The organism is Agromyces cavernae, assembly GCF_021044935.1.
In the GTDB taxonomy this organism is placed as follows: Bacteria; Actinomycetota; Actinomycetes; order Actinomycetales; family Microbacteriaceae; genus Agromyces; species Agromyces cavernae.
Map to the genome: position 1 here is coordinate 169052 of NZ_JAJNMP010000003.1, position 111909 is coordinate 280960.

Below are 111909 nucleotides of genomic sequence, written 5' to 3' on the forward strand. Positions count from 1 at the left end.
GAGCCGGCCGAGGAGGTCGGCGAGCGCGTCGACCTTCGCCAACCGCGAGCGGGTCGCGGCGACGGTGTCGGTGGTCGTGACGAGCTCGTCGAGCAGCACGGGCTCAGTCTGCCACCGGCCGCCGACACGCGGGACGGATGTGCTAGCCTGCCGGGCAATGGGTACGTTGATCTATTCATAGGTGGGCGGCCGCGTCGAGCTCAGCTCCGCGGTCTCGTTCTGCGCCTTCGTGCGTGACCACCGATCGTTCCGAGCGTCGCTCATCGCTATCGCCTGCCGCCCATCCACCGGGCTTCGATACCGCGAGCTGGCACCGCGACCTCGGGTGTTCCGAAGGACTTCGATGTACCCGTCTACCTCCCAACTCTCATTGCACGCCGTCACGAAGCGCTTCGCCGATCGTCTCGTGCTCGACCGGGTCGATCTCACGGTGCGACCCGGCGAGCGCGTCGGCATCATCGGCGACAACGGCTCCGGCAAGTCCACCCTGCTTCGCCTGATCGCCCGCGACCTCGAGCCCGACAACGGCGACGTGCGTGTTGTCGCGCCCGGCGGTGTCGGGTATCTCGCGCAACAGGTCGAGCTCGCGACATCCGCCACCGTGGACGACGCGATCGGCGCAGGGCTCGCCGACCTGCGCGCACTCGAGGCCGACCTCGCCGCCGCCGAACGCGCGCTCGCGGGACTCGACGGCGACGCGCTCGCGGCGGCGCTCGGCCGGTACGGCGAGCTCGTCGATCGCTTCACGGCTCGCGACGGCTACGCGGCCGACGCCCGTCTCGAGGTCGCCCTCGACGCGCTCGGCGTCGGCGGCATCGAGCGCGGTCGCCCGTGGGCGAACCTGTCGGGCGGCGAACGCTCGCGCATCGCGCTGGCCGCGACGCTTGCTGCGGATCCCGAGCTGCTGCTGCTCGACGAACCCACGAACGACCTCGACGACGCCGCATGGGAATGGCTGCGGGCGCGCCTGCACGCGCATCGGGGCACGGTCGTCGCGGTCACGCACGACCGCGCGTTCCTCGACGAGCTCACCGACGTCGTCTGGGAGGTCGACGACCGCGGAGTCTCCCGCCACGGCGACGGCTACGCCGGCTACCTGGTCGCGAAGGCGACCCAGCGCCGCGAGGCGATCGAGGCGTACGAGACGTGGAAGGCCGAGCTCGCCCGCAATCGCGACCTCGTCGCGGCGAACGCGTCTCGGCTCGACGCGATCCCGCGCAAGCTCGACAAGCCGGGCATGGGCACCGGCGCGTTCCGCGCCCGTGGCCGCGACCACGGCGCCATGGGTCGCATCCGCAACGCGAAGGAGCGCATCGCACGCCTCACCGAGCACGCGGTCGCGCCGCCGCCCGAGCCGCTCACGTTCACGGCGCCGCTCGGTGGCGAACGCGACGAGACGGATGTCCCGGGCGCGGCGATCGCGCTCGACGACGTGCGGGTCGGGGATCGCCTCGCCGTTGATCACCTCCACGTCGAGCCCGGGGAGCGGGTGCTGATCACCGGACCGAACGGTGCGGGCAAGACCACGCTGCTGCGGCTCATCGCCCACGAGGCCGCACCCGACGCGGGCACCGTCCTCGCACCCCCGAGGGTCGGGCACCTGCGGCAGGCGAGCGCGATCGCCCCGACCGACGAGACCGTCGTCGAGGGGTTCGCGCATCGCACCCTGGTCGACCTCGACACGAGCGAGCAGACGCTCGGGTCGCTCGGACTCTTCCGCCCCGACGACCTGTCGATGCCGTTGCACGCCCTCTCATACGGCCAGCGCCGCCGGCTCGAGCTCGCGGTGCTCGTGACCGGCGGGCACGACGTGCTGCTGCTCGACGAGCCGACCAACCACCTCGCCCCCGCGCTCGTCGAGGATCTCGAGCGCGCGCTCGCGTCGTTCCCCGGCACGGTGCTGCTCGTGACCCACGACCGTCTCATGCGAGCCCGCTTCGCGGGGCGTCGCCTGCACCTCGAGGCCGGCGCGCTCGTCGAGCCGGCGGGGCGGTGATCGCGGCGATCGGAGCGCGCGGCGACCTACGCGGGCTCGGCGCCGGGCCCCATCGCGACCGTGCCGTCGGAGAGCACGGGCGAGATCAGCCCGATGATGTTGCGGTCGGGGTCGAGCAGGTAGCCGCCCCGGCCGATGCCCGGCCAGTCTGTGGCGGGCAGCGCTTCGGTGCCGCCCAACTCGACGCCCTTGGCCATGAGCCCGTCGACGTCATCGACGCCGACCACGATGTTGCATCCGTTGACCGGTGCCCTGACCTCAGGCGCCGGTCCCTCTCGCTGGGTGAGCCCGCCATTGATGCCGAGGCCGGGCTGCCCGGCGACGTTGCCGATGGCACCCTCGCCGGTGTCGATGACCCAGTACGGCGTGTCGGGGTCGTACCGGGTGAACTGCCACCCGAGCAGTTCGGAGTAGTAGTCGACGAGCCGCTGCGGCTCGGACGCGTGGATCTCGAAGTGCACGACGAGATTCGCCATGATGTTGCCTCCTCTGGATCGAACGGATACCTGGATCAACGAGTGCCTCGGACGACGGATGCATCGCGCCCCCGCCTGCGGATGCCGCACACGGTACCCCGCACGGGGGACATCCGCGAGCGCCGCCCACGATGCGACCGCCGGACGTCCGCGCCGGCTTGACATCGGTGCGGGACATCCGCTGCAATATATTGCATGCCGCTGCCTGCCACGCGCTCCGCCGAGCGCCCGAGTTCGCTGCGCGACTACGCCTATCGCGAGCTGCGCGACGCGATCGTCAGCGGCGAGCTCGAGCCCGGCGAGCGACTGCGCGACCCCGAACTCGAGCAGTGGCTCGGCGTCAGCCGCACGCCCATCCGCGAGGCGATCGCACGGCTCGAGACGGCCGGCCTCGTGCACACGCGCCGCGCGAAGCAGACGGTCGTCGCACCGCTCGACACCCGCACCGCCCTCGCGGCGCAGCGCATCGCCGCGGCACTGCACGAGCTCGCCGTGCGCGACGCGGTGCCGCAACTCACCGAGGCCGACCTCGACGAGATGCGGGCGGCGAACGCGCGGTTCGCCGCGGCACTGCAGGCGAACGACGTCGCCGCCGCGGTCTCCGCCGACGACGACTTCCACGGGGTCGCAGTGCGGGCGAGCGAGAACCCGCTGCTGCCGACGCTGCTCGAGCACGTCACGCCCCTGCTGCGGCGTCTCGAGCACGCCCGGTTCTCATCGCTCGCGGGGCGCGGGTCGGTCGACGACCACGACCGCATCATCGGACTCTGCGCGTCGGGGCACGCCGACGAGGCCGCGGCGGCTGCGCACGCGAACTGGTCGACGCTCGGCCGGCTGCTGCAACTCGACGAACCGCTCCACGAGTCACCCCGCGACGCGAGCACGACCGCGCCCGGGTCATCCGCCACCTGAACCCGCCACCTGGATCAAGGAGCCCTCATGGCACTCGCCGACTTCCCCCGCCACCAACTGACGTTCGGGCCGAGCCCCGTGCACCCGGTGAACCGCTTGAGCGACCACCTCGGCGGCGCGCGCATCTGGATGAAGCGCGAAGACGTGAACAGCGGCCTCGCCTTCGGCGGCAACAAGACGCGCAAGCTCGAGTACCTCGTGCCCGACGCGCTCGCCAAGGGCGCCGACACGCTCGTGTCGATCGGCGGCGTGCAGTCCAACCACACGCGCCAGGTCGCCGCCGTCGCCGCGCACCTCGGCATGAAGGCCGTGCTCGTGCAGGAGCACTGGGTCGACTGGCCCGACGCCGTGAACGACCGGGTCGGCAATATCCTGCTGTCCCGGCTCATGGGCGCCGACGTGCGCCTCTCCCCGGCCGGGTTCGGCATCGGCTTCAAGGAGTCGTGGCGCCAGGCGATCTCCGACGTCGAGACCGCCGGCGGCACGCCCTACGCGATCCCGGCCGGCGCGAGCGACCACCGGCTCGGCGGTCTGGGCTTCGCCAACTGGGCGCACGAGGTCGCCGCACAGGAGGCCGAGCTCGGCGTGTTCTTCGACACCATCGTGGTGTGCGCCGTCACCGGGTCGACGCAGGCGGGCATGATCGCCGGATTCGCCGACCTCGAGGCGAACTTCGGCGGGCGCCCGCGACGCGTGCTCGGCATCGACGCGTCGGCGAAGCTCGACGCGACCCGCGACCAGGTCGCCCGCATCGCGCGCAACACGGCCGCCCTGATCGAGCTCGGCCGCGATCTGCGCGACGACGAGATCACCGTGCTCGAGGGCTGGGCCGGCGACGAGTACGGTATCCCGGTCGAGTCCACCGACGAGGCCATGCGGCTCACCGGCCGCCTCGAGGGCGTCATCCTCGACCCGGTCTACGAGGGCAAGTCGATGGCGGGACTCATCGACCTCGTCTCGAGCGGCGAGATCCCCAAGGACGCGAACGTGCTCTACGCGCACCTCGGCGGCCAGCCCGCCATCAACGCCTACAGCGGCCGCTATCACTGAGCCGTCGCGCGCGTCGGAGCCGCGCTCCTCACAGCACCGCTCCGACGATCGCCTCGCCGAGCGGGGTGCGGAGGTGCAGCACGCTGGCGCCCCTGCGCGTGCTCGCCACGAGGCCCGCGTCGCGCAGCACCGTGAGGTGATGCGAGGCGGTCGAGGTCGCGAGGCCGGCATCGGCGGCGACCTGCGAGGTCGTGCGCGGCTCGTGCGCGGCGAGCAGGATGCCGGCGCGCGCGGGGCCGAGCAGCGCGCCGAGCGCCCGCTCGGCCTCCTCGGGGTCGCGCGCCCACGTCTCGGTGACTCCGAGCGCGGGGTAGAAGAGGGTCGGCTGGGCGGGCGGCTCGGTGAGCACGGCGCACCGCTGGCCGCCGAACACGGAGGGCACGAGCACGAGGCCGCTCCCCCGGCAGTCGAGCACCTCGCTGTGCAGTCGCATGCCGACGCGCACCGCGTCGCCGTTCCACGCGACCGTGGGGTGCAGCGTCGTCACCATGCCAGCGAGGCCCTCGGTCGCCGCACGCCGTGACCGCACGGCGATGTCGGCGCGAAGGATCCGCTCGAGCTGCACCCAGACCGGCGCGAGCAGCGCCGCCCATGCCTCCTCCCACGCGTCCGCGATCAGCTCCCGCGCCCGCTCGGGCTGCTCCCGCAGGCGCGTGATCGCCGCCTGCCGAGCGCCCGTGGACCGCAGGATCATCTTCGCCAGGTCGGCCCGCACGAGGTCGGCCGGCACGGATCGCAGCCGCTCGGCCTCATCGCCGGGCGTCATGTCCCAGCTCGGCGTCGCAGTGAAGAAGTCGGGGAAGTACCCCTCGGCGCCGATGACGACGGCGAGCAGATCGAACGCCTCGCGCGGCACGCGGTCGCGCACACCCCGCAGCCACCCCCACTGCAGCGGATGCTCGGCCGGGCGCTGCAGCACCCGCACCGCATGGCAGAGCTCGTGACCGGGCGACACCCCGAAGCGGATGGCCGAGATGTCGTCGGGGGCGAGCCGGAAGTCGACGAAGTTTCGATCCACATCGAAACACTAACGGCATCGGATGTCCCGGCGGGAGTCTGTCTGCAGGCACCGATCCTGACCACACCGACCAAGACCGAACCGGAACGAGGTATCCCAAATGAACGCCGCCGAGATCACCATGACCCCGACGATGACGCCGCCCGCTGAGCCCGAGCTCGTCACCGCCGTCTCGCTCGTCATCGGCACGGGCCGCACCCGCCGATTCGTCGGGCGCGACCACGGCGCCGGCATCTCGTACTTCTACGTCGACAACGAGCCCGGCGAGGGCCCCGACCTGCACTGGCACCCGTACACCGAGACCTGGGTCGTGATCGAGGGCACCGCGCGCATCACGATCGGCGACCAGCAGCTCGTCGCGACCGCGGGCGACACCGCGACCGTGCCGACGGGCGTCTGGCACGGCTTCAAGAACGCCGGCGACGGGCGTCTGCGGATACTCTGCATCCACGCGTCCGACGTCATCATCCAGACCTGGGCCGACTAGCCCGGACCACCGACCCGACACCGACACCGACACCACAGGAGGAGCACGCACCATGTCGTTCCAGGCCTACCTCGACAACATCGAGGCGAAGACGGGGCTCACGCCCCGGCAGTTCATCGAGCTCGCGCACGAGCGCGGCTTCGACGAGACGACGAAGGCGACGCCGATCGTGGCGTGGCTGAAGGAGGACTACGGTCTCGGCCAGGGCCATGCGATGGCGCTCGTGCACGTCATCACGAAGGGCCCGAAGATCCCCTCGAAGCATGTCGGCACGGGCGGCACGCACAGCGACGAGTCCGACACGCTGTGGCTCGACGGCGTCGCGACGAAGCCCGGAGGCTGACGCTCGCTCGCGGGCTGCGCAGGAGCGCGACGTATCCTCGATGGATGCCCGCCGCCACCCTCTCCGCGCCGACCGTCGTGCTCGACGCCGCCGTCTGGGGCGCACGCGAGCAGGCGCACGCCGACCGCGCCGAGGTCCTCACCGCGGGCCACCGCGCCCGTGCCGCGCGGGGTGAGCGGCACCCGATCGAGGACTTCCTGTTCACCTACTACTCGTACTCGCCGTCGCTGCTGCGACGCTGGCATCCCGGCGCGGGTATCGAGCTGGCGGATGCCGCGGCAACGCCCCGCGCGGAGTGGCGCTGGTACGCCCGGGGCACGACGCCCGAGGGACTCGTCGTCGACCGCGCCGCCCTGGAGCGTGAGAAGCCTGCGATGCTCGGCCTGGTGCGGCGCATCCTGGGAAGGACGGCGGGGCGACCGGCATCATTCGGCTGCTTCGGGCTGCACGAGTGGGCCATGGTCTACCGGCAGGGCGAGCACCGGCACGCCGTGCCGCTGCGGCTCGGCCAGGCGGCGACCGACGAGGTCGTCGAGGCGCACGAGCTGCGGTGCACCCACATCGACGCATTCCGGTTCTTCACGCCCCACGCGGTACCCCGCAACCGCTTCGCGCCGACCCGCGAGACCCAGCCCGAGCTCGAGCAGCCCGGCTGCCTGCACGCGAACATGGACGTCTACAAGTGGGCGGTGAAGCTCGGCCCGCTCGTGCCGGGCGAGCTGCTGCTCGACGCGTTCGAGCTCGCACGCGACATCCGATATCTCGACATGCAGGCCTCGCCGTACGACATGCGCGAGTGGGGCGGCGAGCCCGTGCGCATCGAGACGCCCGACGGCAAGGCCGAGTACGTGCGCCGGCAGCGCGCCTTCGCCGAACGGTCGACGGCGCTGCGCCACCGCATCCTCGAGGCCTGGAACGGCGATCCGGCGTGCGCGCCGACTACACCGTGAGGTAGTGCGGGCGCGGCACGGCGCTGAGCGCGGCAGCTCCGGCGACGACGATCGCCACCGCGATGAGCCCGACCGTCATTGCCGGCGGCACCCACCCCGCCAGTGCGAATCCGTCGATCACCGCGGCATTGTTCACGAGGACCACGCCGATGCCGCACTCGATCACCGCGATGACCGCCGCGACCGCCCCCACGACGTACCACCGGTCGACGCCCCGCTGCGAGTTGCTCGAACTCATGTCTCCCCCTCAGGATTCCCTTCACGAGAGAGACGCGTTCCGCGCTCGATCATGACGCGGAACGCCCGAGGTCGTGCGCCCCGGCGCGTGTTCCGGGGGTTTGCCCCATGTCGGCCTCGCGAACCGCCGCCCTAGCCTGCCGGCATGTCCACGATCACGCGCCCCGAAGTCACGCCGGCAGCGCCGCCACCCGCATCTCATCGCATCGGCACCCGTGCCGGGTGGGCATGGGTACTGCTCTCGTCGATCGGCATCGCCGCCTTCGCGGTGACGCCCTACCTCACGTCGTCGCTGGCGGCGCTCGTCGAATCACCGACGTCGGGCCTCGCCGCGAACTACCTCGACCGGCCCTGGTTCATCGTCGCCGCGTTCTACGCCCACGTCGTCACGGGCGGGTTGGCGCTGGTGCTCGGGCCGTTGCAGTTCTGGCGCGGGCTGCGCACCCGCCGACCGCGGATGCATCGCTGGACCGGGCGCACGTACCTCGTCGCGGTCGCGATCGCCTCGGTCTCGGGCCTCGTGATCGCGTTCGTCAACGACGCCGGGTTCGTCGGCTTCTTCGGATTCGGCACCCTCGCGGTGCTGTGGTTCGTCACCGGCTGGCGCGCGTACCGGGCGATCCGGCGGCGCGACATCGACAGCCACCGGGCCTGGATGATGCGCAACTTCGCCCTGACCTACGCCGCGGTGACGCTGCGCATCTGGCTGCCGCTGCTCATCCTGTTCCAGGTGCTCGTGCCGCCGGCGCCCGGTACCGACTTCGGCGCCGTCTTCGCGAACGCCTACGCCGCAGTGCCGTTCCTCTGCTGGCTCCCGAACCTCATCGTCGCCGAGTGGCTCATCCGCCGGCGCGGCCTGCCGTCGTACCGGCTCACTCCGAGTCCAGCTCCTCGAACAGCGTCAGCTGCAAACCTGCCGGCCCGTTGAGCCGAGAGTTCACCGACCGCCACGGTGTCTGCCGCGGCTCGGCGACGAGTTCGGCACCGCCCTCGACCGCGTCATCAGTCGAGGTCGCGGCATCCGTCACCTCGAGCGCGACCCGCAGCGTCGCACTCGGCTGTCCCTCGGCCTCGACGCGGTCGATGTACCGCACCTGCGCAGCGTTCGACAGTTCGAGGGTCGCGCGGCCGGCGCCGAGGATCACGACGCGCGCGTCGTCGTCGCCCTCGTAGGCCTCCTGTTGCGGCATGCCGAGCACGTCTCGGTAGAAGGCGAGCGCGGCCTCGAAGTCCTCACCCTCGGGCACCGACACCACGAGCCGCAGTTGCTTCACGCGGCCGTGCGGGTGGGGCGGCTTCGAGGACTCAGCGGATGTCTCGTGCATGATGCACCTCCGATTCGGAGACTATCGCAGGGGGCGCCGCCTGCCGAGGAATCCGCGGGACGGTGAGCGCATCGCGCTGCACCACACGGCGCAGGGGAAATCGGTAGTGCCCCGGATGCGGTGCCGAACCCGCGGCGGTAGCTTCGCGCCATGACCCAGATCCAGAGCCTCCGACTGCCGCGCACCCACGCGCCGCGGGCGGCGCGTGCGCCCGCGGCCTATATGGGGCGCACGCAGATCGAGCGCACACACGCGCCTCGCGCGCGCCGGCGTTCGGCCGCGTCGGTCGAGCTGATCGTCTGGTCGGTCTTCACCGCGGCGACGCCGTTCGCGATCGGGATCGGGATGCTCGGCTCGCTGATTCGCGCCGAGGCCGGACACGGATTCGGCGGCTACGACGTGCTCTTCTACGTGGGCCTCGCCACCGGCATCGCCGCAGGGCTCTTCGCGCTCGGGCTCGGCGCCTGGCCGTGGGCCGCTTCCCTCGTGGCGTCACCGGCGCTCATCGTCGCCATCGGGTCGGTCTTCGACGGCGACTGGGTGCTCATGGCCCTGATCGCGAGCCCGATCCTCGTGTTCGCCGGCATCCTCGGCGTGCTCGTCACCGCCCGCAGGGCGACCGATCGCACCTGGGAGCTGTGAGCGAACGCGTCGTCGAGACATCCGTCGGCCGGATCCTCGCTCGCCGTCGCCGCGAACGTTCAGCGGAGCGCGAGCCGCGCGATGCGGGCCCGGGCGTTGCGCTCGCTCGGCGAGACCGGGCCGAGCACGAGGACACCCACGGCGAGCGCGATCCTCGTGAGCGTGATCGCCGGCCAGCGTGGGCGCCGCAGCCCGAGGAGCCTGCGGTACTCGGGTGCGAGCGACGCGACGGCACCACCGAACAGGATCGGGTACGCCAGGCCCGTGAGCCCGGGCAGCCCCGGACGCCGCAGGAACCGCACCGCCTCGACCACGCGCTCATCGACCTTCGCCTCGCGAAGGAACTCCGAGATCTCGGCACGGAGCGCGTCGACGGACGTGGGCGGGTCGGTCACGCCCATGAGCCGGCCCGCCTGGGCCCACTCGCGCACATAGGCGTCGCCACCGCCGGGGATCGCCTTGCCCCACGTCTCGTGCGCCCCGAGGAAGGCCTCGGTGAACGCGTCGTGCACCCAGCGCAGCAATTGCTCTTCGTTCGCGGAGTACTGACGCTCGACGCCCGCCGCATCGGTGTAGGTACCGGTGACATGCTCGTGCAACCGACTCACGAACGCCGATGCCGCGGTGGCGCTGCGCCGGTCGCCGAACGTCGTCGTCGCGACCCAGCGCACAGTGCCGTCGAGTCGCCCGAGCGGATCCTCGTTGTAGTGCGACCAGTCGTGCACGCCCGCCATGGCACCGGGATGCAGCGTCTGGAGGAGCAGCGCACGGATGCCGGCCACGAGCGTCGGCAGCGCACCGTTCACCGCCCACACCGCGCTACCGGGTCCGAAGAACCCGGCGTCGTCGCCCTCGGCGAGCGCTCGGGTCCACGCCGGCAACTGCTGCGGCGAGCGCGCGATGCGGCCGCGCACCCGCCAGCGAGCCCCTCGGGCTGGCGTGTCGGCGGTGGCTGCGGCCATGCAACCAGCCTAAGGATTGCGGCGACGCGGCTCCACACGCGCACGCCGCGCCTATCCTGATCGGATGGAGTTCGAGTTCCGCGGCGACCTGTGGTTCTGGCGGGGTCCGGCGCCCTGGCACTTCGTGAGTGCGCCCACCGACACGTGTGATGCGCTCAGTGCGATCTCGCCGATGGTCAGTTACGGCTGGGGCATGATCCCCGCGACCGTGCGCATCGGGTCGAGCGAGTGGCCCACGGCGCTCTGGCCCAAGGACGGCGGCTACATCGTGCCGGTGAAGGCGTGGGTTCGCGAGGCCGAGCACCTCGACGTGGGCGACGAGGTGCAGGTGCGACTCGTCATCGCGACGTAGACTCGCCCGGCGCTCCGCCGGGTCGGCGAGCTCCGCGTCAGTGCGCGCGCCAGTACCCGCAGAACGCGACGTTCGCCTTCGGCACCGAGCGCTCGTTGACGAGGTGGCGCCGCGCGCCGGTGGCGAGCTTCGACTCGCCCGCGGCGAAGGCGTTGACCGACCCGCTGAACGGCGGCAGCTCGCGCAGGTGCTCGAGCGCGGTGGCGCCCACCGCGACGTCGGGTCGGCGCACGATCCAGTGCACCGACATGCCCTCGGGTGCGGTGACCTCCTGCCGGTCGCCGAGGTCGGCGACCTCGATGAGCGCGTGCCCCGACGCGTCGCGCGGCAGGTCGCGCAGGATGCCGCCGACCGCGGGCAGCGCGCTCTCGTCGCCGATGAGCAGGGTCGTGTCGGCCTCGACCCGGCGGAACCCGCAGCCCTGGTCGATAAGTGCGACCTCCTGCCCGATGGGGAGGCCCGCTGCCCAGGGCCCGGCCACTCCGTCGTCGCCGTGCACGACGAAGTCGATGTCCATCTCGAGCAGCTCGGGCCGGAACTCGCGCACGGTGTAATTGCGGATCACGGGCCGGGTCGAACGCGGCAGCATGAGGTACTTCAGGTAGCCCGCCATGTCGAAGGTGCCGGCGAGGTTATCGAACCGGGTGTCGCCCGAGGTCGGCACGGCGAGCCGGAACCACTGGTCGAAGCCGACGTGCCGCCACTCGCGCAGGCGCTCACCGCCGATCGTCACACGCACGAAATGCGGTGAGATCTGCACGGCTTCGAGCACGTCGGCGGTGACGACCCCGGAGTCCGCGTGCGTGACGGCGATGTTGCTGGAAACCACGGGGACTCCTTCGAGTTAGGTAATGCTTACCTTACTCGAATGCGGATGCCGCCGGCTACGCCGACCGAGCCGCGAGCACCGTCAGCACGACCGGGCCGGCCGCGTCCACCGAGACGAGCCCGAGCTCTGCGGACGAGACGAACAGCCGCACCGCGTTCGCGTCGCCGATGACCGACGGAACGGTCAGCAGGCGATACTCGTCGATGCCATCGGCGGCCTGCAGCGCGCGCACGACGCTCGTGCTGCCGATCACGACCACGTCGTGTTCAGCGGCGAGGCGGGCGACGCCCTCGACCACGTCGCCATCGAGCCGCTCCGAACCCGCCCACGCCGTGAGGTCGGGCGACCCGGTGGACGCGACGACCTTCCGGGCCCGGTTCATCGCGACCGAGAACCGATCGGTCCGCTCAGGCCACAAGCGTGAGAAATGCCCCCACGTGCGGTGGCCGAACAGCACCACGCACCCGTCGAGCACGGGCCCGAGCCGGAAGACATCCCCCGCGATCGCCTCCCGCCCGAACCGGAACGCCCAGCCACCGAATTCGGCGCCCCCGCGGCCGTCGGGGTCCTCGATCACACCGTCGAGCGTGATGAACTGGATGACGATGACCTTGCCCATGTCGACTCCCCCGGACGCTCAGGGCTGCTCGGGCGTTCCGACGAGCGGCGCCTTCACGGGCGCGGCCATGCCGAGGTAGACGACGAGCCCGTCGCCGAACGGGTCGATCGGCCGCGGGACCGCGACCCAGTTATTGGTGAGCCACACGTTTCCCGAGGGGTCGACCTGTACACCGGTGTTCCGCTGCAGGCCGTCGAATCCGTAGCCTTCGTCGGGCGAGATCGCGTGACCGGTCGTGCCGGCCGGGCACGTGCTCGCCCGGGCACCGCACAGGTGCGACAGCCGCTGGTCTGCGAAGTTCGCGACCCAGAGGTTGTCGTCGCCGTCGACCGCGATGCCCCACGGCACGGTGAGCCCCGCTCCGCCGAAGCTCTCGGTCGATCCGTCGGAACCCACTCGCGCGATCGTGCCATCCAGGTCCGCACCCGGCGCGGGCACCTCGAGCGTGTTTCCCGTGCTGCACGGGATGTCGACGACGCCCGAGTTCGAAACCCAGACGTTGCCGAGGCTGTCACTCGCAGCCCCGAGCGGTCTGCGGATCGTGGAGGAGTCGCCGAACGGCGAACCCAGCAACGGCGACCCGTCGGGCGCGAACCCGTACACCTGGTCGCCGGCGTTCGCGGTCGCGAAGACCGACCCATCCGTGTTCTGCGCGACGTCGAACGCCTTGGGAATGTCGGTGCCGGCCACGAACGACGAGGTGTGGTCGCCGCCCGGGTACACGACGACGGAGTCGTTACCGCAGTTCGCGATCCACATGTTGCCGTCGACATCGGACTTGACCCCTTGCGGCCAACTCAACGGCCCGTCGGTGAATCCGTCATCGCCCGAGATCGGCTCGCCGTCGGACTCGAACGCCGACACGCTGTTGGAGGTCGGGGGCCCTTCCGTGCACTGGGAACCGGTGAAGCCGAAGTTGCCCACCCACACACGATCCCGCGTGTCGATCGCGATGCCGAACCCTGCACCGTTGAGCCCGCCGCCCGTGAACGTCTGCATCGGCTGCCCTGTCGCATACGGGTCGAGGTGGAACATGTCGGTTCCGGGGCAGATCCGCGAGGGCTGCCGAGACCAGTTGGTGTTGTTGTTCGCCCACACCCTGCCCTGAGCGTCGAACGCGACGTTGCCCGGCCCGTTGAACTGCCGCCCGTCGCCGTAGAACCGCAGGGCGATGACCCACGCCGACGGCGCCGACGTGCGGACCGGCGTGAATCGCGGGTCTGCGGGCACCTGCGCGAACACGCCCGGCGAGTCGCCCGACGGGTTGGTCGGCAGCAGCGTCATCGCCTGCCATGTGGTGTCGGGTCGCACGCCCCACGCGTCGGTCGCCGCGTCGAGGAACGCGTCGCAGTCGTTCGAGTCGTCGACGCATCCGGCGATGATGCTCGCGAGCGAGTTGAACGTCGAGAGGGTCTCGGTCGCGGTTCCGTTGGGGGCCTGCAGCAAGAACTTCGCCTGCTCACCCCTCGCGACGTCGACGAGGTTCCGGGGCATCCGCGCCGCGTTCTCGAGACCCGGTGACGGCCCGCCGACGACGCCGGCCACCGCGAACTGGGCCAGCGAGTACCCGGCCGCGACCGTCGTCATCTCGTCGATCGTGATCTTGCCCTTGCGCAGGTCGGCGAGCGATGCTGCGAGCTCGACCGTGTCGGGCACCGGCTGCCCATCGACCGTGCCGCCCCGCGCCGTCGCGTACAGCACGTCGTCGGCTGCGATCGTCTGCGGAACGCTCACCTTGAACCGCCCGTGCCGGTCGGTCGTCTCGGTCGCCACCTGCGTCGCACTGCCGGGGGTTTCGCCGGCGGCGAAGAGCTTCACCGTCGCGCCGCGGACCCCGGAGCCGTCGGCGACCACGGTGCCCGTGAAGCCCTGGCCGGTCCCGGCAGCCGTCGCCATCGCCGACGCCGGCACCATCACGGCCGCGGCGACCGCCGCGCTCGTGACGACGAGTGCGATCCTGCTCGGATTCCTCGACATGGCACGTTCCCCTCCTCGGCGGCCCGAGCCGGCCAGGCCGACAACGATCCGAAGGGTACGCCGATCTCGACCGTGCGATCAGCCCCAGAACGGGTGAGGATGCCTCATCTCAGGCTCTGCGCGCCCGGCGCGCGAACTCACCCGATGATCGCCACCGCGAACGAGAGCGCCCTTCCGAGGGGCTATACCCTACCGGGGTACTCCACAACTCATCGCCCGAGCAGGGTAGTCATCCACGTCGGCCCGGCGACGACGACACCGCCGGGCAGCCGCGCGCGCAGGCCGCGGTCGGCGGTGACCACCAGCACGCGCGCGCCTGCATCGGTGTATCGCTCGCCGGTCGACACGATGGCGCTGTCGCCATCCTTCGGCGCACGAACCACGATCACGCCGTCGGGTGCGGCGATCTCCCGCGCCGCGCCCTCCACGACGGCAACGATCTGCTCGACGACGATCTCCTCGCCCTCGGGAACGGGCACTGTTCGGCCGACGAGCCCGGGCATGCGCGCGACGAGCTTCGTCGCCGCAGCGGCGCGATCCTTCCACCAGCCGTCGGGGCGCGAGCCCATCACATTGGCCACGTCGACCACGACCGTCATCGGCACGCCTGATGCCCCGCCCCGGGGCATCCGTTCGGCCTCCATCGGCTCAGCGTAGCCTTGCACCGCCTCGCAAGGCGATGGTCAGCCGAGCGCGGCGATCGCCTCCTCGACGAGCTGCACGACCGTGGCCTCTTCGTCGGCGTCAGGGGTGAACCCCATGCGCACGACCACGAGGTCTTCGCTCGGCACGACGAGCACCTTCTGCCCGTCGTGGCCGCTCGCGTAGAACGTGTCTTCGGGCAGTTCGGGCCAGCGCAGGGTGCCGCCGGGCAGCGGGTTCACCCGCCAGCCCATGCCGTAGCCGGGGTCGTCGGTCACTTCGACGTCGGGAACGGTGAGGCTCCGCTCCATCCAGTCCTCGGGCAGCAACTGCTCGCCCTTCCACTCGCCGTTCTGCAGCGCGAACTGGCCGATGGCGGCCCAGTCGCGCGGCGTCGCCCACAGGTAGGAGGAGCAGACGGGCGTGCCCGCGGCGTCGGGCTCGAAGATCGCCGACGAGAGACCGAGCGGTTCGAGCAGGGCCTGCCGCGGCAGGTCGGCGCCGAGTCCGGTGCGTTCGGCGAGGATGTCGCAGAGCAGCGTCGTGCTGCCGCTCGAGTACAGCTGCACGGTGCCCGGATCGTGGACGAGCGGCAGGCTCGCCACGTAGGCGCCCATGTCGGGCTCGAGGTAGAGCATGCGCGTGATGGGGGTGCCGAGGTCGTAGGTCTCGTCCCATTCGAGGCCGCTCGTCATGCGCAGCAGGTGCTCGACGGTGATGTTCGCGCGTTCGTCGGTCCATTCGGGCCGCAGGTGGTCGTCATCGAGCGCGACGACTCCCTGCTGCACGAGCACCCCCGTCAGCAGGTCGGTCACGCTCTTCGACATCGACCAGCCCAGCTGCGGGGTCGCGGCGTCGAACCCTTCGGCGTAGCGCTCGGCGACGAGTTCGCCGTCCTTCACGACGACGACGGCCCGCGTGCCGAGCGCCGCGGCAGCCCCCTCGGACCGATTCTCGCCGAACGCGCGCGCGATCGCCTCGTCGAGTGCGGGGTTCGCGGCGGGCGTCGGCGCGTCGGTGAACGGGTTGCCTCGCGATGAGATGGCGGATGCCTCGCCGAGTTCGGGCCGCTCGCCGGAGAGCGTGCAGCCGAACCCATCGGTGTACCAGGCCTGCTGATGGGCGAACTGCCCGTACAGGGTGGCGGTCGTCGGATCGCCCGCGCCGTCGACCTGCAGGTAGGGCACGAGCGGATTCGGCGGAAGGTCTGTGGCGGGGTCGTCGCGACCGGCGACTGCGGTGACCGCGCAGGCGTTGTGCGCCGCGTAGCCCGTTCCCGTCAAGAGGATCGGCTTCTGCCCGAGGTAGCCGCCGGCGAACACGGCGATGAGGACGAGGGCGGTGACGGCGACGATGACGATCACCCGACGAAGGATGTGCACCAGCGGATGGTAGCAAAGCGGATGCGGGTGTCCGAATCGCTCGACAGGGTCACTCGAACGGGGACTGGAGGGCGTCGGTTCCGAGGTCCATATTCGAGACAATCGGATTTCCCGAGCAATCCTCACGACAGGAGCGATCATGGACGCGTCGGCGTTTCGAACGGTCCAGCCGGCGCACTTCCCCTTCGGCTCCTGGGTCGTGCGCTCATCGCCCACCGGCCCGGTCCTCGTCACCGAGCGCACCCAGGAAGGCGCGATCAGTGCTGCTCGGGCCGATCTCGCGGCGAACGGCGGCGGTCAGGTCGCCGTGTACGGCCGTGACGGCACTGAGCAGCAACGCCTCACCGTGAAGCCGGCAGCGGTGGCGGGGCAACCGGTCTCGGGCGCAGACCTGCTGGATGCCGCGGGCGCAGCGGGCGCACGGGTGCGGGGTGAGGTGTTCGACGGCGATGGCGACGGCGAGGCCGACGGCGACGGCACGCTCAACCGGCTGGTCGAACTCGGCCCCGACGGACCGGCGAAGGACGCCATCCGGCAGGCCAGGCAATTGCTCGCGTGGTTGACTGCCGCCCTCGCGTTGTTCCCGCTCCTGCCGGCCTCGGTGATGAGCGCCGAGCTCGGCGGCGGCTTCGCGGGCATCTTCCTCGGCACCCTGGCGTGGTCGCTCGGGGTCGCGATCATCGCGTACGCCGTGATCGCCCACCCCAGTGTGCGCTCGACGGTCGGCCTCTCACTCGTCGGTCTCGCGGCGTTCTGGGTCTCGAACGGCCTCGCCGGCCTCTTCGGCGGCACCGTCCTCACCGTGGCCGCACCGCTGCCGACCGATCCCGGCCCGACCGGGATCTTCACCTGGATCGTCGACATCGGCGCCGCCGCCATCGCGAACTACGGCTTCCTCGGGTTCGTGATCGGCACGGTGCTCGGCGGAATCGTCGGGTGGCGTGGCGCCGAGCTGTACGAGCGGCTGCATCCGTAGAGCCGATCGCCGTTGATCCGGGCCCGACCTTCGGGCATCCTGAACCCATGAGCGACCGTGAGGAATTCCTGGCCTGGCTCGACGGCGAACTCGTGCAGGCGGAGCGAGCCATGTTGAACGGCGATACCGGCCCGCGCCGTGAGATCTGGTCGAAGGTCGAGCCCGTGAGCGTGCTCGGCGCCTGGCGGAACGCGGTCGGTCGAGAGGACCTGGTCGAGGCGTTCGAGCTGCTCGCCCCGAGCTTCTCGAACTGCACCGACTACGCGTTCGAGCTGATCTCGTTCGATATCGCCGACGGCATGGCGTACACGGTCGGCTACGAGCGCATCTCGGCCTCGATCGATGGTCAGCCACGAACGTTCACGTTGCGCGCGACCCAGGTGTACCGTCGCGAGGACGCCGGCTGGCGCGTGGTGCACCGGCACGCTGACACCCTGTAGGTTCGCGCGGCCCTACTCGGTCGCCGCAGTCGACGTTCCCCACTCGAAGCCATCGGGGTCGGTGAAGGACCCGGCATCGCCGTTGACCTGGAGCCGGTGCGATCCGGAGCCCTCGGGAGCGACGCCGGCGGACTTCGCGAGCGCGCGGCGCTTGTAGAGTCCGAGGCCGATCGGGCTGCCCGGGGTCGCGAAGTCGACGTAGCTGCCGAAGCTCTTCGCGACCCCCAGCCCGCGGTCGACGTAGAACCGCTTGGTCGCCGGAACGTCCTCGGCTCCGAGCAGGAGAACGATGCTGTCGAACTGCTTGCTCGCCGGGCGGGTGTCCTTCTTGGTCGAGGTCGCGAGGTTCCAGATCGCCCCGTCGGGTGCCTGGACGACGCCGCCGACACCCCAGAGCGACTTCTCGACGGGCTTGAGCACCGTCGCCCCGGCGGCGACCGCCGAGTCGAACAGCGCGTGCACGTCGGCCGGCTGCGCCACGACGAGCGACATCGTGAATCCGCGGAAGCCGGTGGTCGGGGCATCCGACGCACGTGTGCGCACCTGATCTTGCAATCCGAAGGCATCGGCGTAGAAGCGTACGGCCGCTTCGGGATCGACGACGTCGAGCGTGATCGAGTCGATGGACGTGAGGGTGAGGGAGTCGGTGTTGTTCATGCCTTCGACGTTATTCACGGCCGACCGCGCGTGCTTCTCGAATCCTGCTCGATCAGGCTGGCGCTGCGCGCTCAGACCGGGCGCACCGGCTGGCGCAGGATGGTGCGGAGCTTCTCGGGCGCCGTTCGACGGGCATCGCTCAGGTAGATCTCGTGGTGGTCGCCGTTGAACGTGAGTCCGTGCTGCGGCATCCACTCGTGGTGCAGCCGCGCGAGCGTCGGTGCCTCGTCGTCGTACGAGCCGACGTGGAGGATCTGAGCCGAGCGCCCTTCGCGGAGCTCGCGGAGTCGCAGCCTCGCGAGCGCGGGCCGCTCGCCCTTCGCGCGCACGGCCGTGACGGCGTCGGCGACCATCGCGTCGTCGATCCAGTCGGGCTGCGAGATGAGCATCGTCCAGCTCCAGGCCGTCTTGTCGCGAGTCACGAACGATTCGGGATCGTCGGCGCGCCAGAGTCCCTCGAGCGGCGCGACGACGAAGTCGCGACCGAGCTGCTGCTTGCTGCGGAACTTCACCGCGTAGGCCACGCTGAAGAGCGCCTCGACGGCGTCGGCGTACGCGGGCGCGGTGTTCGGATCGCCGTGCCCGTCGACCGCGAGGTACGTCGCCGGCGGCACGTCGACGATCGTGAAATCCCGAGCGGATGCCCCGTAGAGCTCGCGCCGGTCGCGCTTGACGTCGTATTTCTCGCTCGGGTCGACGCTCATGGGTCAGCCCGCGGCTGTTGCTGCCGCGCCGATCACCGCGGAGGTGATGAACACCCAGTCGTTGATGATGTGGGCGCCGGCCGACACCCAGACGTTCTTGGTGCGGATGAATGCGAGGGTGAGCGCGATGCGCGCCGAGCCGATGATGACGATCGCCTGCACCCAGTTCCAGTCGTAGGTGGGCAGGTGGGCCGCACCGAACCAGACCGACGAGATGATCCAGGAGAGGATGATCGCCGTCTTACGCGAGACGCCCGCCTTCGCGAACAGGAAGTACATGAGGGCGAGGAACGGCAGCACGACGAACACCTCTTCGCCGACGAGTTGGATGCCGCTGCCGATGTAGAGGGCGATCGTGTCGGCGACCCCACCCGTTCCTGCGCCCTCGATGGTCGTGTTCGGGGCAACCGGGAAGACGAGCGAGACGAGCCCGCCGATGACGAACGTCAGGGCGATGTTGAGGGCGGCGAAGAAGAACATGTTGCCCACGTCGACGACGCGCACGCGGCGGAAGATCGCCGTCCAATGGCGACCAGCGACGAGGGCGAGCACGGCGAGCGGGATCGCGACGAACAGCGCACGCGGCAGGATCGCCACGAAGTTGTTCGGCTGCGGGATGAACATGAGCGCCAGGATGCCGACCGCGGCCGAGGCCCAGACGAGGATCCACCTGCCCACCGAGAGCTCGACCGGCACCGCGTTGTAGAACGGGAAGTCGGCCCCGTCGCGCCGTTCGATGAGGCGCCCGAAGCGGTCCTTCTCGGTCACGGGCCGGATCTGCCCCGACGTCGTGTTGGGCTCGGTGGTCATTCTGCTCCCCTGAGTGCACGTGGCCGCTCCCCCTCGGAGCGTGCCCGCCTATCCTGACAGAGCGAGCAGTCGGATCGCGCGGAACGATCCCGTGCGTCACCCCGACAGCGATGGCGTGAACGCGTCCCAGGCCCGGCGTCGTTCGCTGCGCGGATCTGCCTCGACGCGGTCCGTTGCGTCGATCACGAGCGTCGATCGCGCCTGCTCGTCGTATCGGGGCCACTGGGGCCCCGGCGTTCCGGTCTCCGCGAAGTGCAACCAGTGCTGCCGCATCCGCTCGCCCGCCGCCGCGTACTCCTCATAGCCGCCCAAGGAGGTGATGAACCGAGCCATCGGTGCCCCGATCTGGTTGAACAGTGCGAACATCTCGACGCCGTGCGTCGCGTCGAGGCCGACGAGCTTGAGCAGGCGCGGCGCGAAATCGAACCGGTACGACCAGACCGGCGCGTGCCGGGAGCAGGTGTCGGCCACCCGCGTGCTCGGGTACCAGAATCCGTAGTCGCCGCCGAAGTCCGCGGCGGCCCGCCGCGAGGAGCGCAGCTCGGGGTACGCCTCGCGCATCGCTCGGCGCGCGACGCCGGGGGCCCGGGCGAACACCTCGCTGATCCGCTTCTCGGTCCGCGGCAGGATGTCGCCTCGACCACGGAAGATCGAGCCCTCCCGATCGTTCGTGCCGATGATGAGCGGCACCCGGCTCGAGCGGCCTTCGCGAAAGGCGACGAACGGTCGCTCCGGGACGATGTCGCCGTCGATCACCGGCGCGAAGCAGAACGCGCCGGCGTAGGCATCGGGCGTCCGCACCTGGAGTGCGACGGATGCGGCGACGAGGTCGTCGGCGCTCGCGTCGGCCAGCAGCTGCTGCGGCGTCGGGGGCGTCGGCGGGACGCCGGCACCTGGCGCCGTCTCGCGCGCCGCGGCATCCTTCTCGTCACGCTCGCTCACGACCCCGCGCAGGAGCGCGACGTACTCCGCCGCCCACCTCGCCGTCATCTTGCGCTCGTAGACCGCGTCGGGCGGCGGGCTCTGCGCGATGGCCCCGGCGAAGAGCTCGCGCGCGGACGGTGTCGCCATGAGCGTCGTGACCGCGTTGCCCCCCGCCGACTCGCCGAACACTGTGACCCGAGCGGCATCTCCACCGAAGGCGGCGATGTTCTCCCGGACCCATGCGAGCAACGCGATCTGGTCGCGCAGCCCGAGATTGCTGTCGAAGCGGCGTCGGTCGGTGGTGTACCGCGTGAAGTCGAGGTAGCCGAGCGCGCCGAGCCGGTAGTTGAAGCTCACGTACACGACGCGCCCGCTGCGGACGAACCCCTCACCCTGTCCCGAGAAGTCACGCGACGAACCCGCACTGTATCCCCCGCCGTGGATGAAGACCATAACCGGCAGGGGCACGCCGTCCGCCTCGCGAACGGGTGCCGAGACGTTCACCGTCAGGCAGTCCTCGTCGGCGGTGACGGCGCTCACCGCAGCTCCGAGCAGGCGAGGACGCCAGCCGTGCTGGGGTGCGACCGCGCCGAACGCCGACGCGTTGCGGACACCGATCCACGGCAGCACCGGCGCAGGCGCCCGGAACCGCAGATCCCCCGTCGGCGGGGCCGCATACGGCATACCGCGCCACGCGAGCATCTCGCCCTCACGAACTCCGCGCGCGACGCCACCCGTGACGCGGACGTCGAGCCCGTCATCCGTTCCCGCGTGCGCGGTCACTCCCGCCCGCCGCTCATCCCCTCATTCAATCCCTGCCGTGTCCGTTCCGTCTACCTCGCCGCGGGCGGCGTGTACACGGCGAGGCGTTCGCGCAGCGAGCCGGCATGCAGCTCGAAGAGGTGGCCGTCGTCGTCGTAGAAGTAGACGGAGTCGCCTTCGCCGTCGACCCGCGAGCGCGGTGGGCGGATGTCGAGGCCGAGGTTCGCGATGGTCGCGCGCAGGCCGGGCAGGTCGGCCCGCTCCACTTGGAACGCGACGTGGTTGTAACTGCGCGGCAGGCCGCCGTCGCCGAACATGATCGCCACCCAGGTCGCCGCATCTCCGTCGCCGATGAGGAAGAACCGCTCCTCCGAGAGCGAGAACGTGCGGCTGCCGCTGTCGTAGACGCGGACGGCGCCGAGCACGTCCGTGAGGATCCGCTCCATGCGATCGAGGTCGCGCACGATGAAGGTCACATGACTGAGTCCGCTGCTGGTCACCCCGCAACGCTATGCGACGCTCGGCACTGAGAGAATCGCCATGGATGCCCGAACGGAGGCGGTTGATGCGAGAAGACGAGTACGTCGAGCAGGAGCTGCGGCGAGAGCCCGGCCTGGCGGATGAATGGCTGCGGCAGAACAACCTGATGTACGGCGCCCTCGTCGGCATCTGCATCGTGCTCGTGCAGCCGCTCGTGACCGTTGCCGCGCCCTCGTCGCTCGGGCTCGCGAGCATCATCCTCTTCGCCATCGCCATCCCGTTGCTCGCTGCGCTCATCATGCTGAACTGGCAGGAGCACTACCGCCATCGCCTCGCGAGGTCTCGCACGGTGACCGTGGCCCGGTCGCTCGCGATGGGTGCCGCGTTCGCCGGGGTCGTGACCACATTCTGGGAGATCAGCTGGATCGCCGGGGTCGGGCTGCTCGTCAGCGCGTTCGTCGCGTTGTTCGTGCACGGCGCGGGGTACGCGGGGGTCGAAGGAATGCTGAATTGGCAGAACTGGTCGTGGCGACCTGAGGGCCGCCTGGCATCCGGCCCGCCCGTGGCAGCCGGTGGCGAGGCATCCGGTCAGCCCGGCGGCGACGACGCGCCGTTCACGCTCTGCTGCCTCCTCTGGGCTCGGCCCGGACTCGAAGACGACCTCGTCGCCTACGAGGATCGCGTGCTCGCGCTGCTCCCCGACTACGGCGTCGAGGTGACCGAGCGAGTGCGGAGCGACCGAGGGCCGGAGCATCCGCTCGAAATCCAGCTGTACCGCGTCCCGAGCCAGGTGCTCCTCGACGCGTACCTCGCCGACCCGCGGCGGCTCGAGCTCGCCGCCGAACGCGACCGCGTCGTCGCCCGCACCGAGCTGTTCCGGGTGCCCCGCCCGTAGGGCGCTCATTCCTCGACAGGTGCGCGCTGGTCGCGGTCATGGTGCTCCTTCAGGTTGTCAACGACGGTGATGACGGTGGCGAAGCGCAAACGCGGTCTCAGTACGATGCGGCGGCGGCGGTTGCGGCGGCGGCGAACTCCAGTGCCGGCCACCAGGCCGGGTCGGTCCACAGGGCGAGTTCCTGCTCGAGCGCGGCGCCGACGCGGAACACGGTGGCGTCGTCGTACGTGCGGCCGACGATCTGCACGCCCGTCGGCACGCCGTTCGGGGCGATGCCCGACGGCACCGCCAGCACCGGCACCCGGCCGATCACGTTGAACGGCAGCGTCATCAGCTTCGAGAACACGTCGGCACTGTCGGTGCAGGGTTCGTCGGCGGCGAGGCCGGTCGTCGCGATCGTGGGGCAGATCAGTGCGTCGTAGCCGGTCATGAGCTCGGCGAACGGCCGGTAGAACGCGGATTCCGCCTCGAGGCCGCTCACGTAGTCGCCGCCCGCTGCGGCCTCGGCGGCGAACGCGCGGGTGTACGGCATCAGCTGGGCGGCGCGAGCCTCGTCGCCCTCGGCGATGCTCTCGATGAACGGCCCCATCACGGCGCCGAAGTGCGGCCATGCCGTCGACAGCACCCGCTCGGGCCCCCACGGCAGGGCGACCTCGTCGACGGTCGCGCCCGCGGCGACGAGCGCCGCAGCGACGGCACGGGTGTTCGCCTCGATCGCGGGGTCGACGTCGTAGCCGCCGAGGTCGAGACACAGGGCGATGCGGATGCCCCGCAGCGAGCCCGCCGCGCCCGAGACCGCCGCGACCTCGCGAAGCGATGCGGCGTCACCGACCCAGGGGCCCGAGATCACGTTCTGCAGGAGCGCTACGTCGGCCACGCTGCGCCCCATTGGCCCGTCGGCGCAGTAGGTGTCGGAGTTGAACGGCGCCATCCCCGGTACCCGGCCGAACGGCGGCTTGAACCCGACCACGCCGCAGAACGAGGCGGGGATGCGGATCGACCCACCGATGTCGGAGCCGGTCGCGAGCAGCGTCGACCCGGCCGCGAGCACCGCTCCCGAGCCGCCCGACGAACCGCCCGGCGTGAAGTCGGGGTTCCACGGGTTGCGGGTGATGCCCCACAGCTTCGAGTGAGTCACCGGCGCGCAGCAGTATTCGGGGGTCGTCGTGCGAGCGTGGATGACCGCGCCGGCCGCCTGGATGCGCTCGACGATCGGATGCGTCTCCTCGGCGATGGTGCCCTGTTCGAGCAGGCAGCCGTCTTCGAGCGGGCGGCCGGCGATCGGCTGCTCATCCTTCAGCATCAGCGGGATGCCCTCGAGCGCGCCGACGGGCTCCTCCGCGACGAATCGCGCCTCCGACCTGGCGGCCGCCGAGCGCGCCTCATCGATCCACTGCTCGGTGACGGCGTTGATCATCGGCTCGGTGGCCTCGGTGCGCGCGATCACCGATTCGAGCAGGTCGACCGGGGAGAGTTCCCGGCGTCGGAACAGCTCGGATGCCTCGGTGGCCGTCAGTCGATACAGGTCCATGCAGGTCTTGCCTTTCGTGCGTCCGTACAATGTACGGACGATACTGTTGCACGCATGGCGCGACGTCAAGAGGTTCCGCAGGAGATTCGGCAGAACCTGGCCCGGCACGACCTCACGTCGGCCGCGATCACACTCATCGAACGCGATGGTCTCAACGCCTTGACCATGCGGCGACTCGCCTCAGAGCTCGATTGCGCCCCGATGAGTCTGTACACCCACGTGCGCAGCCGCGACGACCTGATCGACGCGATCGTCGCCCACCTGATCGAACGACTCGACCTGCGCGAACCCAGCGGCGAGTCCTGGCAGCAGCTCATCCGGCAGACGCTCGACTCCTACCGCGACCTGGCGGTGCAGCTGCCGAACTCCTTCGAACTGCTCGCCCTCGCACCGTACGGCTCGTCGCCCGTCGCACCGCATCTGGGCACCGTCGTCGCACGCCTCGAGCAGACCGGCCTCGCGCCCGAGCACGCGCGCCAGATCCTCGGCATCGTCGACGCCTACGCGTCGGGGTTCCTCGTCGTGTGGGCGCGAAGCCGGGCTCAGGGCCCGCTGAACGATCAGCTCGCGGCGCAGTCCGGGATCACCGGCCTGCGCGACCTCGAGATGTTCGATCAGGGTCTCGATGCGCTGATCGCCGGCCTCGACGCGACGCTCGTCCGAGGCGGCCCCTCCGACGCGTAGCGGTCCCCACACTCCGGCGTGTGTCCGCTATCCGCCGATGCAGTTCGGGTCGCCCTCTCCCATGCACGTCGGGCCGCGGGGCACTTCGGGCGCCGGTGCCGGCTCAGGAAAGAAGCGGTCGGCCGGAACCGGCACGGCGAACGCGAGGATCACGCCGAGGCATCCGATGATGCACGCGGTGATGATGAGCCCGCGCCGACGGCTGACCGCGGCGAACACGATGGCGCCGACGTAGGCGCCGAGCGTGAGCGCGGCCGTGACGAGGTACCTGTCCTCCTGCGCCGGTGTGACCACCACTGGCGACCCCCAGATCGTGAAGTACGTCTCGAAGGCCTGCCAGAGGAGCACGAGCGTGAGCAGTCCGCCAAGGGCGAGCAGCCCGCCCGCGATCCTCGCGGACGTGCGCCGTTCCCGGCCGAGGAACGCCGCGGAGAACACGATGCCGAGCGCGACGACGGCGGTGAGGATCCCGGCGTCGATCCAGGCGATGCCGCTGCCCAGTACCGCGGCGAGGCCGGCGCCGGCGAGGCTGGGAAGACTGCGCACGGCGGTCGCCAGCAGCACCGCGACGGGCGCGGCGAGCAGGATCAGCGCCCAGCGCCCGGGCCTGCGCATCGATCGCAGCCCGAACTGCACGACCGCGGTGAGCGCGACCCACGTCAGCAGGTTCGGGTCGGCGACCAATGCGATGAGCGGGAACAGCGCGTCGGTCGAGCCGAGCCCGTATGACGAGACCACGAGCAGCAGCACGCCCAGCAGGCGAAGCACCACGACGGATGTCACGAGCACGACGGTCTCGACGACGCGCGCTCGCAGGTCGAACGCGCGGTCGGGCGCGACCGGTCCGCTGGCGCCGGTGTCGCCGTCGGCTTCGGAGAGGGCTCCGCTCATCCGCCAAGCGTCCTTCGGCCGGCGGGCTCCCGCATCAGGGTCGCCCCGGAAACGCTGCGGCCGCAGCCTCGGACGACGATGGCCCTGCGCGATCGACTCCTTACGACGCCTCGGACGCGGTACCGCGCACGCGCGCGTAGTGCTCGCGAACCCGATTGCGATTACCGCAGTCCGACGCGATGCACCACCGGCGATTGTGCCGCGGCGAAGTGTCGAGGAAGACCCAGCCACACTCCGCATCCGAGCACTGGCCGAGCAGGTCGAGATCGTCGCGCATCAGTAGGTCGACTGCGGCGAGCGCGATGCGCCGACGGGGCAGCGCGAGGTCGGCCGGGAACTCCCACGTCCATCGGTCGCCGTCCCGGTCGAGCCGACCCGCCGCGACGGCCTCCGCGTGCGCCTCGACGAGCGGTTGCGTGGGGCCGTCCTCGTATGCGGCCGAGTAGAGCGCCTCACGCAACGCGATCACTCGTGCCACCTCGGCCTCGGCATTCACCGGGAGCTCTTCGGCGAGCACCCTGAGCGCTGCGTCCTGGGCGTCGTCGATGAGGCCGAGCTGGTGCGCCCACCGCCGCACGGCGTCGTAGTCGACGAAGTGCTCGATGAACCGTTCGGCGCTGAGCCGCCACGACACGGTGTTGACCAGATCGAGAGCGACGGCACCGCCGACCTGCGCGTAGGTGTCGCGCGAGCGCAACCTCACCGAGGCAACCATCCACCCAGCATAATGCCTGATTCGGATTTCGCCCATTTGAATCGAGCTGTCATTGTGTAACGCATGGATCGTGAATCACCTATTAGTTCAGGCGAGCGAGCGTGGCCTCGCGACTTCGCGCGGCTTTGGCTCGCCCAGGGTGCGTCCGTCGCCGCTCAACAGGTCGCCGAGCTTGCCCTCCCGCTGCTCGCAGTACTCGTGCTGCATGCCTCGGCGATGGAGCTCGGCCTGCTCGGCGTGGCCCGCTGGCTGCCCTTCCTGCTGCTCGCCCTGCCTCTCGGGGTGCTCGTCGACCGGCACCGGCGCCGCCCGCTCATCGTCGCCTCCGACTGGGCCCGAGCCGCAATCACCCTCGCGATCGTCGCCGCCTCGGTGGCGGGCGTCCTGTCCTTCCCGGCCCTCGCTGCGCTCGCCGCGGCGATCGGCTGCTTCACCGTGCTCTTCGAGGTCTCGTACCAGTCGGTGCTGCCGAGCGTCGTGCCCACGTCGGCGCTCGCCGGTGCGAACACCCGGCTCGCCGCGACCGCCTCCGCCGTGCAGGTCGGCGGGCCCGGGCTCGGCGGCCTCCTCGTGCAGGCCGTGGCCGCGCCATTCGCCCTGCTCGTCACCGCGGGCGGCTACATCGTCTCGGCGATCTCGGTCGCCTGCATCCGCGCACCCGAGGCCCCGTCGGGGCGAAGCGGCGGGTTCCTGGCCGAGCTTCGCAGCGGCCTGCGCTTCGTGGCACGCGACCGCTACCTGGTGGCGAACCTCGGGTTCTCGGCCCTCTACAACCCGTTCATCCAGTGGATCCTGGTGCTGTTCACTCTGTACGCCGTGCAGGAGCTCGGGCTCGACGCCGCCCAGCTCGGCCTCATCCTCGCGATCGGGGCGGTCGGCGCCCTCGCCGGCTCGATGCTCGCTGGACGTATGGTCCGCCGCTTCGGTGCGGGTCGCCCGATCATGTGGTGCGCGGCCGTCAACTGCCTCGCGCTCTTCGCCGTGCCGGTGGCGGATGCCTCGTGGGGCGCCCCTTGGCTCATCGCTGGGCTCGGCGCGGTGTTCGCGATGAACGGGGCCAGCGCGACGCTGTCCAGCGTGATCCTCGTGACAATCCGTCAGCTGCGCACGCCCGACCGGCTGCTCGGGCGGGTGAACGCGAGCATGCGGTGGGTGTCGTTCGGCACGATCGCTCTCGGCGCGGCGGCCGGCGGCTTCGCCGGTGAGCTGCTGGGCACACGGGCGGCGCTCGCCATCGGCGCCATGCTCAGCGTCGGATCGCTCGTCTGGGTCGCCCTGTCGCCGCTGCCTCGCATCGGCAACCCCGGCGAGCTCGCCATCGCCGAGCGACGAGAGCCCGATCGCGCGGCCGCCGAGCCGGTCGAGTAGGCACGCCAGGCTGGTACGGATGGCGCATGCGCTCGCTCTCCCTCGCTCCGACCGGCACCCGGGCGCGGGCCGCGGGAGTCGCCACACAGGCGTGACGCCCGGCGAGCGGGATTGACGAACGGCCGGCCCTCGAAGTGAAGGCCGGGCGTTCGGATTCGACCGGTTACGGCCGCCGCCTCATACGGTTACGTGCGACGCCGCGAGGTGGTTACGCCGCGGTAGCCAGATCCACGGTCGCGCGCGGCACCGGAACGACGATGAACTCGCCGCCCGCGGCATCCACCTTCACGGCCGCCGGCGACGGTCAGGCCGTCTCGTACGGCTGGCGATCCGCCCGATCGGGCTCCTTCTCGTCCTCGTGCTCGGGCTCGCGGATCTTCTCCTCGCCGACCACCACGGAGAGCGCGAAGCGGCGCTCGAATGCGGGGATCGGGTTCGTGTTGACCGCGTCGCCCACAACGAGCCGCTCGCCCACCTCGGGATAGAACGCCGAGACCCCATCACTGACGACGGCGACCTGGAACGTATAGATGCCCTCGAGATCGTGGGTCTCGTCGAACAACGCGGAGTACATTCCGTCCTTCGGTACGGCGTCGCCGGTCAGCGGATCGCCGTCATCGCCGAACCGCACAGGTGCCGTCGATCCGTCCGGGAGTGTGGCGACGCCGCTGACCTGGAGTCCGCTGAGGGGCTGGTCGAAGTAGGTCTGGAGGAAGAGTGGGATCACGTCCCCCGGAGCATACTGAGGCGTCGGGGTGAACAGCGCACCGTCGACGTGCGGATTCTGGCTGAACACGTACAGCTGGCCGCGGCCCGTCGCCCCGCCTTCCGATCGGATCACGATCGTCCATTCGCCCGGTGTCGGCTTCTCGATCTGGAACCCGGTGTACGGGAATCCGCTGTCGATCGGACGCGCTTCCGCGGGGAAGGACCCGAGAGAGATCGACACACCGTCGGGCGACTCGAGCTCGAGCGCGACACCGCCGGGCTGGCCCTCCCAGGTGACCGCGAACGTCGCCGATTCGCTCCCGTCCTCGATCAGTACCCGACGCTCGATGAGCTTCTCCTCGGCGATCTCTTCGGGCCGTGTCGTGACGACTCCGCCGTTGTCCCGGGCGACGCCGGAGATCTCCTGGAGCACCGTTCGGATCCGGAACTCCTGCGCGGATGCTGACAGGGTGGGGTCGATGCGGTAATACGTGCCGCCCGTACCGCTTGCGATCGCCTGCAGGAGCGTGCTGTCGATGGATGGCCCCACGCCGATGGTGTACACGCGAACGCCGTTGGCTGTCAGGTCTGGAATGACCGCGCCGGGGTTCTCTCCGAGGTTGTGGAGCCCATCGGTGAGCAGCACGATCACCTGGGTCGCTGCGCGCTGACCGGCGGCGAGAATCTCGTTGAGTCCCTGCCGGAGCCCGTCGCCGATTGCAGTCTGACCGCCGGCGGCGATCCCGCCGATCGCGTTCTGCACTGCGACGCGGTCGGCATCGCTCGTGATGGTGGTGAGGCCGATGTCGGTGCGGGTCGTCGTCGCGAATGAGACCACGCCGAGCCGGTCGTTGTTCTGCGCGTTGTCGGCCCACCAGTCGGACCCGATGAGTGCCTGGTCGATCTTGTTCCCCTGCATGCTGCCCGAGCGGTCGATGACGAGCACGTAACGCTGCTCAGGTGCGAGCACAACCCAGGTGATCGTGCCGGCCCCGCCGGGAGCCGGGGCGCTGGGTGTTCCAGCCGGCACTGTGAGACCCGGGTGATTCGCCACCATCGTCTGCCAGCAGGCCACGCCGTGAACCTCATCCTGATCGGTGTCGCCGTCGGGGTCGTGATTCCCTGCGACGCAGAACTCGCTGACGCGTCCACTGACGAGCGCACCACCGGTGGCGGCGTTGCCGAATCGATCCCCGTCGGACCAGGCTGACTCCATGATGCACGCGTCGGACGTCGTGCCGCCGATGCATTCCGCGGCTCCCGCACTGCCGTTGTACTCGTCGTACACGCCGTATCCGTAGTGCCCGAACTCGTGGATGACGATGAACGGCTTGAACCGTTCGTCGCCGTACAGCGTCATGTGCGCCGTCTCGGAACCGAGCGCGTCGACCGCGGACACGGATCTGCCATCGGGCTCGAGGAGCCACGCATCGGCATTCCGGCCACCACTCGAGTTGTTGCAGACCCAGATGGTGCCGAACCTGTGCTGTCCATCGGTCGCGTCCCACAGAAGCCTCGACGCCTGCGCGAACGATGCCTCCCATTCATCCACACGCGCCTGTGCGGCGTTGTGGCGAATCGACACGATCAAGTCGAAGTGGTTGCCGACCAACCTTCCGATGCCCATCTCATTCCCCCCAGAATCGTGACGTCCGTATCGGACCGTCGTTCACTCATCGTCGAGTTCCGGGGGACGTCCAGCATCGCTGCAGCCCGTGGCGCGCGACATGTTCTCCCCCAGACACATGGCAGCTGCCGAGGTACAGCGTTCTCCGCTCGGTGATCCGCCGCAACCGGTGAAGAACCCCCCGTTCGGGTACCCGAGTCACTCCGAGTCGAGTTCGGCGAGGAGGTCACGATCTCTGCAGCCACTTCCCCCGGGCTGTTTCCTGGATGGAGGTCGGGCAGTCGCTGACGGTCACCACCGACGGATGGATCGTCGAGGTCGGTGTGTATCCGGCCAACTGGTCGTCCGTGGCAGAAGCCCGCACGGTCGAGACCGGGCTGCGCATCATCGACGGCAGCGGGCTGGCGGGCGCGACATTGAGCGGCCCGCAGACTGTCGAGTGGGATCTTCTGGCCGGCGGCAGCACGCAACTGCAGATGGTGACGCTCGATGAACCCGTGCAGGTGCAGTCGGGCGACATCGTCACGATCGGCCTCCCGGACGGCTGCGATTTCGGTATTGCGTGGGGCAGCTCCAGCGTCTTCGGCACGTACGCCGGCCGCAACGTCTTACGTCGGCACGGTCGCAGACACGATGGATCTCGGCTTCCGCGCGGTGATCGTCGACTCGCTCGTGACCGACGGCGACGGCGACGGCGTGACGGATGACGCGGATGTCTGCCCGGGCACCGACCTCGCCGCCGAGTCCGACGCCCCCTCGAAGTCGCTGAAGCCCAACCACCTGTGGTCGACCGCCGACGGCTTCGTCGACCGCACTGGCAGCGTCGTGTACTCGTTCGAGGACACCGGCGGCTGCTCCGCCACCCAGATCATCGCCGCGGCTGCCCTCGGCGGCGGCCACGCGAAGTTCGGCATCTCGTCAGCGGCCATGGCCGCCTGGATCTCCGGGCTCGACTGACCCCGTTCGACGCCGGTCGAGTAGGCGCGCCAGCGCCGTATCGAGGCCAGCCCAGGTGGTCTCGATACACGCTTCGCGCTACTCGACCGGCGGGTCGAGGGGCCTCGATACGCACTCCGCGCTACTCGACCGACGACGAGGGCGTGTACGCCGCGAGGCGCTCGCGCAGCGAGCCGGCGTGCAACTCGAAGAGGTGCCCGTCGTCGTCGTGGAAGTAGATCGAGTCGCCTTCTCCATCGACCCGAGAGCCTCCGGAGGCGAGGAATGTTCGAAACTGTTCGGCTCGGTCACACCCGGCGGCACCGGCGGTTACCGTGTCATCACGTTCCGCGTCCGCTTCAACGATGGGTGATGACCTTGGCCGCTTTCCCCCGCTCCCCGCTCTCCCGACGCCACCTCCTGCAGCTCGGTGCTGCCGGCGGTCTCGCGCTGGCCGCCTCGGCGGCCACGCCCGCCCACGCGAGCGGAGCGAGCTTCGGCGCAGCTGCCGCAGCTCAGGCTCCGACCGTCAGCGTGACCGACCTCGGCCCGGCGGTGACCGCGTTCACGCACGCAGGGGCGACGCTGGTCGGCGACACCGTCTACGTCGCGTCGCGCAACATCGATCCGATGCGGGTCGTTGGCTATCACATCCCGACCGGCAAGGTCACGAGCGTCACGAACGGGCCGGGCATCAGCACGCAGCTGCTGGTTCCCGATGCCGCTGGACGCTACCTCTATTCGGCGATCCGCCAGTACAACACCGCCCCGGGGCCGGGTCTCATCCGGCTCGACCTCAGCCAGCCGGGCGCGCCCAAGGAAGACCTGCACGACATCCCGGCTCTCGACCCGTACGGGTTGACAGTCACGCCCGACGGCGTGGTGTACTTCGGCGGGCGTGAGATGAGCGCCGATCTTCGCCCGCGCCTTCGCCGGTACGACCCCGCGACCGGGCGGCTCGACGAGGTCGCGATCCCCGACCCGCGTGCCACCATGATCCGGTGCCTCGCGTCGAGCGAGACCGAGGTCTACATCGGAACCGGCAGTTCGCTCAACGCGCTGCCGACGAGCTCCAAGGCGGGGCTCTGGGTCATGGATCGTGCGACCAACACCGTGCGCTCGATCCTGCCGCCCGAGTTCGCCGGCGGCGTCGAGGTGCGCGACGTGACGATCGTCGACGATGACACCCTGTGCATCATCGGCACGACCGCCCAGGGCTCAGCGCTGGCCTTCATCGACCGGGGGAACCCGTCGTCGTACACGATCGCTCCCGTCGGGCGCACCGGCTCGGGCAAGAACCTCGTGCACGCCGACGGCAGGATCTACTTCCTGCTCGGGGGCATCAACGAGTACGACCCGGGCACCGGCACGTTCCGAAACCTGAGCCCGAGCGGCGTGGACCTCGGCGAGCAGTGGGGGCTGTTCGTCCGCGACGGCAAGGTGTGGACCGTGTCGGCATTCGCCCTCGCGGTCGAGGTGGACCTCGCTACGGGTGAGTCCACCCTGCATGACCTCATCGAGGCGGGAGCCCCGGCAGGCGCCCAGCTGGCGATGTCGGTGGCGGCGGGCGCCGGCGGAGTGTACGTGGGCGGCACGAACGCGGTATCGCGCCGGGATGCTGCGACGGGCGCCGTCACGAGGCTCTTCGCCGGATCCGAAGCCAAAGACATCGACATCGTGAACGGCGTCGGCTACTTCGGCCAGTACAGCGGTGTCGGCATCCTCGCCCACGACCCTGCGACCGACGGCCAGTGGCCGCGCTTGGTGGAGAAGTTCCCCACCGCGCAGAACCGTCCGCACCAGGTGGTGTGGGACGAGGTCAACCAGCTCCTGCTGCTGGGCATCCAGAACGACACGAAGGGCGGCGGCAGTCTCGTCGCCTACGACCCGGTGCGCGACGTGTCGACCGCGGCGATCAATCCGATCGACGCTCGCCAGATGGTGCGCTCCGTGGCGACACACGATGGTGTGGCGTACCTCGGCGGCGATGTGACCGGGGGCCGCGGCGTCGTGGTCGCTTGGGATCCGGTGACCCACACCGAGCTGTGGCGGGTGGATCCGCTCGAAGACACGGCGGGGGTCACCGGCCTGGTCGTGCGCGGCCCGCACCTCTACGTCATGGGATACCGCGGCGAGCTGGCGGTGCTCGACCTCGAGACGCGGGCCGTGATCCACCGCTCACGTCACCGCGACGTCGTGCCGAACTACGGAACGCTGCTGGTCAACCGCGGCATGGTGTACGGAACCTCCAGCGCCGCGTTCTTCCGGTTCGACCCCAAGACATTCGAGCGCACGACCCTGACGACGCTCAACGGCGAGTGGTACGGCATACCGCGAACCGCAGTCGACGAGGAGGACAACTTCTACGCGATCAAGGGCCGCAATCTGGTGCGCATCGAAGTCAGCCAGCGATGATCGGCCGCGGCGAATACCGCCTTCACAGGAGACATCCTGTCGCCGGAATCCGGCCTCCCTCACCGGCGGCCTGCACGGAGTCCGCTCGCGCCTACGCGAGCGGACGCTGCGTGATCCGGCTGCGCCCCACAGCCAGCCAGATCCCGGCGATCGTGAGCCACAGCGGCATCAGACCGCCCGGCAATCCCGGGACGCCGCTGACGACCACTGCGCCGAGCGTGCCCACGGCGGCGAGTCCGCAGAACGCGCCGAGCACCCGCGAGACGTTGCGCTCCACGTACGCCATCCAGGCGAGGCCGCCCGCCGCGACGACCACGCCGAGCCAGGGCATGTAGGCGCCGAAGTCCGTGAGCATGTAGTAGATGAACAGCCCGTCGGGGCTGTAGTTGTGCGACTCCGGCCCGAGGTAGGTGGCGAGGCCGCCGCGCCAGCCGTAGCCGAGCACGAGGCCGCCCGCGGTGGCGATGATGCCGCCGCTCACGGCGCGCGCACCGGCGGAGCGGGTGAACTCGCTCTCGATGTTTCGCCGCCACACTGCCTGGAACACGAGCAGCGCGACGATCGCCACCACGCCGGCGACGTAGCCGTACCGCGCGAGCGTGGGGTCGAGCTCGACCATGTCGGCTGCGGTCACCCTGTAGAGCTCGCCGTTGGCGATCGCATCGATCTCGCCCTGGGGGCGCAGGTCGGTGATCACGGTACCGATGAAGCCGGCGGTGCCCGCGAGCGCCGCCCAGAGCGGCCAGGCGCGGAATCGGGTGGGCGTCGTCTCGGGGCTTCCTGCCGGGTGGGCCATGTGCGGGGACTCGGTGCTGGAGGACATGGGTCTGCTTTCGTTCGTCGGCGGCGCCCTCATGCGGGCGGCGCGCGCCGCGGGGGCGCGGCACTGATCCAGCCTCCGGTGCCCGGTCGTCCGACGGGCAGGTGTGGATGTCCTCGATCGACCGGGACGTCCGCCCCGACGGCACCGACGTCAGGGCGCGGTCGTCGACGCCCCGAAGCCCGCTTCGCGCGCCAGGACGATGAGCGCACTGCGGTCGTGGGCTCCGAGCTTCGTGATGATGGCGTACACGTAGTTGCGCACGGTCTTGCTCGTCAGCACGAGCGTGCGCGCGATCGAGCCGTTGTCGAGCCCGCGTGCGACGAGCTCGAGCACATCCGTCTCCCGCTCGGTGAGCTCGGGGAACGGCCGCACGGCCGACTCGGGTGCCGTGCCGCTGAGCACGGCGACGGCGCGCGCCGCGACCTCCGCCCCGAAGAGCACCTCGCCGTCGGCGACCGCGTGGATGGCCCGCTCGACCTCGCGCGGCGACGCGACCTTGAGCAGGTACCCGCGCGCTCCCGCGCGCATCGCCGCGAACAGCGAGTGATCGTCGCCGAGCATGGTCAGCACGAGCACCGCGACCGACGGATGTCGCCGCGTGATCGAGCGCGTCGCGTCGATGCCGGATCCGGTACCGAGGTCGAGGTCCATCAGGACGACGTCGGGGACCCGCGCGTCGACGAGGTCGAGCGCCTCGTCGACCGTCGCGGCGTCGCCGACGACCTCGACGTGCTCGAGCGTTTCGAGCAGCGAGATGATTCCCCTGCGGAAGAGCGGGTGGTCGTCGACCACGGCGACCGTGATCGTGTGCTCCGCGTCCATCGCCGCTCCGTTCATGTGCGTTCCGCGCTCCAGTGTGTCACCTCTCGGCGACCGCCCGCCCTGCCCCCGGCTCCTCGGTTGCCGCCGGTCCCGGCAGCGGCAGGCGCGCGAGAACCGTGGTGCCGGATGCCCCGGACTTGACTTCGAGCGATCCGCGCAGCTCGAACGCACGCTCGCGCATCGACCGCAGCCCGACGCCCCGCGGCGCGCCGGGTGCGATGCCGGAACCGTCGTCCGCGACCCGCACTTCGAGAGAGCTGTCGTGCGCCACGACATCGACGTCGATGCGACCGGCGTCGGAATGGCGCACGGCGTTGGCGATGGCCTCTGCGGCGATGAGGTACGCCCCGTCCTGGACGTCGCGCGGCACCGCGTGTCGCGGCTCGAGGTCGACACGCCGACGGATCTCTCGTCCCGGAGCGTCGAACCGGCCGGCGAGGTCGGCGAGCGCCGCGTCGAGACTCGCGCCCTCGAGCGGCGACGGTGTCACCGCATCGGCGAGCGAGCGAACGTCACGGACGCGCCGGGTCAACTCGTCGCCGAGTTCGGCGAGCAGCGACTCCGCCTTGCGGCGGTCGCGATCCCCCTCGAGCAGGTTCTCGACGGCGGCGAGGCCGAAGCCGACGCCCGCGAGCGAGGGGCCGATGGCGTCGTGCAGTTCGCGGCGGATTGCCCGGCGCTCCTCGACACGGCGGGCGATGAGGTCACGGCGGGCCCCCTCGAGCACGAGGTTCGTGTCGATGAGCTGCAGCGCAGCGGCGACGAGGCCTGCGATGTCGGCGAAGAGCCGCAGCGTGCGGGCGTCGAACCGCTGGCCGTGGCGGGGGTGCATGATCAGCTCGCCGATGCGCCGTCCGTGCGCACGGAGCGGCAGCACCACGGGCTCGCCGCTCGCGGAGCCGGCGGCTGCGGCGAGCTCGGGGCGCACGACCGAACGCACCTCCACGGCGCCGAGCCGCAGGGCCAGGCGAAGCGCCTCGCACACCTGCCGCAGCCCGGCGGACCCGGGTTCGAGCTCTCCGATCCGGTCGCCTAGCCGCTCGAGCAGCACCGCCGGGTCGGCGCCTTCGCCGTAGACCAGCACGTCGATGCGCCGTTGGAGCCATGCCCGCACGGGCTGTGCGACGAGCGCGATCAGCACCGGTACCACGAACCACAGGCCGCCAACCGGACCAACAGTGAAACCGCCAGCGAGCACGGCCGGTAGGAGCGCGACCAGCCCGAGGTAGAGCACCATGCCGCTGATCGTGAGCAGCGACCAGAGCACGATCCTGCTGACGATGAGCTCGACCCCCCACAGCCGCTGGCCGAGCACGACGACCAGGATCGCCGCGGGGTAGAGCACCTGACCGAGCATCGGCGCGACCATGCCGAACCAGGTCGCCCAGGGCGGCACGTCGAGGCCCTCGGGCAGCACGAGCGCGAAGTACGACAGCGTAAGGAAGGCGTGCCCGAGCGTGAGCCAGGCCACCCCGGCGCGGGACCCCCGGCCCGACCGCGCCCACCGCACAATGAGTACGCCGAGGGAGAGGAACGCGATGGCGACCCCGACGAACGACAGCGCGGCGTACAGCCCGGGCACGATCGCCTGGTAGGCAGGCACGGTGATCGCGAACGGGTTCCGCGGTTCGGGCACGCTCTGCTGGGTGAGGCTCAGCACGAACGCGACGGCCGCGACTACCATGGCGATCACGACCACCCCCCGCTGCCATCCGGGCATCGTGCCGCGGCGGATGAGCAGCGGCAACGCCGCCGTCATGAAGGTTCCCGGCACGAAGCCCCAGCCCGCGGCGAAGGCGAACAGCCCCCAGAGCGGCAGCCCGGGAACCTCGGCGCCGAGCAGACCGTACTGCACGCCGAACGCGGTGACGCCGGAACCCACGGCGTGCACGGCGAGGATCACACCGACCGGATGCGGCCGACGTATGAGGATGAGGGCGCTCACCGGTCCGTAGATGAGCGCGACCGTGACGCCGAGGTCATCGAACCGGGAGTGCAGCTCGGCCGGAGCGGGCGAGAGGGTGACGCCCGGCAGCGGCTCCTGCGGCAGGCCGAACGACCAGGCGATCAAAAGCGACGCCAGCGCGAGCGCCCAGGACACCGCCCACACGACCGTGGCTGCGACACGGCGACCGCGCACGTCGCGGCTCATCGCACGATCACCGCCTCGACGGTGCGGGCGGGCCCCGAGGAATCCGCTCGCAGCGTCGCGCCGAGTTCGGCGCTGCGGTCCGCGATCGCATGGCGGAGCGACTCGACATCGCGCTCACTTGCCCGATCGAGGCAGAGCTCGAGCACGGCGGCGTCGTCGCGCAGCCGAACGCCGATCGCCAGGCCCTCGCCGTCGCCCTGAGCGCGAACGTGACGCACCGCCTCTGCGGCGAGGAGGTACACGGCGAGCTGCGTACGGTCGTCGAGTACGTCCGCCCCGGTGGAGTCCACCGTCACCCGCCGACCGTCGTCGGTCGACCGCTGGGCGAGCTCACGCAGCGCTGCGTCGAGGTCGCCCTCATCGAGCGCGGCGGGGAACAGCGCACGGGCGAGCCGGCGCACCTCCTCGGCACGTTCGGCAACCTCCCCCCGGAGCGCCGCGACGGCTGCTCCCGCTCCCGCCGAACCGACCACCACGAGGCGGCGAGCAGCTGCGACGCCGTATCCGAGGCCGGCGAGCGACGGCGCGAGCTCGTCACGGAGCTCGCGGTGCAGCAGCCGACGCTCCTCATGGCGAACCCCGAGCATGCGTCGGCGGGTTTCGACGACGTCGCAGTTGAGGTCGGCGAGGAGCACGGCGACGGCGAGGAGGCCGGAGATCTCCTCGAGCACTGGTCGGACCGAGCCGTGCAGCACGCCGTGGTCGCCACCCGTCACCTCGACTGCGCCGACGCGGCGGCCGCCCGCGACGAGGTGGACCGTGAGACTCGACGCTCCGGTGGCGCCCACGCGCCTGGCCGCGCCGCTCGCCCCGTCCTGTCCGCCGTCTTCGCCCGTGATCATGACCGAGTCGAGCGCCCAGGTCGCGCGGAGCGCCTCGGCCAGGCCGCGAAGCCCCTCGCCCGTGTCGGGTGCGTCGGCCAGGTGCTCGTCCAGCGACTGCAGCAGGTCACGGGCGTCCGCACCGGCCGGAGCGACGATCGCCTCGGTGCGGTGGCGCACGAAGCGGTTGACGGGACGGAACGCGAGCGCGAGCGCGCCACCGGCGAGAGCACCCGCCGCAGTGTGGTCGAGGCCGAGGAGCATCCCCGTCTCGAGCACCACGAGGAAGAGGCTCACGGCGACGGCGATCGCCTGCACCCAGACCGTGGCGGCGAACAGGCGACGGTCGCCGCCCTGCTCGCCGCCGAGCGTGACCGCGAGGATGGCGGTGGGCAGTATGCCGCTCGCGAGCACGAACAGGGCGTTCGCGAGTGTCATCAGCGGGTCGGGAAGCGCAACGGCGATCGGCAAGTACGAGAGTACGAGCAGCGCGCCGCCGAGGCCGAGCCAGGCCAGCGCGTCGCGCCGCGGGCCGTGGTCGCGACGCCACTCGTCCGCCAGTTCGATGCTCGCCACGACGAACAGTGCGAGCGGCACGACGAGGGTGACGAGCACGATCGGTCCGAGGGGCTCCGGCGTCAGCGCCACGATGGTGGTGACGACGATGTCGACCGCGACCGCCGTGATGCCCAAGGCGAGGCCCGCCCGCCTGAGGCGCGGCCGCCGCCGCGTGAGGAGCCATGGGAGCACCGCGAGTGCCGCGATCTCGGGAACGCGCGGCCAGAACAGCACCCATCGCAGCGCCTCGGCGAACTCCGAGCCGTCGATGAGCACCGTCGAGTCGAGTGCGACCAGCAGGGCGAGCCATCCGCTGTTCACGGCCAGCGCGCCGAGGATCACCGCAACCGCCGAACGCCGCCGGACGAGCATGACCGCCGCGACCGGCGCGTAGACGAGCGCCGTCACGATCACGCGCAACGGTCTCTCCCAGCCCGGTTCACCGGAGGTGAGGAGTACGGCTGCCACGATCGCGGGCGCCCACGCGAGCACCACGATCGCCACCCCGAGCCGTCGCGGCGCGCGGCCGGCGCGCCCCGGCGCCCGCCACACGTCCGCCGTCGCCCGCTCCCCGCGCCCGGCGGAGGAAGAGGTGGAGGCCGTCATCCGTTCAGTATGGGATGTCGGACGTCCACTCGGGGAGGGGCGGATGTCCCGGATCCCGGGTTCGTCGCAGTTGATCGCAGACTGACGCCAGTCGGGCTCAGCGACCGAGGCGGTAGAACACGAACGGGATCGCCGACACCAGGCAGCTGGCGGCGGGTACGAGCGTGAGCGATGCGAAGACGGTCCACTGCATCTCGGGGGTCACTGTGACACCGGCCTCGTAGCCGGCGAGCCCGATGAATATGCCGAAGACGAGCACCGCCAAGGCGGCCATGGTCTGGGATACGAAGGTGAGGGTCGAGAACGAGATGCCGTCGTTGCGCACCCCGGTGCGGCGCTCGATGTCGTCCACGGCGTCGGCGATCATCGTCGCCTGCACGACGAGGAAGATGCCGAGAGTCATCCCGGTGAGGAAGATGAATACCAGCAGCACGGCGATGTTCTCGAACCCGGCGAAGAACATCGCCAAGAACAGCGCCGCGCCGATCACCGAGCTGCCGATCGCGAGAATCTTCGCCGACATGCCCTTGAGCAGCAGCGGCGTGAGGAACGACGCGAGCACCATGCCGATGATGATCGCTGCGCCGATGAGGGTGAACGCGCCCTCGCTGTCGTAGGCGATGACGACGAACACCGCGCCGCCGGCCTGCACGATGAAGCGGCCGAAGCCGAGCACCGACCCGATCAGCACCATGAGCAGCGGTGTGTTTCGCAGCAGTGTGCCGAACAGCTGCCGGAACGTGAGGCGATACTGCACTCCGGGGCTGTACCGCTCGCGCGTGTTGGTGAACGCCAGCAAGAAGAGGCCCATGCCCAGGAACGAGACGACGCCCACCGCCAGCGACCATCCGGTGCCGGTGGTCTGGTCGCCCGGGCTGAGCAGGAGCGCGAGCCACGGCATCCCGAGCGTCGCCAGCCCGAGCGCGATCCCGCCGTACGCGCGCACGTTGGAGATCACGCGCATGCGGTAGTCGGATTCGGAGAACGCCGAGCCGATGAGCCCCCAGAACGGCACATCGCACACCGTGTAGGCGACGCCCCACAAGACGTAGCAGACGGCGAAGAAGACGAGCTTGCCCGTCTCAGACACATCCGGCACGGTGAACAGCAGCGTCGACAGCACCGCGACCGGCACGGCGGAGAAGAGGATGTACGGCCGCAGCTTTCCCCACCGCGTGCGGGTCATATCGACGAGACTGCCCATCACCGGGTCGTTGATCGCGTCGAAGATCTTCGCGGCCGTGATCACGGCGGTGACCACCGCCATGCCCTGGGTGCTGATGCGGGCGTACTGCAACAGGTACAGGAGGATGAACGTCGTGACCGTCGTGAGAACGAGGTTCTGGCCGAACCCGGCCACGACGATCGAAATCCGCTGCGTGCGGCGGCTGGGGATCCGCGCTTCGGCGGCGCCGACGCTCACGGGCGTTCCAGAAGGATCGTCTTGATCTCGAACGGGCGGAAGCTCAGGTGCGCGAGATCCGCCGAACCGAGACGTCGTTCGATGAGGTCGGTCGCGAGGGCTCGCGCGTGGGGGATGCTGGTGCGCAACGCCGTCTGAGTCGGCCGCCCGAGGCTCTCATACAGCCGCACGACCACGCCCGAGCCGTCCTCGGCGGGCTTGACGGTCTCGACGACCACCCCCGGGTCGTCGGCCGAAACGGCGCTGTCGAACACCACGCCGTCGGCGAGCAGCAGCGGATTGTTCAGGCGGTAGGCCTCGCGCACGACGGCGGCCAGATCGTCTGGCGCGAAAGGCATGAACGCGTACGTGAACTCGTGTGTGCCCCGGTCGGCGGTCTTGTCGGGGAAGGTCGGCGCCCGCAGCAGGTTGAGGCTGACGAGCCCGTTCTTCGCCCGATGCCCGTACTTGGAATCGTTGAGCAGGGCGAACCCACCGGCATCCCCTCTGTCATCCGGCCCACCGGCATCCCACCCACCGTCATTCGACACGGTCGCGATCCACTTGTGTGCGCAGATCTCGAACTGCGCCTTCTCCACGGAGTCGCGCTCGGTCGTGGGGCGTGCGATGTGCCCGAACTGGATTTCGCACAGCGCCTCGGCGCCGTAGTGACGCGGGCGGAACTCGGCACGCAGCATCCTGTGTCTCTCACGCCAGTCGACGTGCGTCTCGAACCGGATGACGGGGCTGCCCGCCTCGAGCACGACGCGCTGATGCACGGTGACCTTCGGCGCACGGTACTCGTGGTGGCGGATGACGAGGGGCCCGTCGATCGACGTGCGGTGGGAGGTGACAGCCAGCACCTGCGGTTTCGTGTCGACGTAACCGGGGTCGATGTCCCACGCGTCCCACGGGAACTGGTACGGGTCCTTGTACACCGCGAGGCGGTTGAAACCTCCGGCCACATGCTCGGTGCCTACGGCGTCGACGCACGAAACGAGCTCGCCGCTGGGGTCGAAGCGCACCGTGAGCAGTCCGTTCGAGATCGTGTCGGCGGTGTCCGACAGTTCCGAGAACGAGCCGACCGGCTGCAGTCGGGAGGCCGCATACGGGTCGACGTCGGCCGACCACCACCGACCGCCGACGCGGAGGTGGTCGCGCCGGGGGAAGGAGGTGAGGTTGATCGCCGACGCGCCGGTATCGCCGCGGGGCAGCTCGCCCGTCAGTCGCGCACCGATGCGGTCGAGAGCCGTCTCGATGGCGGTGTACGACTCGCGCGCTTCGCGGTTGACGCGCTCGATCGACGAGCCGGTGATGGTGTCGTGGAACTGGTTCAGCAGCACGTCGCGCCACAGCGGCCCGAGTTCGACGTTCACGTCAGCGCCCGCCAGCGCGGCGAGCGCCTCGACCTCATGCAGCTTGCGTTCGGCGATGCGGTTGTGCCGCTTCGTGTGCCCGATCGTGGTGTACGTGCCCTGGTGCGTTTCCAGGTAGAGCTCGCCGGAGTGTCGCTGGGGGATGTCGCGGTGCTCGAGAGCTCGGAAGAAGGCGGATGCCGTGGACTTCTCCACCTTCGGAAGTCCACGCAACGATCCCTCGCGCCGGAGCAGTTCGTGGTGCACCTCGCCAGGTCCGCCCCCGCCGTCGCCGGCGCCGTACACCAGTAGTGCCGTCCCCAGGTCGCGCTCGGGGTACTGGTCGATGCCCTTGAGCAGGCCGTCGGCCGCGGCACGGCTGTTGTAGTCACCTTCGGGCGGCATATGCACGAGCACCGAAGACCCGTCGATGCCCTCCCAGTGGAACGTGCGGTGCGGGAACACGTTGACGCGGTTCCACGACAGCTTGATGGTCTGGAACCAGTCCATGCCGCAGCCGCGAAGGATCTGCGGGAGGTTGCCGCTGTAGCCGAAGGTGTCGGGCAGCCAGCATAGCCGCAGGTCGTCGTCGTCGAGCCCGAACTCCTCCTTCAGGAATCTTCTGCCGACCAGAGCCTGGCGGATCAGCGATTCCCCGCTGGGCAGATTCGTGTCGGGTTCCACCCAGAACGAGCCCTGCAGTTCGATGCGGCCCTCCGCCACGGCATCCTTCACCGGCTCGAACAGTTCAGGATGACGCTCCTTCGTCCACTGCAGCTGCTGCGGCTGGCTCGTCCCGTAGATGAAGTCGTCGTAACGGTCGATTGAGTCCAGCGCCTTGACGAACGTGCGCGCGGCCTTGCGCTTGGTCTCGCGGATGGGCCAAACCCACGCCATGTCGAGGTGGCCGTGACCGACGGCGCTGTACGTGAACGCACTCGTGGAGGGTTGCGAGAGCTCGTCCGCGAGCCGGACGCGGGCGGCTCGGGTGTCTCCGTTGGCGAACCGGGAGAACGCTTCGCCGAGCGCTGCGTGCAGGTCGGCCGCGAGCCGAGAATCACCGGTCGACTCGGCCAGGGCGAACAGCGCGAGGTAGTCGTAGTAGAGCCCGAATGCGTCGTCGTCGCGCCTGGCGAGGTGCGCGCCGAAGTACACGCCGCGCCCGACTCCGAGGAACAGGAAGCCGTTGAACGCGACGTCGGCGTACAGGTCCACCCGGCCGCTCGACAGGTCAGCGTGGGGAACCGGCCGGAACCTTCCGCCGCTGTGCGGCAGATCGCCCTGGATCCACACCGTGCTGATCGAGTCGAGCATCGTTCCGTCGGACGAGTAGACGAGTCCTTCGCCGCGGATGCCGAGCATGACGACGGGATCTGCAGTTGCCGCCGGCACGTCTCCCGTGATGTGCAGCCACGCGCATTCGAGCGTCTGGCCGAAGCGGGCGCCGGCGCGGATCGGTTCGAATGCGCCATGGTCGAGTTCGGCGAACCGGATCGGCTCTCGGGAGCGTACGACCTCGGCGCGCAGGCCAACGATTCTGCGGTAGACGCGGCTGCGAATCGCGCGCAGTCGCCGGCCATGGAACGGATGCTTGTCGACCAGCCCCGGCAACGTCGCCAACACCCCGAGCATCCGACCTCCCGCCGACGCGCGGCGCCCCTTTGCCGCCACGACCAGCCTATGTGTTGACCATTGACGGAGACGGGCGATTCCGTCACCTCGAAGGCGACCTCGCGTGCCGCAAGGCGAGCGGGGATGCCCCGAGCATGAGTCGCACGATCTGCTCGAGCTGCGACTGGTCGAGCTTCTGGAACAGCACGATCTCATCGATGCGGCCCAGGAACGCGGGGCGCCGGCGCATCGCCTCACGCACCTTGCCCATGACGCGGTGCGCACGAGTCACGGGGGTTATCTGGATGGCGGGTGATGCACGTGCTCTTTAGATTCGCAGCATGCCTCTCGCCACCTTCCTCCGAACCTGGCTCGCCTCGATCGTCGGCTGCCTTCCGCTCTTCGCGTTGCTGCTCATTCCCGAGCTCATGCGCAGTCGAGCGGGCAGCGGGCAGCTGCTCATGATCGGCATGTTCGCTCTGCTCGCGCTCCTCGTCGCGGCATTCATCGCCGCCCCCGTGATGAGCGCGATCGCAGCGCCGGTTGCCGACCGATGGACGGCTCGGTCGGCACTGCGGGCGACGCGGGCGGTGTGGCGGGTGCGAACCGCGCAAGCGTGGTTGACGCTCGTCGTCGCTCTGCTCATCTACGCGGCAGGGCAGGCTGTCGGGTACTGGGTGGGCGCGGTCGTGCCATCGGTGAGCGACAACCCGGCTTTCGGCACCGACGAGTCGGAGGCGCGATGGCTCATCGATTACCCCGCCTACGCGCTGCAGGCCGTTGCGATCTACGCGGTGACGACGCTCGCGATCGCCTGGTACGGATGGCGCATCCGCACCCTCGCCCTCGCCCTGACGGGCGCCGGTGCTCGATCCGCCAGCCCATGACGTTGGCGACGTCGATCACGACGACGAGCGCGGTTCCGGATGTCGCGGGGCGGGCCATCCGCCGATCATGGCACCTTCTGCACCGAGCAAGCCCCGAGGTTCCGCAGTGGTAGTAGTACTATCGATAGTGCTACTATCAGCGCATGCGGATCTCCGAACTCAGCCGGCGAAGCGGCGCTCCCGTCTCGACCCTGAAGTACTACCTGCGTGAGGGGCTGGTGCACGAGGGCGATCGCCTGAGTGGCAACCAGACCGATTACGACGAATCCCATGTGCAACGCGTGCGCCTCGTGCGCGCCTTGCTCGAGACGGGTGGGTTGTCGATCGCCGCCGCAAAGCGGGTGCTCACGACGCTCGACGCCGAGGACAGCTCGATCGCCCACACGTTCGCGGCCGCGCAGCACGCGATGACCGACGGTCGCGCGCACGGCGACGCATCCGAGACCTCGCGAGCACGGGTGGCCGCACTCGCCGACGCACAGGGCTGGCGCACGTCGCCCGACAATCCGGGATTCGGCGTCGCGGCGCGTGTGCTCGACGACTTCTCGGCGGTCGGCTTCGAGCCGTCCGACTCGTACCTCGGCGCGTACGCCTCGGCGGCCGACCAGATCGCACGGGCCGATCTCTCGGCCCTGATCGGCCGCGAAAGCCCCGAGCTCACCGCCGAGTTGATGGTCGTCGGCACCGTGGTGGGCGACGCGCTCATCGCGGGGCTCCGGCGCCTCGCCCACCAGGAGGCGACGGCCGAGCTGTTCCCCACCTCCGACGCAGCGAGCCCGCACACCACGCAACGAAAGGATCTGCCATGACCACCCACGTCGTCCTCGGGGGCAACGGCGTCGTCGGACGCGAGACGATCGCGGCCCTCCGCGCCGGCGACCAAGAGGTGCGGGCGGTGTCGCGCACGCCCTCGCCGTCGGAGCCGGGCATCACCCGGGTCGCGGCCGACCTCCGCGATGCGACATCCGCGACCGACGCACTGCGTGGCGCCGACGTCGCCTACCTCACGGTCGGCCTGCCGTACTCGACCACGGTGTGGCGGCGAGATTGGCCGGTCATCGTGCGCAATGCGATCGACGGATGCCTCGCGGCCGGCGCCCACCTCGTGTACTTCGACAACGTCTACGCGTACGGCCGCACCGACGCACCGATGACGGAGTCGACGCCGATCAGGCCGACGAGCCGCAAGGGCGCGCTGCGTGCCGAACTGCTTCGCATGCTCGATGCCGCCCGCGACGAACACGGGCTGGAGGTCACCGTGGGTCGGTCAGCCGACTTCTACGGCCCCGGGGCGGCGACGAGCGTGTTCAACTTGTTCGCGATCGACCGGGCCGATGCCGGCAAGCCGCCGATGTGGTTGTTCGGCGCGAACCAGCCCCACTCGATGACCTATACACCCGATGTCGGCGCGGGACTGGCGGTATTGGGTACCGACGACCGTGCCCGCGGGCTTACGTGGCACCTCCCGACCGCGCCCGCCCTGACGGGCGAACAGTACCTCGCCCTCGTGTCGGGTGGCCGACTCGCGCATCGCACCATGTCACACGGCATGATGCGGTTGGGCGGGCTGTTCGCGAGCACTGCCCGCGAGACGCTCGAGATGGCCTACCAGTACACGTCGCCCTATCACTTCGACTCGACGGCATTCGAGCGCACGTTCGACGTCGCACCAACGCCGTACGCCGAGGGCATCGCGAGGTCGTTGGGATACGCCGCGGCGAAGGTGTGACGCGGGTTCAGGTGGCGGCGCGAGTGAGTCGCATCGACGCGTGGCGCCCGGTAATCGGAGCGAAGCTGCAGACTCCTGGTGTTTCTCTCACGCGAGCAAGGCAAAGGACGCGGGTTGCGGATCGATGCTGCGGCGGCTCGCTCGGCCGCCCCGCCTAGTGCGATGCAGCCCAGTTCGTCAGAACGGTGAGGCTGATGCCCGACTGGGATTCGCGCTTGCTCAACCCGAGCGCGCTCGCGATCTGGCTCGCCGAGCATCCGCCGGCGTCGATCACGGTGTGGCCCGACGCCTTGCCGGTGCCATCCACGAACCGACCGCTCGAGAGGGCATAGTACTTGCCCGCGACCTTGCGGGACACGCTGTCGGGGAGGATGGTGCCGGCGCACGAGTCGGCCGAGTTCGCCACGCCGTCGCGGTCGGTGTCGGTGGTGGTGGTCGTGCCGCCGGTCGAGCACGTGAACGTCCACGTGAGGCTCGAGGGCCGGGTGCCGGACGTCTTGAGCGACCAGCCGAGGTTGAATGTGCCGCCGTACGGGGCGGTGTACTTCAGGCCGGATGTCGCCGGGGCGGAGTAGAACACGAAGTTGAGGCCCGAGGTGACGCTCAAGAAGATCTCGTCGCCGACGCGCGCCGGAGAGACGGTCGCGCCGATCACCTCGCCGGCCTTCAGGCTGACGGAACTGCGGTTGACCGTGTCGGCCGTCACGGTGAGGCCGTTGAAGTGGGCGCAGGTGTAGGTCGAGGTGGCCGTCGCGGTCTGGCCGGAGGGCTGAGGCTTCGCCGCGGACGCGGACGCGGACGCAGGCGCGACGGCGGTCGTCGCGGCCAGCGCCAGGCCGATCATGGCGCCGATGGCAGCCAGACGAGAGGTACGTGCACGTGCTCGCATGGTGGGGCACTCCTTGCCTTCAGGTCGCGGTATCGCCATTGACACCGCGCCCGTCGAGCGGGCGCGATACATGAGATTTCCTATCAGATCAGGCGGAATGACGCCACTGTGCTCGCACGTCGAACGCCCGGCCCTCGCGTTGAGGGCCGGGCGTTCGGGGTCTCGATACGGCGCTGGCGCGCCTACTCGACCGACGGCTACGCGGCGAGCGAGACTGTGGCGCGCGGCACCGGGACGACGACGAACTCGCCGTCTGCGGCATCCACTCGCACGCCCTCCCCGTCGCCGAGCGCACCGCTGACGAACAGGTCGCTGATGCGGTCGTCGATCTCGCGCTGGATCACGCGACGCAGCGGGCGGGCACCGTACTCGGGCTCGTAGCCGCGCTCCGCGAGGAGCGCCACCGCGGCATCCGTCACCTCGAAGGTGACCTCGCGCGCCGCGAGGCGAGCGGCGGATGCCCCGAGCATGAGCCGAACGATCTGCTCGAGCTGCGGCTGGTCGAGCTTCTGGAACAGCACGATCTCGTCGATGCGGTTCAGGAACTCGGGCCGCATGGCCTCGCGCACCTTGCCCATGACGCGGTTGCGCACGTCGTCGGCTGACGAGAAGCCGGAGCCGTCGATCGACGCGACGAACCCGAGCGCGCCCGAGCGCGACGCGAGGAACTCCGAACCGAGGTTCGAGGTCATCACGATCACCGTGTTGCGGAAGTCGACCGTGCGTCCCTGGCCGTCGGTGAGGCGCCCGTCGTCGAGCACCTGCAGCAGCAGGTTGAACACGTCGGGGTGCGCCTTCTCGATCTCGTCGAACAGCACGATCGAGTACGGGTTGCGCCGCACGCGCTCCGTGAGCTGCCCGGCCTCGTCGTAACCGACATAGCCGGGAGGGGCGCCGACGAGGCGTGACACGGTGTGCCGCTCGCCGAACTCGCTCATGTCGAACCGCACGATCGCCTGCTCGTCGTCGAAGAGCGACGACGCCAGCGCACGCGCCAGCTCGGTCTTGCCGACACCCGTCGGCCCGAGGAACAGGAACGATCCGACCGGACGCTTGGCGTCGCCCATGCCGGTGCGGCTGCGGCGCACGGCCTTCGCGACCGCGGTGACCGCGTCGTCCTGGCCGATGACGCGCGCGTGCAGCTCGCCCTCGAGGTCGCCGAGGCGCTCGCGCTCACTCTCGGTGAGGCGGTTCACCGGAATGCCGGTGGCCCGCGAGATCACCGCGGCGATCTCGGCCTCGTCGATGACGGCTTCCGCCGGTCGAGTAGGACGCGAAGCGCCCGTATCGAGACCCTCAGTGTCCTGGTCTCGATACGGCGCTGGCGCGCCTACTCGACCGGCGACGGTGGCCTCGTCGAGCTTCGCCTGCACCTTCGAGATCTCGTCGCGGATGCGCGAGGCCTCTTCGTAGTGCTCGGCGCCGACGGCGGCGTTCTTGTCGGCCTCGAGGGTCGCGAGACGCTCGATGAGGGCCGACACGTCGACCTTCACGCCGAGCCGCAGGCGCAGTCGCGCCCCGGCCTGGTCGATGAGGTCGATGGCCTTGTCGGGCAGCACGCGGTCGGTGAGGTAGCGGGCGCTGAGCTCGACGGAGGCTCGCAACGCGGCATCCGTGTACTCGACGCCGTGGTGCTCCTCGTAAGCCGACTTCAGGCCGTGCAGGATCAGCACGGCGTCTTCGATGCTCGGCTCGCCGACCTTCACCGGCTGGAACCGGCGCTCGAGCGCGGGGTCCTTCTCGATGACGCGGTACTCCTTGAGCGTGGTCGCACCCACGAGGTGCAGCTCGCCGCGCGCGAGGCGCGGCTTCAGGATGTTGCCCGCGTCGGTGCCGCCGTCGCCCGAGCCGCCCGCACCGACCACGGTGTGGATCTCATCGATGAACACGATGAACTCGCCCTTGTTGGCGGCGATCTCCTCCATGGTCTTCGTGAGGCGCTCCTCGAAGTCACCGCGGTAGCGGGTGCCGGCGAGCATGCCGGGCAGGTCGAGTGAGATCACTCGCTTGCCGAGCAGTGCCTCGGGCACCGACTCCTCGACGATCGCGCGGGCGAGGCCTTCGACGATCGCGGTCTTGCCGACGCCTGCCTCGCCGATCAGCACCGGGTTGTTCTTGGTGCGGCGGCTGAGGATCTCGATGGTCTGCTCGATCTCGTCGACGCGTCCGACCACGGGGTCGAGCTCGCCGTTCTCGGCGAGCGCCGTGAGGTCGGTGCCGAACTTGTCGAGCATCGGGGTTTTGGTGGATTGAGGAGGCGCGCCAGCGCCGTCTCGAAATTCGCCTGCGTCAACCGTCTCCCGCAGGCCTTGCGTGAGGGCCTCGGCGGTGACCCCGGCGCGCGCGAGCACCTGCCCGGCAGGGGCATCCTGCCCCAGCACGAGCGCGAAGAAGAGGTGCTCGGGGTCGATGTAGGTCGATCCGGACGAGCGCGCCACCTGGTAGCTGTGGAACAGCGCGCGGCTCGCGCTTGGGGTGATCGTGGCCGAATTGATGTCGGCCGTCTCACCGGCGGCGGGCAGGCGCGCCTCCGTCGCGGTGATGATGCGCTCGGGGGCGACGCCGATGCGCTCGATCGCCTGCTTCACGGCCTCGTCTTCGACGATGACGCGCAGGATGTGCAGGGCGTCGAGCTCGGTCTGGCCGCGCTCGAGCGCGAAGCGTCCTGCCTGCTGCAGGATGCCTTGCGTGCGGGCGGTCAGGAACCGGCTGAGGTCGATCGACCGAGCCTGACGCGCCTGCTCACCCGCAAGGTACCGGGACAGGAACTCGTCGAACGAGCTCGCGCCGGCTTCGGGGTTGAAGTCTTCGGGCACCAATCCTCCTGGGAACTTGAGTTGGGTACGCTCAAGTTCAACGCGGAGGGAGCGCGGGTATTCCCGTCGGCAATCAAAGGGCGCGTTAGTTGTAGCAGCTCCCCCGCGGCCATTTGAACGAGGATTGCATGCTCGCGGGCCCGTCGAGCCTTCTACCCCACTTCGGGGGTGATTCGGTCCCGTCTGCGCGGCTCGTGGGCCCATGTTCCTATGCGGCTCGTAGGATCTGCTCGATGGACGACCAGTCAGCGAGCGCGATTCGCTGGGCCCAAGAACTCGCCGCTGTCGCGCGCCCTGGTCCGGACGGAATTGGAAACTACCTCATCACTGTCGGTGAGGCAAAGGTGCTCGAAAACACGCGCACTCGACTCCACACACACTGGATTGCATTCGACGGAAACGGGCGCCCTCGGGTAGATGCCCTTGCGAAGCGGCTCTCCGAACTAGTGCTCGACTACTGCATCCCCCGGACACGCATCCAGGAGGCTCAGGACTACTTCATCGAGACGCAATCAACGAGCAAGCTCGTCGCGCTCCACAATGAAGCGCTCTCGCGCTTCACGCGCTTAGAGAAGTCAGGCGAAGGCGGCGAGCTGCTTCTCTACTTCCTGATGGAGATCGGGCTCAAACTCCCGCAGGTTCTTTCGAAGATGGCACTCAAGACCGATAGCCAGATGCATTTCAATGGTGCGGATGGTGTGCATCTTGGACCTGGGCGGAATGGCAATCTCGCTGTTTATTGGGGCGAGGCGAAGGTGTACGACAGTTTTGATGGTGCTGCGCGAGACTGCATGGCGGGCATCTCTGGTTTCCTCCTTGACGAAGGTTTCGGCAACTTGCAAGAGGATCTTCTCCTCGTCCGCGATCATCTCGACATCGGATCCAGAGAACTGTCGTTGCGACTCGTCAAGTACTTCACGGAGGGCGAAAAAGAGCGACTACATCTGGAGGCCCGTGGTGCTTGTCTGATCGCATACACACATGACGACTACCAGCACCCGCTCGATCCAGATGACATGTCGGTGCTCGCCTCTACTGTTACCCAGATGACGAACTGGGCCGAGTCGATTGGCAAGAAGATAAAGAACAAAGAAATTGCGCAGTTCGATCTCGAAGTCTTCTGCGTCCCCATGCCATCATCCGCAAAGTTTCGCGAGAGTATCCGTCTTGCTTTGAAGATCGATGGACGCTGACGACTACTGGCGCGAGGTCGGAGAGCTGCGAGCATTCCGAAACGCCGTCAACGTGCTCACCCTTCAGTCCGTGGCGCTTTCGCTTCCGGCAATCTCGGTCGCTCGCGAGGATCCGGTCGAATGGAGTGCCGCGCTCCTGGCTGCGTCCCTCGTGGAGCGTGGAGCACCCGAGTCGCTCCTGGATGGCGCATTGCGCATTGCGCAGGGGTGCGTGCAAGCCACCGATTCCACTCTTCTGCAACGGGAGGCGGGGCGGATCCTGCTCCAAAGGCTCGGTAATTCGCGCTCGGTGGAGTTGGCAATCCAGCGCGGCCTGCTAGCGCCGAACGCGCCTGTCTATTCAACTTGGGCCGAAATCGACGCATTTCGAACACACATGGAGCTGACAGTTCCCCTAGCGTCTGGTGAAGTTCTACACGCGAACGACTTTCAAGCGAGGTTCTGGAGGGCTGCCGAAACATCTCAGTGGGTAAGCGCGACGGCTCCAACCTCGGCCGGAAAATCCTTCATAGTGAAGCAGTGGCTCCGGGACCGATCCACCAATCAGGCAGTGTTCACCTGTGTCTATATCGTGCCCACCCGGGCGTTGATTGAGGAGGTAGCTGCCGACCTCCGCGAGGAAGGCGCCAACTTGTTTGACGTGTTCGAGCTGCCTTGGGACGAAAGGATCAAGCAAAGCCAGCGACGCGTTCTGGTTCTGACGCAAGAACGTCTCCATGTGTTGCAACAGGAAAACGCTGACCTGCGCCCAGACCTGATCTTCGTGGATGAAGCACAGAAGATCGGCGACGGCCGGCGGGGGGTCCTCCTCCAGCGCGTACTGGACGATGCCACGAGGCGCAACCCGGATGCGCAAGTGATGTTTGCAAGCCCGATGGCGGCCAATCCCGAGCTGTTGGTCGAAAACGCCATTGGCACAGTTTCGGTAATCTCTGACTCTGCACCGACGGTCAACCAGAACGTGATCTATGCACAGCAGGTGCGTGGCAAACCGCGTGAGTGGATTGCATCTGTAATGGCTGGAGGGGAATCTCGCGAAGTCGGCGGATTCACAATTTCGGCCCGTCCCGTACCAGACAGCAAGCGACTGCCGTTGGTTGCAGCCGCGCTCGGCTCGTCGAGTTCGGCGAACATCGTCTACGCGAACGGACAAGCGGACGCAGAGAAGATCGCGAGCCAGTTGTTCGATCTCCTTCCAGCGCAGACCGCTCTCCACGAGGACATCGAAGCCGTCCGAGAGCTGGTCGAGCGAACCGTCCACCCTAAGTACTCTCTGCGCACCTATCTGGAGCGTGGAATCGCATTTCATTATGGGAACATGCCTTTGCTCTTGAGGGAGGCAATCGAGTCGCTCTTCAAGACAGGGCGCATTCAGTTTCTGGTGTGCACCTCAACGCTGCTTGAAGGCGTGAATCTTCCCTGCCAGAACATCTTCGTTAGAGCACCGCGCAAGGGCAGGGGCCGTCCTATGCCGCCAAGCGATTTCTGGAACCTTGCCGGCCGCGCGGGGCGATGGGGCAAGGAGTTCCAGGGGAACGTCATCTGTGTCGACGCAGAGGATTGGGAGCACCCGCCGATTCGACGCGATCGTCAGAAAATTGTGCGGGCGACTGATGCTGTGCGCAGGGATCTCCCGCAGTTCCTTCGTTTCATCAACGGCGACGAACTCGAGATTCCGGCTGACCAGCATGCAGTTTTCGAGAGCACGCTCAGCCTGCTCGCGTCGCGAACTAGTGATGCAAATTCGTTCCCCTGGCTGAGCCTGGATCCCGACCAACAGAACGAACTGGCCGAACGCATGAGGAAGGCGCTCGGCGACATTACGGTGCCGAGCCAACTTGTTCAACGGCATGCCGGCATCGACCCTCGCGGCATGAACCGTCTACTCAAGTTCTTTGAGGCCTCAGGAGTGGGCGATGCATACGCGATTCCACAACCTGAAGCAGCCGAATCGGCCGGAAAGATCGCGACGGCACTGTCCCTGGTTGATCAGCACCTCGGCGGCACCTTCGGCGCACACACTGGGCGACACATGCAGCTAGCGATCCTTCTCGTCTATTGGATGCGCGGGCGCCCTCTTCCCGTGCTAATCGACGAACGGGTGCGTTGGGAGCGCTCCAACAAGCCGAATTTCAGTCTCCCCCGAACAATCCGAGACGTGATGAGCGACGTCGAGCAGTACGCACGGTTCGAAGCGCCCCTCTTCTTGTCCTGCTTCATGGATCTTCTCCAAGCAAGTGGCACAACGACCGATCTCGAACTCCCAGATATCGCGATGATGCTTGAACTCGGGGTGTCTCGCGGCACGGAGGTCTCTGCCCTGGCAATCGGCATCAGCCGGACGTCCGCGGTCGCGCTTGCAGAGCATATTGCTGCAGACGATCTGAGTCCGGCGCAGCTCGCGGAGTGGTTGCACACTCGCGATCTCGACGAGATTGACCTACCCGAGCTTGTGAGAAGCGATGTTCGTCGCGCGCTGGGGGGTTTTGTGGCATAAGTCCCTGCGAGGACTACGAAGGTGAGGTCAACACGGCGGCAGCCACGCTCGCTCGTCTGAACGCGGTCGCCGTGCCGCCTCGTGGGCGGCAACCAGTAGCGGCTGGGCAAGCTTGTCGTAAAAGTCCCGCCACCGACCCATCACGTCTGCGTCGCGAAAAGCAGTGCCAATCGCCGTTCTCCCATCGCCCGACGTGACGGCTATTGCGTCCCAGCCGCCTTCGCGTGCGGCGAAGGCGTACGTCAACTGTGCCCACGTGGGGTTCTCGTAGATCACGCGCGCTTCATGTTCATCCGCGAAAGGAAGGCCGCTCGAATCGCTGACCGTCGGACTAGACGTTGCGAAGCGACGGTCGCGGTACTCGATGCGTCGACCTTCCACCGCGCCTCTCATCGCTTCCTTCACATCCGACTTGTGCGAATGCGCGTAGATTGCTGTCCGATAGCTGAAGTCCACGGTTGACCCATCCGTTCGTCGGATCCAGATTCCCCGAGCATCGCTCCGGACGTATGATCTGCCGCCGTCCTTAGTGAGACCTACGTAAAAGAACTCGACTCCGCCACCGATCTTCTCGGCGTGATCCGGATGACGTTCGAGGAGCTCGCGCAGCATCTGATCATGTTCAGGGCTGTCTATCGGTGCATTCAACTCGTAACCCGAGTCCCTGAGAATTGCACGAAACGCCGCTTCCGCAGAGGAGCGCGTCGACCATCGGAAAGAATCCAGCACGACGGCGATTGCCATCACATCCCCCATCTACTGTCCCGACAACACATGATTCGACATACTCCCGCGATGTCGCGGACAGAGCTTCAACGAAGCTATCTCATGTGCATTGGTGGGTGAACCCGCCGGCACCTAGATCCACTTTCGTGACCCCACACACCCAAACACAGCGACCCGGCGGCACCGGATTCTTCGGACGCCACGTGGCCGAACGGCTCGGGCCCGAGGCATCCGTCGTCATCTCTCGCTGCACGTCGACACCAGTTTCGTCGACGCGCTCGCCCGAGCGTTCGAGGGGCACGGAGTCGTCGCGCGCTGCGCGGGTATCAACCGCGAGATCGACGACCAAGCCTGCCAGCGGGGGAAGCACCCAGACCCTTCGGAGAGGACGCCTGACGGACGAGACCCTGGAACCCGGGGACCGAGATCAAGGTCGACATGCGCGAAATCGTCGACTTCCACCACCGCGAGCACCACATGGACTGGATCGCCGTCCGGGAGGTCATTTCGGGGAGCCGGGGCCACCGATACGCGTGCACATGCAGTCACGGCCGTGCTCCTACGCAGAGCCGGAGAACATCCGAAAGGTCCGAACTGGCCGGTGACCCGACAACGGCTCCGCGGTGCCGAGCAGAGATCTACTCGCGCCCGCTCGCGTTGCCGTGCTGGTCGATGAAGTACACGATGGCCGCCCCGCAGATGCGGACGACGAGCGCGGCCTCCGCGGTCGTGACCTCCGCGTCGATGTACTGCGAATGCCGCGCCCCGGGCACCTTCGACACGTAGCCGTAGAGCGACTTCAACGAGGCGCCGAGCGCGTTGCGCCACGGGGTCGAGTCACGAACCAGATCCGACGCCGCATCTCCGAGCGAGACGCTGTCGCGGCCGGTGATGATCTTCAAGACCGCCTCGAGCGCGTTCACCGACTCCCTGATCGCGTCCTTCGGCCTGACGGGGAACGCGTCGAGAGCCTGCACCGCCCGCAGGTACTCCTCGCGGGCTGGTCGGTACCGGCCGATCATCACCTCGAGCGCGTCCCGCTCGTCGCCGGCGACGTCGAACTCGGCGCCGGTCTCGTCGAGGCGCTGCAGATGCCCGTTCACCATCTCGTAGGCGACCCGGGCCCGCGCGAACACCTCGTTCACCTTCTGGTCGTACCAGGCCCGCTTCGTCTCGCCCTTCGGGGCCTCCTGCTCTAGCAGCCGGTACACGCTCAGCCAGTCCAGTTGGGGTATCAGCTCGTCGAGCCTGCCGCTCACCCAGGTCGGGCTGGTGTAGTTGCTCGTGTCCTCGTCGAGCTCAGCGCCGACCAAGGTGAGCGCGCCCTTCGGCCCCAGCTTCTCGGCGAGGTGCTCCCTGAGAAATAGACGCACGAGCTGGGGTGCGTGCTCGACGACCGTCCGGTCGTGCTGACGAGGCGTAACGCCGAGGCGGGACTCGAGTGACATGCTGCTCCTCCGGGGCTAGTGCGTCCACGGTACCCACCAACCCGCGCCAACGCTCAGACTGCCCCCGGCGCGGCCGCTTCGCTCAGTCGAGTTGCGCGAGCTCGCCGTACTTCCTCGGAACGCACGGTCGTGGTTTGCTTCGCTGGCCGGGGTGTAGGGCCAGAGTCCGAGCAGTTCGATGGTCTCCTCGGCGGTGAGCCCGCCGTCGGCGAACTGGTAGGCGATCGCGCTCGGCGAGTCCCCGCCGCGTACTGCGACCTGGATCAAGCCGGCGGGGCGGTCGAGAGCCCGATGATTTCGCGGGCGACTTCCCCGACCTCGGCGACGCCGCTGGCCTGCCCGACCGAGCTCCGGCACCTGGACGAGCCACCACTGCCCATCGCGTCGGGCCGTCGCGTCGTAGGTCGTCGCTCCGTCATGCGCTCCATCCTCGGGCCTCGACCTTGGCGACAGGGGCGGAATCTAGTGGAATCTACCCCCGTCTAGTGAATACCTAGACGGGGAATGATCTTCGTAGATCCTCAGTTCTCGGCGGCCTCGACATGGTCGGGGTAGACCGGCCGACCATGCTCGTCGATGGTTACGCCGGCGTGCTCCCAGGTGTCGCGGAGCACGGCGTTGCGCTCGCCCTCCCATCGTTTCGTGACGTCAGGGTCGGGGGTGAAGTACGCCACGAGGATGTCGCCGAGGAAGAGGCAGCAGGCCGTCTGCATATGGGTGACTTCGAGGACGAGGGGCCTCGACATCGAGAGTGCGTCCTGCTCGGCGGTCATGAACATCTGGATGCCGGCCGATTCTGCGTGCGCGGCCGCCGAGAGCTGCGAGTAGCGGCGGCGCCCTCCAGCGTCGGGGGCGGTCTCGTCGAGGAGGTCGGTGGTGAGCTTGGTGGCACCTGGTGCTTTCGGCTCGTCGACCTCCAGCTCGGCGAGCATCCTAGTGAGCTGGGCCCGGTACTCGTCGACGTCCAGCGGGCCGCCCTCCCGGGTTGCCATCTGACCAGGCTCGGTGGCGTATCGCATCTCGGCGCGGGCGAGCGCGATGCTCCGGCCGAGGAGGGCGCCGGTGTCATCGCCCTCGGCGCCGAGGAGGTAACGTGCCCGGGCGAACGCCTCGAGCGCGCCGCGCGCCAGCGTCCAGTTCGACACCGTGCGGCCGTCCCGGATGCCGGCAGCGAATGCGAGCATGTGATCGGCGCCGGCGAGGCAGGCGATCCACGCAGAGGCCTGCGCATGCGCGAGGTGGGTGCTGCCGTCGGAGCTCTGGATGTTGAGCGGTGAGGCAAGGTCGGCCGCGGCACGCGATCCTTCGCCGGGGCCGTTCGCACGGATGCCGGCGATGAGCCGCCCGAGCGCGATGGCGATGCGCTGCACCGTCGCGTCGACGAGGTGAAGATCATTGGCGCCCACGGGCACCGTCTGCCAGTCCAGGTCGGTCGTCACCCCGAGAGACTACTGGCCGCCCCGCGGCCGCCGTCCCATCAGCGGGTGGCGCCGCGCGCCGAGCTCGGGTAGAGCCGGTGCACCTCGTCGAGCTTCTCCTCGAGCGAGATCTCGCGGGCGGCCCAGCGCTCGTACAGGGCCGCGTGTCGGCCGACACGCGGCCGCCATCCATCTCGATCGAGTGCCTCGTGTCGTCCAGCACTTCGCGACGAGCTGCCTCGGACTCGGATCGCTCCATTGCAGTCTCTCCCCTACTGCAGCGCGAGCGGGGTTGCCGTCCTCGTCGACCGCCCACGTTCCGGGCGCCCCGGAGTACTCGGCGTACCGGACCACTGGGGCGCCGGCCTCGCGGAGCATCTGCAAGTTCTCCTCGTGCTCACGGTCGTCCGCAGCCTCCCGGCGACGGCGATCATCCGCAACTCGGGCCTCGGCTACGCAATCCTCCAGTCCGGCACACCAGACACGCCTGACGTCCTCAGGTAGACGCGGGCTCACGGTCTACCCCTCCGCAGCCGAACGATATATCGTTGATATATCGTCGAGACCCGACCAGGGCCCGTTTCAGGGAGGTCATCATGAGCGGTTCGTACATGGGCGAGGGCTTCACCGGTCCCTCGGGCGGATGGGGGCAAGGCCGCTCAGGTCCGGGATTCTGGGAGGCCATGGAAGGGCTTCGCGGGATGTTCGAGCAGAAGGTCGCGCCGCGGATGGGTCGCGGTGACGTCCGCGCGGCGGTGCTCGCGCTGCTTGCCGAGCGGCCGATGCACGGCTACCAGATCATCAGCGAGATCGCCGAGCGCAGCGGCGGTGCCTGGAAGCCGAGCGCGGGCTCGGTCTATCCGACGCTGCAGCTGCTCGCCGACGAAGGGCTCATCAGCGCCGAGGAGGCGGACGGCCGCAAGACCTACTCGCTGACCGAAGCGGGGCGGGCCGAGGCCGAGGCATCCGCTGATCGTCCCGCGCCCTGGCAGACCTCGAGCGAACGCGACTCCGGCACGATCGGGGCGCTCCCGAAGGCCGGCATCGAGCTCGCACAGGCGGCGGCGCAGGTCGGGCGCACGGGCACTCCCGAGCAGATCAAGCAGGCGGTCGACGTGCTCGACGAGGCGCGTCGGAAGCTCTACTCGATCCTCGCCCAGGACTGACCCCGGTGCCCTCGGAACGTCGGGGTCCAGGAGACTCGACGCCCGATGTCGGCAACACGCGCGCCCGCTACCGGCGGATCCTGCGGTTCGCCGCGCGACACATCGTGCAGATCTGGTGGTTCGAGCTCGTGCTGCCCCGCCTCGGACTGGCGAAGGTCGCGGCACGCGGGCGGGAAGCGCGGCTGACTCGCATCGCCCAGCGCTTCCACGTGCTCGCCGTTGACCTCGGCGGCCTCATGATCAAGGTCGGCCAATACCTCTCGTCGCGACTCGACGTGCTGCCGCCCGAGATCACGCGCGAGCTCGCCGGGCTCCAAGACGAAGTGCCGCCCGTGCCGTTCCACGCGATCCAACGGCTCGCGGAGGCCGAGCTGGGCGTTCCGCTCGAGCGCGCGTACGCGTGGTTCGACCCGACACCGCTGGCCGCGGCATCCCTCGGTCAAGCGCACCGCGCCCGGCTCTCGCCGATCGACGCCGCCGACATGGGGTACGACGAGGCCGTCGTCAAGGTGCAGCGACCGGGCATCGAGACGATCGTCGACGTCGACCTGGCGGCGCTGCGCCGCGTCGCCGGATGGCTCAGCCGCGTGAGATTCGTCGCGAGCCACGTTGACGTCCCGTCCCTCGTCGAGGAGTTCGCCGCCACGAGCCTCGAGGAGATCGACTACCTGCAGGAAGCCGGCTACGCCGAGCGGTTCGCCGCGAGCTTCGCACACGACCCGCGGGTCGCCGCGCCCGAAGTCGTCTGGGAGCGCACGACGCGGCGCGTGCTGACGCTCGCCGACGTGACGGCGATCAAGATCAACGACCGCGAGTCCCTGGTGGCGGCGGGCATCGACCCGAAGGCGGTGGCGAAGCAGTTCGCGGCCGTCATGTTCGACCAGCTCTTCCGCGACGGCTTCTTCCACGCCGACCCGCACCCCGGCAACATCTTCATCACGCCGGTCGAACAGGTGACGGATGCCGCGCCGCGGGCTTCTTCGACGGTGACGGATGCCGCATCGCCGGCGTACCGGCTCACCTTCATCGACTTCGGCATGATGGGCGAAGTGCCCGACGGGCTGCGCCGCGGCCTTCAGCAGGTCATCCTCGCGATCGCTGCGCGCGACGGCAAACGCCTGGTCGACAGCATCCGCGGTGTCGGCATTCTGCTGCCGTCGGCCGATACGGCGGAGCTCGAGCGAGCGATGACCGAGCTGTTCGCGCGCTTCGGAGGCATGGGCCTCGCCGAGGTGCGGCAGATCGACGAGCGCGAGCTGCGCAGCTTCGCGATCGAGTTCGGCGAGGTGATGCGGGCGCTGCCGTTCCAGCTGCCCGAGAACTTCCTGCTCGTCATCCGGGCGATGTCGCTCACGTCGGGCATGTGCAGCTCGCTCGACCCCGACTTCAACATGTGGGACGCCGTCGAGCCCTACGCCGCGCAACTGCTGCGCGACGAGCGCGGCAACTTCGTGCAGGCGCTCGGGCAGCAGGCGCTGTCGGTCGCAGCCACGGTCGCGCGGCTGCCGCAGCGCCTCGATGCGCTCGCCGACCGCATCGAGGAGGGGCGCCTCGTCGCGAACTCGCCGCGGCTCGAGCAGCGGATGGCGCGGCTCGAGCGTACGGCCCAACGGATCGTCTCGGCGGTGCTGTTCGTCGGCCTGTTCATCGGCGGAATCCAGCTTCGCCCCGACGAGCCGGTGTGGGGCGTCGCGCTGATCGCGGTGTCGGTGATCCCGCTCTTGCACGCCCTGTTCGCCGGAGTGTTCCGCCGCGGGCCGCGGTGAGCGGAGCTCGCGTGGCGCATCAGGGCCAGCCCGGAACTGCGGAGGCGGGGAGAGGCCATAGAGTGTGGCGACCAGTGTCGCTGACCGCCCGAAGTGGAGCCCCATGAACGTCGCCACCCGCCGCTCCGCCCTAATCGTCTCGGTCGCCGCCGCTCTCGCGCTGACGGGGTGCACGTTCGGCACGGCCCCGGTGCCCACACCGTCGCCCGAGGCGGTCGCATCGATGACTCCGACGTCGACTCCCGAGCCAGTCGACCCGCTCACCACGGTCTCGGCGATCGTGGTTCGGCCAGAGCACTTGGACCTCCTCGACGCCGCCGGAGCCGTCGTCACGACGCTCTCCTACGACGCCGAGAGCGCCGAGTTCATCGACACGCTGTCGACGGTGCTCGGCGCAGAACCCACCCTGAGCGAGCACGGTGCGAGCATGGAGACCCCACCGAGAACCGAGTATGACTGGGATGGCGTGCGGGTCACCGACGATCACGAAGACGACGTCCCGACCGACAGCGGCGCGAACTACGGCGAGGTGGACATGAACGTGAGCGTGCACTTCAGAGCGCCGACGGTCGGCGACGGCGTGGCCGTGCGCACGGTCAACGGATTCCAGCCGGGCGGCGACGCGCAGGCGCTCGCCGCCGAGTTGGGCGAGCCGTGGTACGACAACGGCTTCGACCACGTGCGGGTCGAGACCGGCGAGCCGATCGGCGAGCAGCAGTCGTACACCGAGTACGAGAACGCGTACTCGGTCGCGGTCAACACGTGGGAGTGGGAAGGCGCGTCGAACACGGTGTTCGCGCCGTGGAACTTCGGCATCGGACACGTGTAGCGAGCGGCATCCGTCGTCCTACTACGCCACACTGGCTCGTAGGCTGGAAGGGTGCCCCGACTCCACGCAGAGCCCGATCGATCCAAGTGGGTACCCGTCACGGACTCCCTCGGATTCCGCGGTCGCCGCCACCGAAAGGCGGCGATCGGGATGCTGCTGGCGCAGGCCAAGGGCCCCGACGCAGCGCCGTCGAGCGCGGGCGGCGGCTTCACCGCCTGGGCGATGAGTCAGGCCGTTCCGTTCCTGATGCGCAGGGCGGCCGGCCGGGTGCTCGTGTGGGTCTGGAAGGCCGACCCCGAGTTGGTCGTGGCGATGGCCCAGGTGCAGACCGCGACACCGCAGTTGCGGGTCGCCCGTGCATCGATGCCGATCGAGTATGACGACACCGAGGAGTTCCGTGGCACCTACCTCGGCCTCGGCGAGAAGCTCGTCATGCCGCTTCCGCCCGGCGGTCGCCCGCCGTTCGCCACGTACACGTGGGACCTCGGCACGCACTTCGTGAGCGTGACGGCGGTGTGCGGCGATCGCGAGCGGTTCGGCACCGTGATCGGGGCCGTCGATGACCTCGCGCGCGGCATCCGCGTCATCGACGACCTCACCATCGGCGAGTCGGCGCCGGTACTGCGCATCGACCCGGCCTGATCACCGCCACGGCATCGCGGCGAGCGCTGAGAGGAGCCCGCGCAATGCGGCGCCCTACGCCCAACCGAGCTCGCGGAGCCGAGCGTCGTCCAGCCCGAAGTAGTGACCGATCTCGTGCACGAGCGTGATGTGCACCCGCGCACGCAGCGCGTCGAGGTCGGCGCTGTGATCCTGAAGGTTGTTCTTGAACAGCGTGATCCGATCGGGAAGCTCTCCGAAGCCATAGACCCCGCGCGTGGTCAGGGGATGCCCGCGGTACTGCCCGAACAGCCGCGGCCGCTCGCCCACCGGTTGGTTCTCGACGACGATCCCGACGTTCTCGAGCCCACGCACCATGTCGTCGGGGAGCGCGTCGAACTCCTCGGCGACCATGCGCTCGAAGTCGTCGTCGGAGATCTCGACCATGCCCCAATTGTGCCCGCTGGTTCGAGCCGATATCCGGGCGCTGACGGGTCTCGATACGCGTCGCCGCTTCGCGTCGGCGCTACTCGACCGACGGGAGGCGTCGCCGCTTCGCGACGGCGCTACTCGACCGACGGGGTCATCGCACCAACTCCGTCGCCTCGTCGAGCCGGCCGAGCTTGTTCGGGTTGGCGATCGAGAAGATCCGCGTGATCCGTCCGCCCTCGATCTCGAAGCAGATCGCACCGGCCAGCTCGCCGTCGACCTCGCCGCGGATCGCCGGGTGGCCGTTCACCCACGTCGGCTTCGCCTCGAACGCCACGCGGGCCTTCGCGAGCCCGCCGAGCAGGTAGCGGGCGATCTTGTCGGCGCCGAGGATCGGGCGCCGCGCGGCACCGCGCACGAGTCCGCCGCTGTCGGCGACGGAGACGACATCGGGTGCGAGCACGTCCATCAGCCCCTGCAGGTCGCCCGAGTTGACCGCCGTGAGGAATCTCGCGACGACCGCCTCCTGCTCGGCGGGGTCGACCGCGACGCGCGGGCGCCGGGCGGCGACGTGCTCCTTCGCGCGGTGGGCGATCTGCCGCACGGCCGCGGGCGACTTGTCGACCGCCTCGGCGATTTCGTTGTACGGCACGTCGAACACCTCGCGCAGCACGAACACCGCGCGCTCGGTAGGGCCGAGCGTCTCGAGCACGGTCAGCATCGCGATCGAGACGCTGTCGGCGAGCTCGACGTCGTCTGCGACATCCGGACTCGTGAGCAGCGGCTCGGGAAGCCACTCCCCCACGTACGACTCGCGCCGCCGCGCCAGCGCCCGCAGATGGTTGAGGGCCTGCCGGGTCACGACGCGCACGAGGTACGCGCGCGGATCGCGCACCTCGCTGCGGTCGACCTGATCCCAGCGCAGCCAGGACTCCTGCAGCACGTCCTCGGCGTCGGCCGCGGAGCCGAGCATCTCGTACGCGACCGTGAAGAGCAGGCCACGGTGGGTGACGAACGGGTCGTCGGTCATGACGCCGAGCCTACGACTCCGGCCGGGGCCTCGGTTGGGACATCCGCCGTCGTAGACGCCCGGGTGACGAGCGGCGGCAGCTCGCACGCATCGGCGTAGCCCTCGGAATGGATGCCGAGCGCCAGGTTCATGCGCGCGCTCATGTTCATGAACGCGACCTTGGCGGTGAGCTCGATGAGGGCGGCCGCCCCGAGTTCATCGAGCAGCGCAGCCGACAGCTCGTCGGTGACGGCCGGCGGGGTCTGGCTCATCGCTTCGGCGTAGTCCATGACGTGGCGTTCGAGGGGTGTGAAGACGCGTGCCTCGCGCCAGTTCGGCACCTGCCGCGCCTTCGCTTCGTCGAGGCCCTCGTTGTGCGCCTTGTAGTAGTTGAAGTCGAGGCACCAGCTGCAGCCGACGAACGCCGCCGTCGCCATCACGGCGTACGACGCGAGATTGCGGTCGAGCTCGTGCAGCCCCTCGATCTTGCGGCCGATGCCCATCGACGCCCGCATGAGGGCGGGGTGGTGCGCGAGCACGCCCATCGAGTCCGGCACGCGGCCGACCATCCGGCGGGCGGCGACCTTCACGACCGCCCCGAAGATTCCGGTGAGCTCGGTGGGCGGGATGCGTGTCTGGGTGGTCATCGTGTCCTCCTGCGATCGTCGACGGCCCGGGTTCGGTTTCCGGATGACCCGTCGACATGCAGACACCGCGCGCGGCGCGGTTGTGACATCGCGGCGATGCCGATCGAGTCCGACGACGCCGAGGAAGCAGTCGCGCCGCGGTAGCGGCCGAATTCGGGACGGCCCCTTGACGCCCCTCGCGGCGATCGCATAGGTTCGAGATCAACTTAGTTTACTGAGTTACTAAAGTGGGCCTGAAGGCGCGGGATCTCCCCGTCGCGCGAGTCCCGCGGTCGGGATAGGCCGCGCGACTCCGGCTCCGTCTGCGCGCCCTACCGCCATGTGCTGTGCTGCGTGCCGTCGGCGTGCGACGAGACCTCCGCTGCTCAGGCGATGAACAGGATCGTCGAGACGTTGGAGGCAATGATGCAATCAATTCGTAGGACGCTCGCGACGGCGGGAGTCTGCGCCGTCGCCCTGGCGGGGGTGCTCGTGCCGCTTCCGGCAGCAGCGGCCCCGCCCGCGGGGCCGCTCCCCGCTGTGAGCCCGACTCCGCAGTGGATCGACCGCGCCGGCGGCGACATCAACGTGCCGGGCCGCGTCGAGATCGTCGTCGACGACGGCACCGATGCGGCGGCCCTCGCCGAGCTGCGCGAGACCCTGGGCGAGCACGGCGTCGACCGCATCGACGAGCGCGTAAAGGCGACGGGCACCGCGCCGCTCACCATCACGCTGGGTGCGGCGTCGCGGGCCGACATCGCGGCGGCGCTCGGCGAGACGGATGTCCCCGACCACGCCGAGGGCTACGCACTGCGGGCCGACGCCTCGAAGGGACCCCTGGGCACGATCGCGCTCGGCGGTGTCGACGGCGCGGGCCAGTACTACGCGGTCAAGACCCTCGACCAGCTGTTCGTGCCGAAGGACGACGGCGGCTACCGCATCGCGGGCGCCTCGGTCAGCGACTACCCGTCGATGCCGCTGCGCGGCACGATCGAGGGCTTCTACGGCAACCCGTGGACCCACGAGGAACGCGTCGACCAGCTCGAGTTCTACGGCGACGTCAAGGCGAACACCTACGTCTACGCGCCGAAGGACGACCCGTACCACCGCGACCGCTGGCGCGAGCCGTACCCCGCCGACAAGCTCGCCGAGCTCGGCGACCTCGTGACGACGGCGACGGCGAACCACGTGCGCTTCACGTTCGCCCTCTCCCCCGGCAACACCGTCTGCTACTCGAGCGACGCCGACTACCAGGCGCTCACCTCGAAACTGCAGCAGATGTACGACCTCGGCGTGCGGGCATTCAACATCCCGCTCGACGACATCGACTACGGCCGCTGGCACTGCGACGGCGACCGCACCGCGTTCGGCGCGCCGAGCGGGCGCACCGCGGGCATCGCGCAAGCGACCTTCCTCGACCGCGTGCAACGGGAGTTCATCGAGACGCACGAGGGCGCGTACCCGCTGCAGATGGTGCCCACCGAGTACTACAACACGACCGATTCGGGCTACAAGAGCGCGCTGCGCGGCATGGACGAGGACGTCATCGTGATGTGGACCGGTGAGGGCGTCGTGCCGCAGTCGGTGACCGTCGCCCAGGCGCAGAAGGCCGCGACCGTCTTCGGCGGGCCGACCTTCCTCTGGGACAACTACCCCGTCAACGACTACGGCAACACCTCCGGCCGCCTGCTGCTCGCGCCCTACGACAAGCGCGAAGCCGGCCTCGGCGAGTACCTCTCGGGCATCGTCTCGAACCCGATGAACCAAGCCGCGGCCAGCAAGATCGCGATCTTCGGCGTCGCCGACTTCACCTGGAACGACGAGGCGTACGACGCGGGCGCCAACTGGTCGCAGGCGCTTCGATACGTCGCGAACGAGGATGCCGCGACGACCGCTGCGCTGCGCGTCTTCGCCGACCTCAACCACCTCGCACCGAGCTTCGGGGCGCCCTGGCAGCCGCAGGCGCCCGAACTCTCGGCCGCGATCGCCGGGTTCTGGGAGCAGTGGGACGCCGGTGACAAGACCGAGGCCGTCGCCGATCTCCGCGAGTACGCCGAGGCCATCGCCGCCGCCCCCGCGGCCATCCGCAGCGGCCCGACCGACCCGGCGTTCCTCGCCGACGCGAGCCCGTGGCTCGACGCGACGACGCTGTGGGGCCAGGCGACCGTGCAGCTGCTCGACGCCGTGCAGGCACGGATCGACGGCGACGAGGCGACCTCGGCAGAGCTCGCGGCGACGGCCAAGTCGACCGCGGCGCAGGCTGCCGCGACCGTCGTCGACCCGGCCGACAACAGCTGGGGCAAGGCGAAGGTGCGCATCGCCGACGGTGTGCTCGACCTCTTCCACGGTCGCATCGGGTTCACGCTCGCGATGTGGGAGGCGGGTGACGTCGTGAACGTCGCGCCGCAGGGCACGGCGACCGCGTCGAGCGTCGAGGTGCCGCAGTTCGGCACCAAGAACGTCAACGACGACAACCTGTCGACCCGTTGGGCGTCGGGATACAGCGACGACTCGTGGGTGCAGGTGAAGCTCGCCGAGCCGACGGTCGTGCGGGGCATCACGCTCAACTGGGAGTCGGCGTGCGCGAACGAGTACGCGCTGCAGACCTCGAACGATGGAGTCACGTGGACGACGATCCGCACGGTCGACGACTCGACCTGCGGGCTCGACCTGTTCACGTTCGATGCCGGCGACCCGGTTCAGTACGTGCGCATGCAGGGCATCGACCGCAAGACGACGTGGGGCTACTCCATCTGGGAACTCGGCGTCTACGCGGCGGGCTGATCGCGCCTCTCGGTGACCCGGGTGCCCTCCCGCTCGTGCAGAGCGGGAGGGCACCCGTCTTGGCGCGCCGTGACGCTGTCGCCGCCGAGCAGTCAAGACGTTCGCGTCGGCTGAGGCCTCGCCGCAACTCGCGGCTAACGCGTTGCAGCAGGTTCTGGTGCGGCGACTTCCGCAGGCTTGAGGAACCCGGTCGCCCACGCGGCGACGATCGAGACCGCCCCGACGACGGCGCCGGCCACGACGGCCGCTGAGACGCCGCCGACGTTGATCGCCACTCCCCCGAGGAACGCTCCGCCGGCGATTCCGGCGTTCACGGCCGACGCCGGCAGCGAGGCAGCGAGGGGCGCTCCGACTCCGGCGAGGCTGACGACCCGGTGCTGGAGCGAGGGTCCCGTCGCCATGCCGAACAGCCCGATGCCGATCACGGCGAGGGCGACGACGAACGGGTTGCCGCCGAAGCTGAGCAGCACGATGAGTGAGACCGTGACGCCCGCCGCCCCGACGATCAGCGCGCGCGTGGCGTTCGCATCCGCGAAGCGGCCGCCGACGAACGAGCCGATGGTGGTCGCGACGCCGTAGGCCATCAGGTATGCGCCGACCGCCGGGCCTGAGACATCCGTCTGCTCGGCAAGGAACGGAACCAGATAGGTGACTGCCGACTGGATGGCCACGAAGATCAGCGCCGCCAGGCCGAGCACGGCGAGTACCCGCGGGGCGAAGGCGAACCGGGCCTGTCCGACGGCATCGCCCTGGCGGGGTGTCGGCACCGACGGGAGGACCCGGGCGGCGACGAGCAGGATGGCCAGCGCGACCGCGACGACCGCCGCGAACGATCCGCGCCAGCCGACCGCCTGCCCGAGCAGCGTGCCCAGCGGCAGCCCCAGCGCGCTCGCCGACGCGAATCCGGTGATGACCACGGCCATCGCGCGGCCGGCACGATCGGGCGGCACGATCGAGGTCGCCGTCACCATGGCGGCCGCGATGAACAGCCCCTGTGCCGCGCCGATGACCGCACGAGCGACGAGGGATGTCGCATAGTCGGCGCCGAACGCCGGGAGGAGGTTCGCCAGCACGAACACGACCAGCGTGGCGAGCAGCACCTGTCGCCGATCGAATCGCGTCGTCAGGAACGTCAGCAGCGGGCCACCGATCGCCAGCCCCAGCGCGTTGGCGGTGACCAGCGCGCCCGCGGCCGGTACCGAGACCGACAGGTCGACGGCGATCAGGTCGATCAGGCCGACGACGAGCATCTCGGCGCAGCCCATGACGAACGCACCCGCGAACAAGACGGCGAGCACGAGCATCGGGCGGGTCGGTGTGCGGCGGTTGGCGGTCATGTCTCACTCCTCGGTTGTTGCTACGTGACAGTTACTGATTGACGCTCGGGCGGTGCCCGAGCCCGATGTCGCGGCTCAGTCGACGAGCGCTCCGGCCGACAGGTTCGCGATCGCCCCGGTCATCGAGCGGGCACGATCGGATGCCGCGAATGCGAGGTACTCCGCGACCTCGTCGAGCACCGGCAGTCGGCCGAGCAGGGTCATGCCGACCAAGCCGTTGAGCCACTGATCCATCGGGATGCCGCCGGCGTCGGCGATGCGGCCGAACATCTCGCCCGTGTACGAGGTTGCGAGGGCATCCGACATCGCGTGCGGACGCACGCAGACCACCCGAACACCATCGGGCCCGAGCTCGCCGGCGAGCGCCCGCGAGAACCCCTCAAGCGCGGCCGACTGGGCAGCATTGCCGAGGAGCCCGCGACCGGTGAGGCGCGCACCCGGCGTCGAGATCGTGAGGACCACACCGCTCCCCTGTGCGATCATGTGCCGCGACACGGCCTTCGCGGTCACGAAGTTCGTCTGCAGGTACCCGACGACGGGGTGCAGGTAGTCGTCGAGCGACGTCTCGGCGATCGGGAGGCCCTGCACGTGGTCGAACCCGACCGTGTTCAGGGCGATGTCGATGCGGCCGGCAGCGTCCGCCGCCTCGTCGACGTGCCGGTCGACCGCGGCTTGGTCCATCGCGTCGACGACGGCGATCGAGACATCCGCCCCCTCGGCCCTCGCGACGGATGCCGCAGCCTCGAGGCGCGGCAGGCTCTTGCCCGCGAGGAACAGCCGCGCGCCCTCGCGGGCGAACACTCGCGCGGCCGCGCCTCCGATCGAACCGCCACCGCCATGGATCACGGCCACCTTGTTCTCGAGCAGCATCGCGCGCCTCCATTCGTGTCGTCGTTCGTTCGAGACTGTTGCAACCAGATGGTTGCATATCGATGACCGAATCGCAACCCGTGGGTTGCATGTTCTTGGCGTCAGGGCGTCCGGATGTCAGGCGTCAGGGCGTCAGCGCGAAGGCGGAAGACCGTTGCAGCCCACGAACGGGGGCTTTCCTCCGCTTTCGCCACGCTCTAGGGTGATGGCGGCTTCGGCCGACGGTGCCGATGTCAGGACGGAGTGGTCCATGGGCAAGCACGGAATTGCGCGAACGGCCGGGGTTCGCATGTTCGTCGGCATGGGAGCGGTCGCACTGCTCACTCTCGGCACGGCGAGCGCGGCGTCGGCCGAAGAGGTCGTGATCGAACATCTGAGCGCCGATCCTGAGTCCCCGTTCGACTTCGGATTCACGCTGTGCAACGACGAAGCGCTCGGACAGTCGTTCACCGCCACCGCGACCGGATCGGTGACGGAGGTCACCATCTTCCGCTCGGGAATCGAGGCAACGACGACGCTCAGCGTCTACGACGGCGACGGTACGTCGGGCGAACCAGTCTCTACACAACTGGTGTCGTTCGCCGACGATTTCGGCTTCGAGCCGAGAGTCTTCACTCTCGAAGCACCGCTCCCGGTCGTCGCCGGCAACCGGTACTCCTTCGAATTCGAGCACATCCCCGAATGCCAGAACCAGGCCTTCGTGTGGGGCGCCTACGGATACAACGGAGGAACCAGCTTCCTCGATGATGTCGCCCAGGCCGATCTCGACCTCGCCTTCCGTGTCGTGATCGACACCTCCGACGAGGACGGGGACAAGGTAGCGGATGCCGCGGACCAGTGCGCCGGCACCACGTTCGGTGACGCGCCCGACCTCCGCCCGAACCGGTTGTGGTCGACTTCGGTGGCCGGGTTCGCGGATCGCGACGGAGTCATTCGGTACACCCTCGCCGACACCGCAGGCTGTTCAGCAGAGCAGATCATCGCCGCAGCCGGTCTCGGAAAGGGGCACGGCGCTCACGGAATCTCGGTCGGCGCATTGAGGGACTGGGTCGCTGCGACGCACTGACCCGTCCTGATCATACTCGCTCGCCGCTGCCGGTCAGCCCCGCTCGAACACGATCGCCGCGGGGAACCGCTTGAGCACCGGGCGGAACGGCGCCCTCGCGAGCCGCTCGGCGTCCGCTCCGTCGACGATCCGCGGACGGACGAGCTCGATATCGCGCGCCCTCCACCGAAGCGATGCGCCACCCGCCGCCACGACGTTGCGAGCCCAATTGGTCTTCGCGCCCCATGGCAGGCCGATCATCACGATGGAGGCGTCCGTCGTCGGCACGACCGCGATCGGCGTCTCGTAGGCGGTGCCGCTCCGGCGTCCGCGATGGCAGATGAGCGCCCAGAACGGCATCCAGCGGCGACCCGCCAATGCGCGCGCGACCGGCGCCGTGGCCTTCACGAGGCGGCGGGGAGGCCCTCCGCCGACGCGCGGATCGTGGAGTCGGGACCGATGAGACGTCTCGTTCATGCAGAGAGAACGGATGACCCGGGGTCGATGTGACATCCGATGGACATCGCAAGCGACATCCGTGCTTGCGTCACATTCGCTGCGGGTGGATCGTCTACATGTCATGACCGAGTTCGCCGACCTGTGGACCGCGCACCGGCACGTCGTCCGCGACGTCGCCTACCGGGTGCTCGGATCCGTCGCCGAGGCCGAGGATGTCACCCAGGAGACGTACCTTCGGTTGCTCGCTCGCGGCGACGAGCCCGACGCGCCACCGCTCGACGAGCCGCGCGCATGGCTCATCACGGTCGCGTCGCGTCTCGCGATCGACCGGCTGCGAGCACACGAGAACTCCCGTCGCACCTACGTCGGGCCATGGCTGCCCGAGCCGATCGTCACCGACGAGCGGATCCTCCCCGAGGACCGTGTCACACTCGACGATTCGGTGCGGATGGCGCTGCTCGTCGTTCTCGAACAGCTCACGCCCGCGGAGCGGACGGCGTTCCTCCTCCACGACGTCTTCGACCTCGGCTTCGACCGCATCGCCGAGGTCCTCGGCGTGAGCCCGGCGAGCGCGCGGCAGTCGGCGTCGCGCGCCCGGAAGCGCATCGCCGCGCACGGCGAGGCCCGATTCGCCGTCGACCCCGCCGCGGCCCGCCGATTGTCGGAGCGATTCGCCGCCGCAGCCTCAGACGGCGACCTCGACGGACTGGTCGCGGTGCTCGCCGCCGACGCCACGGGCCACTTCGACTCCGGCGGTGTCTTCCCGGATGCACCGACCGAGGTGGTGGTCGGAGCCGAGACCCTCGCCCGCCGGTTCCTCGCTGGTGTCGGCGGTCGCGGCCTCGACTTCGAGGTCGCGGAGGTGAACGCCGAACCCGGGATCGTCGTGCGCCGCCGGGGTCGGGTCATCTCCGTGCTCGCACTCGAGTTCGCAGACGACCGGATCTCGGTCATCCACGGCGTCGGCAACCCGAAGAAGCTCTCGCACGTACGGTGAGGCAATGGTGCGACCTCGGATGAGCAATGCGCGTCGTCGCTCGCTGGAACACTGGAGGAATGCTCCGCGATCTCGACCTCCCCGCCATCTTCGACGGCCCCTCAGGCCAGATCACTCTCCGCCGCGCGACATCCGATGACCTCGACCGGCTGATGGCGCTGCTGGCCGACGACGCGGTCAGCGCCTCCCGTGGCGATGTCGCGGCGCCGGACGACCGGCTCGCCTACCTCGACGCGCTCGAGCAGATCATCGGCGATGCGAGCAACGACCTGCTGGTGGCGACCGACCCGGCGGGCCGGCTCGTCGGCACCTTTCAGCTCACGCGGATCCCCGGCATGGCGCGCCGCGGTGCGACCCGCCTCCAGGTCGAGGCGGTGCGGGTGCGCAGCGAATCACGCTCGTCCGGCATCGGCACCGCGATGATGACCTGGGTCAGGGATGTCGCAGCGCCGGCGCTCGGCTCACCCCTCGTACAGCTCACCTCCGATGCCGCCCGCGCCGACGCCCACCGCTTCTACGAGCGCCTCGGGTTCCACGGCTCGCACGTCGGATTCAAGTACCGGGTTCCGGACGAGGCATCGCGGGGCGAGTGAGGTAACGCCCGCTCTGCGGTGCGACGCGAGATCCGTGCAGCACACGGATGACGCGGCGAGTCGCACCGCCTACCTTGCTGCCATGACCCCAGATACCGGCCGGCTCGACCCTGGGACATCCGAACCGAATTCGGGCTGGCTCGCGCGAACACCGCTGTGGGCGCGCATCGCGGTGCCTGTCGTGGTGATCGCGGGCGGCGCGGCGGTGCTCGCGGCCGTCGTGGCGGCGGGAGCGCAGCCGCCGGCGACCGTGGAGTCGATGTGCCGGTCGACCATCGTGGCCACCCTCGAATCGCGTGGGCACTCCGAGATCGAGGTGAGCCGATCCCTGAAGATCACCGAGGCCGACGGCGCCCAGCGCGTGTCGGGCACCGTGACCTCCGTCGACGACTCGGGCCGCGCCGATCACGCCCAGATCCGTTGCGTCGTCCGCGTCGACGGCGACACGATGCACGTCGTCAGCGCGCGCCTGTCGGATTGAGACCGCCATACGCCGTCTGATGCCTCCTCGACTAGGGTCGCCGGTATGGCCGACCATCGCGAGAGCACGGCGCCGCTCACGCCGCCCCGGAGGCGACTGCCCGAGCTCATCGTGGCGGTCGTGCTCGGCTACCTCACCGGCATCGTGCAGATCCTCGCGGGCATCGCGCTCATGTTCGCCCGGTACCTGCCCGACACGACGGCGACCGAGCGCGCGGTCTTCACCATCGTCGGCGCCTGCACCGTGCTGCTCGGCCTCTTCGTCATCACGATCGCCGCGGGGCTCACACGCGGTCGTCGCGACGCCCGGGTGCTCGTGACGGTACTGCTCGGCATCTCGATCGTGTTCGACGTGGTCACCCTCGTCTCGTCGCCCGATACCTGGTCGGTGATCGTGAACGTGGTGCTCAAGGCAGCCGTCGTCACGGTGTTGTGGACGGGTCGAACCGCGCGGTCCTTCGCACGTAGCGACGGTGCACGAACCGGATGACCTCGATCGCGGCGATGCTCACCACCGACACGACGAGCACGAGCAACGACGTGATGATCGACGGGTCGACGAGGACCAGGAACTCCGTGACCAGCGGCACCGAGTAGACGAGGATCAGGCCGACCATCATCGCGCCGATGATGAGGATCTTCCACCCATCGATCGGCCGTGAGAGCACGACGAGCACCCACAGGCCGATGATGGTGAGCAGCATGGTCGACCCCGTTCGCAGCTCGTCCTCGCCGATGCCCGCCTGAGTCGCCGCCCAGCTGTAGACGAACAGCGCGATGGCGACGACGATGCCTGCCGGGATCGCGAAGGTCAGCGACCGCCGCAGGAACCCCGGCACGTACCGCCGCGCGTTCGGCATGAGGGCGAGGAAGAACGCGGGCAGGCCGATCGTGAGACCGTCGATCACCGACAGCTGGCGTGGCAGGAACGGGAACTCGAGCACGAACGCCCCGAAGAGCACCGCGAGGCCGGTCGCGTAGACCGTCTTCGTGAGGAACAGCATCGAGACCCGCTCGATGTTCGCGATCACCTGACGCCCCTCGGCGACCACGCGAGGCAGGTGCGAGAACCTGCCGTCGAGCAGCACGATGCGCGCGACCGCCTTGGTTGCAGGCGAGCCCGACTCCATCGCGATGCCGATGTCGGCCTCCTTGATGGCGAGCGCGTCGTTGACACCGTCACCGGTCATGGCGACGGTGTGCCCGGCCTGCTTCAGCGCGACCACGATCGCCTTCTTCTGGTCGGGCGTCACCCTCCCGAACACGACGTGTTCCCGCAGCACCGCCGCGAGCTCGGCGGGGTCGTCGGGCAGCTGCCTGGCGTCGTAGCCGTCGGCCGCGTCGAGGCCGACGCTGCGGGCGATCGCGGCGACGGTCTCAGGGTTGTCGCCTGAGATGATGCGCACGGCCACGTCCTGCTGCGCGAAGTACGCGAGGGTCTCGGCGGCATCGGGACGGATCCGTTCGCGGAACGTCATGAGCGCGACCGGTTCGAGCGCGGCGGGCAGTCGTTCGGCCGCTTCGTCGAGCGGCTCGGCGCTGTGCGCGAGCACGAGCGTGCGAAGTCCGGATGTCGCGAGCTCGCGCGAGTCGCCGGCGAGTCGATCGTCGGGGAAGACCATCTCGGGTCCGCCGAGCACCCAGCTGCCCGCGGCATCCGTGTCTTCGGCGAAGGCGACCGCGCTCCACTTGCGGGCTGACGAGAACGGGATGCGCGCGACCGGCGCCGCAGCCGGCGCCGAATCGTAGGCTTCGGCGAGGCAGCGGGCGGTGGCGTTCGCGTCGGGTTCGCTGCCGTACCAGCCGAGCACCTTGCGCCAGCCGCCGCCTTCGGGTCGGCCGTCGGCAGCGCTCGTGCCGAGCCGGTGTTCGGCATCGAAGGCGATGGTGCCCTCGGTGAGGGTGCCGGTCTTGTCGAGGCAGATGAGGTCGACGCGCGCGAGGCCCTCGACCGCAGCGAGTTCCTGCACCAGGACCTGCTGTCGCGCGAGCTTCACCGCGCCGACGGCGAAGGTGATGCTCGTCATCAGCACCAATCCCAGCGGGATCATCGCCACCAGCGCCGCGATCGTATTCACGGCAGCCTGGCGCCAGTCGCCCGACTCGAGCGCCTGCTCCCAGCCGCCGAACACGAACATCTGCGCGTTGAACACGAGCAGCGCGATCGGTCCGACGATCCACGCGACCACCCGCAGCACCTTGTCGATCGAGGAGCGCAGCTCGCTCGCGACGAGCGAGAACTTCTTGGCCTCGGCCGCGAGCCGGTTCGCGAACGACTCGGCGCCCACGCGCACCACGATCGCCTCACCCTCGCCGGCGATGACCACCGACCCCGAGAGCACGTCGTCGCCGGGTGCCTTGTCGACGGCGTCGGACTCGCCGGTGAGCATCGACTCGTCGAGCTGCAGGCGAGCGGATGCCGCGACCCGAGCATCCGCAGGGACCTGGTCGCCCGCGCGGAGCACGAGCACGTCGTCGAGCACGATGTCTGCGACGGCGACCTCGGTGATGGCGCCGTCGCGGCGCACCCGCGCGCGCGGCGCGTGCAGCAGTGCGAGCCGGTCGAGCGCGGCCTTCGCGCGGAACTCCTGCACCGACCCGATGACGGTGTTCGCGATCGCGCTGATGCCGAACAGGGCGTCCTGCCAGCGCCCGAGCAGCAGCAGTACGAGGAAGCAGGCACCGATGATCCCGTTGAACAGCGTGAGCACGTTCGCCCGGATGATGCTCGAGGCGCTGCGGCTCGACTGCTGCGTGAACGCGTTCGACCGACCGTCGGCGACGCGCTGCGCCACTTCGGAACTCGTGAGGCCCGCTGGTGACTCGACATCGGTCGCGCGCATGTCGGGAGACTATCTGGCGGGCGCCGACCGCGTGCGGGTGGTACACCCGTGAAGGGGAAACTGCCGGGCAGGTCGCGCACGCTCTGGAGCGGTTGCAGCCCAGCAGATCGGTGGCGGGACCAGACGGGAGGGACATCACGGGGCGCGGCCTCCTGTCGCTCGGCGACCGGCTGGCCTAGTGTGTGCGGTGATGGCCGACCGCACGCACGAAGACGGCGATGGCACCCAGCCCTCCCGACGAGAGTTCCTGCGCGTCGGCGGCGCCGCTGCGGCCGGGGCCGCGGTGGGTGGTGCGGCCGGCTATGCGATCGGTGTTGCCGGCGCGGGGCGGCCGGGTGCGACCGGTGCGGACGAGGCATCCGACCCACCGCCTTCACCGCTGCCCGAGGGCACGATCCCGCCGCGCGCGAGCGGGCCCGGGTTCGATCACCTCGTCGTGGTGATGTTCGAGAACCGCTCGTTCGACAACCTGCTCGGCTACCTCTACGAGGCGGGCGTCCCCGAGGGGCAGGTGTTCGCAGGCATCAACGAGGGGCCGTTCAGCAACCGCGACCACGAGAACCGACCCGTCGAGACCCATGTCTACACCGGGTCGACCGACGAGATCATGAGCAGTCCGCGGCCCGACCCGGGCGAGGACTACCCGCACGTGAACACGCAGCTGTTCGGCACTGTCGACCCGTCGTCGAATGCGCACGCGCAGGTGGCGCAGATGCAGGCACCCTTCAACACGCCGCGCGATGCGACGGCCGCAGCGCCCCCGCCGATGGATGGCTTCGTGAAGGACTACGTCAACACGTTCCACGCCGAGCGCGGCACCGCACCGACGCACGAGGAGGCACGGGTCGCGATGGGCGCGTTCTCGCCCGACATGCTGCCCGTGCTCTCGACGCTCGCGCGGGGCTTCGCGGTATTCGATCACTGGCACTGCGCGGTGCCGGGGCCGACGTTCGCGAACCGGGCCTTCTTCCACGGCTCGACGTCGCACGGCTTCGTCACGAACCACGACGACGGCGGATATGCGAAATGGCGCAGCAAACGGGCCGACACGCCGACGATCTTCAACCGGCTCGAAGAGGACGACATCTCGTGGGCGGTCTATTACGACGACCGCCAGCGCGTGTCGCTGACCGGTCTCATGCACGAGCGCGCGCTGAAGCCGTACTGGCGCAGCCGGTTCTTTCCGATGAGCCACTTCTACCAGGCCTGCGCCGACGGCACCCTGCCTGCTTACGCGTTCATCGAGCCGCGCATGGCCTACGACCACAACGACATGCATCCGCCGGTCGGCGACGTGCGCACGACCGAGGTCGACGGCGTGCGCGTCACGGGCGGAGCCGTCTCCGACGTGCGCGCGGGCGAGGCGTTGCTGCACGAGATCTACTCGGCGGTGCGGGCCGCCGACTCCCACGATGGGTCGAACGCGATGAACACGATGCTGCTGGTGACCTTCGACGAGCACGGTGGCACGTTCGACCACGTTCCGCCGCCCGCAGCGGTGCCGCCCGGCGACGGCGCCGATGGCGAGATGGGTTTCGCGTTCGACCGTCTCGGCCTACGCGTGCCGGCGATCGCGATCTCGGCCTACACGGCGGCCGGCCGGGTGATCAACGACCCCATGCATCACGCTTGCGTCATCAGCACGCTCACGACCAAGTACGACCTCGAGCCGCTGACCGCCCGCGACCGCGGGGCACCGACGCTCGACCTCGCCGTCACCCTGACCGAGCCGCGCCCTGCGTCCGCCTGGCCGCAGACGCATCCGCAGTACACACCGCGCAACCCCGAGTCATCCGACCCCGTGCCCACCGGCGACGACGACCGCCCGCTCAGCCCACCCGGCCGCGGCCTCCTGGGCCTACTGGCGGCGCACAAAGGTGTGTCGGATGCCACGCCCGCCACGTATCGGCAGGCGCACGCGTTCCTCGAGCAGCACGGCGCAGGCCTCTTCGGCCCGGCGCCTGCGCCCTGATCGGCTCGAACACCGGTCAAGAGCGGGCGCCGGTGACCGCCTCGACCACGAACGGCCAGGCGCTCGGCGGCAGCTCGTGCCCGCCGCCGGGCACCGGCACGAGCCTCGCCCCCGGGATGTCCCGCGCCAGCGCCTCACCGTGGCCGATCGGGAACATCGGGTCGGCGGTTCCGTGCACCACGGTCGTCGGCACGCGGACATCCCCGAGCCGTTCGCGCCAGCGCGCCGCATCCTCGAACTCGTCGGCCCCACCCTCGTCACGATGCATGCCCGGTGACCTTCTCACCGTGTCGGTCCAGATCGCACGGTCGTGCGCCTCGTCGAACTCGTCGCCCGCATAGTCGCGATCGATCTCGATGTAGTGCTCGATCACGGAATCCGCGTCGTTCCAGTCGGGATCGGGATGCGGGTTCGCCCACGCCTCGCGGAGCCGTGCGGCCGCACCGGGGAGGTCGGCGTCGGCCTCGAACATCGTCGGACTCGTCGACACGAGCGTCAGCGCCCGCACCCGATCGGCGTGGTCGAGCGCGGCGAGCTGGCACACCCATCCACCCGCCGAGAACCCGACCCAGTGGGCTTCGCGTGCGCCTGCGGCGTCGAGCAGGGCGAGGGCGTCATCGACCCCCACGGCCAGGCCATCGCGGCGCGTGCCCGGCGGTCCGAGCGACGTCTCGCCCATGCCGCGCTGGTCGTAGCGCGCGACCCGCAGCCCGCGGGCGACGAGCAGGTCGCAGAACGCGGGTCGCCACCAGTCCATGGACGACTCGCCGCCGGCGACGAGCAGGACGAGCGGATGTCCCGGCGAGCAGATGAGCTCGGCCGCGATCACCGCGCCGTCGGGGCGCGGAATCCACAGCGACTCGACCTCGGCCCGGGACATCCGCTCGCCGTCGGAATGTTCCATGGCTGCTACGCCGGCGCGTACCTGGCGGCGATGATGCCCGAGTCGAACGTCTCCGCTCCGAGCAGTCGCAGCCCCACGGGGTGCGGCGTGCGCAGCCGATCCTCGGCGTTGCCCACCAGGAACGGATGGATTCCCGCGTGCACCTCGTCGACCAGGCCTGCGTCGACGAGCGTGGCGGCCAACTGGCCGTAGCCGTGCGAGATGATCGACTCGTACTGGTCGCGCAGGCGCCGCACCGCCTCGACCACATCGCCCTCGATGAGCGTGGCGTTCCAGTCGAGTGGACCCGTCAGCGTCGTCGAGGCGACGTACTTCGGCAGCGCGTTGTAATGCGCGGCGAAGCCGCGCTCATCGGTCTGCGCAGGCCAGTACTCGCGGAAGAACTCGTAGGCCTTGCGGCCGACCAGCACCGCGTCGGCACCGAAGACGAGTTCGTCGGAGTGGCGCACCAGCTCGGGATCGTTCACGTCGAACCAGTGCTCCATCTGGTCGAACACGCCGTCGAGCGTCATTTCGAATGAGATCGTCACTTTGCCCATGCGCCCCAGCCTGCTCCCTTCGCGGCCGGATGTCACGGGGCACACCCTGCCGTGCCGCCGTTCCGCCCGGCGGATGCCCAGCCGCCGCGGAACACCCGCGGCCCATCCGGCGTTGCCCCCAGCATGAGAGCGATGGCGTACTCGAAGACCGGTGATTCCCCCGTACTGCAGCTCGTGGAGCGCGGCATTCCCGAACCCGCTGCGGGCGAAGTGCGCGTTCGCGTGGTCGTGTCGGGCGTGAACCCGACCGACTGGAAGGCACGCGCCGGGTCGCACGCCGGCAGGCCGACGCCGTTCCCCGAGGTCGTCCCGAACCAGGACGGCGCGGGCGTCATCGACGCCCTCGGCGCCGGCGTGACCGGCTTCGAGGTCGGCGATCGCGTCTGGGTGTTCCTCGCCGCGCACGAGCGGCCCACCGGCACGGCGCAGGAGTTCACGGTGCTGCCGACCTCACGGGTCGTGCACCTGCCGGATGCCGCGGGCTTCGCCCTCGGGGCATCCCTCGGCGTGCCTGCCATGACCGCGCACCGGGCTCTCACCGTGCACGAGGACGGACCCGCGAGCCTGGCACCGGGAGCGCTCGACGGCCGCACCGTGCTCGTCGCGGGCGGAGCCGGCGCCGTCGGCCACGCGGCGATCCAGCTCGCGCGATGGTCGGGCGCGCGCGTCATCACCACCGTGAGTTCACCCGAGAAAGCCGCCCTCGCCACCGCGGCGGGCGCGCACCACGTCGTGAACTACCGAGCGGATGACCCGGCGAAGGCGATCCGCGCGATCGCACCCGACGGCGTCGACCAGGTCGTCGAGGTCTCCCCCGCCCGCAACGCCGAGCTCAACGCCCGCGTCATCGCGAACCACGGCTCGATCTCGGTCTACGCCACCGACGGCGGCGCCGAGATGACGCTCGACGTGCGTCGGCACTTCGCGCTCAACGTGCGCTACCAGTTCCTGTTGCTCTACACCGTCGGTGATGCCGCCCTCGCGACGGCCGCAGAGGACATCGTGCGCGCAGTCGACGACGGTGCGCTGCCGGTCGGCGAGCAGGCGGGGCTGCCGCTCACCCGGTTCCCGCTCGAGCGTGCGGCCGAGGCGCATGACGCCGTCGAGGCTGGCACGGTGGGCAAGGTGCTCATCGACGTCGCCGCCGATGCAGCGGGTACGACAGCCTGAACTCACAGCACGGCGGCGTTGTGCTTGTGATCGCGTGAACCCGGCTGCCACGATGGCGTCACCACCGAAGAGGAAGCAGAGCCGCATGCCCGAGACCCTCGCCAACCGCCCGAGCGCGAATCTCGCCACGCTGCCCGGTGCCGCCGTGCTGTTGCGGGTGCGAAGGCTGCTCGTGCTCGCGCTGATCATGTCGTTGGTCTACGGCTTCTTCACGCATGTCTCCAAGAGCTACTGCCCCGGTGGCTTCAGCGGCGACGGCGGGTTCGTCGACGCCGATGGTCGACCTACGGATGTCGCGCCGAGTTGCATCTCGCTGACCCTCGGGCCCAGTTGGCTCGTCTACGCGGCGATCGGTGTCGCCGTGTTCATGGCGATCACGCGAGTCCTCAAGCGCGCGGCGACCGAGGCCGACGCGCTCCGAATCCTCGACCGCGCTGCGGCCTTCATCGGCATCTTGGCCGTGGCCTCGATCGTGATCAGCCACGTGTGGTTCGCGCTGATCCCGATCGACGAGTCGGGCACCGGCGCCTTCCTGTTCCCGTTTCCGTTCGGCGCCGTCACGGTCGACATCTCACCGATGACGAACGGCTGACTCGTCGGCCGGCCCGGCGCGGCGGTCAGTCCGGGATCAGTTCGCGATCAGTTCGCGATCAGTCGCGGGCGTCCTCGAGGTGCGGTGCGCCGTGACTCAGCACCTTCACCACGAGGTTGTGGCGGCGCAGGGCTCGGATCGTACGCGCGACCTCGTCGCTGTCGCGGCCGAGGGCGCGCTCGTTCGCGACCACGAGCACGTCACCGGCTCGCAGCGTACCGAACAGCCGGCCGAGCCGCTGCTCCCACGGCTCCTGCGCCTCGGGGGCCGGGTGCTTGAAGTCGAGGATCGCAACGCCGAAGGCGGCCAGATCGCTGCGCTGCTCGGCGACCGTCGGCATGTCGTCGCGCGCGACCACGAGCCCGACGAGGCGTGCCCCTTCGGGGCGCGCCTTCCACCAGTCACGGTTTCGCTGCAGCTCCTCGAAGCACTCGGGGCAGCCGAGAGCGTGGTGCCCGGGGCTGTGCCGGGTGCGCGGTTCCTTCGTCGGTGCCGGTGTCGCGGCATCCGTCGTCGCGCCCGCACCGCTCGTCGCGCCCATTGAATCCGATGTCAGCTCGCCCATGCCGTGCCCCTTCGTGTCCGCCTTCCATCCTCCCCCCGATCGGGGCGAGCCGCGACCTGCGTACCATGGCCCCATGGACGACGACGAGTCGCCGCGCACCACCGACGCCAGGCCCGAGGGGGCGACTGCCCCTCGGACCTACCTCTTCACGCTCACGAACGCCGGCGGAACGGTGCCGCCCGAGATGGGGGTCGTGCGCCGCCTCGTGGAACGCGGGCATCGAGCGACGGTCGTCGCCGACGAGTCGATCGCCGATCAGGTGCGGCGCAGCGGCGCCGTGCACCTGCCGGCGACACCGAACCCCGCCCCCGAGCTCCGCGACTGGGAGCTCAGGTCGCCGATGAGCATCGCGCGTGCGACGACCGACTCGCTGATGACGGCGCCGGCGCCCGGGCAGGCTGCAGACACGATCGCGGCGATCGACGCGATCCGGCCCGACCTCGTGGTCGCGTCGTCGCTTGCGCTCGGCGCCATGATCGGGGCCGAGGCGCGCAGGGTTCCGTTCGACATCCTGATTCCGAACGCGTATCCGCTGCCCGCGAAGGGCATGCCGCCGTTCGGCACCGGGATGTCGCCGGCGCGGGGGCCACTCGGCAGGGCGCGCGATCGGCTCGCACGCGGGGCGAGCACCCGGCTGATCGACCGCTTCGCGCTCGCGAAGACCAACGCCCTGCGGGCCGAGCACGGACTCGTGCCGATCGCGCACACCTGGGACCAGATGGGTCGTGCGAGACGACAGCTGGTGCTCACCTCGTCGGCGTTCGACTTCCCCGCCGAGCTGCCCGCGAACGCCCGCTACGTCGGTCCGATCCTCGACGACCCGGCCTGGGCGGTCGGCGAGGCCTGGACGTCGCGACGCGGTGACGGGCGGCTGGTCCTGGTGGCGATGTCGTCGACGTTCCAGGACCACGTCGACTGCCTGCAGCGCATCACCGACGCCGTCGGAAGCCTTCCCGTGCACGGCCTCGTCACGACCGGCCCGGCGGTCGAGCCGGGCGCGATCCACGCTCCCGCGAACGTCGCCGTCGTGGCATCCGCACCGCATCGCCTCGTGCTGCCGCACGCCGACCTCGTCGTCACGCACGGCGGCCACGGCACGGTCATCAAGGCCCTCGCGGCGGGCGTCCCGCTCGTCGTGCTGCACCACGGCCGCGACCAGGCCGACAACGCCGTGCGGGTCACCGCACGAGGAGCGGGCATCGCCGTGCGGCGTACGGCGTCGGCGTCGCGGATCGCGATGGCGATCACCGACGTCCTCGGCGACCCGTCCTATCGAAAGTCGGCGCAGCGAATGGGCGAGGCGATCACGCGCGACGTCGAGAGCGGCGCGTTGGTCGCGGAGCTCGAAGGCATCTGAGCGGGCGGCGCCGTCGAAGCGCTCGTCGGGAGCGCCGGATGACATCGGGCAGCATGCTCGCCCTCAGGCGACGGCCCGCTCACCCGTGAGCACCGTGTTCGCCGAAGCGAACGCGTCGAGCAGCCGCTCGGTGTCCTCCATCTGCTCGTTCCAGATGGCGCGCACGATGTCGATCCGGTCCTCATCCTCCTGCAGCGACGCGAGGTATCGCTCGACACCGGCGAAGCCATCGGCGGATGCCTCATGCAGCGCGATCATGCGGATCGCGAGCTTGGCCTGCACACCGTACACCGGGATCTGCGGGCCGCGCGGAGCGGCGAGGCCGATGTAGTACAGCTTCTCGAGCCCCTTCGGCACGATGCCGCCCGCGTACCGCAGGGGGACGCCGCTGCGGCGCTCGAGGAGCGATTCCGACAGGAACGGCAGCGACGCGTTGAACCCTGTCGCCCACAGGATCGTGTCGTACTCGCGCGCCGTGCCGTCGGCGAAATGCACGGTGTTGCCGTCGAAGCGCGTGATGCCCGGCACGATGCGCACGCGGCCGTGCTGCACCCAATAGAGCAGCAGGTCATTCACGACCGTGCGGCCCTCGGCGAGCGTGCGGTACTTCGGCTCGGGCATGCCCGGATAGTTGTGCCACTCCCCGATGGAGACGCGCGCGAGCAGCCGGGCGATGAGGTCCTGCTCATCGGGCGAGAACTGCGACATCCACGGCACCTCCTGCCGCGGCACCCCGAAGTACGCCTTGGGCTGGAAATATGTGCCCTCGCGGATCACGATGTCGACCTCGAGACGGTGCTGTGCGGCATCCACCGCCAGGTCGCAGCCCGAGTTGCCCGCGCCCACGACGAGCACTCGCGTGCCCTCGATGTCGCCCGTGTTGCGGTACGAGCCCGAGTGGATCTGGGTGCCCGTGAACGCGCCGGGCACCGTCGGGACCTTCTGATCCCAGAGGTGCCCGTTCGCCACGAGCACGCCGTCGTAGTGGATGCGCTCACCCGTGTCGAGCGTGACGGTCCACCCCGCCGAGCCGACCGGGCCGTTGGCGGCGATCGGCTCTACCGACGACACGGCCGTGTCGAACCGGATGACCTCGTAGAGTCCGTGCACCCGCGCGTACGACTCGAGATACTCACGCACCTGGTCGCGCCGCGGGAAGTGCGGGTAGTCGGCCGGCATCGGGAAGTCCTCGAAGTGCGTCATGTCGCGCGAGGTGATGAGGTGCAGCGCGTCGTAGTCGGTGTGCCAATGGCCGCCGACGCGGTCGGTCTTCTCGAAGCAGTCGACCTCGTAGCCGGCCTGCCGCAGCTGCTGCAGGGCCGAGATGCCGGCAGCGCCGGCGCCGATCACGCAGTAACGGGTCATGTTGGTAGATCCTTTCGGTGGGTCTGGTGAAGCGAAGTCAGACGGCGCCGCGTGCGAGGCGGTGCTCGACCCACACCGAGAACCAGGTGGCGGGCACCGCGATGGCGGCGTAGACGAGTCCCGTGACCGTGTAGACCGCGAGGTACTGGAACGTGATCGTCGCGACCTGGTAGGCCTGGCTCATCAGCTCGTTCACCGAGATCGAGTACGCGAGCGACGTGGCTTGGAACGACATGATCGCGAGGCCCATGAGGGCGGGGATCGACGAGCGCAGGCCCTGCGGCAGCACGATGCGCACGAACGACGTCATGCGCGACAGCCCGAGCGCCGAGGCTGCCTCGCGCTGTCCGGCGGGCACCGATTGGATGCCCGCGCGGATCATCTCCGACGAGTATGCGGCGGCCGTGAACGTGAGGCCGATCACCGCCGCCCAGAAGTTCTCGAACAGCACGCCGAGCGCCGGCAGTCCGAAGTACACGATGTAGAGCACGACCAGTGCGGGGATGCCGCGCCCGACCTCGACCGCGACGAGCGCCGGCCACTTGAGCCACGGCCGCCTCGAGGAGACGCCGAGCGCGAAGACGAGGCCGATGACATACCCGAACACGACCGACAGCGCGGTCAGCTGGAGGCTGACGACCAGCCCCTGGCCCAGTCGGGGCAGGTACTCGACGAGATCCATCAGTGGGTCCTCCTCAGGCGGGTGTCGAGGCGCCGGGCGGTGATCGCCACGGGGATGCTGATGACGAGGTAGACGGCCGCGGCGATGAAGAACGGCACGATCCCGGCCGTCGTCGGGTTCTGGCGGGCGAACATCGTGGCGTTGAAGACCATGTCGGCGACGCCGATCGTCGAGGCGATCGACGAGTCCTTCAGGAGCGACAGCAGGTAGGTCGCGATCGACGGCAGCGAGGTGCGCAGCGCCTGCGGCGCGAGCACGCGGGTGATGGTCACCGTGCGTCCGAGACCGAGTGCGGCGGATGCCTCGGCCTGGCCGCTCGGCAGCGTCGCGAAGCCGCCGCGGTAGATCTCGGCGAGGTACGCACTCGAGATGATCCCGAGCCCCCACACGGCCGCCGACAGCGAGTCGAGCCGGAACGCACCGATCGTGATGCCGAAGTAGAGCAGGAACAGCCAGACGATGGGCGGCACGCCGCGGATGAGGTCGACCGCGAACCGGCACGCCAGGCGCACGGCGCGGGTGCGCGAGCGAAGGCCGAGCATGAGCGGGATGCCGCCGATGAGGCCGATCGTGAACGCCAGCACGGTCACGAGCAGCGTCATCGGGAGGCCGAGCAGCACGATGAGCAGTGCGTCGCCCATGTCAGCGCTCCAGCACCGCGCTGAGGAACCTGCGCGTCCGGTCTTCGCCCGGGTTCGCCATGATCTCGGCCGGGTCGCCCTCCTCGATGATGCGCCCGTCGGCCATGACGACGAGGTGGTCGGAGACATCACGCGCGAACTGCATCTCATGGGTGACGACGATCATCGTCATGCCCGCGTCGGCGAGTTCGCGCATCACGGTCAGCACCTCGACGCCGACCTCGGGGTCGAGCGCGCTCGTGGGCTCGTCGAAGAGCATCACGCGCGGGTTCAGCGCGAGCGCCCGAACGATGGCGATGCGCTGCTGCTGTCCGCCCGAGCACTTGCCCGGGTGCTGGTCCGCCTTCTCGGCGAGCCCCACGCGCTCGAGCAGCACGCGGGCGCGCGCCTCGGCCTCCTCGCGGCTGCGGCCGAGGATCCGCTCCTGCGGGAAGGCGACGTTCCGCAGCACCGTGAAGTGCGGGAACAGGTTGAACGACTGGAACACCATGCCCACCTGCCGGCGCAGGGCGAGGAGATCCTTGTCCTTCACACGCTCGCCGGCTCGGATCGTCTGCGAGCCGACCGTGATGCTGCCGCCGTCGGGCGTCTCGAGCAGGTTCACGCAGCGCAGCAGCGTGCTCTTGCCCGAGCCCGACGGGCCGATGAGTGCGGTGACGCTGCCGGGCTTCACGCGCATCGAGATGTCGTCGAGCACGAGGTTGTCGCCGAACCGCTTGGACAGGTTCGAGATGTCGACGCCGGCGATCGCGAGCTCGTTCGCCTCGGTGATGAGTGGGACGTTCACGGGGGGCTCCTCAGCGGCTTGGCTGGTCAGGGGGCAGATGGGGTGCCGGGCTCGGCTCTGGTGTCGAGCCCCGGCGGGCGCCGGCCGCGGGCAGGCCGGCGCCCCGACGGGATCAGAACTCGGTCGACGACTCGTCGGCGGGCACGAGCAGGTCGACCGGCAGGTCGTAGTCCGCAAGCAGGTCGGCGAGCGTGCCGTCCTCGCGGTACTCGTCGATCAGCGCGCTGATCGCAGCGATGAGCTCGGTGTTCTCCTTGGCGATGGGGAACGCGATGCGCGGCATCTCGGTCGTGATCGCCACGCGGTCGTCGACCTCGGCCGGCTCGACCGTGAACTCGGTGTCCGCGTACGCCGCGACCGCCACGGCGTAGCCGTCGAGCGCGGCCTGGATGCGACCGTTCTGCAGGTCCTGCTTCATCTCGATCGTGCCCGGGTACGACTTGAAGTGGTCGCCGAGGACCGCGCCCATGTCGGCCTCCCACGAGAACCCGGCGCCGCTGCCGACGTCGCCGATCGTCTCGAGCTCCTCGACGGTCGAGGCGCCGTCGGCTGAGATGATGCCCATCGTGTCGTAGAAGGTCGCGGTCGTGAATCCGACCTGCTCTGCACGGGCCTCGGTCACGTACCATCCGCCGGCGATCAGGTCGGTCTTCTTCTGCTCGCTGATCATCGGGATGCCGTTCCCGTACGTGATCGGCACGAATGCGACGCCCAGGCACTCGGCCTCGGCGATCTGCTTGATGAGGTCGATCTCGAGCCCCGAGGCATCCGTGCCCTCGGTCTTCGTGTACGGCAGGTTCTCGGGGACACCGATGGTGAGGACGCCGTCGGTGTACGTCGTGAGGCCCTCGTGGGCGGGCGTGCAGTCCTCGGCGACCGTCGAGCCGGCGGTCGAGGCGGCACAGCCGGCGAGGGCGACGGTTGCGAGCCCGAGAGCTGCCGCGGCCGAGATGGTGCGGATGGTGGTGCGCGTTGCGGTCATGCGTGACTCCTTCGATTGGGAATGGCAGGGCGATTCGTGGGTGCGGATCGAGATCGGTTGCGGGGAACTGATGGCGCGGTCGGCCGCCTCAGACTGCGGTGAGTCCGCCGTCGATGGTGACGACCGAGCCGGTGACGAACGACGACGAGGGCGAGAGCAGGTAGGCGATGAGTGGGGAGATCTCCTCGGCCTGCGCGCGGCGGCCGAGCGGCGCGCCGCTCGAGGAGCCGCCCGCGGGCTCGTCGTCGTTCATGGGCGTGGCGACGCCGCCGGGGGTGATGGCGTTGACGCGGACGCGGGGGGCGTACTCGACGGCGGCCACGCGGGTCAGCGCGAGCACCGCCGCCTTGGAGGCGGAGTAGGCGGCATAGCCGGCCGAGCCGACCAGCGCCGCAGTGGACGAGACGTTGACGATCGCGCCGCCGCCCGAAGCGGACATGAGCGGCGCGAGGGTGCGGATGCCGAGGAACGTGCCGTGCACGTTCACGCGCTCGTGCAGCGTCCACGCGTCGACGGTGGTGTCGGCGATCGAGGCGTGGCGCAGGATGCCCGCGTTGTTCACGAGCCCGCGGAGAGGGACACCGTCTGCGGTGATGCGATCGGCGAGGCCCGCCCACGCACGCTCGTCGGCGACGTCGAGCGGGTGGAAGACGGCGTCGACGCCTGAAGCGCGCAGCACGGCGGCCGTGCGCTCGCCCTCGTCGACGAGCACGTCGGTGAGGATGACACGGGTGCCGGGGCGTCCGAGGTGCGCGGCATGCGCGGCGCCCTGGCCGCGAGCCCCGCCGGTCACCACGACGCAGGTCGAAGCGGCCATCATCGCATCACGTCCCCGCCGGAGAGCACGACGGTCTCGCCCGTCATGAACGCGACGTTCCCGCCGCTCAGGAGCCAGACCCAGTCGGCGATCTCACTGGGCTGCGCGACCCGCCCGAGCGGGATCGACGCGGCAGCGGCATCCATCCGGCCGGTCGCCGCATTGCCGGGCGTGGCGACCCAGCCGGGCGCGATGCCGTTGACGCGGATGCCCGCGGGCGCGAGCTCGAGCGCGAGCGACTTGGTGATCATGACGACGGCGGCCTTCGACGCGCCGTACAGCAGCTGCCCCGGCGAGACCGTGAACGCGTCGACCGAGGCGAAGTTCACGATCGCCGAGCCCTCGCGGAGACGGGGCCGCGCGGCGGCGGTGACGTTGAGCACGCCGAGCACGTTGATGTCGAAGATGCGACGGAATGTCGCGTCGTCGTAGGTGTCGAGCGTCGTCGGCGGGTAGACGCCGGCGATGTTGGCGACCGCGTCGATCGCGGCGCCCTCGGGCAGCACGGCATCGACCGCGGCGGCGACAGCCTCACGATCGCGAACGTCGGCGACCACGGGCAGGAACGTGCCTGCGGTTCCGTTCGAGCCGACAGCCGCCTGGTCGGGCTCTGCCGCGACCACGTCGAGGCCGACGACCGTCCAGCCGCGGCGGAGGAAGGCCTCGGTGGTCGAGAGTCCCATTCCCGATGCGGCGCCCGTGACGATGACGGTGCCTGTGTTGTCCTGCATGTGCTGCGCGTCCTCCGGTTCGTGGTGTTGGAAACCCAGTGCACCAGCCGAGGATTCACAGGACAATACTTAATCCGCGATGCTAGATATAGGCAGAACCTTGAGGAGAGAGGACCGCGACATCGTGCTTCCGACCATCCGCCAGCTGGAGTACTTCATCTCGGCCGCGCACCTCGGCACGTTCGCGAGTGCCGCCGCCGAGCACCGCATCGCGCAGCCGAGCCTGTCGGAGCAGATCAGCGTGCTCGAGCGCTCGCTCGAGGTCCCACTGTTCACGCGCACCTCGCGACGGCTGCTGCTGACGGATGCGGGCAAGCAGCTGCTCCCCCTCGCCGAGCAGACGGTGGCCGATATGCGCGAGTTCGCGGAGTGGAGCCGACGGGTTCGCTCGATCGAAGAGGGCACGGTCTCGTTCGGCACGTTCAACAGCGCGCACCTCTACCTGTTGACCGACTTGATCAGCGAGTTCCATGAGCTGCACCCCGGCGTGCGCATTCACGTGGTGGGGCTCAACTCGTCGGAGGTCGCCGACGGCGTACGCGAGGGCAGACTCGAGGCCGGGCTCGTGCAGCTGCCGGTCGACGACCGCGAGCTCGAGGTCACGCCGTCGGTCTTCGCCGACCAGGTGGTGTACGTCTCGAGACGGCCCGAGCACACGCGCGAGCCCGTCGGCATCCGCACGCTCGCGCAGCGTCCACTCATCCTCTCGGAGGCACGCTGGTCGTACGACGACCCGCTGCGCGTCTCGCTCCTCGAGCGTGCCCAGCGCGAAGGCATCATCCTCGAACCCATCGTCGAGGTCGAGTTCCAGACGCACGCGCTCGAACTGGCCGCCGAGGGGGTCGGCGACTCGCTCGTGTCGTACCACGTCGGCCGCTCCCTCATCGCCGAGCGGGGAATGACCTGGGCGCCGCTCGACCCGCCGATCGAGGAGCACTACGCGTTCGTCACCCGCCGCGGCGGTGCGATCTCTCCTGCAACCGGCCAGTTCATGCGGCTCGCCCACCGCATCCTTCGGCGGATCGCAGGGTCGGACGGTTCCGGCTGACAGGACCCGTAGCGCGAAAGCCAGGACACCGCGTCGGGCAGAGACCCGCAGTCATGAAGCGAGTCGGAACTCCAACGCGGCGAGCGCCTCGCGCGCCTGCGTCGAGTCCGACCCTTCGGCAACGGCGACGAGCGCAGCGCGCCAGGCGGCCGCGAGAACCCGACCGAGAACGGGAGACGCCGGAGTCGTCGTGGCATTCAGCAGTTCAGCCAGGCGGTCGTGATCTGCCCCCGCCGGCGGGTCGCCGAGGATGCGGAGGAAGCCCTCGCGGACGGCGAAGTCGAATCCGATGAGCAACGCGGCCATCACGGCCGTCGAGCGGCCGGATGGGGCCGGGGATGCCGCGATGGCGCCCTCCATGCGATCGAGCATGCGCTGCTCGACATCGTCGCGCACGAAGGCGTACAACCCGAGCTTGCTGCCGAAGTGGTGGTAGAGCGCGCCGGTCGTGACAGTCGCCGCCGCTGCCAGCTCTCCCACCGTGACCTCGTCGAAGGGGCGTGCCCCGAACTCCTGCACAGCGGCGAGCGCGAGCCTGCCCTTGGGGGAGGTCGATATCGGAATCCACTCGCGCACACAACCATAATGGCGTTATGCTGTCCACAAATCCAATTACGACACGGAAGGATGCGCCATGAAGCTCGAGTTCCTGTTCGTTCCGACCTCCGACCTGAGCGCCTCGCTCGACCTCTACCGCGACGGCCTCGGCTTCACCGAGGTGTGGCGCGAGGGCGAGGCGACGGTCGCCCTCGCCCTGCCGGGCTCCGATGTACAGCTCATGCTCGATTCCCACGACCCCGACGCCCCGATCGGGCCGCTGTTCGTCGTCGACAGCGTCGAGGCGTTCCACGCCGCCCGCCCCGAGACGCTCACCGTGCTCGAAGCACCCGGCGAGATCCCTGGCGGCTACATGGCCACCTACCAAGACCCGGGTGGTGCGACCATCTACGTCATGGACCAGGCGACCGACGCCGGCGGGCAATAGTCACCCGCCGGCGAGATGCGACACCTGCTCGACGACGAGTACGACAGCAAGCACGATCATCGCAGCGCCTGAGATGCGCGAGATGGTGCGCACCGCCGACGGCCGCACTCGGAGCACCGTTCTCGCGCCCACACCCACGACCGAGTAGACGAGTGCACAGCTCGCCACGAAGATGAGGCCGAGCACGGCGAGCTGCACGGGAATCGGCCAGGCGCTCGCCGCATCGGTGAACTGCGGAAGGAGAACGACCAGGACGAGCAGCCCCTTCGGGTTCAGTCCGCTGACGCCGGCGCCCTGGGCGAGGCGCCGCCACGGCCGCGTGCCGGGAGCGGCGGCCGATTCCGCTGTGTCGCGGAGCCCCGTCGCATCAGCCGCGACGAGCGAAGGCGGGTGCGTGAGCACGCGGATTCCGAGATACGACAGGTAGCCCGCGGCCGCGAACGTGAGCCCGATGAGCACCCACGGCAGTGCGGCCACCGCAGCGCCGACCCCCACCGCGACCGCGGCGACCGCCGCCAAGTATCCGACGAGGATGCCTCCGAGCGACGGAACGATCGTGCGATCGCGCATCCCCGCGTCGATGATGTAGGCCCAATCCGGACCAGGCACGAGCACCATGAGCGTCATCATGCCCCAGCATGCGAGCAGCAGCTCCGTGTTCATGCCGCGCCCTCCCGTCGTCCGATACGACGAAACTACGCAAGAACCAGCAGAATAGGCTGCCGTGTTTCTCCCCCAGTGGCGGCACGCGTGGAAGAATTCACCCCATGGACGCCATTGATCGGAGAATCCTTGCTGAACTGCAGCAGGACGGCCGCCTGAGCCTCACCGACCTCGCCGCGCGCGTGCAGCTCAGCATGTCGCCGACACATCGGCGGCTGCACGCGCTCGAGGCCTCGGGAGCGATCACGGGGTACCGGGCCGTCATCGACCCCGAGGTGGTCGGGCTCGGGTTCGGCGCCCTCGTGTTCGTCACGATGGAGCAGGCGAATCGCGCGACCATCTTGGAGTTCGATGCCGCCGTGGCCGAGATCCCCGAAGTCATCCAGGCGCTGCGACTCTTCGGCGACCCCGACTACCTGCTGCGCGTGGCCGTGCCCGACCTGCCGGCCTACCAACGGCTGTGGGACGAACGACTCTCGGCCCTGCCGGGTGTTCGCCGCGTCGAGTCGACCCTGGTCATGAAGACGATCGTCGACGACCGGCCGCTGCCGATCTGACGGCGATCGCGGGTCATTCGGTCCGGGCGCGCCGAACGGATCGTGCGGCGGAATCTCACAGACAGTGCGGTACAATATTCAACAGATCGAATTATCTGGAGCAGATCATGACCGCCGGAACGCTCGTACGCTCGGCTCGCAAGAGTCGTCGGCTCACGCAGGCAAACCTCGGGCGCCGAGCACACTTGACGCAGTCGCACCTCTCGCTCATCGAGGGAGATCGTCAGAACCCGTCGTTCGAGACCGTCGAGCGCGCGCTCCGGGGCGCCGGCCACCGCCTGGTCGCCGTCCCAACACTCCGCGACGACGCCGCCGCGATCGCCCCCGAGATCCGAGCCGACCTGGGATTCGGACGACCCGAGCGAGCACTTCGACGGTTCATCCAGTTGAACGACGACCTGTCTGCAGAGCACGGCGCCATACGATTCGCGCTCGCGATCACCGAGCCCGAGTCGACGGGCTCCAAGCAGTGGGATGCCGCGATAGCAGCGCTCGTCGCGCATCACTTGGCGGCAGAGCACCTGCCAGTCCCCCAATGGGCTACGCACCCATCGCGCTTCTTGAAGCGCGCCTGGGTCTTCGGGGTCGGGCCGTACGCACTGCCTCCCGAACCCGATCGCGTCCCGGCGGCATTCCTTGAGCGGCGCATCCTCATCGACCAAGACACCCTGCGCAGCGTATGACCCTCTTCGATCGCGACCTGCTCGAGGAGGGCTTGCGTCAGCTTGTCGCTCGGCTTCAGGAATCGGGCGTCCGAAGCGGCATCCGGATCGTCGGCGGCGCCGCCCTCGCCCTCCGCTACTTCGATCGGGAATCGACCGTCGATATCGATGCGCACTTCATCGGGCCTACCGGAGTCGTCGAGGAAGCTGCCAGTGCGATCGCGCGAGCAAACGGCTGGCCCGACGACTGGCTCAACCGCAAGGCAGCGGGCTTCATACCCGAGTACGGGGCAAGGCCAGTGAAGTGGCTGACGCTTCATGACGACGCCGATGTGGTCATCGAGGTCGCGTCGCCCGAAGCGCTGCTGGCGATGAAACTCAAGGCCAACCGGCCCGGCCGCGATGAGACGGACGCCGCGAAGCTGATGGCGATCTGCGGTATCGCCGCTCTTGACGAGGCCGAACAGCTCTATGAGGAGCACTACTCGGGTGAGGTTCTCCCCGACCGCGCGATCAGGATGGTCGAGATGATCCTTCGGGTCGGGGTGCCCGACGTGCCGCCTCGACCGCCCGAAGTCGACATCGCACCGCGTACCGGCTGAGGGACGCTGTCGCGGCCCCTACGCGTCGCGCGCGCCGTGCCGCAGCATGAGGATGAGCGGCACTCCCGCTGCCAGGTGCATGATTCCGAGTGCCACCTTGGTGGCGATCGTGGCGTCGAGGAGCGCGAGCGGCGGAAGGGAGAGCACGAGCACCGCTATTGCGATGACGGTCCAGATCGTACGCGCCCGCGGGGTGCGTCGTTCGAGCAGCGCGAGCACTCCCCACGCGGCGAGGGCGAGGGGTATGGTGCTGACGATCACGAGCGGGACGTCGATCGTCAGCGTGCCGATCGCCGGACTGGTGACCTCGAAGCCGACACCCGCAACGGATGCGACGATCCACACGACGATCGGCGCCGCCACGGCGACCGCGATGGCGAGCAATCGGTGGCGAATACGAGCCGCGGCGGACGGGCGATCACGGGTGTCGAGTTCGGCGGTCATGTCGGTTCTCCTTCGGGTGCGCGGTACGCGAGATGAGATCTGAGGGCGAACTGCCTTCACTTCACTGACACGCGGCGCTGCGAGAATGTGACGGATGACCCGACTCGAGGAGTTCACGACCGGATTCGAGGCGCACCGCGACCATCTTCGAGCGGTGGCGTACCGCATGCTCGGATCGCTCAGCGAGAGCGACGACGCCGTGCAGCAGACGTGGCTCCGAGCGAGCCGGGCGAACACCGACGACGTGCGCAACCTCGGCGGTTGGCTGACCACGGTCGTCGCCCGGGTGTGCCTGAACATGCTGCGCGCCCGGGCCGCTCGCCCCGAGACATCCCTCGCCGTGCACATGCCCGATCCCATCGTGAGCCCCGTCGAAGGCTCCGATCCCGCATACCAGGCCGAGCTCGCCGATTCGGTCGGACTCGCACTCCTCGTGGTGCTCGACCGACTCACGCCCGACGAGCGGCTCGCGTTCGTGCTTCACGACACCTTCTCGGTGCCGTTCGACGAGATCGCATCGATCCTCTCGTCCACGCCGGCGGCAGCACGCCAGCTCGCAAGCCGCGCCAGGCGCGCCGTGAAGCAGGCGCCCGCGCCCGATCGGGATCCGGCGCGCCAGCACGAGGTCGTCGACGCGTTCTTCGCCGCCTCTCGAGACGGCGACTTCGAGGCACTCGTCGCCCTGCTGAATCCCGACGTCGTGCTCCGGTCCGACGGCGGGCCCGGGCGTCCCGACGTCTCGGCGGTGCTGCGCGGTGCACAGCAGGTCGCCGGCAACGCCACCGCCTACGCCGTGTACGCGCCGTCGGCTCGGCGCGCGCTCGTCAACGGCATGCCGGGCGCCCTCATCGGCACCCGTCAAGATCCGGTGGCGGTCCTGGCGTTCACGGTGAACGACGGAATGATCGTCGCGATCGACGTGCTCGCCGACCCCGACCGCCTGCGCGCCCTGGCCCGTTCGACCTGGATCGACTGACAGGACTGGCGGTGCCGGCGGGTGGGTGCCGTCGACCGCTCAGAGCCCCTCGGCGATCTCCTTGATCGCGGCGAGGCGGCGGTCCCACTCGGCACCGATGGCGTCGAGCCGATGCGCGGTGTCGCTCAGCTGCGAGCCGATGACCCGATAGCGCACCTCCCGCCCGACACGGATCGGCTCGACGAGACCGACGTCCTGCAGCACAGCGAGGTGTTTCGCGATCGCCTGGCGGGTCACCGGCAGGCGCCCGGCGAGGGCAGACGCCGACGCGTCGCCCTCGCCGAGTGCCGCCAGGATGCTCCACCTGGTCTCGTCCCCGAGTGCGGCGAACACCGGCACCAGCGTCGTCGTCACGCGTCGCCCTCGAGCAGGGCGACGAGCTTGTCGAGCTCGGAGACCCAACCTTCGCCGTGGCTCGCCATGTTGGCTGCCGGGTCGGACGTACGGTCGAAGCCGGTCTCGACGACGGTGAGCTCGGTGCCGTCGGCCACCGGCTCGAGCGTGAAGGTGAACACGGTCGCGTGGTCGTCGAGCTCCTCGGGCAGCACGCCGCTCGCGTCGTCGTTGCCCCAGCGGTACGACACGCTGCGCGGGGCTTCCAGTGCCTCGACGCGGATCGGGACCGAGCCGTAGTCGGGGAACGTGATCGTGCCCTTTGCGCCGACGCCCGCGCGGTCGAGCACGGTGCGCCCGAACCATCGCGAGATGTGCTCGGGTTCGGTGACGGCGACCCATACCTTCTCGATGGGGGCGGCGATGCGGATGGTTCGCCGAACGCTGAACGTTCCTTCGTCGATGACGGATGCCTCGTTGTCGGTCATGCTCACAATGATCAGTCCTTTCATGTTTGTCTGCAACTTCATGGTTGCATGTTGTACGGACACACGCAACCCTTTGGTTGCACACCAATCGACGCAATGTGTCCGTGTCGAATGACATGAGGCGCGAAGCGCATGAAGATCGAGGGATGGAATCCGAACAGCTCACGTCCCGATTCGATGCAGAAGTCGCCTTCGATGCAGACGTCGCCGTGATCGGCCTCGGTGCCGTCGGCTCGAGCGCCGCCTGGCGACTGGCGACCCGCGGGCTCGACGTGCTCGGCTTCGAGCAGTTCGAGCCCGGGCACGCACTCGGCGGCTCGACCGGCGCCACCCGGCTGTTCCGCGTGGCGTGCCTCGAGCACCCCGGGCTCACGCCCATCGCCCGTCGTGCGCGTGATCTCTGGCGTGAACTCGAGGCATCGAGCGGTCAGGCGCTCTTCTACGAGACGGGCGGCATCATGATCGGTCCGCCCGAGTCGCGCATCATCGAGGGCACGTTGCGCGCCGCCGACGCTCACGGCCTGCCGGTCGAGCGACTCGACGCCGACGAGGTCGCCCGGCGCTTCCCGGCGCACGCGCTGCACAACCCGGGCGACGTGGGCGTGTGGGACCCCGAGGCGGGCATCGTACGCCCCGAGGCCGCGATCGTCGCAGCGGTCGATGCCGCGCGCGCCGTCGGCGCCCGCATCCGCACCGGCACACGCGTGACGGCCATCGAACCCGACGACTCCGGCGTCACCGTGCGCACGGTCGACGCCGAGTATCGCGTGCGGCAGGTCGCCGTGACATCCGGCCCGTGGATCAGCCGCCTGGTGCCCGACCTGCCGCTCACGCCGCACCGCGTGGTGATGACCTGGTTCCGCGCACGCGCGGGCCACGACGCGAACCTCGACGTCCTGCCCGTGTTCATTCGCAGCGTGCCCGGGCGTGACACCTGGATCTGGGGCCATGGCGCGTTGCCCGGCGCCGACGGATTCGACGCGAAGGTCGGGCCCGAGTTCGACGGCCCGTTCACGCCCGACGACCCCGACGCGATCGATCGCGAGATCCATCCGGGCGAGACCGACGAGATCAGCGAACTCGTCGCGGCGACGTTCCCCAGCCTCGACGCCGACCCATCGGGCGTGACGACCTGCATCATGACGCACACGCGCGACGGCCAGTTCGTCGTCGGACCGACCGCGCACCCGCGCGTCGTCGTCGGCGGCGGGTGCTCCGGCCACTCGTTCAAGCACGCCTCGGCACTCGGCGAGCTCGTTGCGCAGTCGGTCGCGGGCGAGCAACCGTTCACGGATGCCTCGTTCCTCGACCCGCGGCGGTTCGCGCAGTAGTCTGGCGGCGGCACGCACCGAGGGGGATGCCGTGCCGCGCGGAACTCGGGCCTCTGGCACCGCCGCGTTCCGCGCCTCTCTCGTGTGAGGAGCGCTTCGATGCCTCTCGAAACAACGACGCCACGGCGCCGCGTGCACATCATCGGCGGAGGTCCTGTGGGCCTCATGCTGACCGCGTTGCTCCAGACGATGGGCGACTACTCCATCCACCTCTATGAGAAACGCACCGACTACACGCGCACGCGGATGGTCAAGCTCGACACGTACCTGGTCGCCGACTCGGTCGAGAGCTACTGCATCGACTACATCGACGAGGAGAACGTCCAAGCCGTCTTCGATCGCACCGACCTCGAGGAGGGCGTCGCGTCGAGGCAGACGATCGCGCCCGACCTGAGGGCGCTGCTGCTCGAATGGACGCTCGGATTCTGCCCGCTCAACACCATCGAACGGGCGCTGAGCGACCTGATCGACCGGCGCGGAACGCACTCGGTCGAGCGGATCACCGGGGTGGTCAGCGCAGAAGACGCCCTCACGATGGCGGGACCGGACGACATCCTGATCGATTGCACGGGAAGCAGGTCGCTGCTCCGGGACCACATCTCGCCCGCTTTCGGCGGCGAGGGCGGCCAAGCCAATGTCTTCAAGGTTCGACTCGAATATGCACTCGTGATCACGTTCCTCTACAGCCAGACGTACGCGTGCAACGAGTCCTGCAAGTACTACAAGAACGCCGAGAACCACACCTACAAGTTCATCCCCGCCGTGCACCGGACCTTCTACGACCAAGGCGTCAGCCACGTGACCGGCATCGTGAACATCACCGAAGACGAGTTCAACTCGATGCCGACTCGCGTCGACAGCGGCTGGATGCGTGAGAACTTCCACGGCGTCACCGCGTCGATGGACCGGTTCATCGACCAGATCAAGGGCGAGACGGGCGGGGAGATCATCGGCGAGCTCGAGATCGTCCGTATCCCCCTCGACCTCTACCACGCCCGCAACGTCTCCAGCCGCAAGTGGCACGCCCTCGGATCGGCCGCCGACCACCCGTTCGTGAACTCGCAGGCATTCCTCGCCGGTGACTCCGCGATCGGCTCGCCCTACTTCCAGTCCATCTCGCTGGGGTTCGAGTGCGCGATGTTCCTCGCGGGGCTCATCGGACAGCAGGACCTGGAGCTGCGGGAGAAGTTCGACCGGTACGAGAACTTCATGTACAAGCAGTGGCTGCGCGTCTACATGCGCAGCAAGATGATCAAGCACAACAAGGACCTGTTCGAGACCCTGGACGACACGCTCGCGTTGCTGCAGAAACTGCACATCTACTGACCAACGAGGAGGTTCCCTGATGGCCGAGCTCTCACCCATCCAGCCGTGCCTGCGGTTCGCCGAGCTCGAGAACGCCTGACGGTCATGCCGCGCAACCCCGACATCCCCGACGCGTTCGACGTCTACACGGTCGTCGTGCTGCGGCGGCCGAGCGATGCCCCGCAGATGTCCGACGATCAGCTCGATGCGCTCCAGGCACGCCACCTCGCCTACCGCGCCGAACTCGGGCGCAAAGGACTGATCGTCGTGAACGGGCCGTTCGACGAGCAGAGCGACCCGACGTATCGCGGCATGTCGATCTTCGCCTGCGACCCGGCCGAGGCCGCACGCCTGTCGGACGCTGACCCCTCGGTCGTGGCTGGGCGGCTCGCCTTCGACGTGATGGAGTGGTGGGTCCGCGCCGACTCGCTCGGCTTCCCGCTCTCCGACCGCACGGTCGGCGACCGCCGTTCGATGCCCGACGAGTGAATTCGGCGGCAGGATCCCGGCATCGCCGGAGACCCTGCCGCCGACCTGTTCAGCAGCGAGTGCGCGTCAGAACGAAGCGGGGATCACGCCGTCGTCGGTCTGGTAGCCCGTGACGGGGACGTGGGGGATCTCGTCCCAGCGATCCGCGTCCTCCTGCTGCACCTCTCCGGTGGCCATGCCCAGCAGCAGCTCCTGCATCGCGAGCACGTTCTGTCGGATCGACTTGCCGCGAGCCTTCTGGCCGAGGCTGCCGTCGCTCGAGTTTCCGCTCGTCTCGAAGAAGATGGCGGGGTTGCTGTGGCCCTCGGGGTTGAGGCCCTTGTAGTCGAAGCCGAGCATCATCGCCGAGACGACACCGCCCTTGATGTCGATCTCGAGGCTTCCGCCCACCTGGTAGCGATCCATGTTGATGTTGCCGTACTTCGCGAGCTCGTCGAAGACGTGCACGTGCATCTGTCGCGTGAGCACGTCATAGGCGCCGCCCTCGATCGACGGCAGGGTCGGCCCGCCGGGCGCGAGCGAGATGCCGAGCGAGAGCGTCACCTCGTCGCCGGTGCCGGCCTGCCGCTTGAGACCCTGGTGGTGGATGTCGATGGCGAACACCGGGTCGACCATCGTCCAGTACTCGTAGAACGCCTCGGACTCCGATGCGACGAACTTGCCCGCGCCCCAGTCGCGGTTCAGGTCGATCCGGGTGCCCGAGCCGTCCTGCAGGATCGTCTGGCGGATGTTGCCCTCGGACCCATCGGGGTTGTACATCGGCACGACGTGGAACGTGTACGTCTCGCGCAGCAGCTGCCAGTCGTGCGAGCCGTTCGTGCCGAGTTCCTTCAGCACGGCCAGCAACGACTCGGTGCCGTACGGCTCATTGCCGTGGATGCGACCCTGGAGCCACACCGCCTCGGGCCCGTCGCCGACGGTGGCGACGTAGAGGTCGCGACCCTGCTCGGACGTGTTGACCTCGGTGCCGACCTCGGCGAGCGTCGTGACGTCGAGGCCGTAGTTCGAGGTGCGCTCGAGTCGATCGAGCTCGGCGACCAGGTCGTCGTAGGTGACGATGCTGGCGATGTTGGTGTTGCCGTTGGGAGAGGGGAAGTTCGCGTCGGCGAGCGCGGGTGCACTCGCGGTGAGCGGGACGGCCACCGCGAATGCGGCTGCCGCGGCGAGGACGGTGGTGCGACGACGGTGATGCAGTGGGTTACGGCCAAAGCTCATCAGATACTCCTCATCGAGTGGGACATGCCGCCGGAGACGACACGAGTCCCCGGGATCCGCGTGGAAGACGCTTTCCCCGAGGGCTTGCTCGGAGCCTATGGATCCGGCTTCGCACTCGTCAAGGGCCGCTCGTCCGCACCTCGGGCGCGAGCCGCGCCGATCGTCCAGCCGTCACGGCCTTCGGCTCGCCATGGGCTCGCTGCCAGACTGAGGTCATGCAGAACGCTCCCATCGACCAGGCCGCTGCGATCGAGTTGTGGGAGGAGTACCGCGCCGCGCGACCGGATCGCGCCACCGACCCCGAGCCGCCGCCGGCAGAGGTCTTCGGCGACCATCCCGAGCTCACCGATGAGCTGCTGGGCCTCGTGCTCGACGGCACCAAGCGAGCCACCGCCGCACTCGTGGTCGAATTCGCTCTCGATGGCCAGCCCCTTCCACGCATCGGCGGTCATTGGATCGCCTGCGACTCGACCGGTCGTCCGAGGGTCATCCTCCGCGACACCGAACTGCGCATCGGCGCGTTCGCCAGCGTCGACGCGGCGTTCGCATTCGACGAGGGCGAGGACGACCGCTCGCTCGAGTCGCGGCGCGAGAACCACAGCCGGTACTGGCGGCGGGTGGGAGCCCAGCTCGGGTTCGAGTGGACGGAGCAGCACGAGATCGTCTTCGAGCGTTTCGAGGTCGCCTGGCCGGAACCCGCCGGCGAGGGTGCCTAGGCGGAGTCACGCCCCGGTGACCCTCGTTCGGGGGCATTCCGCGAGCATTCCTCCGGACTAGCATCTGGTCAGGCCTGCGCTGCTGCAGCCGACTCCTGCGGGGAGGGGTCATGATCAGCATTCTCGCCATGATGCGCGCGGGTCTGATGCGCGCCCAGAAGCTCACTCGAACGGCGCCCGAGATCCTCGAGATCCGGGTGCACGGCGTACAGAACACGCCGCCGGCCGAGATGCTCGAGATCGAGCCCGAGAACGTGCGGCGAGGTATCGGCGACGAACTGGGATCCTTCTGGTATCGGGCCGACAACAAACCCGAGGGCCGGATCCACTCGATCGAGGCCTTCTCGTGGGGCGCCCAGGCGCGTACCGGGGGAGGCAGCGCGCTCGCGGCGACGGGCCGTGCGATCGTGCATGTGGGATGGTTCCTCCTGCTCCCCTACGCTCTGGCGAATCTCGCCTACTGGACCCGGCGCATCGGCGAGCAGAAGACCGCGGGCTCCAAGAGCTGGGACGGCGCGCCCGGCGCTGCGACCGTGCGCATCTTCGGCCTCCTGCTCACGCTCATCGCGGTCGCGGCGTTCTCCTCGGTGGCGATCGACCTCGTCGCGATTCAGTGTTTCAGAGACGGCACCAAGGTGTGCGCGGCGCTCCCCGAGGTGTTCGACGGTCTTCGAGTACTCGACCGCGACAGTCGGGCCGCACTGCTCGGCATCGTGCCGATCGCCACGGTACTGGTGCTCTACGCCATCGGGCGCAGCGGACGCGTGCATTTCGAGGAACGCCTCAAGACCTTCGGCGAGGGGCTGGGCAGCGAGGGGCAGGGCAGCGAGGGGCAGGGCGACACCGAGGTCGAGGAAGGTCGGCCGTTGCTGGCGACGCGCGGCTTCTGGGCCGTCTCACGCGTCGGCCAGACGACGGAATGGCTGCATGTCGCGGCATCCGTGACGTTGGTGCTCATACTGCTGGCGCTCGATTCGGCGTACGCCGACGACGTCAACGGATGTTTCCGCGAGGCGACATCGACGATCACCTGGGACTGCATCGTCGAGGGCTGGAATCACCAGCTGGCCGCGTGGTTCGCCATCGGCGGGCTCATCCTCATGATCGCGATCGTGCTCCTGATCGTGCTCGCCTCGCACACGCCCATCGAGACGAACCGGCTCGGGAAGTGGTTCGTCGGGAAGTCCCACGCGAGGTCTCGCAAGCGCGGAGAGGTCGAGACCTCGTCCGGCGAGCTCCGTACCGTGTGGAAGCGCGGCGCCGCGATGGTCTGCCTCGTGCTGGCGATCGCGGGATACGTCGCGTGGGCCATTCTCGCGTTCACTCCGACGACGTCGAGCGAGAAGGATGGGCCTGGATTCATGGGCCTCATCGTCACGCCGATCGTGCTCGTCGTGCTCGCGATCTTCCTCGCGCTTGCCGGCATCGGATGGCGGGCCCTCCGCAACCAGATGGCGTGGCGCTGGGTGAGCGGCATCCTGCTCTCGCTCGGCGCGGCGGCACTGCTGTTCAGCCACGTCGAACTCCCCCTCGTCGTCGATCTCCTCCGCGACCTCGGTGTCCCCGAGGAGAATGTCCAGTGGCTGTTCGTCGCGGCAGCGGTGGCCTTCATCGGGCTCCATCTGCTGGTCGCCTGGGCGACGTCTGGCAACAACAGCAACGAGGCGTGGCGCGGCCAGGGACCGGCCGTGGCGATGATCCTCGCGCTGTTCACATCGATGGCGCTCTCGAGCCTGCTCGTGCTCGGTGCCGCGTCGTGGCTGGGCCGACCTGTCGACGCTGCTCCCGAGAGCGAGATCTTCCGCACGCCCGGCGCACCCCTGCCCGACGAGATCTGGAACACGCCCGACGCCTACGAGCGATTCGCGGTGGTGCTCACCGTCATCGCCGTGCTGATGATCGTGCTGATCATCGTCGCGGTCGCCGCGAACCTGACGAGGTTCATCGTGTTCTCGCTTCCGAACCTCATGCCGGACGACGATTACACCGACCCCGCCGGGGTCGGCGGCATCCTGACGCCCGAGGTGAAGTATCCGTCTCGCCTGGCGTACCCCCAGGGACAGCTGCGGCGCCGCGCAGTCGTGCGACGGAGTTCGCACATGCTGCACCGGGGCGAGCCGCTGTTCGGCTGGCTGGCCGTGGTCGCAGGCGTCGGATTCCTGAGCCTCGCCTCCACGACGGTCTTCACCGAGGCGAAGTTGTTCGTCTCGGGGATCGGTCGCGCGATGAAGGTCGATACCCTGACCACCGACATCCGCCTGGCCTCGACCGCCGTGCTCGTCGCCGTCGCCCTGGCCGCCGTGGCCGCCGTCGCCACACAGGCGACCACGAGCGGCGACCGCCCGCTGGGCGTGTTCTGGGACGTCGTCGCGTTCTTCCCCCGAGCAGGGCATCCGTTCGCGCCACCGTGCTTCGGCGAGCGCGTGGTGCCCGAGCTCTCCGCCCGCACGACGGCGTGGATGAACGGCGGCGGCCCCACGAAGCCCCGAGCAGTCATCTTCACCGCGCACTCGATGGGCTCCACGATCTGTGCGGCGACCCTGTTCGCCCTGCGTGGCGAGAAGATCGCGACGGGGCCGCTGAAGGACGGGGAGATCACGAGTCACATCGCGCTGCTCTCCTATGGCACGCAACTGCGCGCGTACTTCAGTCGATTCTTCCCCTCGGTGTTCGGGCCAGGGGTGCTGGGCGTTCCCGGCGTCCGCGCCCCATCGCTCTGGTACGGCGATCCGTGGCGCCGCCAGGTGCGCGATGAGTTCCGTCCCGAAGACGACTCCCGCAGGAAGTGGGAAGAGCACTGGAAGCAGAAGGAAGAGACGAGACGGCAGAAGGAGCAGGAGCGAAGGAAGCGGCGGGAGGAGAGGAGCACGAAAGGTCCGTTGGACCGGGAAGATGATCAGCAGGGGGCCGCCGGCGACGCCCTGACCCTCACCGCCATCCTCGGTGCCATGAGCACCGAGGGCGCCGCCGGCGCCGCGAGCGCCAGGCCCGCCACGGACTCCAAGCCCGCCGCGGTACCCCGGTGGCGCAGCCTCTGGCGTCGCACCGACTACCTCGGCTTCCCGGTCTACGGGTACCGCGGCGACGGCAACCCGATCGACGAAGGGGCGACCGAGTCCGCGCCGAAGACCTATCTGTGGCGCATCGCCACCCACAGCGACTACCTGGGCACCGAGCAGTTCCTCCGCGCTCGCGACGAGCTCGTCGACGAGCTGCGACGCAGTCGCGACTGACGACCGCCCTCCGCTGGGACATCCGCTCGTTCGCCGTTCGTCGCACGAATCGCCCGTTCGTCGCGCCGATCGGCCGTCGATCGATCCCGCCGGTTCTCGACGGCCGGCTCATCTCTAGGGTGATCGGGACCAACGCAACGCGGCGACCCCCAGGAGGAGCACAATGACGTCGCAACCCCCACAGCCGATACTCGACGCCGAACGCGGCGCCGCTCTCGAACCCGACTCGAGCCTGCCGCCCACCGCGGTCCCCGAGGCCGATCGCGCGCGCGAGCGCCGCTGGACCCTCCCGAAGATCCTGATCTGGACCGCGATCGCGCTGCTCGGCGGCATCGCGTGGGTGATGCTCGCGCTCGTGCGCGGCGAGACCGTCAACGCGATCTGGTTCGTGTTCGCCGCGGTCTGCAGCTACCTCATCGGATACCGCTTCTACTCGAAGGTCATCCAGCGATACATCACGCGCCCCGACGACCGACGCGCGACGCCGGCCGAGGTCAAGGCCGACGGCAAGGACTTCGTGCCGACCGACCGCCGAGTGCTGTTCGGCCACCACTTCGCCGCGATCGCCGGCGCCGGCCCGCTCGTCGGCCCGGTGCTCGCCGCACAGATGGGCTACCTGCCCGGCACGGTCTGGATCATCGTCGGCGTCATCCTCGCGGGCGCGGTGCAGGACTATCTCGTGCTCTTCTTCTCGATGCGCCGGGGCGGCCGCACCATCGGCCAGATGGCCCGCGACGAGCTCGGGAAGATCGGCGGCACCGCCGCGATCATCGCCTCGCTGCTGATCATGCTGATCATCGTCGCGATCCTCGCCCTCGTGGTCGTCAACGCGCTCGGCGAGAGCCCGTGGGGCGTGTTCAGCGTGGCGATGACCATTCCGATCGCCCTCTTCATGGGCGTGTACCTGCGCTACCTGCGCCCGGGACGCATCACCGAGGTGTCGATCATCGGGTTCGTGCTGCTCATGGCCGCGATCATCGCGGGCGGATGGGTCGCCGAGACGCCGTGGGGCGCCGAGATGTTCACGCTCGACCGCACCGCCATCGCGTGGGGCATCATCATCTACGGCTTCATCGCCGCGGTGCTCCCGGTGTGGCTGCTGCTCGCTCCGCGCGACTACCTGTCCACGTTCATGAAGATCGGCGTCATCGTGATGCTCGCCGGTGCGATCGTGCTCGTGCGGCCCGAGATCGCCGTGCCCGCGTTCAGCGAGTTCGCCGGCGGCGAGCTCGGCCCGGTCTTCTCGGGTTCGCTGTTCCCGTTCCTGTTCGTCACGATCGCGTGCGGCGCGCTGTCCGGTTTCCACGCGCTGATCGCGTCCGGCACGACGCCGAAGCTCATCGAGAAGGAGCGCCAGACCCGTTTCATCGGCTACGGCGGCATGCTCATGGAGTCGTTCGTCGCGATCATGGCTCTCGTTGCGGCCCTCTCGCTCGACCGCGGCATCTACTTCGCCATGAACGCCTCGGCCGCCGCGACCGGCGGCACGGTCGAGGGTGCGGTCGCGTTCGTGAACTCACTCGGGCTCGCCGGGGTGAACCTCACGCCCGACGTGCTCACGTCGACCGCCGCGGCGGTCGGCGAGGAGTCGATCGTCTCCCGCACGGGCGGCGCGCCGACCCTCGCACTCGGCCTCGCGAACATCATGCAGCAGGCGTTCGGCGGCGCGGCGATGGCCGGCTTCTGGTACCACTTCGCGATCATGTTCGAAGCCCTGTTCATCCTGACCGCGGTCGACGCCGGCACGCGTGTCGCGCGCTTCATGCTTCAGGACTCGATCGGCAACGTGCTCCCGAGGTTCAAGGACACCGCGTGGCGTCCCGGGGTATGGATCACGACCGCGATCATGGTCGCCGGATGGGGCTTCATCCTGATCCTCGGCGTCACCGATCCGCTCGGCGGCATCAACACGTTCTTCCCGCTGTTCGGCATCGCGAACCAGTTGCTCGCGGTCATCGCGCTCGCGGTCGTGCTCGCGATCGTCGCGAAGCGGGGACGGAGCTACGTCAAGTGGTTGTGGATCATCGCGGTGCCGCTCGCATTCGCCGCCGTGGTCACGATCACCGCGTCGATGTTCAAGATCTTCTCGCCGGTGCCCCAGGTGGGCTATTGGGCCAACCACTTCGCGTTCCGCAATGCCCTCGACGCCGGTGAGACGTCGTTCGGCACGGCGGGCAGCGTCGAGGCGATGGAGGCCGTCGTGCGCAACACGGCGGTGCAGGGCACCCTGTCGATCGTGTTCGTGACGCTCGCGATCATCGTGCTCATCACGTCGGTGCGGGCCTCGATCGTCGCGATCCGCAACGGCGGCGGCGAGAACACCGAGGACGTCCCCGTGGCATCCCGCCGGTTCGCCCCGGCCGGGCTGTTCGCTACGAAGGCCGAGAAGGCGCTCGAGCAGGAGTGGGCCGCTCTTCCCGCCGGCGAGCGCCCGGAGTCGGTGCGCCACTGATGACCGCCACCAACGCGGGCCGCCCCGCCCGGACTCCGGTCCGGGCGGGCGCGGCCCCGTCGTTCGGGCCCGGTGCGCGCGCCTCACTCGGCGTCATTCGCCGCGTCATCGGCGCCGTCGGATGGTACGTGCAGGACCTCATGGGCGACACCGCGTACCGCCGCTACCTCGAACATCACCGCGCGCACCACGGCCCGGAGCATCCGCCGCTCACCGAACGCCAGTTCTGGCGCGCGAGAATGGACGATCAGGACCGCAACCCGGGGGCCCGCTGCTGCTGACGCCCCCGCACGAGGAGGGCGCATGATCGGCGACGCGTGGTTGTCCGTCCTCGCCGGGGTCGGGATCGGCATCGTCCTCACCCTGGTCCTCCAGGTCGTCTGGCGGCTCGCGCGCGGTTCGCGCGATCTCGGCAGTGACGCCGAGCGGGCGACCTTCCGCACGCTCTCACTGGCCTCGCGCGCGGCGGTGCACCTGCGCGGTGGGCTCGATTCCGGCGACCCGCAGCGGGCCGCCCGTGCGCTGCGCTCGCTGCTCGGCAGTGACGCGATCGCGATCGCGGACCTCAGCGGCATCCGTTCGGTCGAGGGCAGGTCGGACGTGACGGATGCCGCGTGGCAGGTGGCGTCGAGCGTGATCGCGACCGGCCGGCGGCAGGTGTTCGGCACGACGCGCGTGGATTCGGCCGACCCGGTCGACGGGATGGACGAGTTCGACGGGTCGGCGGCCGGGACGGTCGGCGCGCCGCTCGCGGCGGTCGGGGCGCCGATCGTCGTGAACGGTCGGCTCGTCGGGGTGATCGTCGCGTTCGCCGATCGCGTGCGGCCGCCGCTCGTGCGGGCGACCGCAGAGGTCGCGCACTGGTGCGGCCGCCAGTTCGAGCTCGGCGAGCTCGAGACATCCCGCACCGCCCTCGCCGAAGCGGAACTGCGGGCACTGCGAGCCCAGATCAGCCCGCATTTCATCTACAACGCCCTCGGCGCCATCGCGTCGTACATCAGCACCGACCCCGAGCGCGCCAAGGACCTCGTGCTCGACTTCGCGGATTTCGCCCGGTACTCGTTCCGGCGCGAGGGCGAGTTCTCGACCCTCGCCGAGGAGCTGCGGAGCGTGCACGCCTACGTCGAACTCGAGCAGGCGCGGTTCGAGGAACGCCTCGCGGTGACCCTGCGGATCGAACCCGAGACGCTCGCCACCGTCATCCCGTTCCTCAGCGTGCAGCCGCTCGTCGAGAACGCGGTGCGGCACGGGCTCGAGCCGCGCGAAGAGGGTGGCACGATCGTCATCGCGGCGCACGACGACGGCACGCACACGGAGATCACCGTGGAGGACGACGGCGTCGGGATGCCGCCCGCCGAGCTCCGCACGCTGCTCACCGCCGGCGTGCGCACCGATCACGTCGGCCTGCGGAACGTCGACTCCCGGCTGCGACGCATCTACGGAGACGACCACGCGCTCGTCGTCGAGACGAACCCGGATGCCGGCACCCTCGTGCGCATGCGCATCCCCAAGTCCCAGCCGTTCCACGAGACCGAGAGGCCCACCGGCGGATGACCACCGTCCCAGATGCCGGTCCCGGCCGCGACGGCGCGGCCGGAACCATCGATGTCCTCATCGCCGACGACGAACGACCCGTGCTCGACGAACTGGAGCTGCTGCTCCGACGCGATCCGCGTGTCCGGCGCATCCTGCGTGCGTCGTCGGGATCGGAGGCCGTTCGCCTGCTCGCCGAGCACTCCGTGGACGCGGCATTCCTCGACATCCACATGCCCGGTCTCTCGGGGTTCGACCTGGCGGCCGCGATGTCGCGGTTCACCCGGCCGCCCGAGATCGTCTTCGTCACGGCAGACGAGGCGGGTGCGGTCGAGGCGTTCGACTTCGCGGCCGTCGACTTCATCCTCAAGCCCATCCGCCGTGAGCGGCTCGAGCGCGCCGTCGGGCGGATCCTCGCCGGACGCGAGTCGGCCGGTGAGCCTGCGGGCGTGCCCGACGAGCACATCCCCGTGAAGGTCGGCGACGTGATGCGCGTCGTGCACCGGCGCGACGTGCGGTGGGTTCAGTCGCACGGCGACTACGCGAGGCTGCACACCGAGACCGACAGCCACCTGATCCGCGAATCGATCTCGGATCTCGAGGAACGGTGGGCTGCGGCCGGCTTCATCCGCGTGCACCGATCGTTCCTCGTCGACCGCAACGCGATCACGACCGCCCGACTGAGCGGCGCCCACCCGGCGGTCACCGTCGCCGGCGAGGAGATCCCGGTCAGCCGCCGATCGGTCGGCGCGGTGCGCGACGCGATCCTGCACGCCCGAGAGGAGCCGCGGTGAACGAGCAGAACCGGCCCGCACGCGAACGCGTGACCTCGGTCGACGGCGCCGGCCGCGCCGCCGCCCGACGGCCGCCGGTGCGCACGGGACCCACGCCGGTCGGCGAGGCGGACACGATGTTCACCCGGAGCCTCATGCGCGCGCAGGCCCGGCTGGCCTTCGCGACCGTGCTCTCGTTCGTGGTCGTCGTGGCATGCGCCATCGTGGTCATCACCGCGGTGCCCGCGCTCGACGACGTCGTGTTCGCCGGCGTTCCGCTGCCGTGGCTGATCCAAGCCTACGGCTTCTACCCGATCATCCTCGTGCACGCGGTCGCGTACGCCCTGCTGGCGAGGCGTGCCGAGCGCCGGTTCAACGCACTGGTGGAGCACGAATGAACGCAGTCCTCACCGGCGTCGCCGTCGCGCTCGTGCTCCTGGTCACCGCCGTCATCGGCGTCTACGGCCTGCGCATCTCGCGGACGACGAGCGACTTCTTCGTGGCCTCCCGCACCGTGCGCCCGCTCTGGAACGCGTCGGCGATCAGCGGAGAGTACCTCTCGGCCGGCACCTTCCTCGGCCTCTCGGGGCTGGTGCTGCTCTCGGGCTCGGACGCGTTCTGGTTTCCCATCGGCTACGCCGCGGGCTACCTGCTCGTGCTCGTCTTCGTCGCCGCGCCGCTGCGCAGGAGCGGCGCCTACACGATCCCCGACTTCGTGCACGCGCGCCTCGACTCCCTCACCGCCCGCCGCATCACGAGCGTGCTCGTGCTCGTCATCGGGTGGTTGTACGTCGTGCCGCAGCTGCACGGCGCCGCGCTCGCGGTCAACGTCGTCGCCGACATCCCGCCCTGGATCGGGGCGATCGGCGTCGCGATCGTCGTCGGCGGATCGGTCGCGGCCGGCGGCATGCGCTCGATCACGTTCGTGCAGGCGTTCCTCTTCTGGCTGAAGCTCGGCGCGCTCGCGGTGCCCGTCGTGTTCTTCGCGATCACGTTCGGGGGGCGCGAGACTGCCATCGACCCGGCGCTGGTGTTCCCCCACGAGAGCGGCCCGGGCGGCATCGACCTGTACGCGACCGCATCGCTGCTGATCGCGCTGTTGTGCGGCACGATCGGCCTTCCCCACGTGCTCGTTCGGTTCTACACGAGTCCGACGGGGGCGTCGGCGCGCTGGACCACCGTCATCGTCATCGGCCTGATCAGCGTGTTCTACATGGTGTCCGGCACGATCGGCCTCATCGCGAGGGCCGTCGCGCCCGACCTCGCGCAGCCGGGTGTGGCCGACACCGTCGCGTTGCTGCTTCCATCGCGCGTGTTCCCGGGGGTCGTCGGCGACCTGATCACGGCGCTCGTGATCGCGGGAGCGCTCGCGGCGTTCCTCGGCACGTCCTCCGGGCTCGTCGTGTCGATGTCGAGCGTCGTCAGCCAGGACCTGTTCCGCGGAACCGTGCGGTCGTTCCGCTGGGCGGCGGTGTTCTGCACGGCCGTACCGCTCCTCGTCGCGCTCGCGACCGTGCCGCAGGGACTCGTGAGCTCGGTCGGCAACGTCTTCGTGTTCGCAGCGTCCTCGCTCACGTCGGTCATCGTGCTCGGGATCTGGTGGCCACGCCTCACCGCACGCGGCGCGATCGCGTCGATGCTCGTCGGAGCGTCGCTCAGCGGCGCGGCGCTCGCCGCCTCGACCCTGCTCGGTCCGCGTGCCGATGCCGGTGCGACGCTGCTGGCCCAGCCCGGAGCTTGGACGATCCCCGCGGCGGCGCTCACCGCGATCGTCGTCTCGATGCTCGACCGGCGCGCGCCGCAGAACACCGAGCGCATCCTCGGGCGGCTGCACCGCCCCGAACTGCCGCCGGCCGGCCCTCAGGGGTGACGCAGGGATCGGCCCGACACCCCCTGCGCACCGACCGCCCAGCCAGAGGTTCTAGGCTCGGAGGATCCCCGCCATCCCCGAGAAGGAGCCCGCACGCCATGAGCGACGCCGCCACCCTTGACGTCTTCGACCGCCGCGAATCAGAGGTTCGCGGGTACATCCGCGCCTTCCCGACGGTCTTCGACCGAGCGAGCGGCTCGACCCTCGTCGACGCCGACGGCAACGAGTACCTCGACTTCTTCGCCGGCGCGGGGGTGCTCAACTACGGGCACAACAACCCCGTCTTCACGCGAGCGCTCGTCGAGTACCTCGAGCGCGACGGCATCATCCACGGGCTCGACATGGCCACGTCGGCCAAGCGGGCGTTCATCGAGGCGTTCGAGCAGTACGTGCTCGCCCCGCGCGGGCTCGACCACAAGCTGCAGTTCACGGGACCGACGGGTGCGAACGCCGTAGAGGCGGCACTGAAGGTCGCGCGTCAGGCCACGGGCCGCTCGAACGTGATCGCGTTCACGAACGCGTTCCACGGTCTCAGCCTCGGCGCGCTCGCCGCGACCGGGAACAGCACGTATCGGGATGCCGCGGGCGTCGCGCTCGGCGACATCACGCGCCTGCCCTACGACGGCTATCTCGGGCCTGACGTCGACACGCTCGACCTGCTCGAGAAGATGCTCGACGACCCAGGATCGGGGCTCGACCTGCCCGCGGCGGTCATCGTCGAGGCGGTGCAGGGCGAGGGCGGCATCAACGTCGCGAGCGTGCCGTGGCTTGCCCGGCTTCGCGAGATCACCGCGGCACGGGGCATCCTGCTGATCCTCGACGAGATCCAGGCGGGCGTCGGCCGCACCGGCACCTTCTTCGCCTTCGAGGACTCCGGCATCGTGCCCGACATCATCACCGTGTCGAAGTCGATCTCGGGATCGGGGCTGCCGATGTCGCTCGTGCTGCTGCGTCCCGACGTCGACGTGTGGAAGCCCGGCGCCCACACCGGCACGTTCCGCGGAAACAACCTCGCATTCGTGTCGGCGCGCGTCGCCCTCGAGACCTACTGGGCCGACTCGGCCTTCACCGACGGCGTCGCCGCCAAGTCGGCGCTGCTGCGCGCCGAACTCGACCGCATCGCCGCCGACCACCCCGACCTCGGGCTCGCCCCGCGCGGCCGCGGCCTCATGTACGGGATCGCCTGCGACGGCGACCGCACCCTCGCCGGCCGCATCTCGGCCGAGGCGTTCCGGCGCGGGCTGATCATCGAGACATCCGGCGCCTTCGACGAGGTGTTGAAGTTCCTGCCGGCGCTCACGATCACCGGCGACGAACTCACCCGTGGCCTCGCGATCGTGCGCGAGAGCCTCGACGCGGTGCTCGCCGGCTGACCCGCCGCGGCCTCAGCCCGGGAGCTCGACGGTGTACGAGACGATCTCGGTGATGCGCCCGTTGTCGAAGTCGTAGACGTCGCACGACGCGACGATCGACACGTCTCCATCGGCGTCGGTGTACCTGGCGAGGCTGTCGACCGCGACGCTGTCCTCGCCCACGACCGTGCGCTGGCGCTGGAACTCGGTCGTCACACCGGCGAGGTCTTTGGCGGTGCGTTCGCAGGCCTTCTTCACGGCCTTGAGCCCGATCAGCGGGTCGGAGCCGACGAGGGTCCACACGACGTCGTCGGCGAGGTGCGGCAGGGCGACCTCGAAGCGGTGGCTCGAGAACGCGCACGCGATCTTCTCGGTCATGCGGTCGGTGGTGAGCTCGGTCGTGAGTTCGGTCGTGGGGTTCATGAGACCTGCCCTCTCGCGCGGCATCCCGCGCCGTTGCGGTTGACGTA

110 protein-coding genes (1 of these 110 running past the window's edge) are annotated in these 111909 nt (G+C 69.4%); 53 read left to right on the forward strand and 57 right to left on the reverse strand.

Features of this window, described 5'->3' with window-relative positions:
- On the reverse strand, positions 1 to 99 hold the start of the coding sequence (locus tag LQ757_RS12120) for an ATP-dependent DNA ligase (protein ID WP_231047503.1). It extends 1431 nt beyond the left edge of the window; the window shows 99 of its 1530 coding nt (coding positions 1-99); its start codon is at positions 97 to 99; its stop codon lies beyond the left edge, outside the window.
- A 244-nt stretch (positions 100 to 343) separates the two neighbouring features.
- Between LQ757_RS12120 and abc-f the strand changes: the two genes are divergently transcribed.
- Positions 344 to 1996: a ribosomal protection-like ABC-F family protein gene (abc-f, locus tag LQ757_RS12125; protein ID WP_231047504.1), complete on the forward strand. Its 1653-nt coding sequence runs from the start codon at positions 344 to 346 to the stop codon at positions 1994 to 1996.
- A 26-nt stretch (positions 1997 to 2022) separates the two neighbouring features.
- Here the strand turns inward: abc-f and LQ757_RS12130 are convergent, their stop codons facing one another.
- Entirely contained in the window at positions 2023 to 2472 is a 450-nt protein-coding gene (locus LQ757_RS12130) for a VOC family protein (RefSeq protein ID WP_231047505.1), read from the reverse strand.
- A gap of 195 nt (positions 2473 to 2667) precedes the next feature.
- Between LQ757_RS12130 and LQ757_RS12135 the strand changes: the two genes are divergently transcribed.
- Together LQ757_RS12135 and LQ757_RS12140 are read left to right on the forward strand one after the other, a co-directional pair.
- Positions 2668 to 3384, forward strand: coding sequence for a GntR family transcriptional regulator (locus LQ757_RS12135; RefSeq protein WP_231047506.1), 717 nt, complete (start codon positions 2668 to 2670; stop codon positions 3382 to 3384).
- A gap of 27 nt (positions 3385 to 3411) precedes the next feature.
- Entirely contained in the window at positions 3412 to 4434 is a 1023-nt protein-coding gene (locus LQ757_RS12140) for a 1-aminocyclopropane-1-carboxylate deaminase (RefSeq protein ID WP_231047507.1), read from the forward strand.
- Positions 4435 to 4462: 28 nt separating this feature from the next.
- On the opposite strand, the gene LQ757_RS12145 is transcribed toward LQ757_RS12140, so the two are convergent.
- Complete coding sequence (locus LQ757_RS12145; protein ID WP_231047508.1) at positions 4463 to 5452, reverse strand: ArsR/SmtB family transcription factor; 990 nt, start codon at positions 5450 to 5452, stop codon at positions 4463 to 4465.
- A gap of 100 nt (positions 5453 to 5552) precedes the next feature.
- On the opposite strand from LQ757_RS12145, the gene LQ757_RS12150 reads away from it, so the two are divergent.
- Genes LQ757_RS12150 through LQ757_RS12160 form a run of 3 tightly spaced genes read left to right on the forward strand, consistent with a single transcriptional unit; the run spans position 5553 to position 7232 of the window.
- Positions 5553 to 5939, forward strand: a complete 387-nt coding sequence (locus LQ757_RS12150) for a cupin domain-containing protein (protein ID WP_231047509.1) — start codon at positions 5553 to 5555, stop codon at positions 5937 to 5939.
- Between the two features lie 52 nt (positions 5940 to 5991).
- Positions 5992 to 6282, forward strand: coding sequence for a DUF4287 domain-containing protein (locus LQ757_RS12155; protein WP_231047510.1), 291 nt, complete (start codon positions 5992 to 5994; stop codon positions 6280 to 6282).
- Positions 6283 to 6326: 44 nt separating this feature from the next.
- The gene (locus tag LQ757_RS12160; protein WP_231047511.1) at positions 6327 to 7232 is read left to right on the forward strand and encodes a 3-methyladenine DNA glycosylase; all 906 of its coding nucleotides are present in this window, start codon (positions 6327 to 6329) and stop codon (positions 7230 to 7232) included.
- On the opposite strand, the gene LQ757_RS12165 is transcribed toward LQ757_RS12160, so the two are convergent.
- Positions 7222 to 7470, reverse strand: a complete 249-nt coding sequence (locus LQ757_RS12165) for a hypothetical protein (RefSeq protein ID WP_231047512.1) — start codon at positions 7468 to 7470, stop codon at positions 7222 to 7224. The genes LQ757_RS12160 and LQ757_RS12165 overlap by 11 nt on opposite strands.
- A gap of 144 nt (positions 7471 to 7614) precedes the next feature.
- On the opposite strand from LQ757_RS12165, the gene LQ757_RS12170 reads away from it, so the two are divergent.
- Entirely contained in the window at positions 7615 to 8397 is a 783-nt protein-coding gene (locus tag LQ757_RS12170; RefSeq protein ID WP_231047513.1) for a DUF2306 domain-containing protein, read from the forward strand.
- Here LQ757_RS12170 and LQ757_RS12175 read toward each other — a convergent pair.
- Positions 8342 to 8794: a VOC family protein gene (locus LQ757_RS12175; protein WP_231047514.1), complete on the reverse strand. Its 453-nt coding sequence runs from the start codon at positions 8792 to 8794 to the stop codon at positions 8342 to 8344. The genes LQ757_RS12170 and LQ757_RS12175 overlap by 56 nt on opposite strands.
- A gap of 150 nt (positions 8795 to 8944) precedes the next feature.
- On the opposite strand from LQ757_RS12175, the gene LQ757_RS12180 reads away from it, so the two are divergent.
- Positions 8945 to 9436: a hypothetical protein gene (locus LQ757_RS12180; protein ID WP_231047515.1), complete on the forward strand. Its 492-nt coding sequence runs from the start codon at positions 8945 to 8947 to the stop codon at positions 9434 to 9436.
- A gap of 59 nt (positions 9437 to 9495) precedes the next feature.
- Here the strand turns inward: LQ757_RS12180 and LQ757_RS12185 are convergent, their stop codons facing one another.
- Complete coding sequence (locus LQ757_RS12185; RefSeq protein ID WP_231047516.1) at positions 9496 to 10398, reverse strand: oxygenase MpaB family protein; 903 nt, start codon at positions 10396 to 10398, stop codon at positions 9496 to 9498.
- Between the two features lie 64 nt (positions 10399 to 10462).
- On the opposite strand from LQ757_RS12185, the gene LQ757_RS12190 reads away from it, so the two are divergent.
- A complete protein-coding gene (locus LQ757_RS12190) occupies positions 10463 to 10750 on the forward strand; it encodes a DUF1905 domain-containing protein (RefSeq protein WP_231047517.1) in 288 nt (95 codons plus the stop codon).
- 37 nt (positions 10751 to 10787) lie between these two features.
- Here LQ757_RS12190 and LQ757_RS19410 read toward each other — a convergent pair whose 3' ends face one another.
- The 5 genes from LQ757_RS19410 to LQ757_RS12215 form a co-directional block, all read right to left on the reverse strand.
- Positions 10788 to 11579, reverse strand: coding sequence for a siderophore-interacting protein (locus tag LQ757_RS19410; protein ID WP_231047518.1), 792 nt, complete (start codon positions 11577 to 11579; stop codon positions 10788 to 10790).
- Positions 11580 to 11634: 55 nt separating this feature from the next.
- Positions 11635 to 12198: a dihydrofolate reductase family protein gene (locus LQ757_RS12200; RefSeq protein ID WP_231047519.1), complete on the reverse strand. Its 564-nt coding sequence runs from the start codon at positions 12196 to 12198 to the stop codon at positions 11635 to 11637.
- 18 nt (positions 12199 to 12216) lie between these two features.
- Positions 12217 to 14175: an NHL repeat-containing protein gene (locus tag LQ757_RS12205; RefSeq protein WP_231047520.1), complete on the reverse strand. Its 1959-nt coding sequence runs from the start codon at positions 14173 to 14175 to the stop codon at positions 12217 to 12219.
- A 209-nt stretch (positions 14176 to 14384) separates the two neighbouring features.
- Complete coding sequence (locus LQ757_RS12210) at positions 14385 to 14819, reverse strand: hypothetical protein (protein ID WP_231047521.1); 435 nt, start codon at positions 14817 to 14819, stop codon at positions 14385 to 14387.
- A gap of 39 nt (positions 14820 to 14858) precedes the next feature.
- A complete protein-coding gene (locus LQ757_RS12215) occupies positions 14859 to 16199 on the reverse strand; it encodes a serine hydrolase domain-containing protein (protein ID WP_231047522.1) in 1341 nt (446 codons plus the stop codon).
- A gap of 139 nt (positions 16200 to 16338) precedes the next feature.
- On the opposite strand from LQ757_RS12215, the gene LQ757_RS12220 reads away from it, so the two are divergent.
- The gene (locus LQ757_RS12220) at positions 16339 to 17175 is read left to right on the forward strand and encodes a DUF2188 domain-containing protein (RefSeq protein WP_231047523.1); all 837 of its coding nucleotides are present in this window, start codon (positions 16339 to 16341) and stop codon (positions 17173 to 17175) included.
- A gap of 47 nt (positions 17176 to 17222) precedes the next feature.
- Positions 17223 to 17615, forward strand: coding sequence for a nuclear transport factor 2 family protein (locus LQ757_RS12225; RefSeq protein ID WP_231047524.1), 393 nt, complete (start codon positions 17223 to 17225; stop codon positions 17613 to 17615).
- A gap of 12 nt (positions 17616 to 17627) precedes the next feature.
- Here the strand turns inward: LQ757_RS12225 and LQ757_RS12230 are convergent, their stop codons facing one another.
- The 5 genes from LQ757_RS12230 to fosX form a co-directional block, all read right to left on the reverse strand.
- Positions 17628 to 18272 carry a VOC family protein gene (locus LQ757_RS12230; RefSeq protein WP_231047525.1) on the reverse strand — a complete coding sequence of 215 codons (645 nt, stop codon included), beginning with the start codon at positions 18270 to 18272 and terminating at the stop codon, positions 17628 to 17630.
- A 71-nt stretch (positions 18273 to 18343) separates the two neighbouring features.
- A complete protein-coding gene (locus tag LQ757_RS12235) occupies positions 18344 to 18976 on the reverse strand; it encodes a GyrI-like domain-containing protein (RefSeq protein ID WP_231047526.1) in 633 nt (210 codons plus the stop codon).
- A 3-nt stretch (positions 18977 to 18979) separates the two neighbouring features.
- Positions 18980 to 19786, reverse strand: coding sequence for a CPBP family intramembrane glutamic endopeptidase (locus LQ757_RS12240; RefSeq protein ID WP_231047527.1), 807 nt, complete (start codon positions 19784 to 19786; stop codon positions 18980 to 18982).
- Between the two features lie 96 nt (positions 19787 to 19882).
- A complete protein-coding gene (locus LQ757_RS12245) occupies positions 19883 to 21493 on the reverse strand; it encodes a carboxylesterase/lipase family protein (RefSeq protein ID WP_231047528.1) in 1611 nt (536 codons plus the stop codon).
- A gap of 50 nt (positions 21494 to 21543) precedes the next feature.
- Entirely contained in the window at positions 21544 to 21972 is a 429-nt protein-coding gene (gene fosX / locus LQ757_RS12250; protein WP_308195626.1) for a FosX/FosE/FosI family fosfomycin resistance hydrolase, read from the reverse strand.
- A gap of 65 nt (positions 21973 to 22037) precedes the next feature.
- Between fosX and LQ757_RS12255 the strand changes: the two genes are divergently transcribed.
- Positions 22038 to 22847, forward strand: a complete 810-nt coding sequence (locus tag LQ757_RS12255; protein ID WP_231047529.1) for a hypothetical protein — start codon at positions 22038 to 22040, stop codon at positions 22845 to 22847.
- Positions 22848 to 22944: 97 nt separating this feature from the next.
- Here LQ757_RS12255 and LQ757_RS12260 read toward each other — a convergent pair whose 3' ends face one another.
- A complete protein-coding gene (locus tag LQ757_RS12260; RefSeq protein ID WP_231047530.1) occupies positions 22945 to 24378 on the reverse strand; it encodes an amidase in 1434 nt (477 codons plus the stop codon).
- Positions 24379 to 24432: 54 nt separating this feature from the next.
- Between LQ757_RS12260 and LQ757_RS12265 the strand changes: the two genes are divergently transcribed.
- On the forward strand, positions 24433 to 25062 hold the full coding sequence (locus LQ757_RS12265) for a TetR/AcrR family transcriptional regulator (RefSeq protein ID WP_231047531.1): 630 nt from the start codon (positions 24433 to 24435) through the stop codon (positions 25060 to 25062).
- A gap of 27 nt (positions 25063 to 25089) precedes the next feature.
- On the opposite strand, the gene LQ757_RS12270 is transcribed toward LQ757_RS12265, so the two are convergent.
- Both LQ757_RS12270 and LQ757_RS12275 read right to left on the reverse strand, forming a co-directional pair.
- Positions 25090 to 25953 carry a hypothetical protein gene (locus LQ757_RS12270; protein ID WP_231047532.1) on the reverse strand — a complete coding sequence of 288 codons (864 nt, stop codon included), beginning with the start codon at positions 25951 to 25953 and terminating at the stop codon, positions 25090 to 25092.
- A gap of 100 nt (positions 25954 to 26053) precedes the next feature.
- Positions 26054 to 26668: a CGNR zinc finger domain-containing protein gene (locus tag LQ757_RS12275; protein ID WP_231047533.1), complete on the reverse strand. Its 615-nt coding sequence runs from the start codon at positions 26666 to 26668 to the stop codon at positions 26054 to 26056.
- 63 nt (positions 26669 to 26731) lie between these two features.
- Between LQ757_RS12275 and LQ757_RS12280 the strand changes: the two genes are divergently transcribed.
- Complete coding sequence (locus LQ757_RS12280) at positions 26732 to 28036, forward strand: MFS transporter (RefSeq protein WP_231047534.1); 1305 nt, start codon at positions 26732 to 26734, stop codon at positions 28034 to 28036.
- A 304-nt stretch (positions 28037 to 28340) separates the two neighbouring features.
- On the opposite strand, the gene LQ757_RS12285 is transcribed toward LQ757_RS12280, so the two are convergent.
- Positions 28341 to 30371, reverse strand: a complete 2031-nt coding sequence (locus LQ757_RS12285; RefSeq protein WP_231047535.1) for a vWA domain-containing protein — start codon at positions 30369 to 30371, stop codon at positions 28341 to 28343.
- 226 nt (positions 30372 to 30597) lie between these two features.
- The gene (locus LQ757_RS12290; protein WP_231047536.1) at positions 30598 to 30897 is read right to left on the reverse strand and encodes a hypothetical protein; all 300 of its coding nucleotides are present in this window, start codon (positions 30895 to 30897) and stop codon (positions 30598 to 30600) included.
- Between the two features lie 107 nt (positions 30898 to 31004).
- Here LQ757_RS12290 and LQ757_RS12295 point away from each other — a divergent pair, with 107 nt between their 5' ends.
- A complete protein-coding gene (locus LQ757_RS12295) occupies positions 31005 to 31328 on the forward strand; it encodes a hypothetical protein (protein ID WP_231047537.1) in 324 nt (107 codons plus the stop codon).
- A gap of 351 nt (positions 31329 to 31679) precedes the next feature.
- Positions 31680 to 33722 carry a PQQ-binding-like beta-propeller repeat protein gene (locus LQ757_RS12300; protein WP_231047538.1) on the forward strand — a complete coding sequence of 681 codons (2043 nt, stop codon included), beginning with the start codon at positions 31680 to 31682 and terminating at the stop codon, positions 33720 to 33722.
- 91 nt (positions 33723 to 33813) lie between these two features.
- On the opposite strand, the gene LQ757_RS12305 is transcribed toward LQ757_RS12300, so the two are convergent.
- The 7 genes from LQ757_RS12305 to LQ757_RS12335 all read right to left on the reverse strand — a co-directional run bounded on the left by LQ757_RS12305 (position 33814) and on the right by LQ757_RS12335 (position 44164).
- Positions 33814 to 34545, reverse strand: a complete 732-nt coding sequence (locus tag LQ757_RS12305) for a hypothetical protein (protein ID WP_231047539.1) — start codon at positions 34543 to 34545, stop codon at positions 33814 to 33816.
- Between the two features lie 150 nt (positions 34546 to 34695).
- Entirely contained in the window at positions 34696 to 35367 is a 672-nt protein-coding gene (locus LQ757_RS12310) for a response regulator transcription factor (protein ID WP_231047540.1), read from the reverse strand.
- 37 nt (positions 35368 to 35404) lie between these two features.
- Entirely contained in the window at positions 35405 to 37519 is a 2115-nt protein-coding gene (locus LQ757_RS12315) for a sensor histidine kinase (protein ID WP_231047541.1), read from the reverse strand.
- Positions 37516 to 39504, reverse strand: coding sequence for a histidine kinase (locus tag LQ757_RS12320; RefSeq protein WP_231047542.1), 1989 nt, complete (start codon positions 39502 to 39504; stop codon positions 37516 to 37518). The genes LQ757_RS12315 and LQ757_RS12320 overlap by 4 nt, the downstream gene beginning before the upstream one ends.
- A gap of 97 nt (positions 39505 to 39601) precedes the next feature.
- Positions 39602 to 40927: an MFS transporter gene (locus LQ757_RS12325; RefSeq protein WP_231047543.1), complete on the reverse strand. Its 1326-nt coding sequence runs from the start codon at positions 40925 to 40927 to the stop codon at positions 39602 to 39604.
- Positions 40924 to 43893 (reverse strand): alpha-mannosidase, encoded by a 2970-nt coding sequence (locus tag LQ757_RS12330; RefSeq protein WP_231047544.1) that lies wholly within the window; start codon positions 43891 to 43893, stop codon positions 40924 to 40926. Before LQ757_RS12330 ends, LQ757_RS12325 begins: the two co-directional genes overlap by 4 nt.
- 82 nt (positions 43894 to 43975) lie before the next feature.
- Positions 43976 to 44164, reverse strand: coding sequence for a hypothetical protein (locus LQ757_RS12335; protein WP_231047545.1), 189 nt, complete (start codon positions 44162 to 44164; stop codon positions 43976 to 43978).
- A gap of 49 nt (positions 44165 to 44213) precedes the next feature.
- On the opposite strand from LQ757_RS12335, the gene LQ757_RS12340 reads away from it, so the two are divergent.
- From LQ757_RS12340 to LQ757_RS12350, 3 genes are all read left to right on the forward strand, one after another.
- Complete coding sequence (locus LQ757_RS12340) at positions 44214 to 44759, forward strand: hypothetical protein (protein ID WP_231047546.1); 546 nt, start codon at positions 44214 to 44216, stop codon at positions 44757 to 44759.
- Between the two features lie 143 nt (positions 44760 to 44902).
- Positions 44903 to 45568, forward strand: a complete 666-nt coding sequence (locus tag LQ757_RS12345) for a MerR family transcriptional regulator (protein ID WP_231047547.1) — start codon at positions 44903 to 44905, stop codon at positions 45566 to 45568.
- Positions 45565 to 46488 (forward strand): NAD-dependent epimerase/dehydratase family protein, encoded by a 924-nt coding sequence (locus tag LQ757_RS12350; protein ID WP_231047548.1) that lies wholly within the window; start codon positions 45565 to 45567, stop codon positions 46486 to 46488. The genes LQ757_RS12345 and LQ757_RS12350 overlap by 4 nt, the downstream gene beginning before the upstream one ends.
- Positions 46489 to 46642: 154 nt before the next feature.
- Here LQ757_RS12350 and LQ757_RS12355 read toward each other — a convergent pair whose 3' ends face one another.
- Positions 46643 to 47377, reverse strand: a complete 735-nt coding sequence (locus tag LQ757_RS12355) for a hypothetical protein (protein WP_231047549.1) — start codon at positions 47375 to 47377, stop codon at positions 46643 to 46645.
- A gap of 197 nt (positions 47378 to 47574) precedes the next feature.
- Entirely contained in the window at positions 47575 to 50193 is a 2619-nt protein-coding gene (locus LQ757_RS12360; protein ID WP_231047550.1) for an ATP-dependent Clp protease ATP-binding subunit, read from the reverse strand.
- Between the two features lie 233 nt (positions 50194 to 50426).
- Between LQ757_RS12360 and LQ757_RS12365 the strand changes: the two genes are divergently transcribed.
- A complete protein-coding gene (locus LQ757_RS12365; RefSeq protein ID WP_231047551.1) occupies positions 50427 to 51386 on the forward strand; it encodes a HamA C-terminal domain-containing protein in 960 nt (319 codons plus the stop codon).
- Entirely contained in the window at positions 51376 to 53883 is a 2508-nt protein-coding gene (locus LQ757_RS12370; RefSeq protein WP_231047552.1) for a DEAD/DEAH box helicase, read from the forward strand. The genes LQ757_RS12365 and LQ757_RS12370 overlap by 11 nt, the downstream gene beginning before the upstream one ends.
- Before the next feature lie 27 nt (positions 53884 to 53910).
- On the opposite strand, the gene LQ757_RS12375 is transcribed toward LQ757_RS12370, so the two are convergent.
- From LQ757_RS12375 to LQ757_RS12385, 3 genes are all read right to left on the reverse strand, one after another.
- Positions 53911 to 54627 (reverse strand): DCL family protein, encoded by a 717-nt coding sequence (locus LQ757_RS12375; RefSeq protein WP_231047553.1) that lies wholly within the window; start codon positions 54625 to 54627, stop codon positions 53911 to 53913.
- A gap of 620 nt (positions 54628 to 55247) precedes the next feature.
- On the reverse strand, positions 55248 to 56057 hold the full coding sequence (locus LQ757_RS12380) for a hypothetical protein (RefSeq protein WP_231047554.1): 810 nt from the start codon (positions 56055 to 56057) through the stop codon (positions 55248 to 55250).
- Between the two features lie 521 nt (positions 56058 to 56578).
- Entirely contained in the window at positions 56579 to 57496 is a 918-nt protein-coding gene (locus LQ757_RS12385) for a hypothetical protein (protein ID WP_231047555.1), read from the reverse strand.
- Between the two features lie 575 nt (positions 57497 to 58071).
- Between LQ757_RS12385 and LQ757_RS12390 the strand changes: the two genes are divergently transcribed.
- From LQ757_RS12390 to LQ757_RS12405, 4 genes are all read left to right on the forward strand, one after another.
- A complete protein-coding gene (locus LQ757_RS12390; protein ID WP_231047556.1) occupies positions 58072 to 58641 on the forward strand; it encodes a PadR family transcriptional regulator in 570 nt (189 codons plus the stop codon).
- Positions 58642 to 58646: 5 nt separating this feature from the next.
- Complete coding sequence (locus tag LQ757_RS12395) at positions 58647 to 60407, forward strand: ABC1 kinase family protein (protein WP_231047557.1); 1761 nt, start codon at positions 58647 to 58649, stop codon at positions 60405 to 60407.
- Between the two features lie 103 nt (positions 60408 to 60510).
- Positions 60511 to 61236 (forward strand): hypothetical protein, encoded by a 726-nt coding sequence (locus tag LQ757_RS12400; RefSeq protein WP_231047558.1) that lies wholly within the window; start codon positions 60511 to 60513, stop codon positions 61234 to 61236.
- 51 nt (positions 61237 to 61287) lie between these two features.
- A complete protein-coding gene (locus LQ757_RS12405; RefSeq protein ID WP_231047559.1) occupies positions 61288 to 61878 on the forward strand; it encodes a hypothetical protein in 591 nt (196 codons plus the stop codon).
- 54 nt (positions 61879 to 61932) lie between these two features.
- On the opposite strand, the gene LQ757_RS12410 is transcribed toward LQ757_RS12405, so the two are convergent.
- From LQ757_RS12410 to LQ757_RS12420, 3 genes are all read right to left on the reverse strand, one after another.
- Positions 61933 to 62283: a metallopeptidase family protein gene (locus LQ757_RS12410; RefSeq protein ID WP_231047560.1), complete on the reverse strand. Its 351-nt coding sequence runs from the start codon at positions 62281 to 62283 to the stop codon at positions 61933 to 61935.
- A 136-nt stretch (positions 62284 to 62419) separates the two neighbouring features.
- The gene (locus LQ757_RS12415; RefSeq protein WP_231047561.1) at positions 62420 to 63295 is read right to left on the reverse strand and encodes an RNA polymerase sigma-70 factor; all 876 of its coding nucleotides are present in this window, start codon (positions 63293 to 63295) and stop codon (positions 62420 to 62422) included.
- Positions 63292 to 63921, reverse strand: coding sequence for a carboxymuconolactone decarboxylase family protein (locus LQ757_RS12420; protein ID WP_231047562.1), 630 nt, complete (start codon positions 63919 to 63921; stop codon positions 63292 to 63294). The genes LQ757_RS12415 and LQ757_RS12420 overlap by 4 nt, the downstream gene beginning before the upstream one ends.
- 405 nt (positions 63922 to 64326) lie before the next feature.
- On the opposite strand from LQ757_RS12420, the gene LQ757_RS12425 reads away from it, so the two are divergent.
- The gene (locus LQ757_RS12425; RefSeq protein WP_231047563.1) at positions 64327 to 66684 is read left to right on the forward strand and encodes a glycoside hydrolase family 84 protein; all 2358 of its coding nucleotides are present in this window, start codon (positions 64327 to 64329) and stop codon (positions 66682 to 66684) included.
- A 134-nt stretch (positions 66685 to 66818) separates the two neighbouring features.
- On the opposite strand, the gene LQ757_RS12430 is transcribed toward LQ757_RS12425, so the two are convergent.
- Entirely contained in the window at positions 66819 to 68021 is a 1203-nt protein-coding gene (locus LQ757_RS12430; RefSeq protein WP_231047564.1) for an MFS transporter, read from the reverse strand.
- Between the two features lie 75 nt (positions 68022 to 68096).
- Positions 68097 to 68891 (reverse strand): SDR family NAD(P)-dependent oxidoreductase, encoded by a 795-nt coding sequence (locus LQ757_RS12435; RefSeq protein WP_231047565.1) that lies wholly within the window; start codon positions 68889 to 68891, stop codon positions 68097 to 68099.
- A gap of 250 nt (positions 68892 to 69141) precedes the next feature.
- Between LQ757_RS12435 and LQ757_RS12440 the strand changes: the two genes are divergently transcribed.
- Positions 69142 to 69957, forward strand: coding sequence for a hypothetical protein (locus LQ757_RS12440; protein ID WP_231047566.1), 816 nt, complete (start codon positions 69142 to 69144; stop codon positions 69955 to 69957).
- A 33-nt stretch (positions 69958 to 69990) separates the two neighbouring features.
- On the opposite strand, the gene LQ757_RS12445 is transcribed toward LQ757_RS12440, so the two are convergent.
- A complete protein-coding gene (locus tag LQ757_RS12445) occupies positions 69991 to 70344 on the reverse strand; it encodes a nitroreductase family deazaflavin-dependent oxidoreductase (RefSeq protein ID WP_231047567.1) in 354 nt (117 codons plus the stop codon).
- A gap of 172 nt (positions 70345 to 70516) precedes the next feature.
- Here LQ757_RS12445 and LQ757_RS12450 point away from each other — a divergent pair, with 172 nt between their 5' ends.
- From LQ757_RS12450 to LQ757_RS12465, 4 genes are all read left to right on the forward strand, one after another.
- Positions 70517 to 71392, forward strand: a complete 876-nt coding sequence (locus LQ757_RS12450) for a sigma-70 family RNA polymerase sigma factor (protein WP_231047568.1) — start codon at positions 70517 to 70519, stop codon at positions 71390 to 71392.
- 59 nt (positions 71393 to 71451) lie between these two features.
- Positions 71452 to 71985: a GNAT family N-acetyltransferase gene (locus tag LQ757_RS12455; RefSeq protein ID WP_231047569.1), complete on the forward strand. Its 534-nt coding sequence runs from the start codon at positions 71452 to 71454 to the stop codon at positions 71983 to 71985.
- Between the two features lie 82 nt (positions 71986 to 72067).
- The gene (locus tag LQ757_RS12460) at positions 72068 to 72466 is read left to right on the forward strand and encodes a hypothetical protein (protein WP_231047570.1); all 399 of its coding nucleotides are present in this window, start codon (positions 72068 to 72070) and stop codon (positions 72464 to 72466) included.
- A gap of 45 nt (positions 72467 to 72511) precedes the next feature.
- Positions 72512 to 72955 carry a DUF7144 family membrane protein gene (locus LQ757_RS12465; protein WP_231047571.1) on the forward strand — a complete coding sequence of 148 codons (444 nt, stop codon included), beginning with the start codon at positions 72512 to 72514 and terminating at the stop codon, positions 72953 to 72955.
- On the opposite strand, the gene LQ757_RS12470 is transcribed toward LQ757_RS12465, so the two are convergent.
- On the reverse strand, positions 72888 to 75308 hold the full coding sequence (locus LQ757_RS12470) for an HAD-IC family P-type ATPase (protein ID WP_231047572.1): 2421 nt from the start codon (positions 75306 to 75308) through the stop codon (positions 72888 to 72890). The genes LQ757_RS12465 and LQ757_RS12470 overlap by 68 nt on opposite strands.
- 190 nt (positions 75309 to 75498) lie before the next feature.
- On the opposite strand from LQ757_RS12470, the gene LQ757_RS12475 reads away from it, so the two are divergent.
- Positions 75499 to 77280: an alkaline phosphatase family protein gene (locus LQ757_RS12475; RefSeq protein ID WP_231047573.1), complete on the forward strand. Its 1782-nt coding sequence runs from the start codon at positions 75499 to 75501 to the stop codon at positions 77278 to 77280.
- Between the two features lie 16 nt (positions 77281 to 77296).
- Here LQ757_RS12475 and LQ757_RS12480 read toward each other — a convergent pair whose 3' ends face one another.
- The gene (locus tag LQ757_RS12480) at positions 77297 to 78184 is read right to left on the reverse strand and encodes an alpha/beta fold hydrolase (protein WP_231047574.1); all 888 of its coding nucleotides are present in this window, start codon (positions 78182 to 78184) and stop codon (positions 77297 to 77299) included.
- A 5-nt stretch (positions 78185 to 78189) separates the two neighbouring features.
- Positions 78190 to 78723 carry a dihydrofolate reductase family protein gene (locus tag LQ757_RS12485; RefSeq protein WP_231047575.1) on the reverse strand — a complete coding sequence of 178 codons (534 nt, stop codon included), beginning with the start codon at positions 78721 to 78723 and terminating at the stop codon, positions 78190 to 78192.
- A 123-nt stretch (positions 78724 to 78846) separates the two neighbouring features.
- On the opposite strand from LQ757_RS12485, the gene LQ757_RS12490 reads away from it, so the two are divergent.
- Together LQ757_RS12490 and LQ757_RS12495 are read left to right on the forward strand one after the other, a co-directional pair.
- Entirely contained in the window at positions 78847 to 79893 is a 1047-nt protein-coding gene (locus LQ757_RS12490) for an NADPH:quinone reductase (RefSeq protein ID WP_231047576.1), read from the forward strand.
- Positions 79894 to 79978: 85 nt separating this feature from the next.
- Positions 79979 to 80485: a hypothetical protein gene (locus tag LQ757_RS12495; RefSeq protein WP_231047577.1), complete on the forward strand. Its 507-nt coding sequence runs from the start codon at positions 79979 to 79981 to the stop codon at positions 80483 to 80485.
- Positions 80486 to 80543: 58 nt separating this feature from the next.
- Here LQ757_RS12495 and LQ757_RS12500 read toward each other — a convergent pair whose 3' ends face one another.
- Positions 80544 to 81050: a recombinase family protein gene (locus LQ757_RS12500; protein ID WP_231047578.1), complete on the reverse strand. Its 507-nt coding sequence runs from the start codon at positions 81048 to 81050 to the stop codon at positions 80544 to 80546.
- A 73-nt stretch (positions 81051 to 81123) separates the two neighbouring features.
- Here LQ757_RS12500 and LQ757_RS12505 point away from each other — a divergent pair, with 73 nt between their 5' ends.
- Positions 81124 to 82407: a glycosyltransferase gene (locus LQ757_RS12505; protein WP_231047579.1), complete on the forward strand. Its 1284-nt coding sequence runs from the start codon at positions 81124 to 81126 to the stop codon at positions 82405 to 82407.
- Between the two features lie 63 nt (positions 82408 to 82470).
- On the opposite strand, the gene LQ757_RS12510 is transcribed toward LQ757_RS12505, so the two are convergent.
- From LQ757_RS12510 to LQ757_RS12540, 7 genes are all read right to left on the reverse strand, one after another.
- A complete protein-coding gene (locus tag LQ757_RS12510) occupies positions 82471 to 83772 on the reverse strand; it encodes a flavin-containing monooxygenase (RefSeq protein WP_231047580.1) in 1302 nt (433 codons plus the stop codon).
- 37 nt (positions 83773 to 83809) lie between these two features.
- Entirely contained in the window at positions 83810 to 84454 is a 645-nt protein-coding gene (locus tag LQ757_RS12515) for an amino acid ABC transporter permease (protein ID WP_231047581.1), read from the reverse strand.
- A complete protein-coding gene (locus LQ757_RS12520; RefSeq protein ID WP_231047582.1) occupies positions 84454 to 85095 on the reverse strand; it encodes an amino acid ABC transporter permease in 642 nt (213 codons plus the stop codon). Before LQ757_RS12520 ends, LQ757_RS12515 begins: the two co-directional genes overlap by 1 nt.
- A 1-nt stretch (position 85096) precedes the next feature.
- Positions 85097 to 85882 (reverse strand): amino acid ABC transporter ATP-binding protein, encoded by a 786-nt coding sequence (locus tag LQ757_RS12525; protein ID WP_308195627.1) that lies wholly within the window; start codon positions 85880 to 85882, stop codon positions 85097 to 85099.
- 112 nt (positions 85883 to 85994) lie between these two features.
- Positions 85995 to 86864, reverse strand: coding sequence for a substrate-binding periplasmic protein (locus LQ757_RS12530; RefSeq protein ID WP_231047583.1), 870 nt, complete (start codon positions 86862 to 86864; stop codon positions 85995 to 85997).
- 88 nt (positions 86865 to 86952) lie between these two features.
- Entirely contained in the window at positions 86953 to 87684 is a 732-nt protein-coding gene (locus LQ757_RS12535) for an SDR family NAD(P)-dependent oxidoreductase (RefSeq protein WP_231047584.1), read from the reverse strand.
- The gene (locus LQ757_RS12540; protein ID WP_231047585.1) at positions 87681 to 88412 is read right to left on the reverse strand and encodes an SDR family NAD(P)-dependent oxidoreductase; all 732 of its coding nucleotides are present in this window, start codon (positions 88410 to 88412) and stop codon (positions 87681 to 87683) included. Before LQ757_RS12540 ends, LQ757_RS12535 begins: the two co-directional genes overlap by 4 nt.
- Before the next feature lie 100 nt (positions 88413 to 88512).
- On the opposite strand from LQ757_RS12540, the gene LQ757_RS12545 reads away from it, so the two are divergent.
- On the forward strand, positions 88513 to 89460 hold the full coding sequence (locus LQ757_RS12545) for a LysR family transcriptional regulator (RefSeq protein WP_231047586.1): 948 nt from the start codon (positions 88513 to 88515) through the stop codon (positions 89458 to 89460).
- Between the two features lie 51 nt (positions 89461 to 89511).
- Here LQ757_RS12545 and LQ757_RS12550 read toward each other — a convergent pair whose 3' ends face one another.
- Positions 89512 to 90036 (reverse strand): TetR/AcrR family transcriptional regulator, encoded by a 525-nt coding sequence (locus tag LQ757_RS12550; RefSeq protein WP_231047587.1) that lies wholly within the window; start codon positions 90034 to 90036, stop codon positions 89512 to 89514.
- Positions 90037 to 90094: 58 nt separating this feature from the next.
- Here LQ757_RS12550 and LQ757_RS12555 point away from each other — a divergent pair, with 58 nt between their 5' ends.
- Positions 90095 to 90445, forward strand: a complete 351-nt coding sequence (locus tag LQ757_RS12555) for a VOC family protein (protein ID WP_231047588.1) — start codon at positions 90095 to 90097, stop codon at positions 90443 to 90445.
- Here LQ757_RS12555 and LQ757_RS12560 read toward each other — a convergent pair whose 3' ends face one another.
- Positions 90446 to 91108 (reverse strand): LysE family translocator, encoded by a 663-nt coding sequence (locus LQ757_RS12560; RefSeq protein ID WP_231047589.1) that lies wholly within the window; start codon positions 91106 to 91108, stop codon positions 90446 to 90448.
- Positions 91109 to 91212: 104 nt separating this feature from the next.
- On the opposite strand from LQ757_RS12560, the gene LQ757_RS12565 reads away from it, so the two are divergent.
- The 3 genes from LQ757_RS12565 to LQ757_RS12575 all read left to right on the forward strand — a co-directional run bounded on the left by LQ757_RS12565 (position 91213) and on the right by LQ757_RS12575 (position 92929).
- Positions 91213 to 91665 (forward strand): Lrp/AsnC family transcriptional regulator, encoded by a 453-nt coding sequence (locus tag LQ757_RS12565; RefSeq protein WP_231047590.1) that lies wholly within the window; start codon positions 91213 to 91215, stop codon positions 91663 to 91665.
- Positions 91666 to 91772: 107 nt separating this feature from the next.
- Positions 91773 to 92348, forward strand: a complete 576-nt coding sequence (locus tag LQ757_RS12570) for a helix-turn-helix domain-containing protein (RefSeq protein WP_231047591.1) — start codon at positions 91773 to 91775, stop codon at positions 92346 to 92348.
- Positions 92345 to 92929 (forward strand): hypothetical protein, encoded by a 585-nt coding sequence (locus LQ757_RS12575; RefSeq protein WP_231047592.1) that lies wholly within the window; start codon positions 92345 to 92347, stop codon positions 92927 to 92929. The genes LQ757_RS12570 and LQ757_RS12575 overlap by 4 nt, the downstream gene beginning before the upstream one ends.
- A gap of 18 nt (positions 92930 to 92947) precedes the next feature.
- Here the strand turns inward: LQ757_RS12575 and LQ757_RS12580 are convergent, their stop codons facing one another.
- Positions 92948 to 93373 carry a DUF6069 family protein gene (locus LQ757_RS12580; RefSeq protein WP_231047593.1) on the reverse strand — a complete coding sequence of 142 codons (426 nt, stop codon included), beginning with the start codon at positions 93371 to 93373 and terminating at the stop codon, positions 92948 to 92950.
- Between the two features lie 94 nt (positions 93374 to 93467).
- Between LQ757_RS12580 and sigJ the strand changes: the two genes are divergently transcribed.
- Entirely contained in the window at positions 93468 to 94349 is an 882-nt protein-coding gene (gene sigJ / locus LQ757_RS12585; protein WP_231047594.1) for an RNA polymerase sigma factor SigJ, read from the forward strand.
- A 39-nt stretch (positions 94350 to 94388) separates the two neighbouring features.
- Here the strand turns inward: sigJ and LQ757_RS12590 are convergent, their stop codons facing one another.
- Both LQ757_RS12590 and LQ757_RS12595 read right to left on the reverse strand, forming a co-directional pair.
- The gene (locus LQ757_RS12590; RefSeq protein ID WP_231047595.1) at positions 94389 to 94703 is read right to left on the reverse strand and encodes an ArsR/SmtB family transcription factor; all 315 of its coding nucleotides are present in this window, start codon (positions 94701 to 94703) and stop codon (positions 94389 to 94391) included.
- Complete coding sequence (locus tag LQ757_RS12595) at positions 94700 to 95170, reverse strand: SRPBCC domain-containing protein (protein WP_231047596.1); 471 nt, start codon at positions 95168 to 95170, stop codon at positions 94700 to 94702. Before LQ757_RS12595 ends, LQ757_RS12590 begins: the two co-directional genes overlap by 4 nt.
- A gap of 146 nt (positions 95171 to 95316) precedes the next feature.
- Here LQ757_RS12595 and solA point away from each other — a divergent pair, with 146 nt between their 5' ends.
- The 3 genes from solA (at position 95317) to LQ757_RS12610 (ending at position 98295) form a co-directional block, all read left to right on the forward strand.
- Complete coding sequence (gene solA, locus LQ757_RS12600) at positions 95317 to 96501, forward strand: N-methyl-L-tryptophan oxidase (protein ID WP_231047597.1); 1185 nt, start codon at positions 95317 to 95319, stop codon at positions 96499 to 96501.
- Positions 96502 to 96600: 99 nt separating this feature from the next.
- The gene (locus LQ757_RS12605; protein WP_231047598.1) at positions 96601 to 97827 is read left to right on the forward strand and encodes an FAD-dependent oxidoreductase; all 1227 of its coding nucleotides are present in this window, start codon (positions 96601 to 96603) and stop codon (positions 97825 to 97827) included.
- Positions 97828 to 97911: 84 nt separating this feature from the next.
- The gene (locus LQ757_RS12610) at positions 97912 to 98295 is read left to right on the forward strand and encodes a YciI family protein (protein WP_231047599.1); all 384 of its coding nucleotides are present in this window, start codon (positions 97912 to 97914) and stop codon (positions 98293 to 98295) included.
- 66 nt (positions 98296 to 98361) lie between these two features.
- On the opposite strand, the gene LQ757_RS12615 is transcribed toward LQ757_RS12610, so the two are convergent.
- The gene (locus tag LQ757_RS12615) at positions 98362 to 99510 is read right to left on the reverse strand and encodes a M14 family zinc carboxypeptidase (RefSeq protein WP_231047600.1); all 1149 of its coding nucleotides are present in this window, start codon (positions 99508 to 99510) and stop codon (positions 98362 to 98364) included.
- Between the two features lie 215 nt (positions 99511 to 99725).
- On the opposite strand from LQ757_RS12615, the gene LQ757_RS12620 reads away from it, so the two are divergent.
- From LQ757_RS12620 to ectB, 9 genes are all read left to right on the forward strand, one after another.
- Positions 99726 to 100226 (forward strand): ASCH domain-containing protein, encoded by a 501-nt coding sequence (locus LQ757_RS12620; RefSeq protein WP_231047601.1) that lies wholly within the window; start codon positions 99726 to 99728, stop codon positions 100224 to 100226.
- Between the two features lie 110 nt (positions 100227 to 100336).
- Positions 100337 to 103459, forward strand: coding sequence for a hypothetical protein (locus LQ757_RS12625; RefSeq protein ID WP_231047602.1), 3123 nt, complete (start codon positions 100337 to 100339; stop codon positions 103457 to 103459).
- Positions 103460 to 103622: 163 nt separating this feature from the next.
- Positions 103623 to 105911, forward strand: coding sequence for a carbon starvation CstA family protein (locus LQ757_RS12630; RefSeq protein WP_231047603.1), 2289 nt, complete (start codon positions 103623 to 103625; stop codon positions 105909 to 105911).
- Positions 105911 to 106192, forward strand: coding sequence for a YbdD/YjiX family protein (locus LQ757_RS19180; protein WP_255681369.1), 282 nt, complete (start codon positions 105911 to 105913; stop codon positions 106190 to 106192). Before LQ757_RS12630 ends, LQ757_RS19180 begins: the two co-directional genes overlap by 1 nt.
- 22 nt (positions 106193 to 106214) lie before the next feature.
- On the forward strand, positions 106215 to 107465 hold the full coding sequence (locus LQ757_RS12640; protein WP_231047604.1) for a sensor histidine kinase: 1251 nt from the start codon (positions 106215 to 106217) through the stop codon (positions 107463 to 107465).
- On the forward strand, positions 107462 to 108238 hold the full coding sequence (locus LQ757_RS12645) for a LytR/AlgR family response regulator transcription factor (protein WP_231047605.1): 777 nt from the start codon (positions 107462 to 107464) through the stop codon (positions 108236 to 108238). The genes LQ757_RS12640 and LQ757_RS12645 overlap by 4 nt, the downstream gene beginning before the upstream one ends.
- Positions 108235 to 108615, forward strand: a complete 381-nt coding sequence (locus tag LQ757_RS12650; RefSeq protein WP_231047606.1) for a heavy metal transporter — start codon at positions 108235 to 108237, stop codon at positions 108613 to 108615. The genes LQ757_RS12645 and LQ757_RS12650 overlap by 4 nt, the downstream gene beginning before the upstream one ends.
- On the forward strand, positions 108612 to 110087 hold the full coding sequence (locus LQ757_RS12655; RefSeq protein ID WP_231047607.1) for a sodium/solute symporter: 1476 nt from the start codon (positions 108612 to 108614) through the stop codon (positions 110085 to 110087). Before LQ757_RS12650 ends, LQ757_RS12655 begins: the two co-directional genes overlap by 4 nt.
- Before the next feature lie 98 nt (positions 110088 to 110185).
- Entirely contained in the window at positions 110186 to 111460 is a 1275-nt protein-coding gene (gene ectB / locus LQ757_RS12660; protein WP_231047608.1) for a diaminobutyrate--2-oxoglutarate transaminase, read from the forward strand.
- Positions 111461 to 111472: 12 nt separating this feature from the next.
- Here ectB and LQ757_RS12665 read toward each other — a convergent pair whose 3' ends face one another.
- A complete protein-coding gene (locus LQ757_RS12665) occupies positions 111473 to 111862 on the reverse strand; it encodes a nuclear transport factor 2 family protein (RefSeq protein WP_231047609.1) in 390 nt (129 codons plus the stop codon).
- Positions 111863 to 111909: the final 47 nt, after the last annotated feature.

Excerpts from the sequence above, each read along its gene's own strand:
- LQ757_RS12315 (WP_231047541.1), bottom strand. The coding sequence starts at position 37,519 with ATGAGCCGCGACGTGCGCGGTCGCCGTGTCGCAGCCACGGTCGTGTGG.
- LQ757_RS12410 (WP_231047560.1), bottom strand. The coding sequence starts at position 62,283 with ATGGTCGAGATCTCCGACGACGACTTCGAGCGCATGGTCGCCGAGGAG.
- LQ757_RS12450 (WP_231047568.1), top strand. The coding sequence starts at position 70,517 with ATGACCGAGTTCGCCGACCTGTGGACCGCGCACCGGCACGTCGTCCGC.
- LQ757_RS12500 (WP_231047578.1), bottom strand. The coding sequence starts at position 81,050 with ATGGGCGAGCTGACATCGGATTCAATGGGCGCGACGAGCGGTGCGGGC.
- LQ757_RS12265 (WP_231047531.1), top strand. The coding sequence starts at position 24,433 with ATGGCGCGACGTCAAGAGGTTCCGCAGGAGATTCGGCAGAACCTGGCC.
- LQ757_RS12485 (WP_231047575.1), bottom strand. The coding sequence starts at position 78,723 with ATGGGCAAAGTGACGATCTCATTCGAAATGACGCTCGACGGCGTGTTC.
- LQ757_RS12495 (WP_231047577.1), top strand. The coding sequence starts at position 79,979 with ATGCCCGAGACCCTCGCCAACCGCCCGAGCGCGAATCTCGCCACGCTG.
- LQ757_RS12240 (WP_231047527.1), bottom strand. The coding sequence starts at position 19,786 with ATGACCACCGAGCCCAACACGACGTCGGGGCAGATCCGGCCCGTGACC.
- LQ757_RS19180 (WP_255681369.1), top strand. The coding sequence starts at position 105,911 with ATGACCGCCACCAACGCGGGCCGCCCCGCCCGGACTCCGGTCCGGGCG.
- LQ757_RS12425 (WP_231047563.1), top strand. The coding sequence starts at position 64,327 with ATGCAATCAATTCGTAGGACGCTCGCGACGGCGGGAGTCTGCGCCGTC.
- LQ757_RS12430 (WP_231047564.1), bottom strand. The coding sequence starts at position 68,021 with ATGACCGCCAACCGCCGCACACCGACCCGCCCGATGCTCGTGCTCGCC.
- LQ757_RS12170 (WP_231047513.1), top strand. The coding sequence starts at position 7,615 with ATGTCCACGATCACGCGCCCCGAAGTCACGCCGGCAGCGCCGCCACCC.
- ectB (WP_231047608.1), top strand. The coding sequence starts at position 110,186 with ATGAGCGACGCCGCCACCCTTGACGTCTTCGACCGCCGCGAATCAGAG.
- abc-f (WP_231047504.1), top strand. The coding sequence starts at position 344 with ATGTACCCGTCTACCTCCCAACTCTCATTGCACGCCGTCACGAAGCGC.
- LQ757_RS12350 (WP_231047548.1), top strand. The coding sequence starts at position 45,565 with ATGACCACCCACGTCGTCCTCGGGGGCAACGGCGTCGTCGGACGCGAG.
- LQ757_RS12185 (WP_231047516.1), bottom strand. The coding sequence starts at position 10,398 with ATGGCCGCAGCCACCGCCGACACGCCAGCCCGAGGGGCTCGCTGGCGG.
- LQ757_RS12135 (WP_231047506.1), top strand. The coding sequence starts at position 2,668 with ATGCCGCTGCCTGCCACGCGCTCCGCCGAGCGCCCGAGTTCGCTGCGC.
- LQ757_RS12280 (WP_231047534.1), top strand. The coding sequence starts at position 26,732 with ATGGATCGTGAATCACCTATTAGTTCAGGCGAGCGAGCGTGGCCTCGC.
- LQ757_RS12305 (WP_231047539.1), bottom strand. The coding sequence starts at position 34,545 with ATGTCCTCCAGCACCGAGTCCCCGCACATGGCCCACCCGGCAGGAAGC.
- LQ757_RS12230 (WP_231047525.1), bottom strand. The coding sequence starts at position 18,272 with ATGAACAACACCGACTCCCTCACCCTCACGTCCATCGACTCGATCACG.
- LQ757_RS12475 (WP_231047573.1), top strand. The coding sequence starts at position 75,499 with ATGGCCGACCGCACGCACGAAGACGGCGATGGCACCCAGCCCTCCCGA.
- LQ757_RS12225 (WP_231047524.1), top strand. The coding sequence starts at position 17,223 with ATGAGCGACCGTGAGGAATTCCTGGCCTGGCTCGACGGCGAACTCGTG.
- LQ757_RS12375 (WP_231047553.1), bottom strand. The coding sequence starts at position 54,627 with ATGGCAATCGCCGTCGTGCTGGATTCTTTCCGATGGTCGACGCGCTCC.
- LQ757_RS12630 (WP_231047603.1), top strand. The coding sequence starts at position 103,623 with ATGACGTCGCAACCCCCACAGCCGATACTCGACGCCGAACGCGGCGCC.
- LQ757_RS12535 (WP_231047584.1), bottom strand. The coding sequence starts at position 87,684 with ATGATGGCCGCTTCGACCTGCGTCGTGGTGACCGGCGGGGCTCGCGGC.
- LQ757_RS12565 (WP_231047590.1), top strand. The coding sequence starts at position 91,213 with ATGGACGCCATTGATCGGAGAATCCTTGCTGAACTGCAGCAGGACGGC.
- LQ757_RS12370 (WP_231047552.1), top strand. The coding sequence starts at position 51,376 with ATGGACGCTGACGACTACTGGCGCGAGGTCGGAGAGCTGCGAGCATTC.
- LQ757_RS12345 (WP_231047547.1), top strand. The coding sequence starts at position 44,903 with ATGCGGATCTCCGAACTCAGCCGGCGAAGCGGCGCTCCCGTCTCGACC.
- LQ757_RS12275 (WP_231047533.1), bottom strand. The coding sequence starts at position 26,668 with ATGGTTGCCTCGGTGAGGTTGCGCTCGCGCGACACCTACGCGCAGGTC.
- LQ757_RS12435 (WP_231047565.1), bottom strand. The coding sequence starts at position 68,891 with ATGCTGCTCGAGAACAAGGTGGCCGTGATCCATGGCGGTGGCGGTTCG.
- LQ757_RS12460 (WP_231047570.1), top strand. The coding sequence starts at position 72,068 with ATGACCCCAGATACCGGCCGGCTCGACCCTGGGACATCCGAACCGAAT.
- LQ757_RS12555 (WP_231047588.1), top strand. The coding sequence starts at position 90,095 with ATGAAGCTCGAGTTCCTGTTCGTTCCGACCTCCGACCTGAGCGCCTCG.
- LQ757_RS12640 (WP_231047604.1), top strand. The coding sequence starts at position 106,215 with ATGATCGGCGACGCGTGGTTGTCCGTCCTCGCCGGGGTCGGGATCGGC.
- LQ757_RS12610 (WP_231047599.1), top strand. The coding sequence starts at position 97,912 with ATGCCGCGCAACCCCGACATCCCCGACGCGTTCGACGTCTACACGGTC.
- LQ757_RS12130 (WP_231047505.1), bottom strand. The coding sequence starts at position 2,472 with ATGGCGAATCTCGTCGTGCACTTCGAGATCCACGCGTCCGAGCCGCAG.
- LQ757_RS12340 (WP_231047546.1), top strand. The coding sequence starts at position 44,214 with ATGCCTCTCGCCACCTTCCTCCGAACCTGGCTCGCCTCGATCGTCGGC.
- LQ757_RS12220 (WP_231047523.1), top strand. The coding sequence starts at position 16,339 with ATGGACGCGTCGGCGTTTCGAACGGTCCAGCCGGCGCACTTCCCCTTC.
- LQ757_RS12320 (WP_231047542.1), bottom strand. The coding sequence starts at position 39,504 with ATGACGGCCTCCACCTCTTCCTCCGCCGGGCGCGGGGAGCGGGCGACG.
- LQ757_RS12455 (WP_231047569.1), top strand. The coding sequence starts at position 71,452 with ATGCTCCGCGATCTCGACCTCCCCGCCATCTTCGACGGCCCCTCAGGC.
- LQ757_RS12210 (WP_231047521.1), bottom strand. The coding sequence starts at position 14,819 with ATGGAGGCCGAACGGATGCCCCGGGGCGGGGCATCAGGCGTGCCGATG.
- LQ757_RS12255 (WP_231047529.1), top strand. The coding sequence starts at position 22,038 with ATGCGAGAAGACGAGTACGTCGAGCAGGAGCTGCGGCGAGAGCCCGGC.
- LQ757_RS12365 (WP_231047551.1), top strand. The coding sequence starts at position 50,427 with ATGGACGACCAGTCAGCGAGCGCGATTCGCTGGGCCCAAGAACTCGCC.
- LQ757_RS12190 (WP_231047517.1), top strand. The coding sequence starts at position 10,463 with ATGGAGTTCGAGTTCCGCGGCGACCTGTGGTTCTGGCGGGGTCCGGCG.
- LQ757_RS12355 (WP_231047549.1), bottom strand. The coding sequence starts at position 47,377 with ATGCGAGCACGTGCACGTACCTCTCGTCTGGCTGCCATCGGCGCCATG.
- LQ757_RS12540 (WP_231047585.1), bottom strand. The coding sequence starts at position 88,412 with ATGCAGGACAACACAGGCACCGTCATCGTCACGGGCGCCGCATCGGGA.
- LQ757_RS12505 (WP_231047579.1), top strand. The coding sequence starts at position 81,124 with ATGGACGACGACGAGTCGCCGCGCACCACCGACGCCAGGCCCGAGGGG.
- LQ757_RS12155 (WP_231047510.1), top strand. The coding sequence starts at position 5,992 with ATGTCGTTCCAGGCCTACCTCGACAACATCGAGGCGAAGACGGGGCTC.
- LQ757_RS12655 (WP_231047607.1), top strand. The coding sequence starts at position 108,612 with ATGAACGCAGTCCTCACCGGCGTCGCCGTCGCGCTCGTGCTCCTGGTC.
- LQ757_RS12520 (WP_231047582.1), bottom strand. The coding sequence starts at position 85,095 with ATGGGCGACGCACTGCTCATCGTGCTGCTCGGCCTCCCGATGACGCTG.
- LQ757_RS12625 (WP_231047602.1), top strand. The coding sequence starts at position 100,337 with ATGATCAGCATTCTCGCCATGATGCGCGCGGGTCTGATGCGCGCCCAG.
- LQ757_RS12615 (WP_231047600.1), bottom strand. The coding sequence starts at position 99,510 with ATGAGCTTTGGCCGTAACCCACTGCATCACCGTCGTCGCACCACCGTC.
- LQ757_RS12465 (WP_231047571.1), top strand. The coding sequence starts at position 72,512 with ATGGCCGACCATCGCGAGAGCACGGCGCCGCTCACGCCGCCCCGGAGG.
- LQ757_RS12150 (WP_231047509.1), top strand. The coding sequence starts at position 5,553 with ATGAACGCCGCCGAGATCACCATGACCCCGACGATGACGCCGCCCGCT.
- LQ757_RS12530 (WP_231047583.1), bottom strand. The coding sequence starts at position 86,864 with ATGACCGCAACGCGCACCACCATCCGCACCATCTCGGCCGCGGCAGCT.
- LQ757_RS12515 (WP_231047581.1), bottom strand. The coding sequence starts at position 84,454 with ATGGATCTCGTCGAGTACCTGCCCCGACTGGGCCAGGGGCTGGTCGTC.
- LQ757_RS12480 (WP_231047574.1), bottom strand. The coding sequence starts at position 78,184 with ATGGAACATTCCGACGGCGAGCGGATGTCCCGGGCCGAGGTCGAGTCG.
- LQ757_RS12180 (WP_231047515.1), top strand. The coding sequence starts at position 8,945 with ATGACCCAGATCCAGAGCCTCCGACTGCCGCGCACCCACGCGCCGCGG.
- LQ757_RS12595 (WP_231047596.1), bottom strand. The coding sequence starts at position 95,170 with ATGACCGACAACGAGGCATCCGTCATCGACGAAGGAACGTTCAGCGTT.
- LQ757_RS12270 (WP_231047532.1), bottom strand. The coding sequence starts at position 25,953 with ATGAGCGGAGCCCTCTCCGAAGCCGACGGCGACACCGGCGCCAGCGGA.
- LQ757_RS12235 (WP_231047526.1), bottom strand. The coding sequence starts at position 18,976 with ATGAGCGTCGACCCGAGCGAGAAATACGACGTCAAGCGCGACCGGCGC.
- LQ757_RS12285 (WP_231047535.1), bottom strand. The coding sequence starts at position 30,371 with ATGGGCATCGGAAGGTTGGTCGGCAACCACTTCGACTTGATCGTGTCG.
- LQ757_RS12205 (WP_231047520.1), bottom strand. The coding sequence starts at position 14,175 with ATGTCGAGGAATCCGAGCAGGATCGCACTCGTCGTCACGAGCGCGGCG.
- LQ757_RS12300 (WP_231047538.1), top strand. The coding sequence starts at position 31,680 with ATGACCTTGGCCGCTTTCCCCCGCTCCCCGCTCTCCCGACGCCACCTC.
- LQ757_RS12470 (WP_231047572.1), bottom strand. The coding sequence starts at position 75,308 with ATGCGCGCGACCGATGTCGAGTCACCAGCGGGCCTCACGAGTTCCGAA.
- LQ757_RS12310 (WP_231047540.1), bottom strand. The coding sequence starts at position 35,367 with ATGGACGCGGAGCACACGATCACGGTCGCCGTGGTCGACGACCACCCG.
- solA (WP_231047597.1), top strand. The coding sequence starts at position 95,317 with ATGGAATCCGAACAGCTCACGTCCCGATTCGATGCAGAAGTCGCCTTC.
- LQ757_RS12260 (WP_231047530.1), bottom strand. The coding sequence starts at position 24,378 with ATGGACCTGTATCGACTGACGGCCACCGAGGCATCCGAGCTGTTCCGA.
- LQ757_RS12560 (WP_231047589.1), bottom strand. The coding sequence starts at position 91,108 with ATGAACACGGAGCTGCTGCTCGCATGCTGGGGCATGATGACGCTCATG.
- LQ757_RS12330 (WP_231047544.1), bottom strand. The coding sequence starts at position 43,893 with ATGCTCGGGGTGTTGGCGACGTTGCCGGGGCTGGTCGACAAGCATCCG.
- LQ757_RS12645 (WP_231047605.1), top strand. The coding sequence starts at position 107,462 with ATGACCACCGTCCCAGATGCCGGTCCCGGCCGCGACGGCGCGGCCGGA.
- LQ757_RS12440 (WP_231047566.1), top strand. The coding sequence starts at position 69,142 with ATGGGCAAGCACGGAATTGCGCGAACGGCCGGGGTTCGCATGTTCGTC.
- LQ757_RS12420 (WP_231047562.1), bottom strand. The coding sequence starts at position 63,921 with ATGACCACCCAGACACGCATCCCGCCCACCGAGCTCACCGGAATCTTC.
- LQ757_RS12200 (WP_231047519.1), bottom strand. The coding sequence starts at position 12,198 with ATGGGCAAGGTCATCGTCATCCAGTTCATCACGCTCGACGGTGTGATC.
- LQ757_RS12665 (WP_231047609.1), bottom strand. The coding sequence starts at position 111,862 with ATGAACCCCACGACCGAACTCACGACCGAGCTCACCACCGACCGCATG.
- LQ757_RS12510 (WP_231047580.1), bottom strand. The coding sequence starts at position 83,772 with ATGACCCGTTACTGCGTGATCGGCGCCGGCGCTGCCGGCATCTCGGCC.
- LQ757_RS12415 (WP_231047561.1), bottom strand. The coding sequence starts at position 63,295 with ATGACCGACGACCCGTTCGTCACCCACCGTGGCCTGCTCTTCACGGTC.
- sigJ (WP_231047594.1), top strand. The coding sequence starts at position 93,468 with ATGACCCGACTCGAGGAGTTCACGACCGGATTCGAGGCGCACCGCGAC.
- LQ757_RS12605 (WP_231047598.1), top strand. The coding sequence starts at position 96,601 with ATGCCTCTCGAAACAACGACGCCACGGCGCCGCGTGCACATCATCGGC.
- LQ757_RS12165 (WP_231047512.1), bottom strand. The coding sequence starts at position 7,470 with ATGAGTTCGAGCAACTCGCAGCGGGGCGTCGACCGGTGGTACGTCGTG.
- LQ757_RS12400 (WP_231047558.1), top strand. The coding sequence starts at position 60,511 with ATGAACGTCGCCACCCGCCGCTCCGCCCTAATCGTCTCGGTCGCCGCC.
- LQ757_RS12580 (WP_231047593.1), bottom strand. The coding sequence starts at position 93,373 with ATGACCGCCGAACTCGACACCCGTGATCGCCCGTCCGCCGCGGCTCGT.
- LQ757_RS12380 (WP_231047554.1), bottom strand. The coding sequence starts at position 56,057 with ATGTCACTCGAGTCCCGCCTCGGCGTTACGCCTCGTCAGCACGACCGG.
- LQ757_RS12160 (WP_231047511.1), top strand. The coding sequence starts at position 6,327 with ATGCCCGCCGCCACCCTCTCCGCGCCGACCGTCGTGCTCGACGCCGCC.
- LQ757_RS12295 (WP_231047537.1), top strand. The coding sequence starts at position 31,005 with ATGGATCTCGGCTTCCGCGCGGTGATCGTCGACTCGCTCGTGACCGAC.
- LQ757_RS12140 (WP_231047507.1), top strand. The coding sequence starts at position 3,412 with ATGGCACTCGCCGACTTCCCCCGCCACCAACTGACGTTCGGGCCGAGC.
- LQ757_RS12575 (WP_231047592.1), top strand. The coding sequence starts at position 92,345 with ATGACCCTCTTCGATCGCGACCTGCTCGAGGAGGGCTTGCGTCAGCTT.
- LQ757_RS12620 (WP_231047601.1), top strand. The coding sequence starts at position 99,726 with ATGCAGAACGCTCCCATCGACCAGGCCGCTGCGATCGAGTTGTGGGAG.
- LQ757_RS12490 (WP_231047576.1), top strand. The coding sequence starts at position 78,847 with ATGAGAGCGATGGCGTACTCGAAGACCGGTGATTCCCCCGTACTGCAG.
- LQ757_RS12570 (WP_231047591.1), top strand. The coding sequence starts at position 91,773 with ATGACCGCCGGAACGCTCGTACGCTCGGCTCGCAAGAGTCGTCGGCTC.
- LQ757_RS12390 (WP_231047556.1), top strand. The coding sequence starts at position 58,072 with ATGAGCGGTTCGTACATGGGCGAGGGCTTCACCGGTCCCTCGGGCGGA.
- LQ757_RS12175 (WP_231047514.1), bottom strand. The coding sequence starts at position 8,794 with ATGCACGAGACATCCGCTGAGTCCTCGAAGCCGCCCCACCCGCACGGC.